At 47.0% G+C, this 115,343-nt stretch carries 109 protein-coding genes and 2 pseudogenes (2 of these 111 cut by a window edge); 91 read left to right on the top strand and 20 right to left on the bottom strand.

Going from position 1 to position 115,343, the window contains the following annotated elements; translation table 11 throughout:
• The 7 genes from RQP50_RS07455 to RQP50_RS07485 form a co-directional block, all read left to right on the top strand.
• Positions 1-94: the 3' portion of a 2Fe-2S iron-sulfur cluster-binding protein gene (locus tag RQP50_RS07455; RefSeq protein ID WP_021252897.1), read on the top strand. 206 nt of this gene lie to the left of the window's left edge; 94 of the gene's 300 nt are visible here — the last part of the coding sequence; its start codon lies beyond the left edge, outside the window; the stop codon is at positions 92-94.
• Between the two features lie 71 nt (positions 95-165).
• The gene (locus RQP50_RS07460) at positions 166-768 is read left to right on the top strand and encodes a nucleotidyltransferase family protein (RefSeq protein ID WP_315744349.1); all 603 of its coding nucleotides are present in this window, start codon (positions 166-168) and stop codon (positions 766-768) included.
• A gap of 74 nt (positions 769-842) precedes the next feature.
• On the top strand, positions 843-1,199 hold the full coding sequence (locus RQP50_RS07465; protein WP_065290846.1) for a 2Fe-2S iron-sulfur cluster-binding protein: 357 nt from the start codon (positions 843-845) through the stop codon (positions 1,197-1,199).
• Positions 1,200-1,268: 69 nt separating this feature from the next.
• Positions 1,269-2,003: a DUF3939 domain-containing protein gene (locus RQP50_RS07470; protein WP_315744353.1), complete on the top strand. Its 735-nt coding sequence runs from the start codon at positions 1,269-1,271 to the stop codon at positions 2,001-2,003.
• 485 nt (positions 2,004-2,488) lie between these two features.
• Positions 2,489-3,967 (top strand): stage IV sporulation protein A, encoded by a 1,479-nt coding sequence (gene spoIVA, locus RQP50_RS07475; protein WP_021252893.1) that lies wholly within the window; start codon positions 2,489-2,491, stop codon positions 3,965-3,967.
• A gap of 220 nt (positions 3,968-4,187) precedes the next feature.
• Positions 4,188-5,822, top strand: a complete 1,635-nt coding sequence (locus RQP50_RS07480) for a sugar ABC transporter ATP-binding protein (protein ID WP_315744356.1) — start codon at positions 4,188-4,190, stop codon at positions 5,820-5,822.
• Positions 5,823-6,026: 204 nt separating this feature from the next.
• Positions 6,027-6,299, top strand: a complete 273-nt coding sequence (locus tag RQP50_RS07485) for an HU family DNA-binding protein (protein ID WP_021254695.1) — start codon at positions 6,027-6,029, stop codon at positions 6,297-6,299.
• A gap of 82 nt (positions 6,300-6,381) precedes the next feature.
• Here RQP50_RS07485 and RQP50_RS07490 read toward each other — a convergent pair whose 3' ends face one another.
• A complete protein-coding gene (locus RQP50_RS07490) occupies positions 6,382-6,555 on the bottom strand; it encodes a hypothetical protein (protein ID WP_315744359.1) in 174 nt (57 codons plus the stop codon).
• Between the two features lie 113 nt (positions 6,556-6,668).
• Here RQP50_RS07490 and mtrB point away from each other — a divergent pair, with 113 nt between their 5' ends.
• The 33 genes from mtrB to RQP50_RS07655 all read left to right on the top strand — a co-directional run bounded on the left by mtrB (position 6,669) and on the right by RQP50_RS07655 (position 35,597).
• Entirely contained in the window at positions 6,669-6,893 is a 225-nt protein-coding gene (mtrB, locus tag RQP50_RS07495) for a trp RNA-binding attenuation protein MtrB (RefSeq protein ID WP_021254694.1), read from the top strand.
• A gap of 151 nt (positions 6,894-7,044) precedes the next feature.
• Entirely contained in the window at positions 7,045-7,599 is a 555-nt protein-coding gene (locus RQP50_RS07500) for a hypothetical protein (protein ID WP_315744362.1), read from the top strand.
• A gap of 129 nt (positions 7,600-7,728) precedes the next feature.
• Positions 7,729-8,562, top strand: a complete 834-nt coding sequence (locus tag RQP50_RS07505) for a heptaprenyl diphosphate synthase component 1 (RefSeq protein ID WP_021254692.1) — start codon at positions 7,729-7,731, stop codon at positions 8,560-8,562.
• Between the two features lie 70 nt (positions 8,563-8,632).
• Complete coding sequence (locus RQP50_RS07510) at positions 8,633-9,370, top strand: demethylmenaquinone methyltransferase (protein ID WP_021254691.1); 738 nt, start codon at positions 8,633-8,635, stop codon at positions 9,368-9,370.
• The gene (locus tag RQP50_RS07515) at positions 9,363-10,232 is read left to right on the top strand and encodes a UbiA-like polyprenyltransferase (RefSeq protein WP_021254690.1); all 870 of its coding nucleotides are present in this window, start codon (positions 9,363-9,365) and stop codon (positions 10,230-10,232) included. Before RQP50_RS07510 ends, RQP50_RS07515 begins: the two co-directional genes overlap by 8 nt.
• Positions 10,232-10,876 carry a UbiX family flavin prenyltransferase gene (locus tag RQP50_RS07520; protein WP_072727945.1) on the top strand — a complete coding sequence of 215 codons (645 nt, stop codon included), beginning with the start codon at positions 10,232-10,234 and terminating at the stop codon, positions 10,874-10,876. Before RQP50_RS07515 ends, RQP50_RS07520 begins: the two co-directional genes overlap by 1 nt.
• A 127-nt stretch (positions 10,877-11,003) precedes the next feature.
• Positions 11,004-11,978, top strand: a complete 975-nt coding sequence (hepT, locus tag RQP50_RS07525; RefSeq protein ID WP_072727947.1) for a heptaprenyl diphosphate synthase component II — start codon at positions 11,004-11,006, stop codon at positions 11,976-11,978.
• Positions 11,979-12,072: 94 nt separating this feature from the next.
• On the top strand, positions 12,073-12,516 hold the full coding sequence (ndk, locus tag RQP50_RS07530) for a nucleoside-diphosphate kinase (RefSeq protein ID WP_021254687.1): 444 nt from the start codon (positions 12,073-12,075) through the stop codon (positions 12,514-12,516).
• Between the two features lie 265 nt (positions 12,517-12,781).
• Complete coding sequence (locus RQP50_RS07535) at positions 12,782-13,606, top strand: CheR family methyltransferase (protein ID WP_315744617.1); 825 nt, start codon at positions 12,782-12,784, stop codon at positions 13,604-13,606.
• 241 nt (positions 13,607-13,847) lie between these two features.
• Positions 13,848-15,017: a chorismate synthase gene (aroC, locus tag RQP50_RS07540; RefSeq protein ID WP_044357402.1), complete on the top strand. Its 1,170-nt coding sequence runs from the start codon at positions 13,848-13,850 to the stop codon at positions 15,015-15,017.
• 14 nt (positions 15,018-15,031) lie between these two features.
• Positions 15,032-16,153 carry a 3-dehydroquinate synthase gene (gene aroB, locus RQP50_RS07545; protein ID WP_315744371.1) on the top strand — a complete coding sequence of 374 codons (1,122 nt, stop codon included), beginning with the start codon at positions 15,032-15,034 and terminating at the stop codon, positions 16,151-16,153.
• Between the two features lie 2 nt (positions 16,154-16,155).
• Positions 16,156-16,524, top strand: coding sequence for a chorismate mutase (gene aroH / locus RQP50_RS07550; protein ID WP_021254683.1), 369 nt, complete (start codon positions 16,156-16,158; stop codon positions 16,522-16,524).
• A 501-nt stretch (positions 16,525-17,025) separates the two neighbouring features.
• On the top strand, positions 17,026-18,711 hold the full coding sequence (gene trpE / locus RQP50_RS07555) for an anthranilate synthase component I (RefSeq protein ID WP_315744373.1): 1,686 nt from the start codon (positions 17,026-17,028) through the stop codon (positions 18,709-18,711).
• Positions 18,712-18,745: 34 nt separating this feature from the next.
• On the top strand, positions 18,746-19,768 hold the full coding sequence (trpD, locus tag RQP50_RS07560; RefSeq protein WP_394358367.1) for an anthranilate phosphoribosyltransferase: 1,023 nt from the start codon (positions 18,746-18,748) through the stop codon (positions 19,766-19,768).
• On the top strand, positions 19,758-20,567 hold the full coding sequence (trpC, locus tag RQP50_RS07565; RefSeq protein ID WP_315744377.1) for an indole-3-glycerol phosphate synthase TrpC: 810 nt from the start codon (positions 19,758-19,760) through the stop codon (positions 20,565-20,567). The genes trpD and trpC overlap by 11 nt, the downstream gene beginning before the upstream one ends.
• Positions 20,568-20,591: 24 nt before the next feature.
• Entirely contained in the window at positions 20,592-21,353 is a 762-nt protein-coding gene (locus RQP50_RS07570) for a phosphoribosylanthranilate isomerase (protein ID WP_315744379.1), read from the top strand.
• The gene (gene trpB, locus RQP50_RS07575; RefSeq protein ID WP_315744382.1) at positions 21,340-22,572 is read left to right on the top strand and encodes a tryptophan synthase subunit beta; all 1,233 of its coding nucleotides are present in this window, start codon (positions 21,340-21,342) and stop codon (positions 22,570-22,572) included. Before RQP50_RS07570 ends, trpB begins: the two co-directional genes overlap by 14 nt.
• Positions 22,569-23,396, top strand: a complete 828-nt coding sequence (gene trpA, locus RQP50_RS07580) for a tryptophan synthase subunit alpha (protein WP_315744384.1) — start codon at positions 22,569-22,571, stop codon at positions 23,394-23,396. The genes trpB and trpA overlap by 4 nt, the downstream gene beginning before the upstream one ends.
• Before the next feature lie 43 nt (positions 23,397-23,439).
• Complete coding sequence (gene hisC / locus RQP50_RS07585) at positions 23,440-24,537, top strand: histidinol-phosphate transaminase (RefSeq protein ID WP_315744386.1); 1,098 nt, start codon at positions 23,440-23,442, stop codon at positions 24,535-24,537.
• Positions 24,534-25,628 (top strand): prephenate dehydrogenase, encoded by a 1,095-nt coding sequence (locus tag RQP50_RS07590; RefSeq protein ID WP_315744388.1) that lies wholly within the window; start codon positions 24,534-24,536, stop codon positions 25,626-25,628. Before hisC ends, RQP50_RS07590 begins: the two co-directional genes overlap by 4 nt.
• 381 nt (positions 25,629-26,009) lie before the next feature.
• Positions 26,010-26,783, top strand: coding sequence for a prolipoprotein diacylglyceryl transferase (locus tag RQP50_RS07595; RefSeq protein ID WP_315744390.1), 774 nt, complete (start codon positions 26,010-26,012; stop codon positions 26,781-26,783).
• Positions 26,784-27,065: 282 nt separating this feature from the next.
• Positions 27,066-27,647 carry an RNA polymerase sigma factor gene (locus RQP50_RS07600; RefSeq protein WP_021254673.1) on the top strand — a complete coding sequence of 194 codons (582 nt, stop codon included), beginning with the start codon at positions 27,066-27,068 and terminating at the stop codon, positions 27,645-27,647.
• 1 nt (position 27,648) lies between these two features.
• Positions 27,649-28,245, top strand: a complete 597-nt coding sequence (locus RQP50_RS07605) for an anti-sigma factor family protein (protein ID WP_021254672.1) — start codon at positions 27,649-27,651, stop codon at positions 28,243-28,245.
• Positions 28,246-28,268: 23 nt separating this feature from the next.
• Positions 28,269-28,877, top strand: coding sequence for a histidine phosphatase family protein (locus RQP50_RS07610; protein WP_072727966.1), 609 nt, complete (start codon positions 28,269-28,271; stop codon positions 28,875-28,877).
• A gap of 222 nt (positions 28,878-29,099) precedes the next feature.
• Positions 29,100-30,257, top strand: coding sequence for a hypothetical protein (locus RQP50_RS07615; protein WP_072727968.1), 1,158 nt, complete (start codon positions 29,100-29,102; stop codon positions 30,255-30,257).
• An 84-nt stretch (positions 30,258-30,341) separates the two neighbouring features.
• The gene (locus tag RQP50_RS07620) at positions 30,342-30,848 is read left to right on the top strand and encodes a gamma carbonic anhydrase family protein (RefSeq protein ID WP_021254669.1); all 507 of its coding nucleotides are present in this window, start codon (positions 30,342-30,344) and stop codon (positions 30,846-30,848) included.
• A 24-nt stretch (positions 30,849-30,872) separates the two neighbouring features.
• Entirely contained in the window at positions 30,873-31,052 is a 180-nt protein-coding gene (locus RQP50_RS07625; protein WP_021254668.1) for an IDEAL domain-containing protein, read from the top strand.
• 133 nt (positions 31,053-31,185) lie between these two features.
• Positions 31,186-31,632, top strand: a complete 447-nt coding sequence (locus tag RQP50_RS07630) for a DUF2487 family protein (protein ID WP_072728499.1) — start codon at positions 31,186-31,188, stop codon at positions 31,630-31,632.
• A 173-nt stretch (positions 31,633-31,805) separates the two neighbouring features.
• On the top strand, positions 31,806-32,342 hold the full coding sequence (locus RQP50_RS07635) for a ubiquinol-cytochrome c reductase iron-sulfur subunit (RefSeq protein WP_065290862.1): 537 nt from the start codon (positions 31,806-31,808) through the stop codon (positions 32,340-32,342).
• 20 nt (positions 32,343-32,362) lie between these two features.
• Positions 32,363-33,034, top strand: coding sequence for a menaquinol-cytochrome c reductase cytochrome b subunit (gene qcrB / locus RQP50_RS07640; protein WP_005546984.1), 672 nt, complete (start codon positions 32,363-32,365; stop codon positions 33,032-33,034).
• Between the two features lie 16 nt (positions 33,035-33,050).
• Positions 33,051-33,929, top strand: a complete 879-nt coding sequence (locus RQP50_RS07645; RefSeq protein WP_065290863.1) for a menaquinol-cytochrome c reductase cytochrome b/c subunit — start codon at positions 33,051-33,053, stop codon at positions 33,927-33,929.
• A 130-nt stretch (positions 33,930-34,059) separates the two neighbouring features.
• A complete protein-coding gene (locus RQP50_RS07650; RefSeq protein WP_072727972.1) occupies positions 34,060-34,707 on the top strand; it encodes a DUF1405 domain-containing protein in 648 nt (215 codons plus the stop codon).
• 53 nt (positions 34,708-34,760) lie between these two features.
• Entirely contained in the window at positions 34,761-35,597 is an 837-nt protein-coding gene (locus RQP50_RS07655; RefSeq protein WP_268623342.1) for a sporulation protein YpjB, read from the top strand.
• Between the two features lie 243 nt (positions 35,598-35,840).
• On the opposite strand, the gene RQP50_RS07660 is transcribed toward RQP50_RS07655, so the two are convergent.
• Positions 35,841-36,710: a YitT family protein gene (locus tag RQP50_RS07660; RefSeq protein ID WP_072727974.1), complete on the bottom strand. Its 870-nt coding sequence runs from the start codon at positions 36,708-36,710 to the stop codon at positions 35,841-35,843.
• Positions 36,711-36,910: 200 nt separating this feature from the next.
• On the opposite strand from RQP50_RS07660, the gene RQP50_RS07665 reads away from it, so the two are divergent.
• The 22 genes from RQP50_RS07665 to RQP50_RS07770 all read left to right on the top strand — a co-directional run bounded on the left by RQP50_RS07665 (position 36,911) and on the right by RQP50_RS07770 (position 60,049).
• Positions 36,911-37,294 carry a MazG nucleotide pyrophosphohydrolase domain-containing protein gene (locus RQP50_RS07665; RefSeq protein WP_021254661.1) on the top strand — a complete coding sequence of 128 codons (384 nt, stop codon included), beginning with the start codon at positions 36,911-36,913 and terminating at the stop codon, positions 37,292-37,294.
• A 44-nt stretch (positions 37,295-37,338) separates the two neighbouring features.
• Positions 37,339-38,142 (top strand): 4-hydroxy-tetrahydrodipicolinate reductase, encoded by an 804-nt coding sequence (gene dapB / locus RQP50_RS07670; RefSeq protein WP_072727976.1) that lies wholly within the window; start codon positions 37,339-37,341, stop codon positions 38,140-38,142.
• 95 nt (positions 38,143-38,237) lie between these two features.
• The gene (locus RQP50_RS07675; RefSeq protein WP_021254659.1) at positions 38,238-38,660 is read left to right on the top strand and encodes a methylglyoxal synthase; all 423 of its coding nucleotides are present in this window, start codon (positions 38,238-38,240) and stop codon (positions 38,658-38,660) included.
• Complete coding sequence (gene bshB1, locus RQP50_RS07680) at positions 38,657-39,358, top strand: bacillithiol biosynthesis deacetylase BshB1 (RefSeq protein WP_394358355.1); 702 nt, start codon at positions 38,657-38,659, stop codon at positions 39,356-39,358. The genes RQP50_RS07675 and bshB1 overlap by 4 nt, the downstream gene beginning before the upstream one ends.
• Before the next feature lie 296 nt (positions 39,359-39,654).
• A complete protein-coding gene (gene bshA, locus RQP50_RS07685; RefSeq protein WP_044355307.1) occupies positions 39,655-40,815 on the top strand; it encodes an N-acetyl-alpha-D-glucosaminyl L-malate synthase BshA in 1,161 nt (386 codons plus the stop codon).
• Positions 40,816-40,941: 126 nt separating this feature from the next.
• The gene (locus tag RQP50_RS07690; RefSeq protein ID WP_315744621.1) at positions 40,942-42,255 is read left to right on the top strand and encodes a CCA tRNA nucleotidyltransferase; all 1,314 of its coding nucleotides are present in this window, start codon (positions 40,942-40,944) and stop codon (positions 42,253-42,255) included.
• Positions 42,252-43,220 carry a biotin--[acetyl-CoA-carboxylase] ligase gene (locus RQP50_RS07695; RefSeq protein WP_072727979.1) on the top strand — a complete coding sequence of 323 codons (969 nt, stop codon included), beginning with the start codon at positions 42,252-42,254 and terminating at the stop codon, positions 43,218-43,220. Before RQP50_RS07690 ends, RQP50_RS07695 begins: the two co-directional genes overlap by 4 nt.
• A gap of 334 nt (positions 43,221-43,554) precedes the next feature.
• Positions 43,555-44,424: a 3-methyl-2-oxobutanoate hydroxymethyltransferase gene (gene panB / locus RQP50_RS07700; RefSeq protein WP_021254654.1), complete on the top strand. Its 870-nt coding sequence runs from the start codon at positions 43,555-43,557 to the stop codon at positions 44,422-44,424.
• Complete coding sequence (gene panC / locus RQP50_RS07705) at positions 44,421-45,311, top strand: pantoate--beta-alanine ligase (RefSeq protein ID WP_315744411.1); 891 nt, start codon at positions 44,421-44,423, stop codon at positions 45,309-45,311. The genes panB and panC overlap by 4 nt, the downstream gene beginning before the upstream one ends.
• A 10-nt stretch (positions 45,312-45,321) precedes the next feature.
• The gene (gene panD, locus RQP50_RS07710; RefSeq protein WP_021254652.1) at positions 45,322-45,708 is read left to right on the top strand and encodes an aspartate 1-decarboxylase; all 387 of its coding nucleotides are present in this window, start codon (positions 45,322-45,324) and stop codon (positions 45,706-45,708) included.
• 204 nt (positions 45,709-45,912) lie between these two features.
• A complete protein-coding gene (locus tag RQP50_RS07715) occupies positions 45,913-46,569 on the top strand; it encodes a tetratricopeptide repeat protein (protein WP_021254651.1) in 657 nt (218 codons plus the stop codon).
• Positions 46,570-46,714: 145 nt separating this feature from the next.
• Positions 46,715-49,585, top strand: coding sequence for an ATP-dependent DNA helicase DinG (dinG, locus tag RQP50_RS07720; protein ID WP_315744415.1), 2,871 nt, complete (start codon positions 46,715-46,717; stop codon positions 49,583-49,585).
• A gap of 16 nt (positions 49,586-49,601) precedes the next feature.
• Positions 49,602-50,249 carry a redox-sensing transcriptional repressor Rex gene (locus RQP50_RS07725; protein WP_021254649.1) on the top strand — a complete coding sequence of 216 codons (648 nt, stop codon included), beginning with the start codon at positions 49,602-49,604 and terminating at the stop codon, positions 50,247-50,249.
• Positions 50,246-51,556, top strand: coding sequence for an amidohydrolase (locus tag RQP50_RS07730; protein ID WP_315744418.1), 1,311 nt, complete (start codon positions 50,246-50,248; stop codon positions 51,554-51,556). The genes RQP50_RS07725 and RQP50_RS07730 overlap by 4 nt, the downstream gene beginning before the upstream one ends.
• Positions 51,557-51,571: 15 nt before the next feature.
• Positions 51,572-52,090 carry a hypothetical protein gene (locus RQP50_RS07735; protein ID WP_021254647.1) on the top strand — a complete coding sequence of 173 codons (519 nt, stop codon included), beginning with the start codon at positions 51,572-51,574 and terminating at the stop codon, positions 52,088-52,090.
• A 243-nt stretch (positions 52,091-52,333) separates the two neighbouring features.
• Positions 52,334-52,897 (top strand): quinolinate synthase, encoded by a 564-nt coding sequence (locus RQP50_RS07740; RefSeq protein ID WP_315744419.1) that lies wholly within the window; start codon positions 52,334-52,336, stop codon positions 52,895-52,897.
• Positions 52,869-54,389 carry an AAA family ATPase gene (locus RQP50_RS07745; protein ID WP_021254645.1) on the top strand — a complete coding sequence of 507 codons (1,521 nt, stop codon included), beginning with the start codon at positions 52,869-52,871 and terminating at the stop codon, positions 54,387-54,389. The genes RQP50_RS07740 and RQP50_RS07745 overlap by 29 nt, the downstream gene beginning before the upstream one ends.
• 131 nt (positions 54,390-54,520) lie before the next feature.
• Complete coding sequence (locus RQP50_RS07750; protein WP_021254644.1) at positions 54,521-55,393, top strand: 3-hydroxyacyl-CoA dehydrogenase family protein; 873 nt, start codon at positions 54,521-54,523, stop codon at positions 55,391-55,393.
• Entirely contained in the window at positions 55,390-56,595 is a 1,206-nt protein-coding gene (locus tag RQP50_RS07755; protein ID WP_072727991.1) for an acetate kinase, read from the top strand. Before RQP50_RS07750 ends, RQP50_RS07755 begins: the two co-directional genes overlap by 4 nt.
• A gap of 26 nt (positions 56,596-56,621) precedes the next feature.
• Complete coding sequence (gene asnS / locus RQP50_RS07760; RefSeq protein WP_315744423.1) at positions 56,622-57,917, top strand: asparagine--tRNA ligase; 1,296 nt, start codon at positions 56,622-56,624, stop codon at positions 57,915-57,917.
• Between the two features lie 185 nt (positions 57,918-58,102).
• Entirely contained in the window at positions 58,103-58,783 is a 681-nt protein-coding gene (locus RQP50_RS07765) for a DnaD domain-containing protein (RefSeq protein WP_072727994.1), read from the top strand.
• 354 nt (positions 58,784-59,137) lie between these two features.
• Positions 59,138-60,049, top strand: a complete 912-nt coding sequence (locus RQP50_RS07770; protein WP_072727996.1) for an O-fucosyltransferase family protein — start codon at positions 59,138-59,140, stop codon at positions 60,047-60,049.
• Between the two features lie 88 nt (positions 60,050-60,137).
• Here the strand turns inward: RQP50_RS07770 and mtnB are convergent, their stop codons facing one another.
• The 8 genes from mtnB to RQP50_RS07810 form a co-directional block, all read right to left on the bottom strand.
• Positions 60,138-60,782, bottom strand: coding sequence for a methylthioribulose 1-phosphate dehydratase (gene mtnB, locus RQP50_RS07775; protein WP_315744427.1), 645 nt, complete (start codon positions 60,780-60,782; stop codon positions 60,138-60,140).
• A gap of 43 nt (positions 60,783-60,825) precedes the next feature.
• Positions 60,826-61,503 (bottom strand): 2-hydroxy-3-keto-5-methylthiopentenyl-1-phosphate phosphatase, encoded by a 678-nt coding sequence (locus tag RQP50_RS07780; protein ID WP_394358369.1) that lies wholly within the window; start codon positions 61,501-61,503, stop codon positions 60,826-60,828.
• A 2-nt stretch (positions 61,504-61,505) separates the two neighbouring features.
• On the bottom strand, positions 61,506-62,735 hold the full coding sequence (locus RQP50_RS07785; protein ID WP_315744431.1) for a 2,3-diketo-5-methylthiopentyl-1-phosphate enolase: 1,230 nt from the start codon (positions 62,733-62,735) through the stop codon (positions 61,506-61,508).
• Positions 62,732-63,613: a pyrroline-5-carboxylate reductase gene (gene proC, locus RQP50_RS07790; protein ID WP_394358356.1), complete on the bottom strand. Its 882-nt coding sequence runs from the start codon at positions 63,611-63,613 to the stop codon at positions 62,732-62,734. Before proC ends, RQP50_RS07785 begins: the two co-directional genes overlap by 4 nt.
• 52 nt (positions 63,614-63,665) lie before the next feature.
• The gene (locus tag RQP50_RS07795) at positions 63,666-64,913 is read right to left on the bottom strand and encodes a glutamate-5-semialdehyde dehydrogenase (RefSeq protein WP_315744435.1); all 1,248 of its coding nucleotides are present in this window, start codon (positions 64,911-64,913) and stop codon (positions 63,666-63,668) included.
• A gap of 15 nt (positions 64,914-64,928) precedes the next feature.
• Positions 64,929-66,038 (bottom strand): glutamate 5-kinase, encoded by a 1,110-nt coding sequence (gene proB, locus RQP50_RS07800; protein ID WP_072728505.1) that lies wholly within the window; start codon positions 66,036-66,038, stop codon positions 64,929-64,931.
• Between the two features lie 635 nt (positions 66,039-66,673).
• Positions 66,674-67,867: a pyridoxal phosphate-dependent aminotransferase gene (locus RQP50_RS07805; protein WP_315744437.1), complete on the bottom strand. Its 1,194-nt coding sequence runs from the start codon at positions 67,865-67,867 to the stop codon at positions 66,674-66,676.
• A 138-nt stretch (positions 67,868-68,005) separates the two neighbouring features.
• Positions 68,006-68,509: a type IV secretion system protein VirB6 gene (locus RQP50_RS07810; RefSeq protein WP_315744439.1), complete on the bottom strand. Its 504-nt coding sequence runs from the start codon at positions 68,507-68,509 to the stop codon at positions 68,006-68,008.
• Between the two features lie 176 nt (positions 68,510-68,685).
• Between RQP50_RS07810 and RQP50_RS07815 the strand changes: the two genes are divergently transcribed.
• Together RQP50_RS07815 and RQP50_RS07820 are read left to right on the top strand one after the other, a co-directional pair.
• A complete protein-coding gene (locus RQP50_RS07815; protein ID WP_028533081.1) occupies positions 68,686-69,543 on the top strand; it encodes a carbon-nitrogen family hydrolase in 858 nt (285 codons plus the stop codon).
• Positions 69,540-71,480 (top strand): glycoside hydrolase family 3 protein, encoded by a 1,941-nt coding sequence (locus RQP50_RS07820; RefSeq protein ID WP_315744442.1) that lies wholly within the window; start codon positions 69,540-69,542, stop codon positions 71,478-71,480. The genes RQP50_RS07815 and RQP50_RS07820 overlap by 4 nt, the downstream gene beginning before the upstream one ends.
• A 39-nt stretch (positions 71,481-71,519) precedes the next feature.
• Here the strand turns inward: RQP50_RS07820 and RQP50_RS07825 are convergent, their stop codons facing one another.
• Complete coding sequence (locus RQP50_RS07825) at positions 71,520-72,485, bottom strand: LysR family transcriptional regulator (RefSeq protein ID WP_315744444.1); 966 nt, start codon at positions 72,483-72,485, stop codon at positions 71,520-71,522.
• 147 nt (positions 72,486-72,632) lie between these two features.
• Here RQP50_RS07825 and leuC point away from each other — a divergent pair, with 147 nt between their 5' ends.
• The 16 genes and pseudogenes from leuC (at position 72,633) to gyrA (ending at position 97,356) form a co-directional block, all read left to right on the top strand.
• Complete coding sequence (gene leuC / locus RQP50_RS07830; RefSeq protein WP_072728008.1) at positions 72,633-74,057, top strand: 3-isopropylmalate dehydratase large subunit; 1,425 nt, start codon at positions 72,633-72,635, stop codon at positions 74,055-74,057.
• Between the two features lie 14 nt (positions 74,058-74,071).
• Positions 74,072-74,683 carry a 3-isopropylmalate dehydratase small subunit gene (gene leuD, locus RQP50_RS07835; protein ID WP_065291634.1) on the top strand — a complete coding sequence of 204 codons (612 nt, stop codon included), beginning with the start codon at positions 74,072-74,074 and terminating at the stop codon, positions 74,681-74,683.
• A gap of 60 nt (positions 74,684-74,743) precedes the next feature.
• A pseudogene (locus RQP50_RS07840) lies at positions 74,744-75,187 on the top strand (methyltransferase domain-containing protein); the annotation flags it as partial.
• A 306-nt stretch (positions 75,188-75,493) separates the two neighbouring features.
• Positions 75,494-76,993: an N-acetylmuramoyl-L-alanine amidase family protein gene (locus RQP50_RS07845; RefSeq protein WP_315744450.1), complete on the top strand. Its 1,500-nt coding sequence runs from the start codon at positions 75,494-75,496 to the stop codon at positions 76,991-76,993.
• A gap of 66 nt (positions 76,994-77,059) precedes the next feature.
• The gene (locus RQP50_RS07850; RefSeq protein ID WP_315744452.1) at positions 77,060-77,686 is read left to right on the top strand and encodes a GerMN domain-containing protein; all 627 of its coding nucleotides are present in this window, start codon (positions 77,060-77,062) and stop codon (positions 77,684-77,686) included.
• Between the two features lie 129 nt (positions 77,687-77,815).
• On the top strand, positions 77,816-80,590 hold the full coding sequence (locus tag RQP50_RS07855) for an S-layer homology domain-containing protein (protein ID WP_315744454.1): 2,775 nt from the start codon (positions 77,816-77,818) through the stop codon (positions 80,588-80,590).
• 103 nt (positions 80,591-80,693) lie between these two features.
• Complete coding sequence (nth, locus tag RQP50_RS07860) at positions 80,694-81,389, top strand: endonuclease III (RefSeq protein ID WP_021254622.1); 696 nt, start codon at positions 80,694-80,696, stop codon at positions 81,387-81,389.
• Positions 81,389-81,661 (top strand): hypothetical protein, encoded by a 273-nt coding sequence (locus RQP50_RS07865; protein WP_021259144.1) that lies wholly within the window; start codon positions 81,389-81,391, stop codon positions 81,659-81,661. The genes nth and RQP50_RS07865 overlap by 1 nt, the downstream gene beginning before the upstream one ends.
• Before the next feature lie 105 nt (positions 81,662-81,766).
• A complete protein-coding gene (locus tag RQP50_RS07870) occupies positions 81,767-85,681 on the top strand; it encodes a dynamin family protein (protein WP_315744457.1) in 3,915 nt (1,304 codons plus the stop codon).
• 286 nt (positions 85,682-85,967) lie between these two features.
• The gene (locus RQP50_RS07875; protein WP_072728013.1) at positions 85,968-87,764 is read left to right on the top strand and encodes an ABC transporter ATP-binding protein; all 1,797 of its coding nucleotides are present in this window, start codon (positions 85,968-85,970) and stop codon (positions 87,762-87,764) included.
• Positions 87,761-89,641: an ABC transporter ATP-binding protein gene (locus tag RQP50_RS07880; protein ID WP_072728015.1), complete on the top strand. Its 1,881-nt coding sequence runs from the start codon at positions 87,761-87,763 to the stop codon at positions 89,639-89,641. The genes RQP50_RS07875 and RQP50_RS07880 overlap by 4 nt, the downstream gene beginning before the upstream one ends.
• A 218-nt stretch (positions 89,642-89,859) precedes the next feature.
• Positions 89,860-90,681: a GDSL-type esterase/lipase family protein gene (locus tag RQP50_RS07885; RefSeq protein WP_072728017.1), complete on the top strand. Its 822-nt coding sequence runs from the start codon at positions 89,860-89,862 to the stop codon at positions 90,679-90,681.
• 39 nt (positions 90,682-90,720) lie between these two features.
• Positions 90,721-91,686 carry an ABC transporter ATP-binding protein gene (locus RQP50_RS07890; RefSeq protein ID WP_174809285.1) on the top strand — a complete coding sequence of 322 codons (966 nt, stop codon included), beginning with the start codon at positions 90,721-90,723 and terminating at the stop codon, positions 91,684-91,686.
• Positions 91,679-92,668, top strand: coding sequence for an ABC transporter permease (locus tag RQP50_RS07895; protein ID WP_021254615.1), 990 nt, complete (start codon positions 91,679-91,681; stop codon positions 92,666-92,668). Before RQP50_RS07890 ends, RQP50_RS07895 begins: the two co-directional genes overlap by 8 nt.
• A gap of 233 nt (positions 92,669-92,901) precedes the next feature.
• Positions 92,902-94,893: a DNA topoisomerase IV subunit B gene (gene parE, locus RQP50_RS07900; RefSeq protein WP_065291624.1), complete on the top strand. Its 1,992-nt coding sequence runs from the start codon at positions 92,902-92,904 to the stop codon at positions 94,891-94,893.
• A gap of 15 nt (positions 94,894-94,908) precedes the next feature.
• On the top strand, positions 94,909-97,356 hold the full coding sequence (gene gyrA, locus RQP50_RS07905; RefSeq protein WP_072728022.1) for a DNA gyrase subunit A: 2,448 nt from the start codon (positions 94,909-94,911) through the stop codon (positions 97,354-97,356).
• On the opposite strand, the gene RQP50_RS07910 is transcribed toward gyrA, so the two are convergent.
• On the bottom strand, positions 97,353-97,520 hold the full coding sequence (locus RQP50_RS07910) for a hypothetical protein (RefSeq protein WP_021254612.1): 168 nt from the start codon (positions 97,518-97,520) through the stop codon (positions 97,353-97,355). The two genes, gyrA and RQP50_RS07910, sit on opposite strands and share 4 nt — an antisense overlap.
• Positions 97,521-97,746: 226 nt before the next feature.
• Between RQP50_RS07910 and RQP50_RS07915 the strand changes: the two genes are divergently transcribed.
• The gene (locus RQP50_RS07915) at positions 97,747-98,217 is read left to right on the top strand and encodes a MarR family winged helix-turn-helix transcriptional regulator (RefSeq protein ID WP_021254611.1); all 471 of its coding nucleotides are present in this window, start codon (positions 97,747-97,749) and stop codon (positions 98,215-98,217) included.
• 1 nt (position 98,218) lies between these two features.
• Here the strand turns inward: RQP50_RS07915 and RQP50_RS07920 are convergent, their stop codons facing one another.
• From RQP50_RS07920 to RQP50_RS07935, 4 genes are all read right to left on the bottom strand, one after another.
• A complete protein-coding gene (locus RQP50_RS07920) occupies positions 98,219-99,589 on the bottom strand; it encodes a CapA family protein (protein ID WP_315744463.1) in 1,371 nt (456 codons plus the stop codon).
• A 220-nt stretch (positions 99,590-99,809) separates the two neighbouring features.
• Positions 99,810-100,523 carry an RluA family pseudouridine synthase gene (locus RQP50_RS07925; protein ID WP_315744465.1) on the bottom strand — a complete coding sequence of 238 codons (714 nt, stop codon included), beginning with the start codon at positions 100,521-100,523 and terminating at the stop codon, positions 99,810-99,812.
• A gap of 6 nt (positions 100,524-100,529) precedes the next feature.
• Positions 100,530-101,393: a class I SAM-dependent methyltransferase gene (locus RQP50_RS07930; protein WP_315744467.1), complete on the bottom strand. Its 864-nt coding sequence runs from the start codon at positions 101,391-101,393 to the stop codon at positions 100,530-100,532.
• Positions 101,394-101,533: 140 nt separating this feature from the next.
• Entirely contained in the window at positions 101,534-102,235 is a 702-nt protein-coding gene (locus tag RQP50_RS07935) for a response regulator transcription factor (protein WP_021254607.1), read from the bottom strand.
• Between the two features lie 160 nt (positions 102,236-102,395).
• Here RQP50_RS07935 and RQP50_RS07940 point away from each other — a divergent pair, with 160 nt between their 5' ends.
• Positions 102,396-104,477, top strand: a complete 2,082-nt coding sequence (locus RQP50_RS07940; protein WP_315744470.1) for a sensor histidine kinase — start codon at positions 102,396-102,398, stop codon at positions 104,475-104,477.
• Positions 104,478-104,492: 15 nt separating this feature from the next.
• Here RQP50_RS07940 and RQP50_RS07945 read toward each other — a convergent pair whose 3' ends face one another.
• Both RQP50_RS07945 and RQP50_RS07950 read right to left on the bottom strand, forming a co-directional pair.
• Positions 104,493-104,804 carry a helix-turn-helix domain-containing protein gene (locus tag RQP50_RS07945; protein ID WP_021254605.1) on the bottom strand — a complete coding sequence of 104 codons (312 nt, stop codon included), beginning with the start codon at positions 104,802-104,804 and terminating at the stop codon, positions 104,493-104,495.
• Positions 104,805-105,023: 219 nt separating this feature from the next.
• Positions 105,024-105,257 (bottom strand): hypothetical protein, encoded by a 234-nt coding sequence (locus tag RQP50_RS07950; RefSeq protein ID WP_021254604.1) that lies wholly within the window; start codon positions 105,255-105,257, stop codon positions 105,024-105,026.
• Between the two features lie 271 nt (positions 105,258-105,528).
• On the opposite strand from RQP50_RS07950, the pseudogene RQP50_RS29290 reads away from it, so the two are divergent.
• The 3 genes and pseudogenes from RQP50_RS29290 to RQP50_RS07965 all read left to right on the top strand — a co-directional run.
• Positions 105,529-106,557: pseudogene (locus RQP50_RS29290) on the top strand (glycosyltransferase); the annotation flags it as partial.
• A gap of 99 nt (positions 106,558-106,656) precedes the next feature.
• Complete coding sequence (locus RQP50_RS07960) at positions 106,657-107,775, top strand: glycosyltransferase family 2 protein (RefSeq protein ID WP_072728507.1); 1,119 nt, start codon at positions 106,657-106,659, stop codon at positions 107,773-107,775.
• Positions 107,776-107,837: 62 nt separating this feature from the next.
• Entirely contained in the window at positions 107,838-109,100 is a 1,263-nt protein-coding gene (locus RQP50_RS07965) for a glycosyltransferase family 2 protein (RefSeq protein WP_315744473.1), read from the top strand.
• 76 nt (positions 109,101-109,176) lie between these two features.
• Here RQP50_RS07965 and RQP50_RS07970 read toward each other — a convergent pair whose 3' ends face one another.
• Positions 109,177-110,325, bottom strand: coding sequence for a glycosyltransferase family 2 protein (locus RQP50_RS07970; protein ID WP_315744475.1), 1,149 nt, complete (start codon positions 110,323-110,325; stop codon positions 109,177-109,179).
• 189 nt (positions 110,326-110,514) lie between these two features.
• On the opposite strand from RQP50_RS07970, the gene RQP50_RS07975 reads away from it, so the two are divergent.
• The 6 genes from RQP50_RS07975 to RQP50_RS08000 all read left to right on the top strand — a co-directional run bounded on the left by RQP50_RS07975 (position 110,515) and on the right by RQP50_RS08000 (position 114,962).
• Positions 110,515-110,820, top strand: a complete 306-nt coding sequence (locus RQP50_RS07975; protein ID WP_021254600.1) for a hypothetical protein — start codon at positions 110,515-110,517, stop codon at positions 110,818-110,820.
• 230 nt (positions 110,821-111,050) lie between these two features.
• Complete coding sequence (locus tag RQP50_RS07980) at positions 111,051-111,362, top strand: hypothetical protein (protein WP_072728034.1); 312 nt, start codon at positions 111,051-111,053, stop codon at positions 111,360-111,362.
• A 35-nt stretch (positions 111,363-111,397) separates the two neighbouring features.
• Positions 111,398-111,784 (top strand): hypothetical protein, encoded by a 387-nt coding sequence (locus RQP50_RS07985; RefSeq protein WP_072728036.1) that lies wholly within the window; start codon positions 111,398-111,400, stop codon positions 111,782-111,784.
• A 17-nt stretch (positions 111,785-111,801) separates the two neighbouring features.
• Positions 111,802-112,773, top strand: a complete 972-nt coding sequence (locus RQP50_RS07990) for a methyl-accepting chemotaxis protein (RefSeq protein WP_315744478.1) — start codon at positions 111,802-111,804, stop codon at positions 112,771-112,773.
• A 44-nt stretch (positions 112,774-112,817) separates the two neighbouring features.
• Positions 112,818-113,798 carry an MBL fold metallo-hydrolase gene (locus RQP50_RS07995; protein WP_315744480.1) on the top strand — a complete coding sequence of 327 codons (981 nt, stop codon included), beginning with the start codon at positions 112,818-112,820 and terminating at the stop codon, positions 113,796-113,798.
• A gap of 30 nt (positions 113,799-113,828) precedes the next feature.
• Entirely contained in the window at positions 113,829-114,962 is a 1,134-nt protein-coding gene (locus RQP50_RS08000) for a glycosyltransferase family A protein (RefSeq protein WP_227774419.1), read from the top strand.
• A gap of 17 nt (positions 114,963-114,979) precedes the next feature.
• On the opposite strand, the gene RQP50_RS08005 is transcribed toward RQP50_RS08000, so the two are convergent.
• Positions 114,980-115,343 carry the 3' portion of a class I SAM-dependent methyltransferase gene (locus RQP50_RS08005; RefSeq protein WP_072728041.1) on the bottom strand. 311 nt of this gene lie beyond the right edge of the window, so the window shows 364 of its 675 coding nt (coding positions 312-675); its start codon lies off the right edge, out of view; its stop codon occupies positions 114,980-114,982.

Consider the following 115,343-nt stretch of genomic DNA (forward strand, 5'->3'; position numbering starts at 1 on the left):
GGAAGAAGAATTCGAGCAGGGTTATCGGCTCTCTTGTCAGGTCGTTGCAGAAGCTGATGGCTTCATTCGTGCAGTTCACAAGCCGTATTTTTGATCATAGGCCTGACTGGTGACTGGCAGCCTGAATAATGCAGCATGGATTCAAATGTGAATGGAGCAAATAGCATGATATCATTATCTGAACCAATAATGGGGACAATTGAACAATTAGTAGCATCAGCGAACAACGATATGAAGTACTGGATGCTAGGTGGGAGCTGTGGATTAGTTCTACAAGGGGTACCGCTTGGCCGGGAGCCTCGTGATGTGGATATCTATGCAGATGAGCCCGATGCAAAGCATCTACAGGAGCAATGGAATCCATATGCAACCGATGCGCCCGAATGGAATGCAACGAGTACTTATCATTCCTTATTAAGTCATTATCAAATATGCGGAGTTCCCATTGAATTGGTTGGTCAATTCATCGTGACTACACCGCAATGCCAATACAACACAATCATTCGTGATGCCTTATGGAATCATCGCATCATCTATAATATTGACAGATTTCGCATCGCGTTAATGCCGCTAGCTCATGAATTGGTCTTCAATATATTGCGTCAGCGGGAAGATCGTACAGCTTCGATCGCACAGGTAATCAATGCTGCTCCTGAGCAGCATATTGCTGCTATGAATACGGTATTGGCAAATTGCTCGGAACCTGCGTATATACGTTCCATCGTGAATGAAAGGTGTCCGAAAATGATGTCTTTTTTATTTGTCTAATGTAAATGATTTGTTGTAAATAAAGGTGGAGTCGCATGTAGCCCTACCAACGTTGAGGAAAGGGGCTGGCTAGTATGGGGACAAACGTGCGGTTCGAGCCTTCTGGCAAGGTATGGGGGGCTAAGCGCTCGATGTCGTTATTGGATGCCGCGCAACGCGCAGGTGTTCCGATACGCACAAGATGCAGCGGGAAGGCGGGCTGCTTGATGTGTAAAGTACAGGTATCAGCGGATAAAGAAGGACTAATTGGAGAGCCCACTTTAGCAGAGAGCAGCAAGCTAGGTATCCATTCAGCAACTGGGCTTCGTTTATCGTGCCAGACACTGCTGACAGGGAATCCAGGTACGGTTACGGTGGAAGTCCCAGAAGATCCTCTGAAAGCCATTATTCGACGCAAGCTAGCGGAACAGGAAGATGACAGCTTGTGGTAATGCCAGAATAGAATGAACAGCTCTATCTTCAAGTGTGGAATTGTGATTGTGACTGAGGAGGAGAAGTAGTTGAGGTCGGGGAGACAAATCTGTTGTATCGTGCTATTCGTTATCATGAGCATGACACTTCAAGGATGCTTATATCCGAAGGAGATGCGCAAGGAAAGCCAACAATCGGTTCGTGAGGGCGTACTTCTTGTCCAAAATGCTGTGGATCAGTATCAGAAGGATACAGGTCTGCTTCCGCTAGTAAGCAGCGATGAGAGTGTTCCACGATATGAGAAGTTCCGTGTGAACTTTGAATTGCTCAAGCGAAAAGATCTGCTTAGCGCAATTCCCGGGAGTGCATTTGAATCAGGTGGCTCGGGTGTGTATCTGATTATTGATGAAGAGACGATTCCGAAAGTGAAGGTGATGGATTTACTTACTTCACAGCGGGTCAATGATCTTGCTCGTGCTGTTGATGCGCATATACGGGCTAAGGGTGCGTTGCCGAAGCAGGAGGAAGTATATCCTGGATTCTATCGAATTGATGAGAAGCTGATAGGCATACAGCCTGTAGAAGTTCGAAGTCCGTTCAGCCGAAGTGTACTGTCGTTCATGATGGATGAGCAAGGAAGGGTATACGCAGATTATGCGCAGGATATTATGCAGCTTGTGGAAACCTCTGGGAAGCAGCCTACAGGTCAAGAGAAGGATCTGAGGCCCATGCTTGCGGATGCCTCCTTCTTTGTGCCGGTGAAGTCAGTCGCGTACAAATGGAGCAACGGTGCGCCTGTACCTCAAGAAGAGACTTCCAAATAGACAAATGGAATGAAAGGAAGGCCGGTCGATATGTTCGACTGGTCTTTTTTGCATGCGAACATGGATGACAGGTTGGTACAGAAATAGAAAAGACGATTTACTCATCGATATGCAAGATAATGTCATACTTCATTTCTAACTTCATATATCTGATTTGGAAGGCGTTTGTTGATACGACCTTTTGCGTTCGTGCCCAAGTGGGGGGTCACTCACGGATGAGCATCACTATCTACTAGAACTGAATCATTTACGAAAAATGTTTTGTGTGAGGGGCATATTTATGCCATCTAGCAAATAAGATGTTACTAGTCCAAAAGCATGTACGAGTTGCGTCGAAATGCCCTTGTACGACGTGAAATCTCGGCGGCGAACACTGGCGACAACGGCAACAGCTCAATCCTAGCAACGGTGCCAATCGTTTCTGAAGGGCGAGAGGCGAATGTTGTCTCGTAGTCCGTCGGAAAAATTTGAGGAGGGGATATCAATTGGAGAAAGTGGACATTTTTAAGGACATAGCCGAGCGTACCGGCGGGGATATTTACCTCGGGGTCGTCGGTGCGGTCCGCACAGGGAAATCGACGTTCATCAAACGATTTATGGAAACGGTCGTATTGCCTAATATCACGAATGAATCCGACCGCATTCGCGCAGTTGACGAATTGCCGCAAAGCGCAGCAGGTAAGACCATTATGACGACCGAACCCAAATTCGTTCCGAATAATGCAGTTCAAATTAAAGTAGCGGAAGGCTTGGATGTTAACGTTCGTCTAGTGGATTGTGTTGGCTATGCGGTAACCGGAGCCAAAGGCTACGAGGATGAGAATGGCCCGCGCATGATTAATACGCCGTGGTTCGAGGAGCCGATTCCATTCCAGGAAGCGGCCGAAATCGGGACACGCAAAGTCATTCAAGAGCACTCCACATTGGGCGTTGTTGTGACGACTGATGGTACGATTGCTGAGATTCCTCGAAGCTCGTATATCGAATCCGAGGAGCGCGTCATTCAAGAGTTAAAGGAAGTTGGCAAGCCATTCGTACTGATTATTAACTCGACGAAGCCTCGCAGTGATGAGACGATTGCACTCCGCAATGAGCTGCAGATTAAATATGACATCCCAGTAATGGCGCTCAGTGCAGCGACGATGGGCGAAGAAGATGTAATGGGCGTTCTTCGTGAAGTTCTGTATGAATTCCCAGTACATGAAGTCAACGTGAATCTTCCGAGCTGGGTTATGGTTCTGAACGATACTCATTGGCTGCGCTCCAGCTATGAGTCGTCGGTACGGGATACAGTCAAAGATATTAGACGCCTGCGGGATGTTGATCGTGTTGTGCAGCAATTTATGGAGTACGACTTTATTGCCCGAGCTGGTTTGAGCGGCATGGACATGGGTCAAGGTGTTGCTGAGATTGATTTGTACGCGCCGGACGAATTGTACGACCAAATTCTGATGGAAGTGGTCGGGGTAGAAATACGAGGCAAGGATCACTTGCTTCAGTTGATGCAGGAATTCGCACATGCGAAGCGGGAATATGACCGATTCGCGGATGCGCTTGAAATGGTGAAGACAACTGGCTATGGCATTGCAGCGCCTACCTTGAACGAAATGGCTCTCGATGAGCCTGAGCTTATTAGACAAGGCTCACGCTTCGGGGTACGGCTCAAAGCAACTGCTCCTTCCATTCATATGATTCGTGTCGATGTTGAATCGGAATTCGCTCCGATTATCGGAACGGAGAAGCAGAGCGAAGAGCTGATGCGCTACTTGATGCAGGACTTTGAAAACGATCCAACGAAGATTTGGGAATCTGATATTTTCGGCAGATCCCTGCATTCCATCGTTCGCGAAGGCATACAAGGCAAAATCGCCATGATGCCAGACAACGCTCGCTACAAGCTTCAAGAGACATTGGGCCGGATCATCAACGAAGGCTCAGGTGGATTAATCGCCATCATATTGTAATCGGATTGCAAGGAAGCCTAAGTCGCTATTCCAGATTGGATTAGCCACTTAGGCTTTTTGTATGTTCCTGTAAAAATTCATCGATCTTTTATTGCTAAATCAATTTACAGACTCGAAGGAAGCGGGTATATTTAAGAATAATGCCGGTAACGGTAAAAAGTGGGATTTATTCGTCATGGAGAAATCGAATGGATCAGTAAAGTTAAGAGGCGGGATAGAGATGAGCAGCGTATGGAAAACGCAAGGAGTATCAAACTTACGTTCCGCGCATGTCTCCGATACGGAAGCGGCAGGCGATTGTCAATTTGAAGCGGATTCAAATTTGTACATGCTTGGAATTACAAAATCGTATAACGGGCTATCTGTTCTGAAGCAAGTCAACTTTACTGCATCTAGCGGAGAAATTCACGCTCTTGTTGGCTCTAATGGAGCGGGGAAGAGTACGTTGATGAATATATTGTCAGGCGCATGCCGATCCGATGTCGGAGTCATCCAGTTAGGAAGCGAGCAATTATCAATTCATTCACCTGCTGATGCGAAGAAACAGGGAATTCATTGTGTATATCAAGAGGTAGATGTGGCACTTGTTCCCAAGCTTACAGTAGCAGAGAATATTATGATGGATGACTTTAGCATGGGGAGAAGTTCTTGCTGGATTCGCCCTGCACATCTGAAGAAGAGGGCTGAGAGCATCATGGATGCTATCGGCCTGTCGATCTCGCCTTCGCTGCGTATGGAGGAGTGCACATTAGCGGAGAAGCAGATGGTGCTTATATCGCGAATATTATTGAATGAAGCTAAGATTGTCATATTTGACGAACCAACTGCATCCCTTAGCTTTGAGGAGTCAGAGCGGTTATTTACGATTATGCATACACTTCGAGATCAAGGAGTTATCGTTCTATTTATTACTCATCGCCTGGCTGAAGTGTTTCATCATTGTGATCGTATCTCTATCTTGCGTGACGGTGAATTGGTTCACAGTTCGCTAATCTCTGATATTTGCCCCAAGGAAGCAATTCAATATATGCTGGATAAAACCATAGAAGAAGAACCCGGTGTACATTCCTCTGTTCGTGAAGAGGTTCTGCTTACTGTGAAGGGAATCTCTTGCGGACAGAAGCTTAAAAATGTAAACTTCGAATTGAGACGCGGGGAAATTCTTGTATTTGTGGGGCTGATAGGAGCAGGGAAGACGAAGCTGGCTCGGATTCTTGGAGGGGCGGAGCTGTGCGATGGTGGAGAGATAACGTTGAATGGAGAAGTGCTTCAGCCGCGTTCTATTCGTGATGCGATTCGTGCGGGTATCGTGCTTGTTCCCGAGGAGCGACGCAAATATAGCTTGTTTATGGATGAGTCGTTACAGAGCAATTTATGTATCTCTACATTGCCAAAGTACTGCACAGCGGGTTTCGTATCAACCACGCGAGAGCGGCTGTCAGCAGAGAGCGTGATCGAGCGGCTTAATATCAAGACCGCTTCTGTGAAGCAGAAAGTGAGACATTTAAGTGGAGGCAACCAGCAGAAGGTTGCCATAGGGAAATGGCTTGGCACTGATGCGCATGTATTTGTCTTAGATGAACCTATGAATGGGATCGATGTCGGTGCGAAAAATGAGATTTTCCGCATCATTGGACAATTGTCAGAGGAAGGAAGAGGAATCATTTACTTCACTAGCGACATGTATGAAGCGTCAATGGTTGGCGACCGCATTGTTGTTATGTATGACGGGGAAATGGTGAGGCTATTTGAGCGAGGAGAGGCTTCGGAAGAGCAGTTATTGTTCTATGCTTCAGCTGGTGGCAGGCTGCGAGATGTTGAAGATAGAGTAAAGGGAATATCAGATAAACAGTAGGGGAAACACATAAGCTTATCGTTGTTCTTCAGTCCCTACTTGCATTTGTAACAACGGTATATTACTATAAATTTGTTCTGTGAACCCATTTGGCAGCAGATTGGATATCGTATTGAACTGTTTTGCTGATGATAAGGTATAAATTCTAGAGAAACAGTAAAGAAAATGGATAACGATGCATACTTGAATCAGGAGGTGAACAGAATGAATAAATCTGAATTGGTAACTGAAGTGGCAGAGGCTACGGAATTGTCGAAGAAAGATGTGACGAAAGTAGTTGATGCTGTATTCGAAGCGATTTCGACTGCACTTCAGAACGGCGACAAAGTCCAATTGGTAGGCTTCGGTAACTTTGAAGTGCGCGAACGTTCCGCACGCAAAGGCCGTAACCCGCAAACGGGCGAGGAGATTGAAATTCCTGCAAGCAAAATCCCTGCGTTCAAACCAGGCAAAGCACTTAAAGATGGCATCAAATAAGTGAACTTACATACTTTTGTCTAATAGGGGAACGCAAGTGAGGTAGAAGCCGCGACATGAATGTCGCGGCTTCTGCTCCTTTTCAGAGGGGAAGTTGTGGAATAGGATGCTCTAGATTACTCTTAGCTGCTCTAGTGCTCTGTGCACTGCCGCTGTAGGCGACCAGTACAATACGCTGACCACTTACTTGACTTAATTGCTCTTCCCACTGCTGAAGCAGCTGTAGCTGGTTAGATTGTAAATGTGCTGGGTGCATCGCATTAGCTCCTTTTAGATGAAACGTGCTACACTAGTAGTATGCCCGAAGAATGGTGATTCACATGGTTGACGCTGCAAGGAAGCCAATACATATGCAAGGAGGTCAAGCAGTTGGAAACACAAAATGACTTTATCGTAATAAAGGCCAAAGATCAGGGAGTTCAGGTGATCGGTCTGACACGCGGAACAGATACGAAGTTTCATCATACGGAGAAGCTGGACAAGAATGAAGTGCTTGTAGCCCAGTTCACGGATCATACGTCCGCAATTAAAATTCGCGGCAAAGCAGTTGTTATGACAAAACACGGTGTAATTCATACCGATACAGACGAATAGGAATGAAATTTTTTGTTTTCTTGAGGGAAGCAGGCATAGCCTGCTTTTTTTCATTATAGACATGAGGTATGGACATACTCTGGAACGTCGACACTGTCTGTTATCTGGAGTGTTGACTTGATCTACAATATGTGGAGGTGCAAGGTTCAGAATGAAGAATATGCATCGCTATAGAACTCTGGTCATCGTGCTTTGCGTTACGATTATGCTTCCGCTAGGATTAGGGCTATTGTATTCACTGGGTGAGCAGAAGCCGGACGCCAATAAAGATGTGGCTGTATTTACCCCTTCACCACGCATGGTCAAGCTCACTTCCGAGGAGATCGTGGATTATTTATCAGAGCTTCCACTTCAATTGAAGTTTAGTCGGGTTACTTGGGAGTCAGATAAACTGGTGATTGATGTAAAAGTGGCTGCAACGATTGTCCATCCAGAAATTATTTATCATGATATCCATGAGCTTCTTCGCTTCGCCTTCATACAAACAAGCAATGTCGAACGTCTGCAGCTTCGTGTCGTTATACAGGATGACATGGCTAAAAAGAGATATGTATTGCTTGGTATGGATGCGCAGCGTTCTCAAGTAGATGTGGAAAGTTTGAAGCTTCTCCAGAAATCGAAAGGAACAATGCCGAAGGAGCTTGAAGAGCCATGGCGGATTATTTATACACCGCACTGGGAGCGTCAGTTTCCGGCAGTCAGATGAGAGTAAGGGTCTTGGTCATAAGAAATAGGAGAACGAAGAAATGTTGTCCTATCACTTTAAACATATGCTATAATGATTTAGATTGCGACATCCGTAAGGATGACTAACCGGTACAGTCGGAGGCAGCAGATGAATGGTTATCATATCTCGCAATTGGCTAAGCGGTATGTTGAACATGACATGATCCAGGCGCACACGGAACTGCCTGCGTTTCCTAACGCAAGAGTGGAGCTGATGTTCGCCTTTTTAAACCGCAGTAAGCCAATAGCGGAACATAGTGAATTATTTGCGCTAGTTACATCGCTCGTGCAGGTTGGATTAGACACGCATGATACGATTGAACTGGCAGCGGTGCAGCATAACGACCGCAACTTGCGTTCAAGGCAGCTGAAAGTATTGGCTGGAGACTATTTCAGCAGTCGCTTCTATAACCTGCTTGCGCAGCAAGGTCAGATTGATACGGTAAGGGCTTTGAGCCAATCCGTATGCGATATTAATCGTCTGAAGATGACGATGGTGGACAAGATGAAGCATTGGACAATGACCGCAGAAGAATATTTGCGGGCGAGCGTTACGCTGAAGAAGTCGTTGTTCCAGTCCTTCAACGCTCAGATGAATCAAGAAGACATCTCCACATGGGAGGAACTGCTTGATTCGTTGACAGAGCTCGAAGTACTAGAAAGAGAACAAGAGCGAGCGGATCATTTCGAACGATTCGAAGGCAGCTGGTCTTACTGGCATGTATGGCAGCAAGGCACAGATGAGGAACGAAGAAAATTGAAGCAGAAATTGGTTGACGAGATGCTCTGGAATGCGCTCATGTCCAAGTATGAGGTGAGGGAGCAGCTGGCTTATCAAGTTCGTGTATCACGGGATAAATTGCATACGCTAGCGGTGACATTGCCGCTTGATGAGAGCACCAGACAACGTCTTGACACATTTCTTGCCTTACCTCGTCTGTAAATGATAGTGAGCGTTCAACCTCCAATAGATCGACGATACGTTCGGCGAAGAAAGGAATAGGTGACAGATCGTGGAGACACATTCGCCTAAGACTGGCAAGACCAAAGAACATTATGTTCAAGAAGTATTTCAGAGCATAGCTCCGAAGTACGATATTATGAATGATATACTGAGCTTCAGGCGTCACAAGGCTTGGCGCAACTTCACGATGCGCAAGATGGACATGAAGCAGGGGGAGACAGCGCTTGATCTGTGCTGTGGAACTTGTGACTGGACGATTCAGTTGGCGCAAGCGAGCGGCACAGGCAAGATTACAGGGCTGGACTTCAGTTCGAATATGCTGGCGGTAGGTCAGAAGAAGGTGGATCAAACAGGCCTACACAGCCAAATTGAGCTTGTTGAAGGAAATGCAATGGAGCTTCCATTCCCCGACAACAGCTTTGACTATGTGACGATTGGTTTCGGTTTGCGCAATGTTCCGGATTTTGAGCAAGTCATTCGTGAAATGCGCAGAGTGGTCAAGCCGGGTGGACAAGTTGTGTGTCTTGAACTGAGCAAGCCAACATGGCAGCCGTTCAAGGGCATTTATTATTTCTACTTCCGCCATGTGCTGCCATTGCTTGGCAAGCTGATTGCGAAGCGGTATGAGCAGTATAAGTGGCTTCCAGAGTCGCTTGTTACGTTCCCGGGCCGCAAGGAGCTAGAACAGATGTTTAGAGTTAATGGACTTGATCGCGTACAAGCGTATTCGTTCTTCGGTGGCATTGCCGCTCTTCACATCGGGACGAAGGGGAATGGTCATGCTTAAAAAAGTACGTATCTTCTTAGAAATGATTAAGTTCGAGCATACAATATTTGCTCTTCCATTTGCGTTTATGGGCGCACTGCTGGGAGGAATGGTTGTTCATCAACGCTTCCCAACGCTCCCTGAATGGGGATGGATCCTCATGGCGATGTTCGGAGCTCGAAGCGCGGCAATGGCGCTCAATCGGTTAATTGACGCTGCCATCGACGCGAAGAACCCAAGAACTGCAAATCGAGCAATACCCGCAGGATTGCTGAAGGCAGGAGAAGTACTGTTATTTACGGCCGTGTCGTTCGGTCTTTTATTTTGGGCAGCGGCAAATCTGGAGCCATTATCTGTATACTTGCTTCCGGTTGCCGTCTTTATGTTAGTATTTTATTCGTTTACCAAGCGCTTCACATGGCTATGCCACGTTGTGCTGGGACTTACGATTGCATTGGCACCGCTCGGAGGATGGGTGGCTGTAACGAATGGAATCGATTGGGCAGCTCTCACCTTTTATTTAACCGTTGCGTTTTGGACTACCGGGTTCGATATTATTTATGCATGCCAGGATTATGAGTTCGATAAGAAGGAAGGCTTGAAGTCGATTCCGGTACGTTTCGGAATTGCGAAGTCACTCTGGATTGCAAGAGGCTTCCATATTGCTACAGCGTTTGGATTTATACTGCTATTATTTTTAACTCAATTAAGCTGGTGGTATATCATAGGTACGGTTATTGCAAGTGCCCTGCTTATTTATGAGCATATGCTTGTGAAGCCGTACGATTTGAGCAAGCTGAATACAGCCTTCTTCACGATGAACGGTGTGCTCAGCATCGTTGTATTTTGCTTCACGCTTATTGACATGGTGGTGATGAAGTAATGAGTGCTGCATCTCGCAAGCATTACGTAGTTGGTATTACAGGGGCAAGTGGTGCTATATACGGTGTCCGATTGATTCAATGTCTGTTGGAAGCCGATTATGAGGTTCATCTCATCGTATCAGATGCTGGATGGCGCGTACTAAAGGAAGAACTCGGATGGAATGTTACGAAGCGTCAGCAAGCGATTGAGCTGGCATTCGGCGATTTGGCGGATCGGGTTACGTATCATCCGAACCAGGATATTGGGGCAAGCATAGCAAGCGGTTCATTTCGGGTGCACGGCATGGTGATCATGCCGTGCTCCATGGGAACCTTATCATCGATTGCACACGGCGCTTCCGATAATTTGATGGGGCGAGCTGCTGACGTTATGATGAAGGAAGGCCGTCCGCTTCTAATCGTTCCGCGCGAGACGCCGATGCATGCGATTCATTTGGAAAATATGCTGAAGCTTGCGAAAATGGGTGTACGTATTGTGCCGGCGATGCCTGCATTTTATTATCATCCGCAGACTCTGGATGACATCATTAATTTCCTTGTCGGCAAGGTGTTGGACTGCATGGATATCGATCACCAGTTGTTTACAAGGTGGGGGAATTCGGAAGTACAGACTGCCGAAGATTCGGATCGGCCGAATGGATAACACAAACATGTGGCCGATCTTTTATCTTTTCGTGTCTGTATTTTTAAATTGCATTTGAGTTGGGACTTATTGATCTTGAGGTTCACTTGGAACTTGGGTCGGAAAATACAGTTGGTTAGGTGAAGGCATGAAACTGTGGGACATTTATGCGACAATGAAACAAGATGTAGCGTATATTGAACGTGAATTGGAGCGGAACATCCGCTCCGATCACGAGCTCCTTACGGAAGCGTCGCTGCATCTGCTGAAGGCGGGCGGGAAGCGAATACGTCCGGTATTCGTTCTGCTTGCAGGGAAATTCGGTACATACGATATAGAACAGTTGAAGCGCGTTGCTGTTCCCCTGGAATTAATTCATATGGCCTCACTCGTGCATGATGATGTCATTGATGACGCTGAAACTCGGAGAGGGCAACTGACAGTTAAGGCCAAATGGGATAATCGCGTTGCTATGTATGCCGGCGATTATATGTATGGCCAAGCGCTGGTTGTAGCTACAGAATTGAAGCAGCCAGAGATTCATCGCATATTTTCCAAAGCAATGGTTGAAATGTGCATCGGTGAAATGGAGCAAATTCGTGACTTCTTCAATACAAAGCAGACGATCCGTCAATATATGCTTCGGATCCGTCGAAAGACAGCGTTGCTGATTGCGATTAGCTGTCAGTTGGGGGCGATTGCCGCACATGCAGAGCCGAAGATTGGTTATGCGCTGTATCGCTTTGGCTACAATGTGGGCATGGCATTTCAAATTCGAGATGATGTGCTTGACTTAACCGGTACTGAAGAGCAAATAGGCAAGCCGCCAGGGAATGATATTCGTCAAGGGAATTTGACGCTTCCAGTAATATTTGCGCTGCAGGACACGGAGCTTCGCGAGTCTCTTCTTCGTGAAATTGAACGTATCCGTGAGCGAAATGGAGATACAGATGTATCTGCTGCGCTCGATATGATTCGCCAAAGTGATGGTATTAAGCGGGCTGAAGAGATAGCAAATCGGTATATCGAGAAGGCGCTTGCGGTATTAGAGCATCTGCCTAACATCCGTGCTCGCCGCAATCTGCGCGATATTGCTTACTTTATTGCGAATCGTAATCATTGATTTGAACTATGGTGAAAAAATCGAGTGCCATTTGAAGAAAAATCTGGTATAATGCGTGTGTTGGACGACTTCACATTTGAGTAGGAGTGATCGTATGGAACGCACATTCATCATGGTCAAACCTGACGGAGTACAAAGAGGCCTCATAGGAGATATAGTAGGTCGCTTTGAGCGGAAGGGCTTTAAACTTGTAGCTGGAAAATTGATGCAAGTCTCGCGTGAACAAGCTGAACATCATTATGCAGAACATGCACAAAAGCCTTTCTTTGGCGAACTGGTCGACTTTATTACCTCTGGTCCAGTATTCGCTATGATATGGGAAGGTGACGATGTTATCAGCTTGTCACGCTTGATGATCGGCAAGACGAAAGTGACTGAAGCTGCACCAGGGACGATACGCGGAGATTATGCAAGTCATACGAACTTCAATGTGGTTCACGGTTCGGATTCACCAGAGAGTGCTGAACGTGAAATCGCAAACTTATTCTCAGAAGTGGATTCATTTCGTTACGAGCGGGCATTGGAGCCATGGATTTAATCGGCAGCCATGAGCGCGGCTCACACACGCAGAAACATAATAATTATTTTTTTGATTTCTGATGTAAGAGCTTACATAGGGCAGGACTATGGAAGAACGCGGCGAATAGTAATATTCGACCGTGTTTTTTTATGTTGCGGTGTTGCTGAGCGATCTTGGGCTATGCTTGTTGTCGATCAGGAACTCAGTTGCAGCATATATACGAACTTAGAAGGTGTGAGCACAATTGTCAGAGCGCAAGACGACCTTATGGGATGCAGCCACCATTTTCCCTGCTGCTAATGGATTCGGCCAAGGGACAGCCGTGGATCATGGAGATGATCAAGATTATGCGGATTTTGTCCAATATTTCCGATCAACTACAGGCATCGATTTATCACAGTATAAGGAGACCCAGATGCGTAGACGCTTGTCTACGTTACGAATGAAGAATGGCTACTCGACATTTGCCTCCTATGCCAAGGCGATGAGTGCTAATTCTTCGTTATTTGATGAAATGCTGGATCGCATGACGATCAATGTATCTGAATTTTGGCGTAATCCGCTGCGTTGGGATACCCTGCGCACTCGTGTGCTTCCAGAGCTGTCGCAGCGAACGCGCCAGCTGAAGTGCTGGAGTGCCGCTTGCTCGACAGGTGAGGAGCCTTACACACTAGCGATGATTCTCGATGATATGAGCTTGCTTGATCGGACAGAACTCTCTGCTACGGATATTGACGAGAATGCACTTGCAAGAGCACAGCAAGCTTCCTATATTGAGCGCTCTTTGAAAGACGTTCCCCCATCATTCAAGTCAAAGTACTTTATGCAGCAGTCGAACAGTTTTCATATCATTGATCGCTTGAAGAAATCGATTCGATTCCGCCAGCAGAACTTATTAACCGATACTTTTGCTACTCAGCATGATTTGATTATTTGCCGTAATGTGATGATTTACTTTACGGAAGAAGCGAAGCATGAGTTGTATCGAAAGTTTGCCAATGCGCTTAAGCCGGGTGGGGTATTGTTCGTCGGAAGCACAGAGCAAATATTCAATCCACAACAGTATCAGCTTGAAACGATGGAGACGTTCTTTTATCGAAAATTATAGCTGTTCGAACTTAAAGAGTGTATTCGACTATTTCAGTCATACTGGAATTACATACCATCGAATGGCTAAATTGAACATAGACAGACTACACGTCGATAACGAAAGATGCGCCCTAATGCTTGAAACAAAGCGGCAAGGGCGCGTTTTGTTTTCTTGTCAAACGTTGCCTCCTATACTATAATGAGAAAAAAGTTAAGGGTTTTAGCCATTTACAGCATCACAGTTAAAGGGGGAGCAACTTGTGAGTCTACGTTATTTGACTGCAGGAGAAACACACGGACCGCAGCTAACTGCCATTGTTGAAGGGATGCCTAGCAACATGGTTATTGATTTCGAGCAACTCAATTTCCAACTTCATCGCCGCCAGAAGGGGTATGGCCGCGGCAGACGTATGCAAATTGAGAAAGATACAGCAACGATCGTCGGCGGTGTGCGTCATGGACGTACGACAGGTGCTCCAATTGCTATTGTAGTGGAGAACAACGATTGGAAGCATTGGACGAATATTATGAATGTGGAGCCGATTGAAGGGACAGATGAAGAGAAGCGACGTGTTCATCGCCCGCGTCCAGGTCATGCGGATCTGAACGGAGGCTTGAAATATCAATTGAAGGATCTGCGCAATGTACTGGAACGTTCAAGCGCTAGGGAGACAGCTGCTCGCGTAGCTGTGGGTGCAGTAGCGCGCCAGTTCCTTGCAGCATTCGGCGTCAAGATTGCAGGACAAGTTATTCGCATAGGTGAAATCGAAGCTCCTGCTCACAATTTGTCAGTTGACGAGATTATTGAACGTACGGAGGCTTCTTCTGTTCGTGTGGTCGATACCGATACGGAGAAGAAGATGGAAGCGTACATCGATCAAATCAAAGGCGAAGGCGACTCGATCGGCGGTATTGTAGAGTGCATCGTGGAGGGACTGCCGGTTGGACTAGGGAGCCATGTGCAATATGATCGCAAGCTGGATGGACGCATCGCGCAAGCAGTGATGTCGATCAATGCTTTCAAAGGTGTTGAGATCGGTATTGGCTTCGAGGCAGGTCAACTGCGCGGATCACAAGTTCATGATGAAATTCTATATAGCGAGGAAACAGGATATACACGAGCTAGCAACCGACTTGGCGGTTTCGAAGGTGGTATGACGAACGGAATGCCAGTCGTGGTGCGTGGGGTAATGAAACCTATTCCAACCCTTTATAAGCCATTGCGCAGTGTTGATATCGATACGAAGGAGCCGTTCACTGCACAAGTGGAACGCTCAGATGCGTGTGCAGTGCCGGCTGCGAGTGTTGTCATGGAGCATGTAGTCGCTTGGGAAGTTGCGAAGGCGTTCCTGGAGAAGTTCGGCGGCGATTCGATGGAAGAGATCCGCGCCAACTATGAGCACTATTTGGAACAAGTGTCCCGATATTAAAAGGGGGGAACGTCATGAGCAAGAATCTCACTTTAGATGCAGCAGAGCTTACTGTTGAACTAGGAGAACGCTCTTATCCAATTTGGATTGGCAGCGGTCTTCTCGGTCGAATCGGTGAGGCATTTCAAATGCGCAGCATTCCCACTCGCAGTCCAATTGTGATCATCACGGATGATCATGTGGCTCCGCTATATTTAGAGCGCACGGAAGCAGCACTGCGTGAGGCTGGCTATCAGGTTTCTTCCTTTGTAGTAGCAGCTGGTGAATCCTCCAAGTCGCTGCAGGTGTACGAACAGTGCATCACTGCAGCACTTGATGCGGGCTGTGATCGCCATTCTTCCATCGTCGCCCTCGGCGGTGGCGTAGTCGGGGATTTGGCAGGTTATGTGGCGGCAACTTACATGCGAGGAATTCGCTTCATTCAGGTGCCTACGACGATATTGGCTCATGACAGCAGTGTCGGTGGCAAGGTTGCGGTTAACCATCCGTTCGCCAAGAATATTATCGGGGCTTTCCATCAACCAGAAATGGTGCTGTACGATACAGCGACCTTGCTTACGCTTCCTGATCGGGAAGTCCGTGCAGGACTGGCTGAAATGATTAAGCATGGCCTTATCTGGGATGAAGAGTTTACAGCATGGTGCGAAGCACAAGCTGAACGCTTGCTGGCTAAGGATGAGGAAGCACTCACGTATGGACTGCTTAAGGGCTGCGCGATTAAAGCGCAGGTCGTCTCTCAGGATGAACGTGAGCATGATCTAAGAGCGATATTGAATTTGGGACATACGATTGGCCATGCTCTAGAGGCGGTTGCCGGCTACGGAGAATTGCTGCATGGCGAAGCCATCTCAATTGGAATGGTTGGTTCTGCGCGTCTTGCAGAGCGATTGGGTGAAGATAAGCAGATTGCTGTTCGAACAGAAGCGATATTGACGAAATACGGCCTGCCGGTGGCAGTGCCACAGCATATGAATTCGGATGATATTATTCAAGCCATGATGCATGACAAGAAATTTAAGGAAGGGCACACCGTATTTATTGTGCCTACTGCAATCGGACATGTAGAAATTCGCAAGGATGTACCGGTCAGCCTAGTACGAGATATCATCGAGGAGTTGAAAGGAGAGAAGGCGTGACCATGTATGCAAGAGGAATTCGCGGAGCGACTACGGTAACCCGCAATGATGCAGAAGAGATTCTGCATGCGACTACGAAGCTGCTCCAGGAGATAGTTGCCCAAAATACGGTTCAACCTGAACAGATCGCAAATATTTGGATCACGATGACAGAGGATTTGAATGCTACTTTTCCAGCACGTGCGATACGTGCCATGGAAGGCTGGGATCTAGTGCCACTCATGTGTGCCATTGAAATTCCAGTGAAGGGCAGTCTGCCATTGTGCATCCGCCTAATGGTAACGATCAACACGGACAAGGAGCAGCACGAGATTCGCCATGTCTACTTGAATGAGGCGATAGCTCTGAGACCTGATTTGTCTAGTAAATAGAGATGTGGGAAACCCAGTCTGAAGATCGTTTATGTCTGAAATTTAGTTTGCTGGATTGACGAAGCCGACATTTCCGGTTATATTGATATCAGCATAGTTGAGCAGAGTTGAGTTTGAGATTGAGATGAGTTGAGCTGAGACGAGATAGAATATGGACATCATGTCTATATAGGCTAGCGCCTATTGTATTTGCTGCACATTGATTTATTGCAGCGGCACAATGGGGGGCCTTATATAAGGCGATCCATATCCTCATGAATTGAATTACTCATCCACAATTTCATCGTATACCAACAAGCCTCTGCCTTGCGCAGAGGCTTTTTTTATTCGTACACGTTATTTTTCAGTAGTGCCTTTCATTCGTGATTCGCCTGATTCCGATAAGGCACTGCAACAAGCGTAAACAAGTGAATAAGAAATGGTTGGTAGACGCTCTCGTTCATCACGCGGTATGTAATCGTCGTAACGGCTGCATAACGAAGTTGAAAGGAGTGGAAAGCGATGTATCCCCAATTGGACGAAGTAATCCATCTCGCCCGGCAGTATAATGTCATACCTGTTGCCGAGACGATGATGGCTGATACCGAAACCCCAATTCGATTATTTCAAAGATTGCGCAATGAACCATATGCTTTTTTGTTGGAGAGTGTGGAGGGTGGCGTCCAATGGGCCCGCTATTCCTTCATCGGAACGGATCCATTCCTGCTCCTTCAAGGGAAGAGTGGACGATTGCGGAAAATAGAGCATGGCCATATCACCGAGGTGCGAGAGCGCCCAATCGAGATGATGAAGCACTTGATGCATAAATATAGAAGCCCTGCGCTAGATGGACTTCCTCCAATGACAGGAGGGGCAATTGGCTGCTTCGGCTACGATTTGGTTCAGCAGTATGAACGCCTGCCGCGTCATAAGTACGACACGCTGCAAATGGATGACATCCGATTTATGTTCTGCGATCAACTTGTTGCCTTCGATCATATGAAGCAGCAAATGCAGTTTATTGTGAACATTCATGTGGAACCAGGAAGTTCGGCAGATGTGATACGGCATCGCTACGAGCAAGCGAGAAAGAAACTGCGCAGCCTGCAAATGAAGCTGACAGCACCTCTAGTGAGCAACACCCGACCGGTACAGCAAGCAACAACAGCATCTGCGGCTGAAGAGGTACTGCAGGGGGTTCGATCCTCGGAGACGAAGGAATCATTCGTTGCGAAGGTGAATCGAGCCAAGGAATATATTCGGTCAGGAGATATCTTTCAAGTGGTGCTGTCACAGCGCTTCGAACGGCAGACACAAGCAGACCCGCTTGATGTGTATCGGGTGCTGAGAATGACGAATCCTTCCCCGTATATGTATGTGCTCAAGACAGAGGACGACATGATTGTTGGCACTTCTCCAGAGATGCTTGTGCGTATTAAGGATGAGCGGGTAGAGACGCGGCCGATTGCGGGAACAAGACCACGGGGCGTCACTGCTGAAGCAGATGCAGCGCTGGAAGCAGATCTGATGCAGGATGAGAAAGAGCGGGCCGAGCATGTGATGCTTGTTGATCTCGGGCGGAATGATCTCGGCCGCGTATGCGAGTTCGGCAGCGTGCGCTGTGATACGTACATGAATGTTGAGCGTTATTCCCATGTCATGCATATCGTATCGAACGTTTCTGGCAAGCTTCGCAAGAACAAGGATTTCTTCGATGCCTTCCTCTCCTGCTTGCCAGCAGGTACATTGTCCGGAGCGCCGAAGCTTCGTGCAATGGAGATTATTGCAGAGTTGGAAGAAGAGTCACGTGGGATATATGGGGGCGCTATCGGATATTTAGGATTCAATGGGAATATGGATTCCTGTATTACGATACGTACAATTATTTTCCGAGGAGGCCATGCTTACGTACAGGCAGGTGCTGGTGTTGTATGGGATTCGGTTCCGGAGATGGAATACGAAGAAACGATTAACAAGGCGAAAGCACTGCTGCTGGCGATTCGGATGACAGAAGAGATGTTCAACCGCGAAGGTGACGCTGAAGGGCAAGAGGACAGTGTCAATGAGAGCAAGCTAACGAACGCAGCTGAGGGAAGTGCGGCTGGATACGCGGCATCCTATACTTCAATGATGCCGGCGAACTGGGACTATTATGTCGGAACGGAAGAACGGGCTGCTTCGATCCCGTCGCCGAAGGGAGGAATTTAGGATGACGAGCCAACTTGTAATCGGAAGTGCACTCATGAAGGAGGCGCTTGCTCAAGTGCTGTCAGGGCATCACTTAAGCCGCTCAGAAGCGAGGGATGTAATGGCAGATGTTATGGATGGCCATGCGACTTCGGCTCAGATTGGAGCACTGCTTGCAGGTCTACGTTTGAAGGGGGAGACAGTTGATGAGATTGCGGGCTTTGCTGAAGCGATGCGCAGCCGCGCCCATCAAGTGGTCACTTCGCATGAGCGCCTGCTTGATACATGTGGAACAGGCGGATCGGGCATTCATAAGTTGAATGTCTCCACAGTTGCTGCCATCATCGCCTCATCCGCATCCGTGCGGGTTGCGAAGCATGGCAACCGATCGGCTTCCAGTCGCTCGGGGAGTGCGGATGTACTGGAGGCGCTGGGTGTAAATATTCAGCTGACGAGCGAGGAAGCTGCACAGTGTTTGGAACGAATCGGCATCTGCTTTATGTTCGCGCAAGTCTATCATCCTGCAATGAAACATGCGGCTGCACCACGCAAGGAACTAGGGATACGCACCGTATTCAACATGCTTGGCCCGTTGACGAATCCAGCGGGAGCTGATCGACAAGTCCTTGGGATCTATGATCGCACCAAGACGGGTATTATCGCATCTGTATTACGTGAATTGGGGTTGAAGCGTGCGCTCGTTGTTGCGAGCGAAGATGGATTGGATGAGATCAGCCTGTCGGCACCAACTCAAGTTAGTGAACTGAAAAATGGAGAAGTATTCACATATACCATTACACCGGAAACACTTGGTCTACACACGCAGCCGTTGACTAGTGTGCTGGGTGGAGACGCCGCAACGAACGCGCAAATTATAAGAGGTCTGCTTTGCGGAGAGCAAGGCGCACATCGCGATATTGTTCTTGCAAATGCGGGCGCATGTATTTACGTTGCGGGACAATCGAGCTCCATTGCAGAAGGCGTGCGGATTGCAGCTGATGCAATCGATAATGGGCTGGCGAATCAGAAGCTGGAGCAATGGATCGCAGCAACAGGAGGGCTAGGTCATGTTTCTTGAACGGATTGTACGAACGAAGGAAGAAGAGATACAAGCGCTCAGACGAGTGATGAATCGGAATGAGGCAATTCTAGAGGCAGCAGCGCTCTCACCTTGCCGCTCCTTCATTGGGGCACTTACCGTAAATAAGAACCGTTCGGTTGCCTTGATTGCTGAAGTAAAGAAGGCATCGCCATCCAAAGGGCTGATTCGCGAGCATTTCAATCCCGCAGAGATTGCAGCTGGATATGAGGCGGCAGGTGCTGATGCATTGTCTGTACTTACAGATCGCGTATATTTTCAAGGCGGCAATGACATTCTGCAGCAGGTGCGAGCGCTGACAGAACTGCCGATTTTGCGGAAGGAATTTATTATCGATGAGCTTCAAGTGCTTGAAGCAAGATTGATAGGTGCGGATGCAATCCTGCTGATCGCAGCGATTTTGAGTGACGACCAAATGCAGCATCTGCACGGAACAGCTAGACAACTTGGCATGGACGTTCTCGTGGAAGTCCATAATGAAGTCGAAATGGAGCGTGTAGGCAGAATTGAAGGAATCAAGTTAGTCGGCATCAACAATCGAAACTTGCATACGTTCGAGACCGATATCGAGCAGACCCATCGTATTCGCCATTTGGCTCCGTCAGATTGTATCTTAGTCAGCGAGAGCGGTATCCATCTTCCGGAGCATCTCCGTCGCATGGATGAGCTGCATGTCGATGCGGTGCTGGTAGGGGAACATTTCATGAGACAAGACAATGTAAAGGATGCAGTAGAGCACTTGATGAGCGGTCTTCTAAATTCGAACACTGCTTCGTAAACAGACGTAAGGAGTGAAGAAGATATGGAAGTCGAAGCATCGAAGGAACAAGCGTCATCTACAGCGAGTGCACGTTCATGTGCTGCTCGTGCAACGAAAGTGAAAATATGCGGCCTGACGGATTTCGAGATGACGCGTCGAGTTGTCAAGCTGAGACCAGATCATATTGGATTCGTCTTCGCACCGAGTCGAAGACAGGTGCAGCCGTCTCACGTTAAGCAGTGGCTGTTGAAGCTGAGAGAGGAAGGAGACGCACTTCCAGACCTTGCAGGTGTGTTCGCGAATCCAACTCGTGAAGAGCTGAAGCAAGTGCTGGATGAAGTGCCGCTAACAAGTGTTCAGCTCCATGGGAAAGGCGATACGGCATTGTTGAAATGGATGAAGGATCACTATGATGTTCAAATATGGAGGACGGTTCCTATCATTCGTGATGACGAGCGCCAACCTCGCCAGTCTATAGCAGCAGCTGCGGCGGCATATGAGTTGGATGTCCAATATGCAGATGTTGTCCTGCTAGATACACATTGTCCGATTCAGGGCGGTGGTTCTGGCAAAGTGTTCGACTGGACGGTAATCCCATCTTATGCAGACCAATTGGCTTCATTAAGGCTCCCTCTCTATATTGCTGGCGGATTGTCTGCTGATAATGTCGGTTTAGTTGTGAGAGAGTACGATATAGATGGCGTTGATGTATCGAGTGGTGTTGAAACAAATGGAGTAAAAGATATATCCAAGGTTGAGGAGTTTATCGAAAGGGTGAGGGGAAATGAGCATGGAAAAGAGTAGTGCGACAGCAACAGCAACAGCGACAACGGTTCTACCGGACGAAAAAGGCAGATTCGGACCATTTGGAGGCCGTTTTGTGCCCGAGACATTGATGAGTGCGCTTTTGGAACTGGAAGAGGCTTATCGTACACATGTGAAGGATCCAGAATTTCAAGCAGAATTGATCAAGCTGCTGACTCAGTACTCAGGGCGACCTACTTCACTCTATTATGCAGAGCGGCTTACTGCGAAGCTGGGCGGAGCCAAGATTTATTTGAAGCGTGAGGATTTGAACCACACCGGTGCCCATAAAATCAACAACACCATCGGTCAAGCCTTGTTAGCCAAGCGTATGGGCAAGACGAAGGTGATTGCAGAAACAGGGGCGGGACAGCATGGCGTTGCCACCGCAACAGTAGCAGCGCTGCTGGGCATGGAGTGCAAAGTATTTATGGGTGAAGAGGACATGAAGCGTCAAAGCCTGAATGTGTTCCGTATGAAGCTCCTCGGTGCAGAGGTTGTGCCTGTGATGTCAGGTACAAGAACGTTGAAGGATGCAGGGAATGAAACGCTGCGTTACTGGGTCAGCAATGTGCAGGACACATTCTACATTCTCGGCTCCGTTGTGGGGCCGCATCCGTATCCGATGATTGTGCGGGATTTCCAACGAATTATTGGAGATGAGACACGCAAGCAAATCCTTGAATTAGAAGGACGTTTGCCGAATCTGCTGATCGCTGCTGTTGGCGGAGGGAGCAATTCTATGGGGATGTTCTATCCATTTTTGCAGGATGAGTCGGTTCAACTTCTTGGGGTTGAGGCAGCAGGCAAAGGAATTGATACCCCTTATCATGCGGCTACGATGACACTTGGGACACCAGGGGTATTCCAAGGATCGATGAGCTATCTGCTTCAAGATCAGTTTGGTCAAGTTCAGCCGGCACATTCCATCTCCGCTGGATTGGATTATCCGGGAGTAGGGCCAGAACATGCCTATTTGAAATATTCGGAACGAGCATCGTATGTGCCTATTACAGATGATGAAGCCATGGATGCGCTGCAGCTTCTTACCCGTACAGAAGGCATTATACCCGCATTGGAATCGTCACACGCAATTGCGCAGGCGATCAAATCAGCACCTGGCATGAATAAGGATGATCTAATTGTGATTTGCTTATCAGGCCGTGGGGACAAAGACGTTGCCACCATTATGGAGAGATTGGGGGAGGAACTGCTATGAGTCAGACACTAGCGAGCCGCAATTTACTGGATGATACATTCCGTACTTTACAAGCACAGGGCAAGTCCGCATTGATGCCATTTATAACGCTAGGTGATCCAACCTGTGAAATCACTCTTCGGCTTCTTCTGCAGATGGAGCAAGCCGGTGCAGACATTATTGAACTTGGCATACCGTATTCCGATCCGCTGGCTGACGGTCCGGTTATCGAGCGAGCATCGGCACGCGCGTTGCGCAATCATGTATCGATCGCTGATGGACTGCGCATTGCTGCTCAGGCTAGGAAACAAGGTGCACAAATTCCTTATGTATTGTTTACTTATTATAATCCAGTGCTGCAATTTGGACTGGACAGCTTCTTACACCAGGCTAGGGATGCCGGAATTAGCGGCATAATCATTCCTGATCTACCCTATGAAGAGAGTCATGAAGTCCGTGAAGCTGCTGACCGAATGGGCATTCATCTCATTCCACTCGTTGCGCCGACTTCGGAATCTCGGGTTAGCTCCATTGTGGCAGAAGGAAGAGGCTTTATCTATTGTGTATCCTCGCTTGGCGTTACGGGTGTAAGAGACACTTTCGACTCACAAGTAGATGCGTTTATTGAACTGGTGCGACGCAGTACAGAGCTTCCTATTGCGATCGGATTCGGCATTTCTACAGCAGAGCATGTGAAGCATTTTGCGAAACGCTGCGACGGTGTGATTGTAGGTAGTGCCATTGTAAGGCGCATTGAAGAAGCTCTGCCGCTTCTGGAGCATCCTGATTCATCTGAAGAAGGGATCTTGCAAATTTGTGATTTTGTGCGACAATTAAAACATTAATTTTTTTGCAATGATCTATGTAGATGAGAAAGGTGGTACCCATATGCAGCCGAAGAACAGTGTTGTACACCTGCCTGTATACCAGCCAGGCAAATCTGTTGATGAAGTGAAGCGGGAGCTTGGCTTGGATCGTATTATCAAGCTGGCTTCCAACGAGAATCCGTTCGGATCCTCTGAGCATGCGAAGCAAGCAATATTGAATGAAGTGAATAATACGAGCATTTATCCCGATGGAGCGGCTAGAGCACTGACAGATGCTGTTGCGGCACACTTGAGCGTTGAGCACAATCAATTGATTTTCGGCGCAGGTTCCGATGAAGTTATATTAATGATATGCCGTGCGTACCTGATTCCAGGTGATGAGATTGTCATCGCAGATCAGACGTTTCCTCAATACAAGCATAACGCAGAGATTGAAGGGGCTGTCACAGTAGAGATTCCTTTGAAAGAAGGAGTGCATGATCTGGAAGCAATGCTTGCTGCCGTAAACGAGCGGACGAAGATCGTATGGATCTGCAATCCGAACAATCCGACAGGCACAATTGTAAGTGCGGAAGAATTGGAGCAGTTTGTTGCACAAGTGCCTGCAAATGTCATGGTTGTATTGGATGAAGCTTACTGTGAGTACGTGACAGATCCTTCCTTCCGTGATGGATTAGATCTGGTGCGTCGTTATCCCAATGTCGTGTCCTTGCGCACGTTCTCGAAAATTTATGGACTTGCGTCCCTACGTATCGGATACGGGGTTGGACATGCTGACGTGATCCGTACGATTAATCAAGTGCGTGAACCGTTCAATACGACTCGCTTCGCACAAGCAGCAGCATTGGCTGCCGTTCAAGACCAAGGGTTCATTGAAGATTGCAGACAGAAGAATGCAGCGGGCATTCAATATGTAGAGCAGCAATTTGCGCGTATGAATTTGGAGAGCTTCCCGGCTCACGGCAACTTCATTATGGTTGACGTAGGCTTTTCTGCAATTGAAGTCTTTAACGCGCTCCTGCGTCGTGGCGTTATAGCGCGTGCGGGGCATCATAAATACCCAAATCATTTACGTATTACAATTGGCAGCCAAGAAGAAAATGAGGCAATGATTCAAGCCTTGGAAGAAGCGCTGGCCGAGATTAAGGTGACTTCATGAGAACTAAGATAGCTATATTGGGCGTGGGACTAATCGGAGGCTCCCTCGCCCTCTGTTTCAAAAATAGACCTGGCATGCATGTAGTTGGTTACTCTCCGAGCCCGTCTTCAACAGAGAAGTATGTGCAGCGCGGCGTTGTAGACGAAGCGACGACTTCCTTGCACGAAGCGGTAGAGGATGCGGACTACATATTCGTATGCTGTCCGGTTGGAATGCTGGAATCGATGCTGAGTGATTTGCGGAATTTACCGCTTAAGGCAGGCTGTATCGTAACTGATGTGGGGAGTACCAAGGCTTCGGTCGCACGCTGCGCACGTTCTCTTTCATGGGACGATGTGCATTTTATAGGCGGGCATCCAATGGCAGGCTCGGAGCGTTCAGGGGTTGAAGCGGCAACGACATTGTTGTTCGAAAATGCTTACTACGTGCTCACTCCTGACGATTCGGCGGATGAAGAAGCTTACAGCAGACTTGTATCTCTGCTCCGCTATACGAAAGCACACATTATTCGGATGAATCCAGAGGAACATGATGAAGTGGTTGGCGCAATCAGCCATTTGCCGCATGTAGTGGCTGTAGCATTGGTTAATCAAGTACGATCCTATAATGAGAGCAATGAGCTGTACGAACTGCTCGCTGCCGGCGGGTTCCGGGATATTACCCGCATTGCATCAAGCGATCCAGTCATCTGGAGAGATATTTTGATTAACAATAGGGATGTTGTTCTCCATTTACTTCAGGACTGGAAAACGTCTACGGAACGATTTATTGATATGTTACATCGTCAGGATGGTGAAGGTATTATCCAGCAGTTCACTGTGGCTGGCGAGTTCCGCAGTCGCATGCCGGAACGCCGCAAAGGTGTTATTCAATCGCTTTATGAACTGTACGTGAATGTTCCTGACCATCCGGGTATTATTGGCAGCATTGCGACAGAGTTGGGAAATCATCACATTAACTTGAGCAATGTTCAAATTATTGAAAGTCGTGAAGATGTGCCAGGTGTGCTCCGATTATCGTTCCGGCAGCAGGATGACTGGGATCGTGCGAGGGAGCTGTTAAAATCGAAAGGTTATGAAATATTCATCTAACGGAAAAATTTGTGAATTGAAGAAAATTTTTTACGAAAACCTATTGACGTCATGAAAACGTATACATTATAATAGCAGTACAGTATGGTTTCTCTCCACTCCTATCCAATAGAATTGCACAAGTGTGCAGCCACTCCAATCGGAGTGGTATTTTTTTTGTATTGAAATGGAATTGGCGCTAAGCGTCCTGCGAGCAGTAAGGTATGAACTAAGGATAAACAGCTGGAAAACAGCTTCGTTTAGGTTTTTGACAGGTAGGTGTTCGGCTCTTTATAATTGTGTAAAAGTACCAGTAATGCAGTGGGAGCAGCATCACTGATATAACATGTATGTCTGTCTCAACAAATATGCTTGAATGAAGGGGAAAGGATGAGAGTTGCGATGAAGAATGATCTGCTCCATATTGGCCCAATCACCATATATGGATATGGACTAATGATTGCAATTGGAATTTTTACTGCATATCAAGTATTGGTTAGGCGAGCAGAGAAGAAGCGCATAGAGCGCTCCCATATATCTTCGATTACGCTCTGGGGGCTGCTTGGCGGGTTTATGGGAGCTAAGCTCTTATTTTGGATAACCCAAGGCAATAATCTCATTGATCATCCCGAGATGATATGGGATTTGTCATCGGGGTTCGTCGTCTATGGCGGGATTATTGGAGGCGTGCTTGCAGGCTATGTGTATTGTAAGGTGAAGGGTCTGTCCTTCATGGAGCATCTTGATCTGTTTGTTCCTTCCATTGCCTTGGCACAGGGCTTTGGCAGAATCGGATGCTTTTTGGCAGGGTGCTGCTATGGAGAGGAGACAAATGGATGGTTCGGCATTACGTTTCACGAATCCGAAATCGCGCCTAATGGTGTGAAACTGATTCCTACACAGCTCATGGAAAGTGGATTTAGTTTTGCGCTTTTTTTCCTTCTACTTTATGCAGCGAAGCGCAGTAAAACGGCTGGTGTCATTGCGAGTCTGTATCTGCTGCTCTACAGTCTTGGCCGATTTATCATCGAATTCTACCGTGGTGATATTATTCGTGGAAGTGTCGGCATGCTCTCGACTTCTCAATTTATTTCATTACTCGTAATTGCAATAGCTTGTATCATTTTTGTTAGTATGACTTATCAATCGATGAAACAGCGGAATACGGCGTTGTAAGGCTGGCTTGAATCACTCCTGAGGGGGTGATTTTTTTATGAAATCTGAATCTTAAAAAATTTTTAAGCAATTTTCGACTTTATTATGCTAAAATACGACTTGAAATGATAAAGCTTGAGTGTCATGTTTTCATGGCACAGATCATACCCATAGTACGTATCATTAGGCCTATAGAGGCTTTTATAACATTTTCTCCGATTCGCAACTTTTTTTAACTTCAAGAGTATAACCATTCAGGTAGCGCATCGGGATGGATATGGAAAGCAAGGAGGACTTGAATCCATGACCGATTCCCAAATCATCCGTGAGATCAAGGACGGCAACACAGACTGTTTCGCGGAATTGATGAATCGTTATCAACGCAAATTGCTATCATTTATTTATCATATGTTGAAAAATTCCCAGTTGGAGCTGTTGGCAGAAGATTTGTGTGCAGAGACATTTTACAAGGCATACCGAAGCCTGCATACGTTCAGGGAATCAGATGCCTCTTTCTCGACTTGGCTGTATACGATTGCGCGCAACACCGTGTTAAGCGAACTTCGTAAGCAGAGAAGCATTCAAGTATCACTTGATGAAGAGCAAGGAATCGTTCCGGAAGCGCCGAAGGAAGCGGCGCCTGAATATGCATTGCTGCGGCATGAGAAGGTAGAATTGGTGCGTGAGGCAATCAGCAAGTTGCCTGACAAACAACGCTCCGCTCTCATTCTTCGAGAATACGACCAACTGGACTATCAAGAAATTGCCCAAGTATTAGGGCAAACCGTAAGTTCGGTTAAATCGTTGTTGTTCCGGGCTCGAGCTAGTGTAAAGATCCAGTTAGAACCATACATAAGGGAGCCTGGTCTTGAAGGGATGAACTAACATGAAATGTGCGGAAGCGCTCGAATGGATATCGGATTATGTCGATATGCCTATTGACGATCCGCAACGTGAAGCTATCGATCGACATCTGGAAGGATGCGAAGCGTGTGCGGAGCAGTTCGCAGTATGGTCTGCGAGCATGGATTGGATGGAAGATGAAGTTGAGTTGGAGCTTGATGCGGAACAAGCGAGCAGCTCAGCAGCGAGTCGCGTTATGGATCGCATATATGAGGAACAAGATTGGCTGATGCCTGTACATAGACGTTCTCATGCGTTATCCCTGCGCTCACGTCAAGTGATTGCGGGGATAATCGCTTTTTGTATGGCCATGTTCCTCTGTGCTCTTGTTTTCCTTCTTATTCGCAATGAACAGTCTAATATTCATGCAGTTAGTGGGATACTGCCGACTGCGTTGGCAGGCAGTGATCATTCTGGCCTTGATGCATTTGATATTGAATTGCCGGTTGCAAGCAATGTAAGTGAACCGACAATATTGCGGGTTGTTCCAACGATTCCTCATTATTGGATTGCATTGTCATTGTTTGGGGTGACGTTTGCATTACTGCTGTTGAACTGGTTGACACGAGTGCGTCAATAACGGATGACTAAGAAGGAGTAACAATGAAACAACATATTGGTTTGGTACGCCATGGGTTAACCGATTGGAATGCGCAGGGGAAAATACAAGGACAGACGGATATACCGTTGAATGTAACAGGTCGTGAACAGGCAAGGCTGCTGGCAGAGCGCCTCGTCCAAGAGACTGCACCATTCGATTATGTCATATCCAGCGGATTACAGCGAGCAGAAGAGACTGCATCGATTCTGGCAGATGCACTCCAAATTCCATTACTGTCACCCGCAGAGGGTCTGCGTGAGCGAGCCTATGGTCTCGTAGAAGGCACGACGCCGGAAGAGCGAGAGCAGCGCTGGGGTTCAGGGTGGCGTAAGATGGATCTCGGCCAGGAAAAAGATGAAGAACTTCAGTACCGCGCAGTTCAAACGCTAGAGCATATCGCGAATCAGCATATGGGATCTAATCTCTTAGTAGTCACTCATGGGAGCTGGCTGGCTCAATTGTACATTGCTCTATTTGGAAGCGACAGACAAGGACACATTGGGAACTTATCCTACTCAATATTAGAAAAACGTTCGGAAGGCTGGTATCCGCTGCTCTATAATTGCATGGAGCATATTCGCCATCTGGATCTGACAGCGAAACCGCGATAATGAAAGCTATCATAATAAGCAGTTCGACTTCACGTGAAGTGAAGCGAACTGCTTTTTTGTGTTTGCATGATCAAATGCCTAAGGGCTATGAGGAGAATCTCCCCGTTATATAATATTCGATGTTTTCTACGACAATGTGAATAAATGTGATAAATATTCCAATAATGAGTAATGGACATCGAGGATTCGGCACATTACGTCTGACGGAAACGGAGGTCATGCATGAATTTAGCGGATATGCTCAGTTACGCGGATATTAATCAACTAACTCGAATTGCTCAGCGTTATGGGTGCGTCTGCAATGAACATTCCAAGCACGAGCTGATTCAGTCCATTCTGTCAGTGTTAGGCAGAAGGGATGTGTTCGAACAGCATGTGAACGAGATGACGCTTGAAGAGCTTAGGTTCCTTAACTCCATTTTGTTTGATAAGCGTGCTTCATTTAGCTTGGAGGAATTGATCGCTCGAGTGCAGCAGACAAAGTTCGATTTAGAACATGCTGGTGCTGAACAGCAGGCGGTGACGTCAATGCCGCATCCACGTGAAACGATATCTAAATTTAAGCATAGTGGATGGCTGTTCAATGGCTGCTCGCATCAAACCAAGTATTTGTTCCAAGTGCCGAGCGATTTGAAGATGAGATTAATTGATGTACTCAGGCAGTCATTCGCGATGCATTTGACAGAAACGGATACCCCTTCCTCTTATCGGGATGAAGATGGAAGAATGGCGGAGGACGTGTTACAGCTTCTGAAATTCATCGTGGACGGAAATGTATTGCTGAATGCGGAAGGTGTTATGTACAAAAAAACGCAGCAGCAGCTTCTCGATTACTTTGGCGTACAAGAAGCCCCTATTGCCCGTGGTGAATGGAGATTTGGATACGGGAGAAGATTCCATGATTATCCGAACCGTATGTCGCTTTTATATGACTACGCCTTTTATCAAGGGTGGCTGGAGGAGGGCGATGGACGGTTAAGCTGTACACCGAAGGGGATTGAGCGTATTGCTAACGGGGGGATAGAGTCGTCTGCTTCGTTGTATCGATTTTGGTTGAAGCTGTACAAGAATGCGATTCCGAATTTGTTATCCATCGTGCATTGGATTCAGTTATGTACCAAGCAGTGGACAACGTTAGATTCCTTGGAGCGGGCTCTACTCCCGTTCGTGCGGCCATTCTTCTTTGATTCGTCACAGGCCGTATTCAGACAGCGAATTATTATGATGCTGGTTCATCTAGGCGTCATTCGATTCGGTGAAGATGAGCAGTATGGTTCGGTCATACAGACGACTCGCAGAGGGCAGCTTATTATTGATAGTGTTTATGTCGCGCATGAGGACAAAATTCAGCTAGATGTTGACAAGAAGCATTCTCATTGATACGATGGGTCCAAAAATTTCCTATGCCTAGTGAATTTGCAGCTAGAGCGATGTGGGAATGGTCGATCGGGAGGATGTTATCGAATGTACATACCTTATCAAGGCATATTGCCAGTTGTTGATGCTTCCGTATATGTGGCAGAAGGCGCTAAGCTGATTGGAGACGTGACGATTGGCGCTGAATCCAGTGTGTGGTTCAATGCGGTGCTTCGTGGAGACATGGCACCCATACGGATTGGCAAGCGAGCGAATATCCAGGATGGTGTTATCGGACATGTGAATGCCAATCAGCCGCTAATCGTTGAAGATGATGTATCGGTAGGCCACGGTGCAATTATACATGGCTGCCGGATAGGCAACGGTACATTGATTGGCATGGGGGCTATTGTACTGAACGGCGCTGACATTGGTGAATATGCTTTAATAGGAGCAGGTTCTGTCGTAACAGAAAATAAAAAAGTACCGGCCTATACTCTTTCTCTAGGTTCACCCGCAAAAGTCATACGCGAACTGACAGATGAAGATGTAGAGCGAATGAAACGGACAACTCAGAACTATGTGGTGAAAGGAAAGGAATATAGGATCTCTTAATCGTGTTGGTTGGAGGTGTATCCTATGGATAAAATGAAGGTATCGTATGAGGCGATGTTAAGTTTAACAGCGGAGATGATATGGGACGATGCCATACGGAAATACCGTACGGAAAAAATATATGAACAAATCGACAAAGCACTCGCAACAGGGGATGAATCCTCGTTCCGAACCTTGACGGACGAATTGAAAACATTGCAGTAGCTTCTAAGAACTTGTCCAAAAGGATGCCTTACAAATCGTTATGAATGAAGAGCGCAATTTTGCGGTTCTTCATTTTTTTGTTCATTTCAGTATAATGGGGAGTAATGACAAGGAAAAAGATGGGGGAGACGTCGTGAAATTCAGTGAACTGACCGAAGAACAATGGGAAGAATGGGGGCCGTATCTGGACACGTGCATATTGCCAGTTACAGGGCTGAACGGGACTGAATCCCCAGTCGAAGCTGGGTATCGTCTGGAGAAGCTGCGCGACTGGCTGGATGGCATTGAGATACCTTTCCGAGGAAGAACGGTAACCTATCCTGCATACCATTTCGTATCTGAGCAGCTTGATGATGATGAGCTGAGGCTATTGAATGGATTGTGCACCAGACTCCGACGCCAGGGATTTGCGTATATTGTCGTCGTATCGGCACAACTGCCGCTTACTTCAGACAAGCTTCCGGCCGCGGATTTAGTCATTACTCCAGCTGAGCTGATGGAAGAAGAGGCTGGGCAAGTACGTTCTGCGATGAAGATATGTGTGCAAAATATGTGGAGCGTCACACAAACTCAAGGATAAATGTGACAATATTCAAACATTTTACATAAGAAAAAGGTTCATTCTGGTAATTATATTGGTAAATTCTTGACGCTTTCATAGTGCTGGGATATTATAGTGATGTCCTAGTTAGAATGTGATTATCGTCATAGCAAGCTCTCAGAACGGTTGTGTAAAGGGGGGTTAGACAGTATATGAGTAAACCGCAGAATAACGAGCATCCACCTCAAAAGCCGCGAAAAGAAATGTCCCGTCGACAATTTCTTACATACACGCTGGGTGGGGCAAGTGCATTCATGTTTGTTGGTCCTACTCTGCCGATGGTCCGGTTTGCAGTTGATCCGTTGCTTCAGAAGAAGTCAGAAGGCGATTACATTAAGGTTGCTGAATTGAGCAAGATTTCAGAATCTCCTACTGAATTTACCTTCGAAATCAAGCAAGTCGATGGCTGGTATGAGAGTACTCCAACGCTCACGGCATGGATAAGCAAGGATAAGGAAGGCAATATATTTGCATTGTCTCCGGTGTGTAAGCACTTAGGATGTACGGTTGACTGGAATAAGAATCCGGCATACAAGGATCAATATTTCTGCCCGTGCCATGGTGCGCACTATACGAAAGAAGGCAAGCAGTTAGCAGTTGCTCGTGCACCGCTCGACGAATACAAAGTGCAGGTTAAGGATGGCTTTGTATATTTGGGCGATATCATTGCGAACCAACACGTGCAATAACGAGGAGGCGTAAATAACAGATGTTTAAAGGTGTTTATAACTGGATTGACGAACGTCTGGATATAACGCCGATGTGGCGCGATGTGGCGGATCATGAGGTGCCTGAGCATGTTAACCCTGCACACCATTTTTCTGCGTTCGTGTACTGTTTCGGTGGCTTGACGTTTTTTATTACAGTCATTCAAATTCTGTCAGGCATGTTCCTGACCATGTATTATGTCCCTGATATTGTGAACGCATACTACAGTGTCGAATATTTGCAGACGAAGGTTGCTTTCGGACAAATTGTTCGCGGTATGCACCACTGGGGAGCAAGTTTAGTAATCGTTATGATGTTATTACATACGCTCCGTGTATTCTTTACTGGTTCCTATAAGGCCCCACGCGAGATGAACTGGGTAGTCGGCATGCTTATCTTCTTCGTCATGCTAGGACTCGGTTTCACGGGATATTTGCTGCCTTGGGACAACAAAGCTTACTTTGCAACTAAGGTCGGCATGGAGATCGCGGATACCGTACCATATATCGGTCCGTATTTGAAAGAATTGCTGCAGGGCGGAACGGTCGTCGGGGCGCAGACATTGACGCGATTCTTCGCGATTCATGTGTTCTTCCTGCCAGGGGCACTTCTTGCCTTGCTTGGAGCGCATTTCTTCATGATTAGACGCCAAGGCATTTCGGGACCGCTATAAGGGAGGAGGAAACGAGATGGCACATGGGAATTCCAAAGAAGAAAAAGTCGTCTTTGTTGGCGACTCTCGTGTTAAGAAGAGAACAACCACAATCAAACAACCGGATTACACCTCATTTCCGGGGAAATCCGAAGCCTTCATTCCAAACTTCTTGTTGAAAGAGTGGATGGTTGGCTGTGTGGCACTGGTCGCTTTTCTAGTATTAACGATCTCGGAAGCTGCACCGCTCGGTTATCCGGCGAACCCGAATAACGCGGCGTTCGTTCCGATTCCAGACTGGTATTTCTTATTTCTCTATCAATTCTTGAAGTATCCATATGCATCAGGCAGTTATGTTGTTATTGGTACGGTGTTAGTCCCTGGTCTTGCATTCGGAGGCCTGCTGCTTGCCCCATTCCTTGATACAGGGAAGGAACGCAGATTCTATCGCCGCCCAATCGCATCCTCAATGATGATTTTGACATTGATCGCATGTGTATATTTGACAAGAGTCGCTTGGGTTCACTATGAGGCCGAGATGGCTGAGAAGAATATGATACCAGAGCATGTCGAGCGTGAGGAAAAGGCACGTGAGGCTGCTGAGAAGGGTGAGGCTTCTAACCAGCCAAAACCAAGCAAAGGCATCGCCATCGTTGAAAAGGACGATCCGGCATTTGCTAACATGAAGAAGGTTGGCTGCTTAAGCTGTCACGCAGTTGATATGAAGGGTGCTGCGGGCCCTGCCCTCGTTGGCATTGGTGACAAGCTCAGCAAGGATGAGATCTTAACGGTCATTAAGGATGGTAAAGGCGGAATGCCTTCTATGGTGGAAGCAGCCAAGAAGGAAGGCCTGAATGACCAAGATATCGAACATATTGCCGACTGGCTCTCGAAGCAGAAGGCAGCAAAACAATAGATCCAAACGTTACAGACCTGATTGCATTCGAGCAGTCAGGTCTTCTTTCTCATTTTGGTTTGTTTTGAAATCTTACATTTTGTATGATAGTGAATAGACGATATCTTAAAGAAATGGAACTGGAGCAAATATGAACTTGTTATCATTGATCAGCACACGTTTTCTTTCGCAGCGATGGGTATTATGGTTATTATTTTGGAGCAATCTTCTTGGAACGATTTATGGTTACTATTGGTATAAAAATCAGTTAATCTACACGTGGGAGCACAACCCTGCTTGGCAATTGATTTTCGTTCCAGATAGTCCTACGGCAAGTCTATTCTTTACGATCAGTATTGGATTTTTGCTGTTTCGTCCGCAGCCTCGAACCATATTTGGCACGATTGCAAAACGTATTATTGAAGCGTTAGGCGTTGTTACGTCGATTAAATATGGGATTTGGGCATGCGTCATGATAGTAGCTGGAGCTTATTTGGGCTCCCCAATGGTGTGGCAGGATTGGATGCTAATCGGTTCACATTTGGCGATGGCGGTTGAAGGGCTGTTATTTGTCCGCTTATTTGCATTTGGCAGTGCAGCACTAACGCTGGCTGCGTGTTGGACGTGGCTTAATGATACCGTTGATTACAGTGCGGGGGTATACCCATGGCTTCCGAATACACTGGCAAATGAACTGTCTGCAGTGTGTATTTTTACTTTTACATGGACAGGGATTAGTGTCGTTATGACTTGGCTAGCAATGCGCTATCGAGACCAACGAACGAATTTACCGAAGTAAGCTTTGTTCTAAATGTGGACATCCTCCCATACGATGATGGGGGAGGGATGTACATGCGTGCGGTAATGGTTGTGATATGTATGCTCGTATTCCTAGGACTGCCCGATTTTACATATGCGGGATCTCGACTTGCTGCTGAACCGGGTCAGACGGCGAGCGAGAAGTGGAAGCAGCTAGATCAGTATGCAGAACAGATTTATCGGGCGAGCGTTGCAGGAGAGATCGAGAAGATACAACAAGCGGTTCAGGCTATGGGGAAGCTGTTCACGGAGACAACATTTAATGATGCGACAAGTGTTGAAGGTGTGCGTGCACTTAGCGATGCAATCGTACAAGTGAAGCGGATATTGCCTTCCATTCAATTGAAGCAAGAGGAATTGATGAGTGCATCGGCCAGATTGCGCCTTGCTACGGATGCATTAACCAATCCGAAGCAACCGATGTGGCTTCAATACGAGCAGGTGCTGCGTGATGATATGGCACGATTGCTTGCTACGGATAATAAGAGAGAATGGATTCCCTATGCCAACCGCTGGTTGGAACATATTGATCGGATTCGTCCTGCTGCGACCATCCAGCGAGATGTGCAGACGATTGAGATGATGGAGTCGTTAAGCCAGCTTATCCGTGAGTCAATAATGGGAAAACACAGTCCTAAGGAAGCAAATCAGGCATTAAATAAATATGGAGACTCGGTGCTGATCCAGTTATTTGGTTCGAGTAAGGCGAATCCGACATTAGGGCCGCTTGCTTATACACCGATGCCGTTTCAATGGATTTTTATGCTGGCCTTTATCGTATGCATGATGTTGGCTTATGTAGGCTTTCAGAAGTATCGCTATGAACAATATGCTATTCGTCCAGGGAACTTCCGCAACAGTAAGAGGTAGAAGTCAGTTTTATCAGTATCTCGTTCGGACAGGCAAGGATTGAAAAATAGAATGAAGGATGGGATGGGCGAATTCTTCATTCTTTTATGAATGCCTATCTTACAGTAGACCTCGATATAGGCCAGCGACAGCAGGCTTGCTTCGAGGTCTGTTTATTTGGGGCTAAAATATGATTTCAGTAGAACGCTGTGCAAGCAGTGGGATGGGAATTCCCAGCGTTCGCGAAGGCAGAGCTTCTTTTACTTACTCCTCTCGAAATCCTTCACCAAGCACATCATGAACATCGTTCACAACAATAAATGCCCGTGGATCGATTGTTTTTACGATCGTTTTGAAGCGGCGAATTTCTGTGCGGCTAACGACACAGTACACCATTTGCTTCTGGGAGCGGGAATATGCTCCTACTGCTGGAATAAGTGTGACCCCGCGTTCCATTTCTTTTGTAATCGCATCCGCAATCTCCTGCGAATGATCAGAGACAACGGTGAATGCTTTGGCTGCATATGCTCCCTCTTGAATAAAATCGATGACTTTAGAGGAAATGAATACAGCAACGAGCGTATATAGAATTTTTTCCTTCGGAATATAGAACAAAGCAGCCCCTATGATGAATATATCGAGGATAAGGATGAATTGCCCCATGCTGATACCGAATTTACGGTTCGCAATCCGGGCGATGATGTCGACGCCACCTGTAGTACCGCCGAATCGAAAGACAATACCGAGTCCTGTTCCTACGGTAACGCCAGCGTACAAGGTGGCCAAAATGAAGTCATTCGAAGTTTGAAATGGTAAAATCCAATGCATGGAGACCGCACGCTCGAACAACCATAGGAAGAATGTGAGGTTAAGAACACCGTAAAAACTAAGTGCCAGCTGCTTCATGCCAAGTGCTCTCCATCCGATGATGAACAGTGGGATGTTCAAAACTAGCGTAGAGATTGATGGATGAATACCTGCTGCATAATTCAATAGAACGGTAATTCCTGTAACGCCGCCTTCCATCAACTGGTTAGGCATGATGAAGTAAATTAATCCAAATGCAAAAATCGCGGTTCCAACCGTTATCGGGAGAAACGTATTCCAAATGCGTTGAACAATGGTCGATTTCACAAGTATTCAGGCTCCTTTAGGCAGGAAGATGCTAATTCGTTCATTAGTATATCGGATTACGAAGCAGATAAAAAGCATTTGTTTTCCAGACGGTGATACGATAACATAGTAGCAGAAAGTAACGAATTCGTTACCCTCAATATAGGGAGCAGATTACATTCATTTCAAACCACTTTTGCATGAATAAAGAAGGGGATCGTATGACAAATCCAGAGATGAAGTCTTTCCTCACTTCCCTGCGCAGCAAGCCACTCGCGCAAATGCAGCAGGAAGTTGATGACTACATATCACAGTTTAAGGAAGGCTACTTCAGCCCCCTTGCGATGCTTGCCCGATTGTCTGAAGAAGTAGGGGAATTGGCGCGTGAAGTGAATCATCGCTATGGGGAGAAGCCAAAGAAGGCTTCAGAAGAAGACAACTCCATTGAGATGGAGCTTGGAGATATATTGTTCATTCTGTTGTGCTTCTCGAACTCGCTCGGTATCGACTTGACGAAGGCTCATGATGCCTGCATGCACAAGTTCAATACACGTGACGCGAATCGATGGACACGGATTGATGAACAGACATCAAACGAATCATAATCGAAAAAAACATATCGTTATTGGAGCAGTTGGGGGGACATAAAATGGAACGAATTCGCGTAGCCGTCTCGGGTGCAAGCGGACGCATGGGAAGAGAAGTTGTGAAAATGGTACTGCAGGACGAGTCCTTGGAACTGGTTGCAGCAATTGCACCGTCAGCGGGCGCTGTCGATGCGGGCACGCTAGTAGGACTACCTGCATGCGGTGTTACAACTACAGCAGATGTTGAAGAGACACTGCAGAAGGTAGAAGCAGATGTCATGGTTGATTTCTCGATCCCGCAGGCCGTAATGAAGAATACGATGCTTGCAATTGAGTATGGAGTTCGCCCTGTTATTGGGGCAACAGGCTTCCAGCCGGAAGAGATTGAGCAATTGACGCAACTTTGCCAAGAGAAGAAGCTTGGTGGTCTGATTGCGCCGAATTTCTCTATTGGGGCCATTCTTATGATGCAATTTGCACAGCAAGCGGCCAAGTATTTCCCAGATCTCGAGATCATTGAATATCACGGAGATCAGAAGCTTGATGCTCCTTCTGGAACTGCTGTAAAGACAGCAGAATTAATCTCTCAGGTAAGAGCGGAACATCGCCAAGGCAATCCGAATGAAGAAGAGAAGATCGAAGGTTCCCGCGGCGGATATTACAACGGATTCCGTATTCATAGTGTTCGCTTGCCAGGGGTCTTTGCTCAGCAGGAAGTTATCTTCGGGGGCTATGGGCAATCTCTTAAAATCCGTCACGACTCCTATGAACGTTCAGGGTATATGCCGGGTGTGAATATGGCAGTCAAGAAGGTAATGAATCTGGAGCAATTGGTATACGGCTTCGAGCACCTGCTTGATGACTGATCAATTGACTTCGATTTCGCTTAATGCTGTATGCATTTGTATTTTAGATAGCTCGAAATGAATGTGAGCAGGGGACACACAACGGAGGGATAGACATGCTAAATATCGCATTTATTGCACATGATCGCAAAAAAGATGAAATCGTTAATTTTGTTATCGCATATGAAAAAGTGTTCCAAGGTCATAAATTATATTCAACGGGTACGACAGGGCTGCGCATTATGGAGCAGACAAGCCTGGATATTCATCGCTTCCAGTCTGGCCCGCTCGGCGGCGATCAGCAGATCGGCGCACTTGTTGCGCAAAATGAAATGGACTTTATTATCTTCTTGCGCGATCCATTAATGGCTCAGCCTCACGAGCCGGATATTATTGCTCTTCTTCGCCTATGCGACGTGCAGGGCATTCCAGTTGCAACGAATATTGCGACAGCAGAAATTCTTGTTAAGGCGCTTGAACGCGGCGACTTCGCATGGCGTGAACTGACACATAAATATAAGCCGGGAACGGAAGAATGATGAATACTCTCGACATTCTTGCATTCGGAGCGCATCCTGATGATGTCGAGATCGGCATGGCGGGCACGATTGCCAAGCATACGAAGGAAGGGTATCGTGTCGGCATTTGCGATTTGACTGAAGCGGAGATGTCCTCGAATGGTACGGTAGAGCTGCGCAGAGAGGAAGCGAGGGAAGCAGGAGAAATCTTGCGGCTTTCGGCACGCGGTAATTTGTGCCTTCCTGATCGCGGTTTACAGGTAAGCAAGGAGCATATCGATGCGGTGGTAACCGCTATTCGTAATCATCGTCCTCGTATTGTCTTCATGCCTTACTGGGAGGATCGCCATCCTGATCATATTGCCTGCAGCCGCATTGTTCAGGAAGCAGTGTTCAATGCAAAGCTGCGGCGTTATATGCCAGAGCTGCCTGCGCATACGGTTGAGCAAGTCTATTATTATTTTATTAATGATGTTGCTGCTTCTCAAGTTCTGGTTGATGTGTCTGATGTATATGATCAGAAGCGGAAGTCGCTTCAAGCATATCGCTCTCAGTTTATGAAGCCAGATGGCGACAATGACTTCGTCGCAACTCCATTGAATCAGAATTATGTGGAGCGGGTTGCTGCACGAGATTCGCTGCTTGGTCAGACTCGCGGATTTGAGTATGCGGAAGGGTTTGTCGTGAAAGGCCCGTTTGCGGTATCTCTTTTCTTGTAGTGCGTGTTCAAAAAGGCCGGTTTTCAGCACCGAAGCATATGCTTCCGATGTGCGTTTTTTCAAAACGCTTCAGTTGGATGAAGCTAGGGCCTGAGGAGCGGAGCGTACGTTTTGGGTACATGAGCACCTGGGATGTTTCCGCAGGAAACATACTTCGTAAGCATCTGCTTAGGCTCGGCTGAATTCAAGATTCGATGCCGAGTCCACTTCATGATTTACTTCGTGATCAAAAGCGGACTTTTTGAACAACCTTTATAGTGATCCGTGTGAGGGAATGGCGAAAAGGGGGGACAGCTATGAACGAAGGTCTTAAAATCGGCATTACGTGTTATCCGTCGCTCGGTGGCTCTGGTGTTGTGGCGACGGAGCTTGGCAAGCTATTGGCTGAGCGGGGACATCAGGTTCATTTTATTACACATAATATTCCGTTTCGCTTAGGTGCAAGCTTTCAGAAGAATATTCATTATCACGAGGTCGATGTTAACGATTATTATGTCTTTCGTTATCCTCCTTACGATTTATCTCTGGCAAGCAAGATGGCACAAGTGGCAAATATGCAACAGCTTGACTTGCTGCATGTTCATTATGCGGTTCCGCATGCGGTATGCGCTTATTTGGCAAAGCAAATGGCCCACCCAGGGCTGAAAGTAGTCACTACCCTGCATGGAACCGATATAACGGTATTGGCTCAGGACGAATCGCTTAAGGATATGATTCGCTTCGCCATTAATGAGAGTGATGCGGTTACGGCTGTATCGAATGATTTAATTAAAGAAACAAGAGAATTGCTTGATATTACACGTCCGATTGATCTTACGTACAATTTTGTAGATAAGCGTGTGTACTATCCAAGGGAAGTTGCTCAATTCCGTGCTGACTTCGCATACCCGAATGAGAAAATATTGATGCATATCTCGAACTTCCGCCCTGTTAAGCGGGTGAGTGATGTGGTGGATATTTTCAATCAGGTTCAGGAGCAAGTTCCGTCACGCCTCGTCTTCGTCGGAGAAGGGCCTGACATGCCGAAGGTGCAGTGCCGCATTCGAGAGTTGGGATTGGAAGATCGGGTACATTTCCTCGGGAAGCAGGATGAAATCGCACAGGTGATTTCGCTGGCAGATGTGCTGCTGCTCCCATCCGAGAAGGAGAGCTTCGGGTTAGTGGCCCTGGAAGCAATGGCTTGCGGTGTACCTACGATCGGCTCCGAAGCAGGGGGCATACCAGAGCTGGTGAGCCATGGAGAGACGGGTTTTTTAGCGCCAACAGGAGATACAGCGGCGATGGCCAATTATGCGATTCGACTGTTGTCTGATTCGCAATTGTCGCAGAAGATGCATGAGGCATGTCTGCATCGGGCACGACATGTATTCTGCAACGATCTCATTACGTGGCAATATGAACAAATTTATTATCGTGTGCTTGGGAAGGAAGCGTTGGATCCGAAGCCGGTGTGCTGAGGGTGATCTGCTGTATGCCGTACCCATTACCACCACACGTCGAATGCGCGCAATGGCCATCTCCGTTGCGCGCTCTTGTATGTATTGATGGGAGGAGACCTGATGATGGGCGATGAATATGGAAGCATGGGCGGCTTGACCTATAACTCGCTGTTCCAGGAAGCGGAACAAGTGATGAACTGTCTCCTGGAAGCGGGGTTCAGTGCTTATATGGTTGGGGGCTGTGTCCGCGATCCGCTGATCGGGCGGCCGATCTATGATGTGGATATCGCGACATCCGCCCACCCAGAACAGGTAGTGGCTTTGTTCCCAAAGGTGATTCCGACAGGGCTGCAGCATGGGACGGTAACTGTTGTGATGCCGCAGAATACCTATGAGGTGACCACCTTTCGCAAGGAAGCGGCGTATGAGGGGCACCGTCGGCCAGAGGAAGTCGAATTTATTGATGATCTAGATGAGGATCTAAGAAGACGGGACTTCACGATTAATGCGATGGCTAAGGATGTGAACGGGTGCATTCATGATCCATTTGGTGGACAAGCCGATCTGAGAAGGCTCATCATCCGTTGTGTCGGCACAGCCGAGGAGCGTTTCCGCGAGGATGCGCTGCGAATGATGCGGGGTGTGCGCTTTGCGTCTTTGCTTGGCGGCGTGTTCGCCAAGTCGACTTGGAAGGCGCTGCGGGTCAATAGGGAGACGCTTGAATTCGTTGCGATGGAACGTGTACGGGACGAGATATGGAAGCTTACAGCAGGCCCGAATCCGGCGCGCGGATGGGGTCTGCTCGTACGCAGCGGTCTCCTGGGTCATACGAAGGAGCCGCTGGGAGCACTTGCGTCGACCGATTGTGCCCGGTGGCAGCCGCTGCTGTGCGCGCTCGGCCAGGTGGATACGGCCGAGAAGCGCATGGCGCTGCTGCTGCTTGGGCATGAGGTAGACGAAGCGGAGGCGCAGCGCATTGTGCAGGCGCTGCGCTGCTCGGGCGCGCAGCAGGACGCCATGCTGGCCGTCCTGCGCGCGGACGCCCGGCTCGCGGCTGGCGGTACTGCCGCCTTGGCCGCGGCCGGGGAAGATAGCGGCGCCTTGGACGCGTGGCGCCGCACCTTCGCGGAGACCCTGTTCGCTGTCGGCGAACAAGGTCTCCGCGATGCACTCGCGTGCCGCCGCGCCCTACTGGGCGTTGGGGCGGCGCGCGAGTATGCGGCTGCAATGCAGCCGTTCCTCCAGCACGGCGAGGCTTGGCTGGAGGACATTCCCGTCCGGGACTTGCGAGATATTGCCCTGACGGGCTCGGATGTGTTGCAAGCCACAGAACGGATGGCAGGGCCATGGCTACGCCAATGCTTGGAGCAGGTATGGCTCTCCGTAGCATTAGGGGAACTTGCTAATGAGCGCGAGGCTCTGCTTGACTATGTAAGGAAAGCGTGGAATGAACAATGAGTGACCAATTACTAGCATGGTTCAAAGAGCATCCAGGAGAGTTTATATCCGGTGAAGAGATTAGCCGGAGACTTGATATATCACGTACCGCCGTGTGGAAGCAAATCAATCGTCTTCGTTCGAAGGGCTACGAATTCGAAGCTGTGCCGAAGCTGGGCTATCGACTCGTTCAAATGCCAACGCAGCTGGATGAATTGTCTCTGCTTGAGAAACTGAAGACGAGCAAGCTGGGTCACCAGCTTCGTATCATTGCCCGTACGGAATCGACGCAGAACGAAGCGGCTGTGTGGGCACTGGAAGGAGCAGCAGACGGTGCGGTCATAATCGCGGAGGAACAGACAGGGGGGAGAGGTAGACAGGGAAAAAGTTTTCACTCTCCCGCAGGCAAGGGAATATGGATGAGCCTGATCCTCCGCCCGCAAATTCCGCTACAATTCACGCCGCAGTTGACACTGCTTTCCGCAGTTGCGCTATGCCGCGCAATGAAGCGTATGACGGACGTGGATTTAGGAATAAAGTGGCCCAATGATATTTTGTATGAAGATAAAAAAGTATGCGGAATACTGACAGAATCTTCAGCTGAGGATGAGCGACTTGTTCATGTTATTGCGGGGATTGGCATCAGTGTAAATTTGGAAGAGCATGACTACCCAGAGGAATTGAGGTCTAAAGTGACATCGCTCAAAATTGCTTCGGGTAAGGAAATTGATCGTGCCTCACTGCTTGCAGAGTGCTTATTTGAATTAGAGCAGCTATACAAGCTGTATGTTGAGCAAGGATTTGCACCGATCCGTACGCTATGGGAAGCGCAAAGCGTAACCATTGGACGCAGTCTGTCGGTGACGACCCCGAACGGAATTGTATCTGGGGTTGCACAGGGACTTGATGACTCCGGAGCGCTTATCGTGCTGGGCGAGGATGGTTGTTACCGGAAAATTTTTTCCGGGGATGTACACTTTACGTGATGTAAGTAGGAATAAACTCTGGTATAATAAGTGTCGGCTTGGCGGTATCCTCGCGGAACCGCACCGGCCACACACAGCAAGGAAGATTGAAGTGAAGTGCATATTCCTTGACGAACGTGTAGCACGTTTCTGCTCTGAGCCGAAGGGACCGAGACAGAAGGACGTCCGCTTGCGACCTCTTTTTTTCTTATGGACCCTTTTAGTGGAAATGCTAAAAGGTTTTTTGTTTTGCACACACTAAGAAAAATGCGCACAACAACACTATCAGGTAAGAGAGATGATGGAAGATTGTGTTGAAATGCGCCTAAGAGACGTTGAAGGAGATGAAGAAAGAATGAACAAACCGAAGCAGCCGCTAAGTATTGTCAAAATGAAAACGATGAAAAAACAAAACGAACCCATTGCCATGGTGACAGCCTATGATTATCCTACTGCTCGATTGGCAGAGGAAGCGGGCGTCGATATTATCCTCGTCGGTGATTCCTTGGGCAATGTCGTGCTAGGCTATGATTCTACATTGCCGGTTACGATCGATGATATGGTATACCACTCCCGCGCAGTGCGCCGGGGAGCGCCGAACACGTTTATTGTGACTGATATGCCATTCATGACTTACCACAGCACGGTGGCTGAGACGCTGAATGGGGTTCGCCGCATTATGCAAGAAGGACACGCAACAGCTGTGAAAATGGAAGGCGGAGCGGAGATTGCACCTATGGTCAAGGCTTGTGTGCAGGCAGGTGTGCCGGTACTCGGACATATCGGCTTGACACCGCAATCGGTACATCAAATTGGAGGCTATCGAATCCAAGGCAAGACGATGGAAGATGCACAGCGATTGCTTGAAGATGCCCTAGCACTGCAGGAGGCGGGAGCCTTCGGTGTTGTACTAGAACTTGTGACGGATGAGGTGGCTGCATATATCTCAGAACGGCTAGAGATTCCGACAATCGGAATCGGAGCCGGTGTCAAATGTGATGGGCAGGTGCTCGTATTCCATGATATCGTACGATATGATGCAGACTATCGTCCTAAGCGGTTCGTAAAAACATATGCGGATGTAGGAACGACCATTCGTGAAGCGTTTGCTTCTTATGTAGAAGAAGTGAAGCAGCGCACATTCCCAGCCCAGGAGCATGTATTCGCTGCAGATGAGGAATTGGCAGGACAATTATACGGAAGTGGGAAGGTGCAGACACCATGATCACAGTACATTCCATACAAGAGCTGAGAGACGCGCTGCGTCGCATGAAGCTTGAACATAGACGTCCGGACGGAGACCCAACCATTGGCTTCGTTCCGACGATGGGGTATTTGCATGATGGGCATGCGAGCTTGTTAAGCAAGGCTCGCAGTCAATGCGATATTGTAGTCCTAAGTATATTCGTCAATCCGATACAGTTCGGGCCGAACGAAGATTATGAGAAGTACCCTCGTGACGAAGAACGGGATCTGGCGGTAGCGAAGAAGCATGGTGCGGATATCGTATTCATGCCAACACCGGACATGATGTATCCTACACCTACCAAAACCAAAGTGCATGTGGATGACATTACAAGTCCGCTGTGTGGTGCTACGCGTCCGGTTCACTTTGACGGTGTGACAACCGTTGTTACGAAGCTGTTCCACCTCGTGCAGCCAGATCAAGCCTTCTTCGGTATGAAGGATGCACAGCAGGTTGCTGTCATTCAGCGCATGGTGGAGGACTTGAATTTCCCAGTTGAGATTGTTCCATGTCCGATTGTACGCGAAGCAGATGGTCTGGCAATGAGCTCGCGCAATGTGTATTTGTCTGAGGAAGAACGGGCGCAAGCGCTCGTACTATCCCGCTCACTGCGTCAAGTTGACGTCTGGCTTGAAGAGAATCCGCAGCTGACAGCCCCAATGCTTCAGCAGAAGATGAAGGATATGATAGCACAGCAGCCGCTGGCAGACATCGACTATGTTGAAGTATTGAGCTTCCCAGATTTGGAGCCACTGGCGCCGGAGATGTCGCTAAATCAGCGAAACACCAATATTTTGATTGCACTTGCAGTCAAATTCGGTCGGACAAGATTAATTGATAATCGTATGTTAACTCATGGAGAGTAGGGTGAACTAAATGATGCGCGAAATGATGAAATCCAAAATTCACCGTGCTACGGTGACAGAAGCAAATCTGAACTATGTTGGCAGTATTACGATCGATGAGCATTTAATGGAGCTGGCTGATATTTGGGCGAATGAAAAAGTTCAGATCGTAAACAATTATAATGGAGCTCGCTTAGAAACTTACGTGATTCCAGGGCCTAAGCATTCAGGGGTGATTTGCTTGAATGGTGCGGCAGCTCGATTGGTACAACCAGGGGACAATGTCATTATTATTTCTTACGCATCCATGACGAATGAAGAGGCACGTCAATACAAGCCGAATATTGTTTTTGTTGATGGAGATAACAAGCCTGTTGAAGTAATGAATCTAACAGAAGAGCATTCAACCATTCGTTAATGCATTTCGATTAGGGGCATGATTTATGGCCGAATTGCTTGCTTGCGCTACCATGCAGGACGTATTGCTGCTCTGCTTCGCTGACAACGGAAGCCAGCGCACGGGAATCGTTGGAGCACCGAATGAAACTTAGCTGTGAGACACACAATGAACGTGAGCCGATAAGACAACGATACGCAACACTTGTGAAGGTGGGATGGAATCGTGCTGCAACATGTATTCGAGACCATGAATGAACTGTTGGATGAAGTGATTGCTCAATACCCGCATGCGAAGGGAAAGCAAAAACAGGAACTCGATCATCAAGTGTCGCTGCTTCGCTCCATGAGTGACCATATTGTGGAGGAATGGCTGCGCTTTGAAGAGCGTCTGTCATTGTTAAGGCCCAAAGCAGGCAAGGGAAGCTCAGTACCCGTACAGCCATGCCCAGTGAAGGAGAGCAAAATAGCTATTCCGGACTATGGGGATCCCTATCAGCGGGGTCAGGGGTATTATTTGCTCATGATGTATAAGGAAGCAGTTATGTTTTTGGAACAGGCGGCTAAGATTCAGCCAGAGAATATCGAGGTGCGCGCGTATTTGGCGATGTCGCACTTGCATTTAGGGAATTGTCAGGAAGCAGGACATCATTTTCAACTTATCATACCTTTGACTGACAACAACAGCATGAAGGCCATTGCCTGCAATGCGCTTGGCTGCATTCATGCGAAGCAGCATCAGTTTGCACAGGCAGAAGCATGCTTCCTGAAGGCGCATGAATGGGATCCAGCTCTGCCGGAACCGATTATGAATTTGAAGGTATGCCAGTCCAAAAGCGGTCATTTTGAACTCGGCGGCGAGCACATGATGCATATCCAATAACATGCAAGTAATATCAATGATTCATGACATCGGAGGGGAACGACTGTGTGGAAAAAATACGCACAGATGTTTCCCTCTAGTCATTTCCAAACGCCTGAACATCTGTTATGCTAAGAACAGAAATTGTGAGAGGAAAGCTATTGAGATGAGATTTGCTGTTTTGGATTTTGAGACGACCGGCAGTCAGCCGAACGATGAAATAATTCAAATTGGTTTGGTTATTCTTGGCCATGATTTGAAGATAGAACGCGAATATCATACGCTTGTGCGGCCAACTGTTCCCATACCGGAATTTATATCGCAGCTCACTGGCATTACCGGGGAAGATGTGAAGGATGCTCCGGATATTGATGATGCCATGACGGGGCTTGTCCCTTTGCTAGGGGATGTCGTACTGGTCGGCCATAATGTTGCCTTCGATTATCAATTCCTATGCAGGGCGCTGGAACAGACAGGATATTTGCCGTTCACAGGTCGTATATTAGATACAATTGAACTGCTTCGCATCCTCTTTCCATCGCTGCCTTCCTTCCAGCTTGGATCTGTGTCACATGAGATGGGGATTGTTCATGATCGCCCGCACCAAGCAGACAGTGATGCGAGGGCGACAGCAGATATATTTATTCGCTGCTTAGAAGCGATTGACCAGCTTCCATTATTGACGCTACAGCGCGTCGTTGATGTGTTTGGCGATCAAGAGGAGCGGGATTTGAAATGGCTGCTTGCAGAGAAGCTTCAGGAGCGTGAGGTGTCTGATTGGACAGAAGAAGAAGGGTATTATCCGTTCCGCCAATTGACGTTGAAGCAAGCGGATTGGACAGAGACGGAGGCGCCGCGTGATTCTTCAGCAGAGAACCCACTTAAGGGAGTAACCTTCGCTCAGTTCCTAGATCAGGTTAAGATGAATCTGGCAAGCCGTTTGGATAATTATGAGCCGCGCGAATCGCAGGAGCAGATGTTCAATGAAGTGATGGAGTGCTTCGAACAAGAACATCACCTGCTAATCGAAGCAGGTACTGGTACCGGCAAGTCGCTTGGGTACTTGCTGCCATCCATATATCAGAGTGTTTCTCAAGAGAGCAAAGTGATTGTTAGCACTCACACAATCAATCTGCAAGAACAGCTGAGACAGCGTGATTTGCCGCTCTTGGAGAAGATTGTGCCGGTTCCATTTAAGGCATCCGTATTAAAAGGCCGCAGTCACTATTTGTGTTTGAGAAAATTTGAACATAAAATAAGTAATAGAGAGTATGTACATGCACGCGATGATAGTTTGACAGCTGCCCAAATGCTGGTGTGGCTCAGTCAGACGGAGCATGGAGATGACGAAGAACTGCATTTCGTTCATAAGGGTGCAGACTTCTGGGATACCGTTGCCAGTGATAGTGATTCCTGTCTGAATCGCGCATGTCCTTGGTTCCGTCGGTGCTTCTACCACCGGGCGAAGAATGATGCGAATTTATCGGACATTATTATAACGAATCATTCCCTATTGTTTACGGACGTAATTGCGGAGCATCGTTTGCTCCCCGCATACGAGCAGCTTGTCGTAGACGAAGCACATCACTTCGAAGAAACGGCAGGCAAACATTTAGGCATTCACTTGCAATATTTTTCACTCATTCATCCGCTGACCCAATTGTTCAAAGACAGCAAGAATGGTGCGCTTGTATTGCTGCAGCAGCGTCTTCGCTTGTCAGGCAATGAAAAAGCGCTCGTATGGGCTGAAGGGATCGAGAAGCTGTTAACACAGCTTGTCGATGTTAAGGATCAATGGGATCGGCTGCATGAGCTGCTCTATCAAATGCTTCCTTCCATGAATGAAGCGGGGCAGGCGGAAGGCGGGCAAGCTGTTCTCCGGCTGCCATCTGGCAATCGTCCTGATGGATGGAGCTCCGTATCGGAGCTCGAAGGCGATATTCACACGCGTTTAAGTGATATTGTTCGTTCGGGGGAGAAGCTCGTCAATGAATGGAAAGATTATGATGATGATGAAGTGCAGGGCGTCACGGCTGATGTGACAGGTTTATTCAAGGACATAGGGCAGCTTCGCGATGAATTCCGTGAATTTATGCAAGGCAAGGATGCGGATACCGTGTACTGGATGGAAGGCAATCTCCAATACAAGCATAAATCAATGCAAATGTATGCGGTCCCTGTCGATGTAAGCGAAGCGCTGAAGCGATACTTCTTCGAGCCGAAGAAGAGCGTAATCTTAACTTCGGCTACATTGTCCGTTGATAAATCATTCCAATTCGTAGCTGAACAGCTTGGCTTGAAGGATACGGAACGGGATGGTCGTCTAAATACGGTCATACTTCCGTCGCCGTTCAACTACCGGGAGCAAGCACTTGTTGTCATCCCGCGTGACTTCCCTAGTGTGAAGGGAGCATCAGATGCCAAGTTTAACTCGACGCTGATGCAGTCCTTGGCTGATGTAGCCAAGGTAACAGAAGGACGTATGCTTGTCTTATTCACGTCATACCGCATGCTGCGGGATGTGTATGAACCGCTGAAGGAGGCGCTTAGCCTGCATGGCATTCAAGTGCTGGGACAAGGGATTGACAGCGGCAACCGAAGCAAGCTGACACGCCGATTCCGAGATCAGCCGAATTCAGTCCTGCTAGGAACGAGCAGCTTCTGGGAAGGCGTTGATATTCCAGGAGATGCGTTGACATGTCTTGCGATTGTACGGCTGCCATTCCAGCCACCGAATCATCCACTCGTGGAAGCGAAGTGCGATCGGCTGAAGCGGATGAATCAGAATCCATTCCGCAAATATTCCGTCCCACAGGCTGTAATTCGCTTCAAGCAAGGATTCGGCCGCCTTGTGCGTACGACGCAGGATAAGGGAATTGTCATCATTTATGACACTCGTGTAATAGAGACAAGCTACGGCAAACATTTTCTTTACTCGCTGCCTGGCCCAAAAATGGAGCATATGGCAACAGAACAACTTGTACCACGTATTGATACGTGGCTAGACCATAATCAAAGAGGCATTGGAGAGCGATGAGAGGGGCTTGTTCAGAATGAAAGCACTAAAGATATCAGAAGCTGTCGTTCGGCGATTACCCGTGTATTTACGTCATCTATTGGAATTGAAGCAGCGAGAAGTGCTCACAGTTTCTTCTCAAGATTTGGGACAGAAGCTGAACTTGAATCCTGCGCAAATTCGGAAGGATCTAGCGTATTTCGGCGACTTCGGCCGCAAGGGCATTGGGTATGATGTATCGTATTTGATTCAACAAATCAGACATATTTTGAAACTGGATCAAGTTATCCATGTTGGATTGGTCGGTGCAGGTAAATTAGGTCACGCACTCTGTAACTACACCGTATACTTGAAAGATAATATGAAGATCGTTGCAGTGTTCGATGCACAGGAATCCAAAATCAATACCGAGATAAATAACCTGAAAGTTCAGCCGATGTCTGACCTAATTACGACGGTACGCGAGAAGCAAATCCGTATCGGGATTATCACGGTTCCTGCTACAGAAGCTCAGTATGTAGCTGATCAATTTGTAGAGGCGGGAGTAGAAGCGATCTTGAACTTTGCGCCTGTCATTTTGAGGGTTCCTTCGAATATCCGTGTGCATACTGCCGATTTTACAACGGATTTGTTCAGTTTGGCTTATTATTTATCTGATAATGGAAAGGAAGTACCCGCCGAATGACACACCGAATCATTATTAAAAACGGCATGTTCGCCGATTTGTCTCCAACTGCGAAGCAGTCCTCATTCCATGGGTTCATGGTTGTTGAGAATGATCGCATCGTTCATATTGGATCGGAGCTGCCAGAGCAATATGCAGCAGCTGATGCTGAAATCATCGATGGCAAAGGTCTATTCTTCATTCCAGGCCTTGTTAATACACATGGGCATGCTGCAATGTCATTGCTACGAGGGTATGGTGATGACTTGGCGCTTCAGACATGGCTGCAGGAGAAAATGTGGCCAATGGAAGGCAAGTTCACGGCCAATGATGTCTATTGGGGAACAGCTCTGTCTGTGATCGAAATGCTGAAGGGCGGTACAACAACCTTCGTAGATATGTATGACTACATGGACGAAGTAGCGAAGGTATGTGAGCAATCCGGTATCCGTGCATCGCTTATGCGCGGTGCGATTGGCTTATGCCCAGAGGATGTACAGCGCGAGAAGCTGAACGAGGCGATTCAATTCGCGAAGGATTGGAATGGGAAGGCAGATGGCCGCATTCGTACGATTATGGCGCCGCATGCTCCGTATACTTGTCCTCCAGCCTTTATTGAGAGCTTCGTACAGGCTGCTCATGATCTGGATTTGCCATTGCACACGCATATGTCAGAGACAAAGGCAGAAGTTGAACAGAATGTGAAGGATTATGGAATGCGTCCGGTTGCGCATTTGGAGAAGCTCGGATTCTTCTCCCGTCCTTCCTTCGTTGCGCATGCTGTTCATTTGACGGACGAAGAGATTGAGACGCTTGCGAAGTATCAAGTTGCGGTATCCCACAATCCAGGAAGCAACCTTAAGCTTGCGAGCGGTGTCGCTCGTGTTCCTGAGATGCTGCGTGCGGGTGTTGTTGTATCCTTGGGTACGGACGGTGCAGCAAGCAACAACAATCTGGATATGTTCGAAGAAATTCGCCTTACGGCCTTGATTCATAAAGGGGTGTCCGGCGATCCAACTGCAGTTCCTGCTGCAGAGGCGCTGCGCATGGGTACGATCTATGGCGCGCAGACCATTCGTCTTGACGATATTGGAGCGCTTGAAGTAGGCATGAAGGCTGACTTCGTTGCGGTAGATATTGATCAGCCTCATTTCCTGCCACATACCGACTTGGTATCCCACATGGTATATTCAGCGTCTGCGAAAGATGTCAAGCATGTATGGGTTGACGGCAAGCAGGTTGTGAAGAATGGGGAATGTTTGACGATGGATGAAGAACGAATCCTTCGCGAGGCGCAGCAATGCTTTGATGGCTTGCTGGCAAGATAGGCAGGAGGAGAATTCATGCAGAGAAGACGCGTACGCCGGAGGTCGCATTGGAAGTGGTTGATTCCGGTACTCGTTCTCTTATTTCTAGTCGGATTGTTCTTCGCCACTTATCAGTATGTGCAATACATCAATAAGGACGAACGGGTCAAGGAAGCGGAAATAATAAAGCGGGCGAATGAAGCAGTGAAGCTCGTAAATGTGACAGAAGTGGAGAAGGGTGTATGGGATCAAGTCGTATACATGGTGCGGGGAACTGACGAACATGGTAAGGAGCAGACCGTGTGGGTACTCCCTGATAAGGTAACTCCTATGGCGGAATCAACCTCTAAAGAGACGATTCAAGCCCAGATAGAAGCCCAATATCCAGATGCGGATGTAATCCGCATTACGCCAGCATTTAAGGATGATCAATATGTATGGCAGGCATTGGTCAAACGCAAGGATGAACAAGGGGTTGTTCATTACTTCTATCATTTCTATTCATTTGCGAATGGTTCCTCAATAGGGGATGTCTATACGCTGCCTAATAAATAACGTATTCAATGTTAGCCAATAACGATTAATAGGCGATTTTGCGGCGCTGCTGCTTTGCATATGACGTACATATTGTACGCTATACGAAGCAGCAGCGCTTTTTGTATTGGAGTAACTCCATTTCGATGGCAATCATGGTACACATTACATCCATAGTTGAAGTGACATATGTGATATACTCTTGATATATCAGAAATAGATTACTAGGGGTATTGATATATATTTGCAACAGGAGGTTTCAGCATGGCGAAAAAGATTCGAATCATGCCTACTTTGCTCATTATGGTCACGACAGCTGTTGTACTATTTGGAGGTTGGACACTGTATGAACGTAATTTCGTGAAGCAGCCTGTGGAACGAGTATTGAAGCAGCATGCTGAAATTACGCAGTATGATGTTCAATGGTATCCTGATGCGCTGCAAGTGAAGCTGAAGAGCAAGGATGGCACCAATATTAGCAGCCTGATTGAAAGAGTGTCGGACGAGCTGCAACAGAATTCGAGCGGGAAAAAAGTACAATTGGAATACTTGAATGATGAGAGCACGCCGCTTATCGATAAGTTATGGTCACGTGCAATGTTCGACATTGCAGATGCAATGGTACATCAGAAATACAGCGATATTCCTGTTAGGTTGAAGGAACTGCAACAGCAAAATCCAGGTATTCAGATCCAAACTGAAATGGATTCACGATATGTGTATATTCAACTCAAGGATGAGAAAGGAAGCAAGACCGTATTGCTTCCTTTGCAAGCATCGCCTGTGGGGGTATGGCCTAATGAAAAAGCAACGGCAATCCGTTCGTAGTTGGGAATTGGCATTAGGGATCGTAATCCCAGCAATATTATTTGTCAGTTATCTTGGAGTTAATATATGGCCGGTCATCGCGGCAGTTGCCGCGATTAGTGCTCTTCTGCTGTTTGTAAATCGCAGAGGACAAGCTGGCTTGGCGCGTTCGTCAGGGCGTGCGAAGTCAGGCAATAATCAGATTAGTGAAATGAGCTTCGAGCGTATTGGCGGGCAGGATAGAGCCAAGAATGAATTGATTGAAGCTCTTGATTTTCTGGTACGGCCAGATGACATTCGTAAATTCGGGATTCGTCCAATGAAAGGGATATTGTTAACTGGCCCCCCAGGAACGGGGAAAACGTTAATGGCGAAAGCATCTGCTCATTATGCAGACGCGATATTTATTGGTGTGTCAGGCAGTGAGTTTGTTGAGATGTATGTCGGTGTCGGAGCGGGACGTGTACGAGAGCTGTTCAAGGAAGCAAGACAGCGTGCAGAGAAAGAGAAAAAACAAAATGCAGTTATCTTCATTGATGAAATTGATGTGATCGGCGGCAAGCGTGAAGGTGGGCAACAAAAAGAGTATGATCAAACGCTCAACCAGCTGTTGACGGAGATGGATGGACTGTACGCAGATGAGTCACCGCGTATTCTGGTAATGGCGGCCACGAACCGTAAAGAGATGCTGGACAGTGCATTGCTGCGCCCAGGCCGTTTTGATCGTCATATCCAAGTAGATATGCCGGATAAGAAGGGACGCAAGCATATTTTGGAGCTGCATGCTACGAATAAGCCACTGGCGGAAGAAGTAAGTCTGGAGCAAATCGCAGAAGAAACGTTCGGCTTCTCAGGCGCTCAATTAGAGAGCGTCCTGAATGAGGCGGCTATTTATGCAATGCGTCAGGAGCAAGAGGCGATTACGATGGAGCATCTCTCGCTTGCGATTGATAAGACGTTAATGGGAGAGAAGAGTGATCGAGAGACGAATGAGGAAGAACGACGCCGGGTGGCGATTCATGAACTTGGACATGCGATAGCCGCAGAGCTTGTCCGGCCGGGAAGCGTATCTCAAGTTGCGTTAAGCCCTCGCGGCCAAGCATTAGGCTATGTTCGACATCAACCACAGGGAGATCGCTACCTGTATACAAAGCCGTTTCTTGAGGAGCAAATCATCATTGCGCTGGGCGGATCGGTAGCAGAGGAGTTGTTCTACGGCAACCGTAGTACGGGCTCACAGGGGGACTTCGATCAAGCACTCAACATTGTAGAGACGATGGTGAATGCAGGATTGACGGATCTCGGCATTGTACGTTTGAAACATCTCTCACCAGATGTCTTGACAAAAGAAACGCAGACGATTATGGTAGATTTGACCTATCGAACGCGTGAATTGTTGGAACAGCACCGAGATGCTTTTGAGCGATGTTTGCAGCGTCTGTTGGAAGAGGAATTGGTGAACGGAGATACGTTCCGGTGTCTGTTATGTGACAAGAAACAATTACCAGCGTGATTTCACGCTGGTTTTTCTTTTTTGCTCTCATATTCATGATAAGATAAGGTGAGGTACCTATGCACTGATAACGAAACCATCATCTCGGGTACACTATGCAGAGCATAGCAACAGGAAAGGTGGAAGAAACCATGTTTTTCAAAAAGATCGGCGTCATCGGCGGCGGTACAATGGGCCAAGGCATTGCAGAAATGCTTGCTGTCAAAGGCTTGGACGTGCTGTTGGTGGAGCAATCGCCGGAGAAGCTGGATCACGCGTATGAAATGATTGAAACGAGCCTGGATAAGCAGCTTGAAAAATGGGCAATCACACAGGCCGAAAAAAAATTAATTCTTTCGCGCATACATAAAGTGACGCATCTGGCGGAACTAAGTGCATGCGATATGGTAATTGAAACAATATCTGAAGATCTGGAAGCGAAGAAATTGGTCTTCGCTGAACTGGATCGCGTATGTCCAAGCAGCATTATCTTGGCGAGCAACACATCAACACTGTCCTTGACAGAAATGGCAAGCTCAACGAAGTATCCTGAGCGTGTTATTGGCATGCACTTTATTCATCCGGTCTCCAAAGTCGATCTCGTGGAAATTATCCGCGGGTTGAAAACTTCTGACACTACTTTCAATGAAACAAAACGTTTCGTTGAAGAAGTTGTGCAAAAGAAAGGCATCATGGTATATGAGTCGCCAGGCTTTGTGACTTCACGCATGATCTGCCTTCTCATCAATGAGGCATTGCATGAATTGCAAGAAGGCGTCGCTTCTGCAGAAGATATCGACAGCGCGATGAGAATCGGATATAATTTCCAATACGGGCCGCTTGAAATGGCTGACCGTTTCGGCTTGGATTCCATACTTGCAGCGTTGGAGCGCATGTTCCGCGAGTTCGGCGATATTAAATATCGTCCGTCCGTATTGCTGAAAAAAATGGTGCGCGCAGGCCACCTCGGCGTGAAATCGGGCGTCGGATTTTTCAAGTATGATAAGGATGGGGATAGACTATGAAAATACTCGTAATCAATGCAGGCAGCTCCTCACTTAAATATCAGCTGTATGATATGCAGGACGAATCGGTACTGGCAGCAGGCCGTGTAGAACGTATCGGAATGGATTCCTCCATTCTCATTCACGAACCGCATCACACGGATGAAATTACAGAAGTAAGCGAAATTCTTGACCATACGATTGCGATTCGTAAAGTATTGGACAAGCTGACAGATGCTAAGGTTGGCGTAGTTAAGACGATCAATGAGATTGAAGCTGTTGGACACCGTGTCGTTCACGGCGGTGAATCGTTCAGCAATTCCGTATTGGTTGACTCCGAAGTCAAAGCGGAAATCCGTCGTCTGTTCGATTTGGCTCCACTGCATAACCCTGCTCACATGATGGGAATTAAGGCAGTAGAAACGAACTTGCCGGACGTACCGCAAGCAGTTGTATTCGATACTGCTTTCCATCAAACGATGCCTAAGAAGGCATACATGTATGCGATCCCGAAGGTGCTCTATAAGAAGCACAAAGTTCGTCGCTACGGCTTCCACGGGACTTCCCACAACTATGTAAGCCAACGTGCGGCTGAAGTTGTTGGACGCCCGCTCGAAGACTTGAAGATCATTACTTGCCATATCGGTAATGGCGGCAGCTTGACAGCGGTTGAAGGCGGCAAATCGATCGATACTTCGATGGGGATGACTCCGCTTGAAGGCTTGATGATGGGTACGCGCAGCGGTGACTTGGATCCAGCTGTCGTACCATTCACAATGATGAAGGAAGACTTGACGGTCAACGAAGTCAACTCCATGTTGAACAAGCATAGCGGCTTGCTTGCAATCTCTGGCTTGTCCAGCGACATGCGTGAAATTACGGATGCAATGGCTGAGGGCGAACCAAATGCTACTTTGGCATTCGAAATGTATGTATATCGCCTGCGCAAGTACATCGGTTCATATGCTGCAGCGATGGACGGCGTAGATGTGATCGTATTTACGGCAGGTGTGGGTGAGAACTCCATCGTAATCCGTGAAGCAACATGCGAGAAGCTGACGTTCTTGGGCGTTGAAATTGATCCGGAGCTGAATAAGATTCGTTCGAAAGAACCGCGTCTCATTTCGACTCCGAATTCCAAGGTTCAAGTTCTTGTCGTTCCTACGAACGAGGAGCTTATGATTGCACGGGATACTTACCGCCTTGTACAAGAATCGAAATAATTAATGCGTAAGGGAGAGAGCGATCGATGACGACGACTTGTGTCATCCGCGAAGTTAGCCGTCATGTGGGCGAAGAAGTCCGCATGGGGTGCTGGCTGCACAACAAGCGTTCCAGTGGCAAGATTCAATTCCTGCAGCTGCGTGACGGTACTGGATTTATCCAGGGTGTTGTAGTGAAAAGTGAAGTGCCGGAGGAAGTCTGGGAAGCGGCGAAGAGCTTAACACAAGAGAGTTCCTTGTATGTAACCGGGACAGTTCGTGAAGAGCCACGTTCCAAGTCTGGTTTTGAAATGACTGTAACGAATGTGGAAATCATTCAGATTACAGAGAATTATCCAATTACACCGAAGGAACACGGTGTTGATTTCTTGATGGATCACCGTCATTTGTGGCTGCGTGCACCGAAGCAGCATGCCATCTTGACGATCCGTGGAGAAATTATTCGCGCGGTACAGCAATTCTTCGATGAGAAGGGCTTCACACTGGTGGATCCTCCGATCCTGACGCCTTCTTCTTGTGAAGGGACGACAGAGTTGTTCCATACCAAATACTTCGAAGAAGATGCATTCTTGACACAGAGTGGACAGTTGTACATGGAAGCTGCTGCTATGGCACTCGGTAAGGTATACTCGTTCGGACCGACGTTCCGTGCTGAGAAGTCGAAGACACGCCGTCACCTGATCGAGTTCTGGATGATCGAGCCGGAAATGGCGTTCGTCGATCATGAACAGAACCTGAAGGTACAGGAGCAATTCGTATCGCATATCGTACAATCTGTGCTGAAGAACTGCCGTCCAGAGCTGGAGACGCTTGGCCGCGACACTTCCAAGCTGGAGAAATGTGTAGCGCCATTCCCACGCATTACGTATGATGAAGCAATCAAATTCTTGCAAGAGCAAGGATACGATATTCCTTGGGGTGAGGACTTCGGTGCACCGCATGAAACGGCAATCGCTGAGAAGTATGAGACGCCTGTATTCATCACGCATTATCCAACGAACATCAAGGCGTTCTACATGAAACCGGATCCGAACCGTCCAGAAGTTGTTCTGTGTGCGGATATGATCGCTCCAGAAGGTTACGGAGAGATCATTGGTGGATCTCAGCGTATTGATGATCCTGCCTTAATGGAAGAGCGCTTCAATGAGCATGAGCTGTCTCCAGAAGCGTACCAATGGTATATGGATCTGCGCAAATACGGTACAGTTCCACATTCCGGATTTGGACTCGGGTTGGAACGTACAGTAGCTTGGATCTGTGGGTTGGATCATGTCCGTGAGACAATTCCGTTCCCTCGCTTACTGTATCGCTTGTACCCATAAGCATATTGCTTGGATTTACAGTTTATGAAGATCGTCCCGTATCGCAACAGCGATGCGGGGCGTTTTTTTCACTAGTGACAAAGCCCTATTTCTACTGTTTGAAAACGTTGCCAATTTAGTGCTTATCAAATAGCCGTTCGTATGAGACAATAGAGGGGTAGTGAAGGGGAGAGGGGATTTATTGTATGAGTGGAGACGCTTTTCGCACCTTTGCTAAAGGGATGGCGCTAGGCATGCAATCAGGCAGCATCAGTGTGCCGTACCATCTGCTGCGCTGTTATCGACAATTGAAGCTGAACGATACGGAGGCTATGCTGCTCATTCAGCTTATAGGCTTTAAGCAGCAGGAAATGAAGGACTTTCCGACGATTGATGAGCTGCAGGAACGAATGGGAACAGCTCCAGAACTTGTGATCAAATCACTTCAGCGCCTGTTGAAAGATGGCTTTATCAGCATTGATGAGGAGATCGATGCGGCTACGGATATTCAATATGAGCGTTATAATCTGACTGGATTATGGGAGAAAATGGCTGTGATCGTGACGGAAGAGATACGAACGGAACGTCAGCGACTCAGACAATCATCTGCTTTAACGGATTCGGATCAGCCGAATCTGTTCAATATATTCGAGAAGGAATTCGGTCGTCCTCTTTCACCAATGGAATGTGAGACGATAGCTGGGTGGATTGACCAGGATCACTATCCAGAGGAACTGATCTTATTGGCGTTGAAGGAAGCCGTCTTTGCAGGCAAGGTGCACTTCCGTTATGTGGATCGCATCCTGCTGGAATGGAGCCGCAACCGCGTTCGTTCGATTGAAGATGCGAAGGCTTATACACAGAAATTCCGTTCTAGTGGAAGATGAGGTATGAGCTCCTGTAAGTTTGCATGGGAAAATAATTTTGAGGTTGCTGCAGAGAGGCTGTAATGGTGTTTCGGCGGCAATCTCAGATAATAATCTTATTCGGTTCTGGTTCTACGATCATGTATCAATGGACGAACACTGATAGCTTGATATTGACCTTGATATGGAAATGTTTAAAAAATCTCCGCCTTTTACTTCTCATTTGATTTAGCCTCTACATATATTGTTCTTATCTGGATCTTTACCTTTATTTGTTGACTTTCCTTTAGTTATTCGAAACGACGATATATTCAATCTGGAGCTCTCATTCAGCTTATATGTGAGTTTTGTTAGATCGCTATGGAGGAACAACGCATGATTTATTTTCAAAATAGTGCAGAAGGATCAGAAGGACTTTGCAATCAGTTAATGTCCGTTTTTCGTGCTGTTGGTGAAGCACTATATCATGCGAACGAGGGCTCTCCTACAGGAATCCTTTTACAGAATGTTCAAACGAGAACCTCGATTGATTTTGATGTTACTCCGTATTTTCGAAGCATAGCAATCGATTGCTTCGTTGATGTACATGTTTTGCGGAAATTACTGTCAAGTCGACAGATTGATGTGAAACGCGCTGAAGAAGTACAAGCAGAAGTACGTAATCAAGCGGTTATCTGTAAAAGGTACCCGATCCGGCAGATGTCAGAAATCGAAAATAAAAATAGCGGATTGTTCATTGCCAATGCATTTCCTTTCGCTAAGCACATCGTAGAATTATCTAATTTCATTATCGCTTCCATGTCCGAGAAGCATCAGTGGATAGCGGCTCATCTAAGAATTGAAAAAGATTTATTGCTAATTTCCGATATAAAAAGTATGGGCCTAGAACATTATGCGGAAAGTCAGCTTCACTGTATTTATGCTTGTATGGAGGCTAAGCAAAAGGTATCAGCCATATATTTAGCATCCGGTTTATTGGATGAAGAGTATGCAGCGATAGCAAAAGGGATACAGGAAAAAAACGGGGATATTATGATTTATAATAAAAAAATAGTGTTAGAAGGGAGCCCAAATCTGAAGCAGAAATTTGATTCCTTATGTCTAGAGGAACAAGCTTTGGTCGATTGGCTCGTATGTATTCATGCTCCTTATTTTATTGGGCCACATTCCTCATCCTTTTCATATTTAGCGGGCTACATGCGTCATTATCGTGGTTATCAACCAGATACGCTGGATTTATTTCCAACGTATCAACCCTATTGGGATATGTGGTTTCCTTGCATATAGGAGTTGTCATTCCTACACATGAATTTTAAAAGCCCTCTGTCTATTATGACTGAGGGCCTTATCAGTTTTATGGAACAATAGCTAGAATTTATTGATGAAGTGCTTGTTTGCGGTATACATATTCGAACAAAAATTCGAATGCCTCCAGATGACGTTTGGCCTCAAAGGCATTGGCACCCCAAGCATATATACCGTGCTTTCGCAGAAGAATACCCGGAATACGGGGGTCAAGAGACGCTGTAACACAGGGTACGATACGGGGGATATCAGCGTAGTTAGGTACAACAGGGATGTGAATTTTTGCGTCTTCCTCCCAAATATTAAACGCTTTAATTAATTCCACGCCTTCGACGGGTACAGCACCACGATCTCCATATAAATCAGATACGATCGTGTTGAATACCGTATGTACGTGGAAGATGGCACCACATCCAGTGAGTCGATAGATTTCACAATGAATTAAGGTCTCGGCACTAGGTTTGAGATGAGTGGCTTCCGTTGCACGGCCATTCTCATCGACGAACAGGAAATCTTCGGGAGTATGGATCGATTTGTCTTTGCCGCTGGCTGTGATGGCGAATTGGAAGTGTTCTTCCTGGATGTCGCCAACACGAACGGAGAGGTTACCGCTTGTTCCTGGGAACCAGTGGCGGCTGGCAAATTGCTCTTTGATTGTTCGCAGCTCGGCAAGTGCCCACTGCTTCTGCTCTAAAGTGAGCGTATGCGTATTCATTCTATAGGTTGGCTCCCTTCACTTATCCACTTCCTCAGCCGATCTACGGATGAGTTATATGTGTATTGGAATGACTCAAATGTTCAATAATATCATAAAACGTCTGGAACGGCGCATATGGAAGCTGAAGCTCATCGCATCGTTCGATTAATTGAGCTCTGGCAAACACGAAATCAGCTAATTTGGCTGCAGTAAAATCAGTGACGCTGTCGCCAATGACAATACGCTCATACTGATCCTTAGGGAAGCGGCGCACGATAGTTGTTTTGCACATCCCGCAATCATTCGTACATGGCGGCTGACAATAATGCGGCCATGTAATCTGAATCTTATCACCACGAAAGTCACTGCCATTGCAATAGATGTTGTCGGCAGGTATTTGATAAGGCTTCAGCAGCGGATACACGAAGAAATCGATGCCGCCGCTTGTAATATATAATTCGATCCCTTCTGCTTGGCAGAACTGAACAAATTGCTCGAAACCAGGGCGAATACGTGCCTGTGTTACGGCGTATTGAATAACCTCTTCTTGCAATGAAGAAGGGAGCAGGGCGAACATTTCACCGACCCCTTGACGAATCGACTTGCGTTCATGGATGACGTCCTGCACGATTTTGTCCCATCCAGGCGGCTTGAAATATCTAATAATCGACACGATGTTATCATTTTCAGTTATCGTTCCGTCGAAATCACAAAAGATAACTCGAAGCTTCTTCTCGATGCTCACTTCTTCACACCCCACAATCCAATTGCGGCAGCCAATGGTTCAGAAATAGCAGCTCGTGCTTCTAAGGTGTCACCCTTCAAGATGGCATCAATGGCATCGACAAACGCATGCCCGCCTGAAGCTGTTCCCATTGGATGGCCGTGAATACCGCCTCCTGCATTGACGACAACATCGTTGCCAAAATCTTGAATAATAAACGGAACCAAGCCAGGATGTATACCCGCGGAAGGCACAGGGAAGCTTCTCTTATGTATCGCTCCAAATGAATTATTCACACTGGTAAGAGCGTGACGGATCCCTTGCGTCTCTTCTTTCGGCATTGTGACCGAACCATATGGGGAAGGGAAGAGTACGAGATCAGCACCAGCTAATCGCATGAGTTTGCCAAGCAGAAGTGGGGCGGCAATTCCATGCTCCCTCGCTGGGTAGTAGGCACCGGCAAGTGCAGGATGAGCGGCGATTGGAACTGTAATATCAGGATCTTGGCTCAATCCATGCAGGACGTCGTACCCGTAGCTTAATACGTTGAAGAGCAAGGCATTTGCTCCAGCTTCGATTGCACGGAGTGCTTGTTCACGAAGGGAGAACGTAGACCCTGTTAAGTTTACGGCATACAGCAATTTCTTGCCCGTCACTTGTTCGGCACGAGCGGCAGCTTCCATACACGCGCGGACACGCATGTCGATCGGTGTGAGGGGATTTTCAAATAAAATCTCGTCATCCTTGATCAAATCAACTCCGCCAAGTGCTTGCTGGTAGAACTGCTCCTTCAAAGCTGCTAGATCATGACCGATGACAGACTTGAAAATGCTCATTAACAGTGGGCGGTCATGGACGCCTAGCAGTTCGCGAACTCCATCGATTCCATACTTAGGTCCTTGAAATGAAGCTGTAAATGCATCGGAAAAATCAATATCCAGAAGTTTAATCCGACCATCCATGGACAGCTTGCCGAAGGCCGTAACGAGCAGGGCAGGAATGTCAGGGCTAAAGTTAATGTCCGGATAAGCAATTGCAATATCCGCGTAGCGTTCCCCAAGGACATCTGATGGATGTTCCTCAATCGAGATTACCTTGCCGAGATGCTTCGACATCTCGGCCTTTCTCGCCTCAGGGAGCTCGGTCCAGCTCCCGACCGTCAATCCAACGGCAATTCCTTCGGCCTTCTTATGAAAGTCTGCACGATCATCGAACAGCCGATAGGTGGCGACGCAGTGATCTTTCATTCGATTTCCCTCCCAATTTGGTGTTCCATTTCCTGAGATCGTTCTGCAGCGCGGTGCACAGCAGAAACGATGGTTCTGCCTACATGATGGGTATTCATGACGTCTATTGCAGCTTGTGTCGTGCCGCCAGGGGAGGTCACCTTGCGGCGCAGCTCAGCAGGTTCTTCCTGTGTTAGCCGTACCATTTCAGCCGCACCTAGAACAGTCTGGACGGTTAAATCCCGCGCATCCTCTTTTGTAAGTCCCCCATCTACAGCTGCTTGTATCATCGCTTCCATGACGTAGTACAAATAAGCAGGGCCGCTGCCAGATAATCCGGTCACGATATTCATGTGCTGCTCTTCAACTTCAACTGCGATGCCGACTGCTTCGAACATCGCCATCGCGATGGCGCGCTGTGTGTCATTGACCGCATCCGAACAGCAGATTGCAGTCGCACCGAGACCAATCGTGCTCGATGTGTTCGGCATGGTTCGAACAGCGGCAACTGGACCAAGAATATGCTCAATGGCATGAAGCGATAGACCAGCAATCACAGAAATGATAAGCGTTCCGGAGCGGAGAAGCGGCTTCAACTCATGAAGTGCTCCTGCGGCATCCTTCGGCTTCATGCACAATACAATGACATCTGCTTCCTGCAAGAGCTGCTGTTTGCCTTCTGATGAGAGCTCTATCGTGACGCCATACTTTCGCTGCAACTGCAGAAGCCGTTCGTTATTGCTGCGATTGATCATGGAGATTTGCGAAGGCTCAGTCAGCTGCTTCGCAAGTACTCCTCTAACGATCGCTTCGGCAATAGACCCTGCACCGAAAATACTAAAGTGAAGAGACCGGAATGTGTCCTTCTCTTGTGTTTTTATTTCATTCATGATGTCCATTCCTCTCCCTTCTTGCCAACACTTAAATGGAAAATAGCACTGGCGTGCGATGTTACTCGCGAATTTGGCCTTTGCCATATATCCGATACTTCGTGGACGTTAGGGCAGGTAGGCCCATTGGACCTCTTGCGTGTAGTTTCTGTGTGCTAATGCCGATCTCAGCACCAAATCCGAATTCAAACCCATCTGTGAACCGCGTTGATGCATTATGGTAGACAGCAGCAGCATCAACTTCCCTTAAGAAACGGCTGGCACGGTCTTTGTTCTCGGTCACGATACATTCGGAGTGCTTCGTGCCATAGTGAGCGATATGCTCAAGTGCTTCATCAAGCGAGTCAATGACGCGCACGTTCAGTACATAGTCGTTATATTCTGTTACATAATCTTGTTCGGATGCTTTCTTAGCCCATGGCGCATAGGCGATTGTTCGCTCGCAGCCGCGCAGTTCAACACGATGTGTGTCAAATCCTTCAAGCAATCCTGTCAGATGGCGCTCAGCAAACTGCTCGTGTACGAGCAGAGTCTCCATAGAGTTGCATACGGAAGGGCGCTGCACTTTCGCGTTGAATGCAATTGCTTCGGCCATCTCCGGATCAGCGGACTGGTCAATATAGGTGTGACAAATTCCTGCCCCGGTCTCGATAACGGGTACAGTTGCATTTTGAACGACATTCTGAATGAGCGATGCGCCACCGCGCGGAATGACGACATCCAGCAAGCCGTTACATTTCAACATCTCGTCAACAGAAGCACGATCCGCATCTTCGATTAGCTGCAAGGCTTCAACTGGAACAGAAGTGAGCTTCAGCGCTTCATGCAGCACAGCGACAATGCGCTTGTTAGATTCCAGCGCAGAAGAGCCTCCGCGCAGTACGACCGCATTGCCTGTCTTAAGACACAGGCCAGCCGCATCCACGGTGACATTCGGACGCGCTTCATAGATCATGCCAATTACACCTAGTGGCACACGGATTTTCTCAATATGCAAGCCGTTGGGACGGTCAATTTTCTCAAGAACATCTCCAACAGGATCTGTCAGTTCGGCGATCTGGCGCAATCCTTCTGCCATATCTTCAATTCTTGCCTCATTTAGTGCAAGGCGATCCAATAGAGAATCTGATGTTCCCTGCTGCTTCCCTCGTTCTAGATCTTTTGCGTTTGCTTCAATAATCGAATCTGCATGTTGGACAAGCAGATCCGCCATTCTCAATAATGCTTCATTCTTCTGATCGGTTGTCAGTCGGTTCATGACTGCGGCTGCTTCTTTCGCTAACGTAGCCTTGGAAAGTACTTCACTCATCGTACATGCCTCCCTCTATGATCGTAGTGTGACCCATTCATCTCGATGTATCACTTCAATGCGCGGAACCTCGATGCGATTGAGAACCTCATCCGTAGACCAGCCCGCTGCAATCTTTAATTGATCGGCTTCGTAATTGACGATGCCTCTGCCAATCACACGTCCGTCCTCACCAGACACCTCAACCACATCTCCAGGGTGGAAGTCGCCTTCGACTCCTCGAATACCAGCAGGCAGCAGACTTGATCCTCGTGATATCAATGCCCGTTCAGCGCCTTCATCGACAATAATTTGTCCATGTGGGGTAGAGTGGAAGCCAAGCCATTGCTTCTTCATCGGCAATGCGTGCAGGTGAGTATCGAAATAGGTACCCTTGCCAATACCGTCCACAGCAAGGAGCAAATCACCTGGCTCATTGACTCGGCCAACAAAGGCAGGCACACCACCCCGCATGGCGATACGTGCTGCATCTAGCTTCGAACGCATGCCGCCCGTACCGACAGATGAGCCGGCTCCTCCAGCATATGCGTAAATTTCCTCGTTAATTTCCTCGACTCTGTCGAACCGCTTCGCATTCGGATTGGAACGGGGATCTGCCGTATACAACCCGTCCGTATCCGTAATAATCACTAGCCGATCAGCATGAACAAGATTCGCAACCAGTGCTGAGAGCGTATCGTTATCACCAAACTTGAGTTCCTCAACGGATACGGTGTCATTCTCATTAATAATAGGGACGACACGCTGCTTCAGCAGTTCCTCCATTGTCATCTGGGCATTATGGCCGCGCTTGCGATTGGCGAAGTCTGGCCGAGTTAACAGCAGCTGTGCTGAAGGAATGCTGTACTTCTGGAATTGTTCTTGGTAGGCCTGCATTAGCAGCGCCTGACCGACTGCAGCAGCAGCCTGCTTCTCATGGAGAAGCTTCGGACGAGTCATATATCCAATATGTCGAAATCCGGCTGCAACGGCACCTGAGGTGACGAGCACGACATGTGCACCACGTTCCATAAGAGAGACGAGCTCGCGTACGTAGAATTCAATATGTTCTCGATTTAAGCCACCATGCTCAGAGGTAAGCGAGCTGCTTCCAATTTTCACTACAATTCGTTGACACTGTTCCATCATTCATTCACTTCCTGATTCTTTGACTCTCATGAGTATAAGTATCATACATCTCACGATTTGCCGGTGCCAGATTGTAATACGATGATGTGAATGGATCAAGGGAATGCCGAACAGTGATGTCGCGAAAACGGATTATGGGTATAAAAAAAGACCCTCGTCCTCTAAAGGACGAAAGTCACACTTCCGCGGTACCACCTTCATTGAGGGTTCCTAGAGCATATACCTGAACTGCGTTGATCGCAGATTCATGATCATGCAGAAACCATCCCACTTGATCGCCTATAACGGAGGCAGCCGTTCAGCTTCACGCGTAACGCTTATGCTGACCGCTCAAGGATAGGTTCTGTAATGGCTCTGCGGCGGATGCTTGCAGCCTATGGCATTCCGCTCTCTGAACGCGACCTTCATTACGTACTGGTCCTGTCATCACGATAAGGGTATTCACTCTGGCACCCGCTGCTCCATGAGAGCAATGAGTGTATTACGAATAGAATACCATGTGATTCCAATGGAGTAAAGAAGGCGAATCCTGTATAAAGGCAGGTGACAGAAGATTCCTTTAGTTAGAAACACAATGAAATTGTTGATAAGCCCGATTATAAACCGAGACAGCATCATTGCACTGATCTAGCTTAGAATAGCGATAGTCTTCCAATTCGCTCGGCAGCTTCGCATAATCGCGCCTCTGGCGCGAGCAGTCCGACCCGGACGTAGCCCTCTCCATGCTTACCAAATCCGATGCCTGGCGCGGTGACAACATTGGCACGCTCCAGTAATAAATCTGCGAATTGGGCAGAGTTGAAATTTTTAGGCACTGGGAGCCAGGCGAAGAAGGATCCTGCCGATGGAACGGCCTCCCAGCCAATGCGATGAAGCTCCTTGAAGAATACATTCCTGCGCTGTTCATATGTCGCACACAGTTCATGAACTGTGTGCTGCGAACCGGTCAATGCGGCGGCAGCGGCAGCCTGAACAGCACCGAACAGGCTAACATACATGTGATCCTGCATCAGATTGATAAAGCGGATAAGTTCTTTATTGCCAACAGCAAATGCAACTCGCCACCCGGCCATGTTGTAAGTCTTGGACATCGTGTAGAATTCGATACCGACTTCCTTCGCGCCAGGCGTCTGTAGGAAGCTCACAGGCCGTTTTCCGTCAAATCCAATCGATCCATATGCGAAATCACTGGCAACGACGATATTATGCTTCGCTGCAAATTGCACGGTGTCCGCATAGAAATCAGAACTTGCAGTCGCTGCCGTTGGATTGTTCGGATAGTTCAGGAACATTAGCTTAGCCCGTTCTAGCTGCTGCTTCGTAATCCGTTCATAATCTGGAAGGAATTGATTTTCTTCCAACAATGGCATCATGACCATGTCAGCACCAGCAAGGGCAACGCCAGACCAATAATCAGGATAGCCTGGATCTGGAACGAGGCAGACGTCGCCTGCGTTAAGCAGAATTTGACTGATTTCAACGAGTCCCGTCTTGCCTCCGAATAATACGGCTACTTCTGTATCGGGATCGAGATCCACATTATAGTCTTCCTTATACCGCTTGGCTATCGCTTCCTTCAAGTAGCGATGTCCACTGAATGGAGGGTATTTATGATTGATTGGGTCAGTTGCTGCTTCCTGCAGCGCAGTCACAATATGAGGAGCAGTTGGCAAGTCAGGATTGCCCTGACCAAGATTGATGACATCATGACCGTCAGCGATGCGAGCGTTCGTCCGCTGCACAAGCTGGGCAAAGAATTGCTTCGGAAGCCGGTTCATGCGTGCGGCCGGCTTGATCGAGATAGAACGGTATGTTTCTTCTAACATGTCTTATCCACTCCAGCACCCGGATTCGTTATCGGTTATCAAAATAATAACGATAATTTAGCATGTTTCCACTGAAGTGTATACCCTTTTTTTTCATCGATTTCCGTAGCTTACATACGGTTTTTCTTTAAATACAACTTATCCGCTCGATTTTTCAGCCTTTCCTGTCGGTTCTGTTGTCAATAGCTGCTGCATAAATGGTTTGACATCTAAATTTATTCGCAGCAAATAGGGCTTGCGTTCCTTCGAGAATACGAGCAGCAGCGGATCTTTATCTGGGCAATAGATAAGAAATACGTCTTTTATCTGCACCGTCTCTCTTGGAAGAACCACATCAGCCACTGATGTTAATGGGATACGTACGATATATCCACATTGATGCCCAATCGTGAGCTGAGGGGACAGTCCGGTTATCGACTTGAGCCAAGAAGCAGCGACTGCTTGGAACTCCTTGCTGTTAGGGAACGTCTTCACAATCCGTTGTGCCTTAATATCGAACAGTTGGATCGGAGGACTTGCAGCCGAATCGCTGCCTTCACTCGGTGCCCATGCGGATACAGAATTCGTCTTCAGTGTACTTGTGCTGCATACAAGTAAGAGAGCAATAGCTACGACCCATTTGACCATACAACGATTGCGCATGCTACTTTTCATCCTTTCGAGACCGCGGTGGGTGATTATTCGTTGTTTATTTTTGATTCCGCTTGCTTCCTTAACGTACCCATCTTGACTCCAATCCATGAAAAGGTATGATGGATGGTAGAAAGTGCTACCGAAGAACAAATGCATGCTGAAAGCCGAGAGAAGGAGTGTATACGATGGAACAATTATGGAATGTGTGTGCGATTCAAATGGATGTTGCAATCGGCGAACCGGACAAAAATATGGAGAACGTTATTCAATGGATCGGCAAAGCAATGGAGAGAGATTCGAAGCCGGACGTCATTGTGCTTCCAGAAATGTGGAATACAGGTTATGCACTTGAGCGGATTCACGAAATAGCAGATGTAAATGGACAGCAGACGAAGCAAATGCTCACGATGCTTGCTGCACGATATGGTGTAAACATTGTAGGTGGTTCCGTATCGGTTCGTGAAGGCGACCAGATCTACAACAGGGTGTATGCAGCAAATCGTAATGGCGACATTGTTGGCGCCTATGACAAGGTTCATTTGTTCCAGTTGATGGATGAACATGTTTATTTATCTTCCGGAAATGCGCTCGGGACGTTTACCCTAGATGGTGTGAAGTGTGGAGTTATTATTTGTTATGATCTCCGTTTCCCGGAATGGACCCGAACAATGGCGCTCCAAGGTACAGAAGTTCTATTTGTTCCAGCTGAGTGGCCGCATCCACGGCTTCATCATTGGAAGACGCTGTTGACTGCGAGAGCCATTGAAAATCAAATGTATGTGGTAGCCTGCAATCGAGTCGGTACGAGCAAGGGGGCTTCCGGACAAGAGACAGCTTTCTTCGGACATTCGGCAATTATTGATCCATGGGGGGATACACTTGCTTCATCAGGGGAACAGGAGGCATTTGTGCAGGCACCGATCTCTCTGTCGCTCGTACAGGAGGTGCGGGGGCGAATTCCTGTGTTCGCTGATCGTAGAGAATCGCTTTATCAATCTGCTACGGCTTCCTATGGTTCTGCTCCATTGCTTGATCGTGTATGATGTCGAGAAAAGAGCGGCATAAGCGGGCAGACACATCTCGTAAACGTCGCCAATCACGTCTTCTTTTTCTCATTATTGGATGTACAATAGGTGTGCTCCTTCTAGTCTGGTCTGGATATGGCGCTCATGTGGTAGATTGGGTGCTGGGTATAGATGGTGATGGTAGAGTCCTTCATCAAAACGGTTCGGATTCTTCATTTGACCAGAAAATTGTAAACGGCTCTGCAGAAGACAACATACAAGTGGAAAAATGGCTGCAAGCACTCACCTTAGACGAGAAAATTGGCCAAATGTTTTTGGTTCACTTATCTGCGCTTACTGCTGAGAAGCCTAACCAAGCGCTGTCGAATATCCTTCATGAACTGGCTCCTGGAGGCGTTATTTTATTCAAAGATGACATCAAGACTGTGGGGCAAACGGTTGAAGACAATGTCCAAATGCTCCGATCATCCCGTATCCCACTCTGGATTGGCGTAGATCAGGAGGGGGGAGTAGTAAATCGTATCCTGTTCACTGGCGATTGGAATGGAAATATGGCGATTGCTGCGACTGGACAACCCCAGCTTGCGAAGGAAACGGCTATTGAAACGGGCAACCTCATGCAGTTGCTCTCCTTCAACCTAAATTTTGCCCCTGTTGCTGATGTAAATGATGATCCGTACAATCCCGTCATCGGACTTCGCTCATTTGGCTCTGAGCCTAAACAGGTGTCTGCGTACGTACGCGCCTATGTACAGGGAGCACATTATAGCGGCATGCCCGCCATTGTGAAACACTTCCCTGGGCACGGCTCGACACGTACTGATTCGCATGTGGGACTACCTCAGTTGACTCATGACTTGAAGCGGTTCGAGCAAGTAGAATGGTTGCCCTTCAAGGCAGCCATTGAAGAAGGAGTGGATATGGTTTTGTCCGCTCACATTCAGGTTCCTCAACTTGAGCCGAAGACAACCTCCTCTCAAAAAGATGGCTCACTCATCACGATTCCAGCTACACTATCTTCCCGTGTCCTTACAGATATTTTGCGTGATCAATTGCATTTTCAGGGGGTCATTATTACGGATGCATTGAATATGAAGGCGATTGCGGATCATTTTGGTTCGGATGAAGCTGCTGTAATGTCCATCCAAGCAGGTGCAGATGTGCTCTTGATGCCCCCTAAGCCGCATCAGGCAATAGCTGCGATTCATAAAGCGATAGAAGAGGGGACATTGACCGAGCAGCGCATTGATGAGAGTGTGCGTCGCATCTTGCACTTAAAGTTGAAGTATAAGGTGACAAATGCAAAGCAGGCTTCTCAATTAAATGTGGAACAAGCGATTGGGAAAGCCCAATCATTTATTGCTTCCAATCAGGCTCAGGGATTAATGAAACGCATAGCGGAACAGGCTGTTACACGTTGGGGGACAGATTCTATTGCTAATCAGCCCAGTGAGCTGATTACATCCAATATGAACCAAGTACTTCTGGTCGGTCATGATAGCGCCAGCTTGGAAGCAATGCAGCGTGCATTAGTAGCTGAGGTGAAGGGAAGACGAGATGTTGGGGCGGAGGAGAAGGAAGCTCATGCAGCAGCTAATCGCAACAAGGTGCGTTCGGCTGAGACAGACGTTCGAGTGAGTAAGCTTGAAGATACAGGATTGACCGATGCAATCAGAGCCGCAGATGCCGTCGTTATCGTGACGAACGATGTATACCGACAGCCTCGTAGAATCAAACTGCTTGAAAAGCTGGTAGCTCAGCTTGAACAAATAGAGAAGCCTGTTGCAGTCGTTGCAGCAGGACTTCCCTATGATGCTCAGGCTTTGTCTAACATACCAATCGGCTATGCGATTTATGGGCTGACGGATAGCAATGTGCGGGCTGCAGCACGAGTATTGCTTGGACGCGCTGCTGCATTAGGTCAATTCCCTGTTGCGGTTGCAGGATTGCCATAATGCGAATCGATGAGCTGATTCGTACATAGAGATACGATCTCATTCAGACTTCTTAGGTTGATTCATCATTCCTCCGGCGCGAACTCGCGAGCCGAAGCGGGCTGTGATCGTATCTTGCAGTGTCTGCATGAAGGCTTCTGCCGCATGGGACATATAGCGGCCTTCACGATACGCGATAACAAGCGTACGGGAAGGTCTTCCTGTCAGCGGAAGATATAACGGAACAAATTCGCTTCGAGGAGCAGTCGCAATAAATGAAGGAACTAAGGCAACCCCCATACCAGCTGCTACGAGAGACTGGACGGTCTCAATGTTCGTGCTCTCGAATACGACATTCGGGGTAAAACCGGCTTCCTGGCACAATTGTACGGTAATTTGCCGGAATCCTTGACCACGCTTCAAGAGAATGAAGGGCTCGTCTCGGAGGTCTGATAAGGACACCGGACTTGGCTCAGAACATTTGCAATGCTGCTTGGCAAGAGAATGCTGAGGGGGGATTGCCAGCAGAATCTCCTCTTCCACGACAGGTCGATAGGTAAGAGAATCATCCGTTAAGGGCAGAGATAGCAGGCATAGATCATTCTTGCCTTGGGCCGTCATTCGCTCCAGGTTGGACGTCGAAGTATCCTCTACGAGTACCAGATCGATGGCTGGATAGCGTTCATGGAATTGAGGAAGGACATGGGGGAGGATATGGGATCCCGTAATCGGCATTGTCCCGATAACCACCTTTCCTCTCTTCGTCTGGCTGATATCGGCCATTTCGTTCTTCAACTGTTCCATCGCATCGAGCATCTTCTGCGCGCGGTCGACGAATACCTCTCCTGCATGTGTGAGTTCCACTGAATTGGTCGTTCGTTGAAATAAGAGGACGCCAATTTCCTTCTCTAGCTTCGACAACTGCTGGCTTAATGAAGGCTGTGCGATGTGCAGCTTCTCAGCAGCCCGGGAGAAGTTCCTCTCCTGTGCAATTTGGACGGCATAGAGCAGCTGTCTAAATTCCATGTCCGTTCATCCTTTCTCTGTATAACTTATAGGTTAAACCTATTGTAATTATAGATATTATATCTTGGATCAATGAAGAAAGAAATGCTATATTTGGTGGCAAGAGAAATAGAGAGAGAAGCGTAAAATCGCGGAGAGGTGAAGGAAATGACGATAAAGAAGACCATGTACGAGAAGATTTGGGATCGGCACGTCATCGTGCAAGAAGAAGGCAAACCAAGCATTTTATACATTGATTTGCATTTGGTGCACGAGGTAACATCCCCGCAAGCTTTTGAAGGATTGCGCTTGAGCGGCCGCAAGGTAAGACGTCCGGATCTTACATTTGCAACAATGGATCATAATGTACCGACGAAGGATCGGTTCAACATAACAGATCCAATCTCGAAGCAGCAGATCGATACATTATCACAGAACTGTGCAGACTTTGGTGTTACGCTGTTCGACCTGGACAGCATTGATCAAGGCGTGGTGCACGTTATGGGGCCTGAGCTTGGTCTTACTCATCCAGGGAAGACAATTGTCTGTGGGGACAGCCATACGTCGACGCACGGTGCATTCGGCGCCCTTGCGTTCGGAATTGGCACAAGCGAAGTTGAGCATGTCATGGCTACACAATGCTTGCAGCAAGCGAAGTCGAAGACGATGGAAGTGCGCTTCGTTGGCAAGCGCAAGCCAGGCGTTACTGCGAAGGATATGATCTTGGGCTTCATTGCGCAGAACGGCACTGATTTTGCAACTGGGTATGTCATTGAATACACAGGCGAATCCATCCGCGAATTGACGATGGAAGAGAGAATGACTGTATGCAATATGTCCATTGAAGCGGGTGCACGTGCTGGTCTAATCGCACCAGACGAGACAACATTCCAATACTTGCGTGATCGTCAGTATGTGCCTCAAGGCGAAGCTTTCGATGCTGCTGTTGCAGAGTGGAAGAGCTATGTAACCGATGAGGGCGCTGCTTATGATGTTGTTGTTGAAGTGGATATGGATCAGCTTATCCCACAGGTGACTTGGGGAACGAGCCCAGGTATGGGTACCGATATTACGTCGAATGTACCGAACCCTGCTGATTTTACAACCGAAAATGAACGTAAAGCTGCTGAGAAAGCACTTGAATATATGGATCTGACACCTGGTACGCCGATGACTGAAATTGCTGTCGACTATGTATTTATCGGCTCATGTACAAATGGCCGTATCGAGGATTTGCGTGCAGCGGCTGAGATAGCTAGAGGCTACAAGGTGAGCGATAAGGTAACGGCTATCGTTGTTCCAGGCTCTGGTCGGGTTAAGCTTCAGGCGGAGAAAGAAGGCTTGGATCAAGTATTCGTGGAAGCGGGCTTCGAATGGCGTGATGCTGGATGCAGTATGTGCCTTGCCATGAACCCGGATGTGCTCCAGCCAGGACAACGATGTGCTTCGACTTCCAACCGTAACTTCGAAGGACGTCAAGGCCGCGGTGGACGTACGCATTTGGTATCGCCAGCAATGGCAGCAGCAGCGGCAATCAAGGGTCATTTCGTTGATGTGCGCAACTGGGAAATCAAAGCGGAAGTATTGAACTAAGGGAGGAACGAATCATGCAACCATTTACATCATTGAACGGTCTTGTTGCCCCAGTTGATCGGGTCAACGTGGATACAGATGCAATCATTCCCAAGCAATTTTTGAAGCGTATTGAACGGAGCGGATTCGGCCAGTTCTTGTTCTACGAGTGGAGATTCGACGAGGCGGGCAACGTTATTCCTTCCTTCACCTTAAACCAGCCGCAATATGAAGGAGCTTCCGTATTACTGTCCCGTGCGAATTTCGGTTGCGGTTCTTCACGTGAGCATGCACCATGGGCGATTCTTGATTATGGCTTCCGCTGTGTTATTGCTCCATCATTCGCAGATATTTTCTACAATAACTGCTTCAAGAATGGTATTCTTCCTATTAAGCTGTCAGAAGAGCAAGTTGATGAACTATTCCGTCGTGCAGCGGAGAAGGACGGCTATCGTCTGGACGTGAATTTGGAAGAGAAGACAATTACGGATGAGTACGGATTGAACTACACTTTCGATCTGGATGAGCACCGTCGCCAATTTTTGCTGCAAGGTCTCGATGATATCGGATTGACGCTGAAGCATGAAGATGCAATTACTGCATACGAAGCTGCGAATGCGGGGCGTGTCGCTTACCCAGTCGTATAAGCACCGTTGACAATAGAAGGTATTACAATCCCTGGATTCGCTTCGGCGTTCCAGGGATTTGAAGACATTCAGTTTGCTGATGAGCAATTTGATGTGGTGATTAGTTCGCTAGCCTTTCATTGTATTGAGTCGTTCGATACGATTTGTGACAAAGTCTATCACAGCTTAAAACCAGGGGGCGTGTTTCTGTTCTCGGTGGAGCATCCGATCTTCACTTCGCGCAATGAACAAGATTGGGTGTACGATGAGCAAGGGAATATCCTCCATTGGGCAGTGGATGGCTATCAGGATGAAGGGAAGCGTGAAACGGCCTTCTTAACGGAGGATGTCGTTAAGTATCATCGAACGTTTGCTACGTATATGAGTAACTTGATTGATGCGGGATTTACGATACATGCAGTGAAGGAGCCGACTCCATCTGAGAAAATGCTGCGAGAAATACCCGGGATGACTGATGAACTGCGCAGACCCATGTTCTTAATTATTTCTGCTACTAGAAGTTGATATTTTTAGAGAGGGTAGACCATTTTCTATTTGCACTTTTTGTATGATCAGGTGCGAAATAGAGAACGGTCTTTTTGTTGTTGTTACATATCCTGTCAATATTTATGTTCAAATGCGCAATTTTTGTCTTGCCATGTGGGAGTAGGTGATTTACAGTGAAAACAAGGGATATTTTAGCAGGTTTATTTTAGCCAAAAAATGTAGAAACTACGCAACTTTTGTACTTTTTATACGTCTAATAATACGTCCGTTCTTAATAGACAAATAGAATAGTGCGGAACATGACGAAAGGATGTAGAGGTGAAGATGCAGAAAAAACAAAAATTTGCGGTTGGATTGCTATTAATGCTGTTGTGTTTAGTGTTTCCTACGCTGGGACAAGCTGCACCTAATACGAGCTTGTACTTGAATGGAAATTCTTTGGCGATGCCAGAGAACATTTTGATGCTGAACAATTCGGTCATGGTCCCGATTCGCGTCGTTTCTGAAGAGTTGGGTTATAAGGTTGATTGGAATCAGAAGGCGAAGACGGTAGCTATAAATGATAATAGCAGAAGCATGAATCTCACCGTCAATCAGAAGACGGCGACAGTTGACAACAAGAGTGTTACACTTGTTGCACCACCGGTTATTAAAGGCGAAACTACACTAGTCCCACTTCGTTTTATCGGGGAGAATATGGGGTTGAAAGTGGATTGGGACAACTCAACCAAATCCGTGTACATGTTCACTTCCGACGAAGTAACGCCCCCAACACCTGATAAAGGCAATGAGGACAAGCCGACAAAGCCGGACAACGGCAATGGAGATAATGGCAGTAATGGTGGAGACCAAGCAAAGCCAGATAACAATACTTCAGTCGTTACGAACTTTTCTTTTGACAATAATCAATTACATATTGCTTTAGATCGTAATGTAAGACCGAGCATTATGACGATGGACAGCCCTAACCGGGTAGTTATTGATTTGCCGAATGCAGTGTTCTCGGACGAGTTCTATGAAAAATATAGTTTCAATAAAGATGGACAAGGGGAATATGTAGTATCAGATTACCCAGATGTTCAGCGCATTCGCTTTGCAATGTTCAGCGATAAGCCGAATACAGCGCGCTTCGTTATTGATTTGAACTACCCGTTGAATGGTGAAGTCACACTGAATGATCAAGGTTTGACGACCATTTCGCTGAATCAAAAGAGTGGAAATGACGATGGGAACGGCAATGGCGGAACAACGAAACCACCTGTAACGCCAAACAAACCAAATGGTACTTATACCGTTGTGATTGATGCAGGCCATGGAGGCAAGGACTCCGGTGCGCTTAGCTTGACGAAGAAGACGGAAAAGGACTTTACTTTGTCACTTTCCTTGAAAGTCGGAGAACTGCTTCGTAAAGAAGATAAGATCAATCTTGTTATGACGCGCGAAGACGACTCATTCCCTGAATTATCGGATCGTTCATCGCTTGCGAACAAAATTGGTGCGGATATATTCGTATCGATACATGGAAACAGCGCGAAAAATAGCCCTTCCGTAACAGGTACGGAGACGTTCTATTATCACAAGAGCAGCGAAGCATTTGCCAAGACGTTGCACAAAAATTTATTGAATGGAACGCAATTGAAGGATCGGGGTATCAAATTTGGAGATCTCCATGTCGTTCGGGAAACGAAGATGCCGTCGGCTCTGCTCGAAATAGGCTTTTTGACGAGCACGAATGACGAACCAAAAATGTATGACGACCAGTTCCAATGGCGCGTTGCGGAGAACATTGTCAAAGGGATTAAAGAATATGTGGGCGTATCCTGATTCCATAAAAAATGCAACCTTTGACGATCTGTTGCGTTATGAACGATGTAAAGGAGGTCGTGCTTCATGAAGACACGAAAATGGTGGGCACTTGCTGCCGCAGTTCTATCCATTACAATTATAAGTGCGTGCGGTGCTAAACCGACAACAAATGGAGCTACTCAATCTGAGCAGCCAACAGCTGAACAACCTACGACGGAGCAGCCGACAACAGAGCAGCCGAACGAGGAAAAGCCGTCAGACGAGACAACGAAGCCTGAGCAGCCAACAACTGACAAAGGTCAAGGAACGAAGTCTGACAAGCAAGAAAAGTCGCTTGACGTATTTGTCTCTGATGATCAGCTGATGGAATTGAAGTCGTATAAGAAGATGATCCAGTTCTCTAATGATGACGAGAAATATGAAGCTGCACTTTCAGCGTTGAAGACATCTGACAATGATAAAGATATTCCGTTGTGGGAAAAGATCGACTTCAAATCTGTGAAAATGGATAAGGGAACGCTAGTCATTGACATTCATATTCCGGAAGAGGGTCATCTTGGAGCAGGCGGAGAGGCTTTTGCATTGGATGCTCTTACTAAAACGCTGTTCCAATTCGATGAAGTAAAGGCAATTGATATTCTGGTAGATGGAAAGTCAGATGAAAGCTTGATGGGCCATGTTACGTTGAAACATCCAATCAAGCGTCCATAGAGATCTGCACGAATCATGTAATTGAACAAAATAATACCAACAATTATTCAAGAACAGGGGCAGGAATTGCCCCTGTTCTTGTCGAAAAAGAACATCTCACGAAGAAATATATGTGGAAGGGGATGCATCATGCAAATAAATTCTAAACCGTGTGTGCGCAAAGCGCGAGCATTAACAAGTGCATTATTGGCCGTATCCATGATGCTGACGTCTATGCAATTCGCGATGGCAGCTGAATCAAATACCGCTACAAAGACAAATCAAGTTACATCAACTTCGAGTACAAGTCCGATATTCAGCGATGTTAAGCTTGGTTATTGGGCAGAGAAACATATACATAAGCTTGCAGCATTGGATATTTTAAAGGGGAATAACGGCAAGTTCCGTCCTGGTGACGATGTAACGCAGCAGGAAGCCATCACAATGGCAATTCGTTATATGGGACTAGAGGGTGAATTGAATGCTGCAGATTCCGTAGCACTACCTGCTGATTTTAAGGTCGGGAATTTCTTCAAGCCGTATATTGTTCTGGCATTCCAAAAAGGGCTGTTGGAAAAAGAAGAAGAAATGGCGAAGCCGGATCCGAAGCAAGCATGGGGCGATCAAAAGGCAACCCGTGAATGGGTGACGAAAATTTTGGTTCGTGCTGTAGGAAAACAAGCAGATGCAGAGCGTGCAAAGAACAAGAAGACGACATTTGCCGATAATAGCAAGATTAGCGCGTCTGCATTAGGATATGTCAACACTGCTGTTGATCTGGAATTGACTACGGGAATGAGCGGCAACAAATTCGAGCCGCAAGGCAAAGTAACGCGCGCGCAGCTTGCAACATTCTTCAGTCGCGGAGAAAAAGTATCTAAGGTAAAGCACGCATTCGAATCATTCGGTTATGTGATGAGCCTAACGGATCAAGAGATTCGCTTGTATACGGAAGAGGGCAAGACAGCAACCTTCCGCCGCGATAAAAACACGATGTACTACAAAAATGACAGCGAGCAGGCGATCAATGCCTCCGATATTGGCCTATACATGAAAATCCGTGTCGCTGGACAATCGGGAAGCGCGGCATATGTTGAATTATTAGACGCTGAACCGAAGGTGGAAACTTCAACGGTTAAGCTGAGGTATGTTGCGCCTTCAGAGAAGAAGCTGTATTTCACGAAGGATGGCACTGATGCATTGTCTGATATTGTGTACGACAACAGCGCGACTGTATTCAAGGATGCCAGCGGCAACACGATCGATCCTTCTAAGCTGATGGCGGACAGTGAGCTTGTCATCAAGCGTGAAACGTTTACGAATGAACGCAAAATTATTGAGGTTCAAGTAAAGTCTGGGCCTGTCAACAAATCGGCCAAAGGTACTATTACTTCTATTGATGTGAGAAACCGTTCCGTGACGATCAAGAACGAACAAGGTGAGAGTGAAACCTACACGGTTTTGGAGGGAGCGTACGTTCGGTATAAGGATCAATTGTTATCCGGTCTAAGCAGTATCAAGGAAAATGACAGCGTCAATTATACGGTGAAAAATAGCGTCGTAACGGAAATCGAATTGACAAATGCCCAACAAGTTACGATTTCTGGTACGCTGTACGAAAAAGGTGCGACGAAAACGAGCATCACGATCCGAAAAGAAAACAATGAACTCGTAGCGAAGCTGCTTGCTCGTGATGTAAAGATTGAAATTGATGGAATGAACAATCCTACGTTCGACGATATTGTCGCAGGAGAATACGGAGATCGCGTCGAGCTGGCCATGAACAACGAGGATCAGGTTGCCAACATCAAAGTAATGAACCGCAAGGCGGAAATGATAATTGGAGCTACAGTTGTAGATTTTGATAAAACGAACAAACTGTTAATGGTAACTGACGAGCGCAAAGAACCTCACGTCTTTAAGCTCACATATGAGACTCGCTATGAGAATAACGGCTCCAAGGTTGGACTTGAGGATATCGCAAATCAGCTTAAGGATGGCAAACGCAAGGTGAATGTGCAACATACGGCCAAAAACGCGCTTCTGGTGCAGCTCGTCAACAAATTCGAAGGAACATTCGTCTATGCAAGCTCTACCGCGAAGACAGTGACGATGAAGCTTGCGAACGGACAAACGGTAACACTGCCTTATAAGGGGACTGAGCTAAGCGTAGAAAAGTATGGGAAAAACAATGTGACCTTGAATGATGTGAATAATGGTGATACAATAGTTGCCTACTTCACGGATGATCAATCCACACTATCGTCTCTCGCTGTTCGGCAAACGCTACAATTCGATATCGCGTATCGGGATGCGTCGGGGTATCGCCTTCGTCTGCGCTCGAGCGACTCGAAGGTTGAGGACTTTTATGTGGGAAATGCCAAGATCTATGATCTGAATAATAAAGAGATCAAGATTGCAGACTTGAAGGATAATGACTATGTCAACGTTGTAATGGACGGACGTTCTATCGTGGAAGTGCGTCAAGTTCAAGTTACTTATGGCCGAGTAGAGTCTGTGGATACAAACAACGGCACGATTCGAGTACGCGACAATGCTGGCTCCTTATCTGTGCACCAAGTAGGCAAGAACGCGCAAATTCAGGTTGATAATTCTTCTTCTAATTCGAATTTGAGCGCTTTGAAAGAAGGAGACCGCGTAGAGGTGCGCAAGGACACAAGCGATCTTTCAGCTGTGAAGCTGGTCAGCGGAATGAAGCGCAGCTTCTGGCGCTATAATTCAAATACAAATGAATTGTATGTAAAGCGCACGATGGCTGAAAACAATTATATATTCAAAGTTCATCCGAATGCATCTATTCATTCGAAGGGCGAGAAAATCAGCCTGTCTTCCATCAAAGAAGATACCGATATTATGTTGTATATCATTAAGGATCAGGTTGTTGAAATCGAGAAAGTGTCTTAAACTACGATTAGGTTCACTTCGAACCGTCTCACCTTAGCGGGTGAGACGGTTTTTAGATGTGAATAGTCAAGCAGAATGGATAGAAAGGTGAGGTGACTTCCAGATGGCAACAAGTGCCCGCGTCCGACATATTCTCGATACGATTGGTCAAATGTACCCTGACGCGCATTGCGAGTTGACTCACGCCAATCCGTTCGAATTGACAATTGCAGTCCTGTTGTCAGCGCAGTGCACGGACGAGACGGTGAACAAAGTAACAGCTACGCTGTTCCAGAAATATAAAACACCGGAAGACTATCTAGCAGTTCCGCTTGAAGAGCTGGAGTCAGATATTCGGCGCATTGGCTTATTCCGCAACAAGGCCAAAAATATTCAAAAACTATGCCGCATGCTCATAGATAAATATGAGGGTGAAGTACCAAGGGAGCATGCTCAGCTAACAGAGCTTCCAGGTGTCGGCAGAAAGACGGCCAATGTGGTCGTATCCAACGCCTTCGGTGTTCCTGCAATGGCAGTGGACACACATGTCGAGCGCGTCTCCAAGCGCTTGCGACTTGCCAACGAAGACGATAGTGTGTTGGAAGTGGAGAAAAAGCTGATGCGTAAAATTCCCCGTGAGGAATGGACAGATACGCATCACCGGTTAATCTTTTTTGGACGTTATCATTGCAAAGCGCAATCCCCCAAATGTGACATTTGTCCGCTGTTAGATAGCTGTCGAGAGGGTAAAATACGTATGAAAGCGACCAAACCTAGAAAGACTGGAAACTATAAGAACGTGGATGGGAGTCGGTCGTGATGAAATGTATTTCGGTATACACGAATGATTTTGAACAATTCTCTAATATTTATGAAAAGATTATGCAAACACCTCTGCAAGAGGATGAAGAACGTGAGATTGACGGCGTTACGGTATATGCAGCTGGACAAGTTCCAGATCAGTATGTAGAACGTATGCGTCAAAAACGTGATGTTGTCGTAATGCGCGTGAAAGATTCAGGCATTACTATTTTACAGCGCGGAGAACAATTCGAAATCATTCTCCCCGAACAGCAAAATATGGTACACTAGAAACCGAGTATAAGGCAAAAAGAGGAAGCCGATTACTCGGTTTTTTCTATGCGCAAAAACGACAATTCGTGTTCCGTTAGGATAAAAGCGGTGAGGGAGACGTGAATGGAGAAGATGAATGCGAGGTTGCACACTAATTCGGCCATTGTGGAAAGAGATAGCGATGAACTCGGAAAATGGCTGAAGCATACAGCGGATCAGATGCGGCATAGGGGAGATGTGCAGCACGCCGAGAAAATGATTGAGCTTGCGAAGAAGTGGCAAGAAGCGATTGTGATGGTCACGTTTTGTGGACACTTTTCGGCAGGCAAATCAAGTGTAATTAATGCATTATGCGGCAAGCAGCTGCTTCCGTCGAGTCCGATTCCAACGAGTGCGAACGTGGTTACGCTCCGCTACGGAGAGCGTCAGGCGCGGGTTCTACGCAGATCTGAACAAGATGGAACGGTTCTTGAAGAGCCTGTGCAATTCGAGCAGCTGGATGATGTGTGCCGTGATGGTGCTGGTATAGAACGTGTCGTTCTCTTTGATGAAATTGATTGGATGAAGCAAGGCGTTGCTCTGCTGGATACACCCGGAGTAGATTCTACAGATGCGGCACATCGAGCAGCTACGGAGGAAGCCATGCATCTGGCTGACATTGTGTTCTATGTGACGGACTATAATCACGTCCAGTCGGAGACGAACTTCGCATTCGCGAAGGAGGTTGCAGATGCAGGTAAGCCGCTTATCTGGATTGTGAATCAAATCGACAAGCACAGGGAGCAGGAGCTTACCTTCGAATCGTATCAGAGCGATGTCCGAAGTGCACTTGATGCATGGCAGTTGAAGCCCGAAGGCGTATTCTACATCTCTGTAAGGCAGCCAGAACATCCATTGAATGAATGGAATGCATTAGAAGCCTATGTTCGTCAGACGGCGAGAGAACGGCTGCCGCTCGTTCGATATGGTATCTTACGTGCGGCACGTGAGCTCGTGTCTGCCCATGCAAAGGTTTTAAAGGAGCCGTTTGTAAGTAAACGTGAACAGCTAGTGGAACGTATAGGCGACGAAGCCTCTTTGGCTACTTGGAAGGAACAGCTGCATCTAACGGAACAGCGCATTGCAGAGCTTACAGCTCAGGAGCAGGAAGTAAATGCATCGTTCCAGAAGCAAGTGCAACAGCTGCTTAGTAATGCGAATGTTACGCCTGCAGTAATGCGTGAACAGGCGCAGCGATATTTAGAATCCCGCAAGCCTGGCTTCAAGGTCGGTTTCTTATTCTCCAGTGCGAAGACAGACAATGAACGCACGCAACGACTGCAGTCCTTCACATCCATCTGGAAGGAAGGGTTGCGGGCAAATGTTGAGGTTCATCTCATCCAAATGATTCGCTCGCTGGCTGAAGAGGTAGGAGCAAACGAGCAGGAAGCATCGGCTGCGATGGAGCAAGCCATGCCTGATCTAGGTGATTCCTGGCTTGCTGATTCGGTGTCAGAGGGAGCGAGCGGTTCACCTGAGTATACCTTGAATTATTGCAGATCAATAGCTGATGAAGCACGCGCGATGCTGCGTAGAGCCGCTTTGACAGTGGCAGAGCCATTACTAGAGATCAAGCTCCGTCAATATCGTGAAGAGCTTACGCGGGCAGAATCTAAGCTTGCTTCCATGAGCGAGCTCTCCCTCGAATTCTCGGAAGTGGAGAATCGACTACAAGCTACTACAGGGATCGAATCGGAATTGGTTCAAGCCATACAATTATGGCTGCCTGCTGATAAGCTGGAATGTGGCTGGATGGGTCTTCTTCCCGATATTCACAGCTTGAAGCAGGAAGCAAACAGCAAGGAGAAGGTAGTAGACCAGCAGCATGCTGCAGAGGCCAGGAACCAGGAACGCGTTCACAATGCTCCGGCCGGTAGTGGCATAATTGATCACGTACAGCAGAGACGTTCAGATAAGCAGGCAATCGTTGAATCATGGTTGGAGTTGTCTACAGAGGCTGATGGGCTCGGGACAAGCGGCAATCTGGATAGACATGCCCAAGATCAATCTTTTGTAAAAGACTCTGAGCGCAATCTTACTGATCATGGGTCAGCACCTGGTGGAACAGAACAGCGATCAGAGGCTGCTGCTCCTAGCCATGTTCGGGGCAAGCTGGTCCATACAGCTCAGAAGCTGGAGCAAGCAGCAGGCGTGCTTGAACGGCTGGAATCGATGCAGATGCTCGCAGCAGAGATGCGGGAGAAGGCGAAGCGGCTTGACGAGAATCGCTTTACGGTTGCCTTGTTCGGTGCGTTCAGTGCAGGCAAATCATCGTTCGCGAACGCCCTTATCGGGCAAGATGCACTGCCAGTATCACCCAACCCGACAACAGCCGCAATTAATACGATCGAGGCAGCGACAGATGAGCATCCGCATGGCACGGCTCGCGTAACAATGAAGCTCGAAGCAAAGCTGCTTGATGACCTTCGCTATGCGCTAGAGACCTTGGGCGAGCCTAATGCATCCACCATGGATATGGATGAAGTGCTCCATTCGCTTGCGCGAATTCGTCCAGAGACAATTCATCCGTCTGGGCGGCCATATTATCGATTCATTCAGGCTGTGGATCGTGGGATAGATGAGGCTCGAGGCCTATTAGGTCAGGAGCTAATGGTTGATGAGGCACAGTATCGCTTATTTGTGAGTGATGAATCAAGATCAGCGTTCGTAGAGCGCATTGATTTGTTCATAGACAGTGAGCTTACGAGACAAGGCTTCGTATTCGTAGATACTCCGGGTGCGGATTCCATTAACGCAAGGCACACGGGCGTTGCATTTGAATACATGAAGCAGGCGGATATTATATTGTTCGTGACGTATTATAACCATGCCTTCTCCCAAGCTGATCGACAATTCCTTACGCAGCTGGGTCGGGTGAAGGATGCCTTTGAGCTTGATAAAATGTTCTTTGTGGTCAATGCATCTGACCTTGCTGCCTCACCTGATGAGCTGTCAAGTGTACTGGATTATGTGGAGGATCGTCTGCGCGAATTCGGTGTGCGCAGTCCGCGGCTATTTCCGATTTCGAGCTTGCAGGCATTGGAGGGCAAGCAGCAAGCGCAGAAGGACAAGATTAGAACGTCGGGTATTGGTGAGTTTGAGCAGTCATTCCTAGAGTTTGCAGGCAATGAGCTGACTCAGCTCAGTATTCATTCGGCTCACAATAGTCTGGATAGGGCAGCAAGACAGCTGAAGGCGATGTGGGATGCCTCACATGCCGATGCAGCAGAGCGTGAACGGGAAGTCATTCGTTATCAAGCATTGGCCGAACAAGCGCGTCGCAGCTGCACGGAGTGGCTGGAGCGAGATGAATCAAGCCTATTCCAGCAGGAAGCAGATGAATTGCTCTACCATGTGGGTCAACGATTGCAATTCCGCTTCGGTGATATGTTCTCTCACGCCTTCAATCCGGCTTCCCTGCGCAGAGATGATCGGGATATAGATAGTGCGCTGCAGCGCTGTTATGTGGAATGGATTCGCCTATTTAGCAAAGAGCTTGCGAATGAACTGTATGCGACCTCATTGCGGATGGAGCAAGGGGCCAAGAAGATGGTGATGAGCTATCACAATCGTCTGCAGCAAGCCATAACGGAGCAGCTGCCCGGATACTCACCGGCTGATGTGGATATGGGGGCTTGGCCAACGCCAGAGGTATCAGGTGAGCTGGACTTGCCGAATGTAACAACGCGGTGGATTCGTGGTTATTTCCGCAATAGTAAGGCCTTTTTCGAAGGCAGCGGTCGCAGCGAACTTAGACAGGCGCTGGAGCTGCAGGCGATGCAGGCGGTTAAGCGGGTAACAGAAGCTCATCGGGAACAATTTATCGAACATATCCTCACTCACTATAATAAGGTCATTCAAAAGTCCTACAAGGAGCTGTCAGACGCATTGGATCTGTATATGGAAAGATTGAACAATGCGCTGCATGCAAAAGTGGATGAAGAATTGCTTCAAGCTGTGATTAGTGCTTTGGAAGAGGTTATTTCGACATATTCATAAAAGCATCCAAGTCAAGAGATGAATTCACGCGGAATCGATATCAAAACCGTATAAATTGCGTTCAAACGCTTACTGGGCATATGCTCGGTAAGCGTTCTTTGTTGAATAATGAACGACAAGTCAGTAAATCAGACGATTTAAAAGAAATGAATGGATATGTTACTGCAAAGCTCGGAAAAATCGGGCACAAACGGCATTATGATGAAATTGGCGTTTTGCTGTTGTGTTTTCATGATGATAAACTGCATTACATCTCACGAGAACGTAGAAAAGGGGAGGAGAAATCATGAACGTCTTCAAGCGGCTAAGCACTTTTTACTGGCCGAAAAAAGGCTACCTATTCGTATCTATACTTTGCTTGATGGCGGCAACAGCGCTCGGATTGGTGTATCCCAATATGCTGCGCATCTTGATTGACGACGTCATAGCAAAAGAACGATTCGATTGGGTGCCTTGGCTGTCATTGACGGTGGTCGTCGTTGTCAGCATCAAAGGCACCCTCACATTTTTACACGGCTATTTTGGCGGTCGTCTAGGCAACTATGTTGCCTACGAAATGAGAAATGCCTGCTATCGCAAGCTGCAATTCCTTTCATTCCGCTACTATGACAAGGCAAGAACAGGGGATTTGATGTCCCGCTTGACTGCAGATCTTGAAGGGATACGTAACTTTGTTGGGTTCGGCTTCGCACAAATTTTGAATATGGTGCTGATGGTTCTTTTTGGCGCTGGAATGATGTTCTCAATTGATTGGAAGTTAACGCTAACAACGCTTATCCCAATACCGCTGTTGATTCTAGTCGCGCTTCGGTTCGAATCTAAGATACATCCGGCCTTCCGCGAAATGCGCGTCGCCTTCAGCCGCCTGACAACGGCAGTACAGGAGAATATTACGGGCGTTCGTACAGTCAAATCTTTCGCGCGTGAAAGCCATGAAGTTGATAAATTCTCTATACGGTCTGAAGCGTATAAGGAAAATCAAATTCATGCTGCGACACTATGGGGACGATACTTCCCTGTGATGGAACTTCTTGCTTGCTGCTGTGTGGTCATGCTGCTTGCGCTTGGCGGAACGAAGGTCATTAACAAAGAGCTGTCGCTTGGTGAATTAGTTGCCTTCTTCAGTATGATCTGGTACATCATTGGCCCGATGTGGGGAATTGGCTTCCATATCAATAACTATACGCAATCGAAGGCATCTGGAGAGCGTGTGCTGGAACTGCTGGATACCCCAATTGACATTGCGAACAATGATCGTGCGGTTGTATTGAATGATGAAGAAGTTAAGGGACATGTTCAATTCAAAGATGTTACCTTCCGCTATGAAGGTGATGTAAACGCTCTTAGCCACATTACGCTAGACGCAACACCTGGGAAGGTGATTGGATTGCTTGGCGGTACAGGAGCGGGCAAGTCAACAATTATTCAACTGCTCATGCGCGCGTATGATGTGAAGTCAGGTAGCATTATGCTGGATGGTCATGATATTCGAGACTTGGATGTGAAGAGTCTCCGCAGTCAGATGGCTACCGTATTCCAAGAGACATTCCTGTTCTCATCTTCGATCTATAACAACATTGCTTACGGACGAGATGATGTGACCGAAGAAGAAGTGGTTCGAGCAGCGAAGCTTGCGCAAGCACACGACTTCATTATGGAGCTGCCGCTTGGCTATGATACGATTGTGGGCGAACGCGGTATGGGACTCTCAGGCGGTCAGAAGCAGCGGATTGCGATTGCCCGCGCGCTGCTGAAGGATCCGAAGATTTTGATTTTGGATGACGCAACAAGTGCCGTTGACATGGATACTGAACATGCGATTCAGGCTGGCTTCCAAGAGGTTATGCGTGGACGTACGGTATTTATAATCGCACACCGTATCTCGTCGCTGCGGCATGCAGATGAGATTCTGGTATTGGATCAAGGGAGCATCGCGCAGAGAGGTACTCATGAGCAATTGATTGAGGTGCCGGGTACCTATCAAGATGTATATCGTATTCAGTATGCTGATAAGTTTGAGTCAGAAGATCAGATGGATTCTACCACCGATGGAACGTCGAACAGAGAGCAGGTGAGAGTATGAGTGGAGCACGATTCACAGCAGCATCCACGGCGGCGAGCCCGGCGAATGAAGACGAGAACACAGCTGCGGAGAACGCAGAACGTAAGCGTTCCCGATTCGTCTATCAAGATGATGAAGCAATAGAAAAGCCGTTCAACTGGGCTCAGATGCGTCGCCTGCTGGTGTACATGAAGCCGTATAAACGCCAACTGCTGCCGGTATTGTTGGTAATGATGGTTCTGGGTACGCTTACGAAACTGGCAATCCCATTTCTCATCAGCTATGCCATTGACCATGCGATACAGCCCGCTGACGGAAACCCATCGCTGCATATGCTGTATATGATCGCGGGAACGGTGTTTGGACTTTATATTGTGCAGTGGGGCGCCAATGCGTTCCGCATCAAATTTATGAATGTGATTGGCCAGCGCATTATTCATGATTTGCGAGGGGATCTGTTCAAGCACATTCAGAAGCTGTCATTCCATTTCTATGACAAACGTCCAGCTGGTTCCGTGCTAGTGCGCGTGACGAACGACGTCAACTCCTTGCAGGAACTGTTCACGAACGGTGCTGTCAACACTCTAATTGATTGCATGCAGCTGGCAGGTATTATCATTATCCTCTTGTTCTTAAATGTTCAGCTTGCACTGGCAGTTATGATTACGGTTCCAATCATGTTCTTAGTGTCGACGAAGCTGCGGAAGAAGATCCGCTTCGCTTGGCAGGACGTCCGCATGAAGCAATCGCGGATTAATTCTCACTTGAACGAGGCGATCCAAGGCGTTCGTGTCACTCAAGCGTATACACAAGAAAAGCAGAACATGGAATTCTTCGATCATATGAACAATGTGAATAAGAAGTCTTGGGATCGCGCTTCTGCCATGAACCAATCGTTCGGCCCTGTTATCGAGATAACAAGTGCTGTAGGTGCATTTATTCTATTCATGTACGGTTCCTATTTGATTCAGAGCCATGTGATTACAGTTGGGGTACTATTCGCATTTGCTCAGTACATCGGGAACTTCTGGGAACCTATTAATCGCTTGGGGCAAATGTATTCGCAAATGCTAATTGCTATGGCTTCTTCGGAACGCATCTTTGAATTTATGGATGAACAGCCATCTATTGAGGATACAGCGAAATCAAAAGTGCTTCCACCAATCCATGGCGATGTGGAATTCGAGAACATAATGTTCGAATACGAGAAGGGACGTCCCGCGTTGAAAGGCATTTCATTATCAGCCAAGGCAGGCGAGTCCATCGCGTTAGTCGGACACACAGGTTCCGGTAAGAGCACGATTATCAATTTGTTGTGCCGATTTTACGATACGACAGAAGGCCGTGTCACTATTGACGGTCATGATATTAAGCAAGTTACAATTGAAAGTCTGAGGTCGCAGGTTGGTATTGTATTGCAAGATACCTTCATCTTCTCCGGGACGATACGAGATAATATTCGCTTCGGTCGACTCGATGCAACGGATGCGGAGGTAGAAGCGGCAGCACGGGCCGTGTATGCGCATGACTTCATTGCAAGTATGAAAGATGGCTATGACACTGAGGTCGAGGAACGCGGGAATGTGCTGTCCATGGGTCAGCGTCAACTTATCTCGTTCGCACGTGCCTTGCTTGCAAACCCTAGAATATTGATTCTTGATGAAGCGACTGCAAGTATTGATACCGAGACCGAATTGAAAATTCAAGAAGCATTGAAGACGTTGCTGCAGGGTAGAACCTCCTTCATTATTGCGCACAGGTTGTCTACGATTCGCAATTGTGACAATATCGTTGTGCTTGATCATGGGGTTATTCAGGAACAAGGTACGCATGATCAATTGATGAACCTGCGTGGTACTTATTACAATCTAGTAGCGGCTCAGTATAAGTACATGTAGTCGCACCGCGTGTAGCGATAGAGCGATTCTGCTGTTTGTAATTGCTTCTGTGTTTTGTACAATCGTATAGGAAATTGATGAAAGAGGCGGCCGAATTGATCGGTCGCCTCCCTTGTTGCCAGGGAACGTGGTAACAGATGACTCAGTTTGCAAATAGGAACCTGAACAGGTAATGTAAAGGGAGAACAGAGTTCAGGGATTGAGACAGGAGGACTAGGATGAGTCGTAAAACGGCATCGCGGCAATGGTTATGGATTGCTTCATGTGGCGTGGGATGTACGCTGCTCTTGCTCGTTGGCTTCGGACTTGGAATTGCGGATATTATCTATCCTGCTTCTGTTCCGTTTGCGGATGCGCCTGGGGTGAAGACTTCACCGACAACAGATACCGCCACTCACTCGGAGCAAGAGATACGGATCGCTGCTCTTGGGGATTCTTTGACAAGAGGTACTGGCGACGGGACGGGACAAGGATATGTACGACGTGTGTTGAGTACGCTTGAGAAGAGCAAGGAGAAGCCGGTTACGCTTCTGAACAATCTGGCAGTGAACGGGCTTCGTGCAGATCAGCTTGTGGAACGAATAGAGAAGGATAGTGCGGGTTATGTATTGAAGCAAGCGAATGTCATCCTACTAACGATTGGCGGCAATGACTTATTCCAAGGTGCTCAATCGGAACAGATGAGCGCCAAGGAAATGCAGCTCGATACACTCATAGCCAAGGTGGATGCTGGCATTGTCCACTTGAAACAGGTGCTGACTCAACTGCGTAAATGGAACCCGGATGCGCTTATCATCTATGTAGGACTGTATAATCCATTCTCGGATCTGCAGGCGATGCGTGAAATAGGAAATGCCGTCGTTCAGAAATGGAACGATTCAGCTTATGCGTTTATCAATAAGGACAAGAATATGATGATGGTTCCAACCTACGATTTGTTCCAGAGGAACAGCAGCAAATATTTATCTTCTGATCATTTTCATCCTAATGGAGACGGATATGATGCCATTGCGAAGCGGATTGTGCAGAGCATTCAATAATAGAAGGACACTAGAGGACGGCCAGGAGGTGGCTTAGTGATGGAGCATGCGAAGGAAGTTATATTATCAGTAGAACATGTGAAGAAGAAAATAGGCTCTAAGCTGATTATCAAGGATGTAACTTTCGAGGTTCGAGCAGGCGAAATTTTTGGCTTCCTCGGGCCGAATGGGTCTGGCAAGACAACGACTATTCGAATGCTGGTGGACTTGATTACTCCCACTTCAGGCCGGATTCAAGTATGTGGTCTGGATGTGAATCGAGATCCGGAGCGGGCCCTGCGGCATGTTGGCTGTATTGTAGAGAACCCGGAAATGTATAACTTTCTGACAGGATGGGAAAATTTAGAACATTTCGCGCGGATGGTAAGCGGCATTGGTCAAGAACGCATTCAAGAAGTTGTCGAGATCGTTGGGTTGTCGAATCGAATTCATGATAAAGTGAAGACCTATTCGTTAGGGATGAGACAACGGCTTGGGATCGCGCAAGCTTTGCTTGCTGAACCGAAGCTGCTCATTCTGGATGAACCCACGAATGGATTGGATCCACTCGGCATTAAGGAGCTGCGATCATTTATCCGTACGCTGGCTGACAGTGGTATGGCTGTGTTCGTCTCGAGTCACTTGTTAAGTGAAATTCAACTAATGTGTGATCGCGTTGCGATTATCAGCCATGGTGAAGTGCTTGCTGTAGATGATGTCGAACAGCTGCTTACGGGACGCAATCAGTTTGTAGTATGGCAGGCACAGCCTGCGGAGCGGGCTATGGAGCTGTTAGCAGAAAACGACGGGGTTACAATCTATAGCCGAGAGACAGCGCCGATTGACGAGTCCACCTTGATCGGGATACCTGACTACGCAATCGTAACGGAAACTGCACCGGACATCATTCCAGAACTGAATCGCAAGATGATGCATGCCGGCATCCAAATCGAAGGAATCCAGCATATTATGCCTACCCTAGAACAGCTATTTCTAGAATTAACGGAGGGTGAACGCATTGAGTAGCTTGCTGCCGCTTATCCACAATGAGACATTAAAAGTGTTGAAGAAAAAACGATTTTATGTCATCATGCTCATATTGATCGTGTTAATTCCTGTCTTCACATATGCGCAAATGAAGATGGCGGAAAATAGTAGGGAGAAGTTCAAAGAGGACTGGAGACTGGAGTTGCAGCAGCGCATCACCGATATTCAAAATTCGCTCGGAAGCGACCGAATACCCGAAGAGTGGAAGAAGTATCGGCTCATTATGCTGCAGCAGCTGCAATATTATTTGGACCATGATGTGAATCCGAGTGAGCCGAACGGGGTGACATTTACCCGTACTTTTATGGACAATGCAGTAACTCTGTTCATTCCGCTGCTTGTTATGGCGATTGCTTCGGACATCGTTTCATCGGAGCGGTCTACCGGCACGATCAAGATGCTGCTGACTAGGCCGGTTCGCAGGTGGAAGGTGTTAATGAGCAAATGGATTGTCCTGATGATGTTTACCGGAATCATTGTCGTGATGACAGCACTGCTTGCTTATTTGATTTCAGGGGCGGTCTTCGGGTATGGAGGCTGGTCTTTTCCGATATTTACCGGATTCTCGGTAGCGGGCACGAACGTGGATTTCAATGCCGTACATACGCTTCCCTCATGGCTGTACTTGCTTATGCAATGTGGCCTTATCTGGTTCTCCAGCATCGTAGTCGCAGCACTTGGGTTTATGATATCCGTGCTCGTCCGGAGCACAGCAGCAAGTATTGTAACCTTAATGGCAACCCTGATTGCAGGTACCATCTTGTATAATATGGCCTCTTCTTGGCCGACTGCCAAATATCTGTTCATGATTAACTTGAAATTGACGGACTATATGGCGGGTACACCGGCCCCTGTAGAAGGGATGAGCTTGCCGTTCTCGCTTGCTGTATTAAGTGTATGGGGCATTATTTCCCTATTCATTGCATTCCGTGTCTTTACGAAACAGGACATCTTGAATTAAAATATACAAGAATGCGAAACATCTGTTTGCATCCGGACGATATAAGTAATGGGGCATTTTGTTGTTCCTCTCGTCCGGCAGCGGCAGATTTTCTTTTGCCAACGAAGGTTGGAACGCTAATATGGTAGCATTTTATTTATGAAGTACGCATTTGGTATGAAGCACGTATTATGGTATGGAACGCGCATGATTATTGATTATGCACTACATGTATTTTTGAAGGAGGAGCATGAATGGTCGAGCAAGTCGATATGTTCGGACAGTCGCCTGAGAATGGGGGGGCATCTGGCAACCGCAATTCTGAGTATGGGGCTGACGACATTCAAGTGCTCGAAGGGCTTGTCGCGGTACGCAAACGGCCAGGGATGTATATTGGCAGTACAAGCTCCTCGGGGCTGCATCATCTGGTATGGGAAATCGTAGACAACGCTGTCGACGAGCATCTCGCCAAATTTTGCTCTCAGATTGATGTGACAATTCACAAGGACCAGTCGGTCACCGTTCGAGACAATGGACGAGGAATTCCGACAGGTATGCATAAGACAGGGGTACCGACCCCGCAGGTCGTCTATACGATCTTGCATGCGGGTGGTAAGTTCGGTGGTGCAGGCTATAAGAAATCTGGCGGTCTGCACGGCGTTGGCGCTTCAGTCACGAATGCGTTATCGGAATGGCTTGAGGTGGAGATTTGTCGAGACGGCAAGATTCATCGCATGCGCTTTGAGACATGGACGGATAAGAAAGGCAAAGAGCATGTCGGCGAACCGGTAACGGGGCTGGAGATTGTCGGTAATACGAATCGCACAGGCACGAAGGTAACGTTCAAGCCGGATGCGAAGGTATTCCATGGCAATATTCATTTGAATTATGACAATCTTGCTGAACGATTGCAGGAGATTGCATTTTTGAACTCTGGCTTACGGGTCACATTGAAAGATGAGCGGACAGGGAAGGAAGAAACTTTCCTTTATGAAGGCGGAGCAAGCGAGTTTGTACGCTTTTTAAATGAAGATAAAAACGTGCTGCATGAAGTGATTCATTTCACTGCTGAGAAGGATGATGTTGAGGTTGAGATTGCACTTCAATATAACGATGGGTATACGGAGACAATCGTATCGTTTGTAAACTCGATCCCAACTCGTGGCGGCGGTACGCATGAGACAGGCTTCAAGACAGCCTACACGCGTGTGATGAATGAATATGCGCGCAAGAACAGCTTGTTGAAGGAAAAGGATAAAAACCTAGACGGCAACGACCTACGGGAAGGCATGATGTCGGTCATTAATGTGAAGATGTCCGATGTGGAATTTGTCGGTCAGACGAAGGATCAGCTTGGTAGTGCCATGGCTAGGGGTGCTGTAGATACAATCGTAGCAGAGCATATGAGCATTTTCCTGGAGGAGAACCCACAAATTGCGCAGATGTTAGTCAAGAAGGCCATTCAGGCGTCAAGGGCGCGTGAAGCGGCACGTAAGGCGAGAGAGGATGTGCGCTCAGGTAAGAAGCGCAGCGAGAGCTCAAACCTTAACGGCAAGCTGACACCAGCGCAGTCTAAGGATTATACACGCAATGAGCTCTTTATCGTCGAAGGGGACTCGGCGGGCGGTTCTGCGAAGCAAGGGCGCGATTCCAAGACGCAGGCAATCCTGCCGCTGAAGGGAAAGCCGATGAACCCGGAGAAGGCCAAGCTGGCCGACATCTTGAAGAATGATGAATATCGGACAATTATCCATGCAATCGGAGCAGGGGTAGGCTCCGACTTCGATGCGGATGAGAGCAACTACGCGAAGATCATTATTATGACAGATGCCGATACTGACGGTGCGCATATTCAGGTGCTGCTGCTCACGTTCTTCTATCGTTATATGCGTCAGCTTATTGATAAGGGCAAGGTATATATTGCACAGCCTCCGCTCTATAAGATATCGCATAAGAAGGGCAAGCACTCGACGGTTCGCTATGCTTGGACGGACGAGCAGCTTGCCAGCTACGTGAAGCAGTTCGGACAAAGCGCTGAAATTCAACGCTATAAGGGTCTTGGCGAAATGAATCCCGATCAACTGTGGGAAACGACGATGGATCCGGAGACGAGAACACTGCTGCAGGTGCAGATCGATGACGCTGCCAAGGCAGAGCGCCGTGTGACGACATTAATGGGCGACAAGGTGGAGCCGCGTAAGCGCTGGATCGTAGAGAACGTTGACTTTGCGGAGTTCGAGGAATAGAAAGGTGAGAGACACATGAGCGTATCGGAACAATTCAAACCCGCGTTCTTGGAAGACGTGGTTGGCGACCGGTTCGGGCGCTATTCCAAATATATCATTCAAGATCGTGCGATACCCGATGTCAGGGACGGTCTCAAGCCGGTACAGCGACGCATCTTGTATGCAATGTATGAATCCGGCAACACACCGGAAAAGCCATACCGTAAGTCGGCCAAGACGGTCGGGGACGTCATGGGTAATTACCACCCGCACGGGGATTCTTCAATATATGACGGCATGGTGCGCATGGCGCAGCCATGGAAGATGGGGCATGTCCTGATTGACGGTCACGGCAACTGGGGGTCAATCGATGATGATCCAGCAGCTGCAATGCGTTATACAGAAGCCAGATTGTCCTCCATTGCTATGGAGCTGCTTCGGGATATTGAGAAAGACACCGTTCCGTTCCGTCCAAATTTTGATAATACGGAAGAAGAGCCTGTTGTACTGCCTTCGCGCTTCCCGAACTTGCTCGTAAATGGTGTTAGCGGGATTTCGTCCGGCTTTGCAACGGAAATTCCCACACATAATTTGCGGGAAGTGATTGAGGCATGCATCGCCATGATCGACAAGCCCGAGATTGATCTGGATGAGATTATTAACATTGTGCAAGGTCCGGATTTCCCTACAGGCGGAATCATCATGGGTGCGGAAGGCATTCGCGATGCATATCGTTCGGGTAAGGGCCGCATTTACATTCGCGCGAAGACGGATATTGAGGAGATGCGCGGAGGTCGTCAGCAGATCGTCGTTACCGAAATCCCGTATCAGGTCGTGAAGTCGCGTCTCGTTACCGCAATGGAGAACATCCGATTAGAGAAGAAAGTAGACGGTATTGCAGAGGTTCGTGATGAAAGTGGACGCGAAGGGATGCGTATCGTCGTTGAGCTGAAGAAGGACGCGGATGCGAACGGCATTTTGAACTATTTGTTCAAGAAGACCGACTTGCAAGTGACCTATAACTTCAACATGGTAGCGATCGTGAACAAGGCTCCGATGCAAATGGGTATTTTGCCTATGCTCCAAGCCTACATTGAACACCAGAAGGAAGTTGTCACGAATCGTACCCAATATGACTTGTCGAAGGCAGAAGACCGCGCACATGTGTTGGAGGGCTTGGTCAAGGCACTTGATATATTAGATGCGGTTATCGCGACTATCAAAGCTTCGAAGAATCGTCAGGATGCACAACATAACTTGATTGAACAATTTGGCTTCTCCGAACGTCAAGCTGATGCGATCTTGACATTGCAACTGTACCGCTTGACGAATCTGGAATTGACTTCATTGATGAAGGAATTAGAGGATATTCGCAAGAAGGTTGCCGACCTTCGTTCGATTCTGGAGAGCAGCAAGAAGCTGATGAAGGTAATTAAGAAGGAACTGACGGATATTCGTGATCGATATGGAATTGATCGCCGTTCAGTCGTGCAGGGGGAAGTCGAGGAAATCAAGGTGAACCTTGAGGTCATCGTAAATGCCGAGGATGTTCTCGTCACCTTGTCCAATGATGGATACATCAAGCGGACGAGTCAGCTATCCTTCACACGATCTGGCGGAGAATGGGATGCATCTGGTGTTAAGGAAGGCGACTACATCCGTCAAATTTATGAAGTGAACACCTTGGATCGCCTGCTTATCTTTACGCAGCGGGGACAATATTTCTCATTGCCTGTCCATATGATTCCAGAATTCAAGTGGAAGGACAATGGTACAGCCATCGTCAATGTGATTCCGATTGCGAAGGAAGACTCTATCGTAGCTGTTATTCCAGTCAAGTCATTCGCAGACGAGTTGAGTTCGCTCTTGTTCGTTACGCGTCGTGGCCAAGTAAAGCGTACGATGCTCAAGGAATACGAAACCAACCGTACAGGGGCAGTCGCTGCTTGTAAAGTAGCAGACCAAGATGCGTTGTTGGCTGTCATGCTCAGTGATGGGGCAGCAGATCTTCTTCTCGTGACCGAGCAAGGAATGTCTATCCGATTTACAGAAGCGGAAGTGAATCCGATGGGACGCGCAGCTGGTGGTGTTCGTGGAATGCAGCTTAAGGATGACGATGCAATCACAGCAGCTCTTCGGGTCACTGGTGAAGAGGGCGAGATTACTGTTCTAACGGATATTGGATGGGGCAAGCGTTCGTTGCTGCTGGATTACCCAACACAGGGACGCGGCGGTAAAGGAATGGCTACATTCGAGTTCAAAGAAGGGAAGCGAGTGAAGCCGAATGGGAAGAAGTTAATTGGCGCTTACTTCAGTAAAGAGTCGTATCCGATTACGATCATTACAGAACAGGGACGCTTGCATCAGCTTATTACTGAACATGCCCCTCTCATGGATAAGAGAGCGCAAGGCCGAAGCTTGGTTGCAATCGATAAGGAAGATAGTATTGTAAATACGATGATTATTACCCCACCATCCGTCTAATCGAATGGCTTGTGCGGTGGATTCAACACATCGTGCAGGGTATTGATAATCTCTAATAGGACCCACAATGGTACGGGCTCATCGAGTCGTTCTATCCATTGTGGGTCTTTTATGATCCCGATCTCCATTGCTTTGCGGAAAATACCGGATTTGTCCTGATCCATTGTGTCCCCTCCTCGCAGTTAAAGCATCAAATTAGTGAGAAGTTGGTGTGATAGATGCCTATACAACAGTATATGTGCTAGTTGATTGCTTGGTTCCTGAACTTTCTTTGGCAATAAATTTGTAATTAAATGGCATTATGCTAAGATTAGGGATGTCCTATCTACTTTGCTGTGGTATAATTTAGGTGTTTGTAGATCGACATGGAATAAAGGGGGAGTCGTTTGCATGCATGCAACCGAATTTGCCAAGCTATGGTCGAAGTTATCCAAGGATTATAAGTCAATGATGGACGAGTCCCTGGCGCCAAGCTTGACAGAGAGCCAGTTAACCGTATTAGAACGAATTGCGGAATATGGGAAGGTTAAGCCTTCTGATCTGTTGCCTCACTTAGCTACGACTCCTGCTGCGATTACAACATTGATGGATCGGATGGAGAAGAATGCTCTAATTATTCGAGAGCGAGACCAGGATGATCGTCGAATTGTGTGGATCCAGGCAACCGAATTCGGAGAACAGGAAATGCGCCGTGGAGTCGCTATTCGAGAGAACTACTGGAATGAAATTTTACATCGGATCTCAACGCATAACCAGCAGCTGCTTATCCTTTTGCTTGGCAAGCTAACTCAGCCGCCACAACCGTCTACTGTTGAGAAAGAGACGGCTGCAGCGTCAGAGCCTGTTCGTGCAGGCCAATAATCTATGGTGAAGGCGAGACATTGAGTATAACCGGTACAGCCGATCTTGAGGCAAGATGGCTTGTCGCACTGGTGAGCATCTTTTTCATTGCCTGATATTGCTGTGTGCTTAATCGATTGTCAGAATGTGATTTGATCGTTTGTTCCAGTGGGAGTACACGGTACTTGCGCTTGTCACGGGCACCATCAATATGCACCCATGTTGGGATCGTTGTCACATTTTTTAGTTCGATTGTGCCTTCAGGCATATGCTTATTAATTTCTACACCGAAGATTACTCCAATATCAGTACCATTGCCTGTCTGATTGGATATAAAGTTCCCCATTGAATAAATAATAAGCCCATCGCGCTTAGAGCCGTCGGGCTCTCTTACCGTAATACGCTCATAGGGTTGAATGACATGTGGATGAGAGCCCAATATAATATCTGCTCCAGCTTGGATCAGCGAACGCGCCAGTCGAATTTGCTCTTGATTCGGCGTGTGCTCATATTCAGTGCCGAAATGAATGGCAATTGCGACAACGTCAGCTCCAGCCTTCTTCGTATTCTGAATATCCTGTATCATGCGCTTCTCATCAATGAGAGAGACAAGATAAGGCTTCTGCTTCGGGAGCGGGATGCCATTTGTTCCGTACGTATACGCGAGAATGCCTAGTTGTATTCCGTTTTTCTCAACTAATGTTGGCTGCTTGGATTCCCATAATGAGGCGGAGAGTCCCTTCGTTACCAGTCCTTTTTTCTTCAACACTTCCAATGTGCGCAGGGCTCCGGCTTCATATCGATCTAATGAATGATTGTTCGCCGCTGTTACAATATTGAAGCCTGCGAACTTCAAGGCATCTGCAAGCTCTGGTGGTGCGTTGAACATGGGGTATCCGGTATAGACCTTCTCGCCGCCTAGCAATGGAGTCTCCAGATTCGCCCAGCACCAATCTGCTGTCTCGAGAATAGGCTTCACCTTAGTAAAATAGGTCTTGAAATTGTATGTGCCTGTCTTCTTATTAAAATAGGCAGGAAACTGAGGGGAGTGCATCATAATATCTCCTACCGCAAGAAGCTTGCCGGAAAGAGTATATGGCTTTGCCTTCGTGTTGTTAGGCGGCATAGTGGCCGTACTAGCCGGGATGTTCGTAGAAGAGTTGAGATGATCGGCATCGGTCGATGAAGGTGAACTGTCCTTATGCTGAGCTAGTGCTGCTTTGTGTGCCGGTTGAGGCTTTGTCTGCTGTTCGCTGCCCGTTGTTGATTGCGAACTAGATGCATCTTGATCGACAAGCTGTGATGGCGCGGCAATTGCGCAAGCAGTGGATAAAATCAAGAGAACAATTGCAATGACCAGCAATCCTGTTCGTACATACCGTCCGTTACTCATTTTCCTATTTTCCTCCTTTCATACACGAATAACACCATGCGTTAAATGAGCATGACTGAATGATGACTGTGTCTGCAAATGAACTCATCGTGTACAATCGCATCGAGAGAAGGCTGCTTCTCAGCAATGCGATCGTACAATCACGGTGTTGCGTGCGATGATTATTTACCGAATCGGTAAGATTGCCCCAGCTTGATTGTTGATGTACATGGAGAATACATCAATAGGAAGAATAGATTGCCGGATCCCAGAGATTCCATGGGTATTCCATGGGTGGCTGAGATCTAAACTCCATAACTTCCTTCGTAGTCGGATGGGGGAACGATAGCTGCACAGACCATAGAGCAATCTGCTGACCAGGCTTATTGCGATCAGCGCCGTACTTCTGATCTCCATATAATGGACAACCAATCGTTTTCATTTGTACGCGAATTTGGTGCGGTCGTCCGGTATGAAGCTCTATACGCACAAGCGTCATGTCGCCGCTCATGCCAGCTACCTCATAAGACAGGCGTGCCTCCTTGGCTCCTGAAGTTCCAGGAGCAACAGCGCGGACTGTGTTCGTGCGGACATCCTTCAGCAAATGGTGAGTTAATGTCCCGTTGGTCTTAGCTGGACGGCCGTGAACGACAGCCATGTAAGCCTTGCCCAGCTTGTGTGTGCGAACGACATCAGATAAGCGTGAGGCAGCCTTGCTCGTCTTCGCGAATACCATGGCTCCACCGACAGGACGATCCAATCGGTGGACTAGACCTACATAGACATTGCCAGGCTTCGCATAACGCTCCTTCAAGTCTTGCTTCAGTAAGGTCACCATATCTGCATCCTGCGTATCGTCCGCTTGTGACAAGATATTAACTGGCTTCTCGACAACGATTACGTGATTATCCTCGTATAAGATGCCAATATGCGGAGTTGCAGGTTGGCCTAACATCTATCGTTATGCCTCCCATCTTCCCAATATACCGCAAGGGAGTACCATACCGGACTTCGTAATCGGGATGCCTATTTCACCTGAGGACAGCTTGCCGCCGTAGCGCTTTTTCATTGTCATACTCAGCATATTGCTTAGTACGGTAGGCGAGATCCCAGTCGTATATGAATTGATTTGCAGGAATAGTGGATTGTCCGACATAATTGTCGTACAGAACTCAAGAAACGGATACAAGCTTTGCTCCAGCTTCCACGTTTCTCCGCCAGGTCCTCTACCATAGGAAGGGGGATCCATAATGATGGCGTCATATTTGTTGCCTCTGCGCTGCTCTCTTTGTACGAACTTGAATACATCGTCCGTGATGAAACGGATAGGGTGAGATTCCAAACCGGACAACGCGACATTTTCCTTCGCCCACTGCACCATCCCCTTAGCAGCGTCAACATGGCAGACTTCGGCGCCTGCAGATGCACAGGCCACTGTTGCACCACCAGTATAAGCGAACAGGTTAAGAACTTTAATTGGACGATTCGCACTCTTAATTTTGTTCATCATCCAGTCCCAGTTTACTGCTTGTTCAGGGAACAGACCTGTGTGTTTAAAGTTCGTTGGCTTAATATAGAACTTGAGATGCTTGTATTCAATCGTCCAACGCTCTGGAATAGGCTTCTTCATATCCCATTGACCGCCGCCAGAGGAACTGCGATGATAATGGCCGTGTACATTGCGCCAAATATCTGCCTCCTTTTCAAGAGGCCATATGATTTGTGGATCGGGACGACGAAGCACTACATCTCCCCAGCGTTCAAGCTTCTCTCCGCCGCCTGTATCAATTAATTCATAGTCTTTCCAGTCAGTAGACATGTACATATAATGTGACTTCCTTTCTTCTGTTCAAACTTCCTTAACACTAAGCGTTATTGTACTATAAACAAGCCCAAGCTTCCAGAAAGTTTACGAAAGCAATACCCGCATGAGATGAATTCATGCGGGTATTGGTGTAGAACTGGTTATTCGGTTTGAAATTTGTACCCTACGCCTCGTACGGTTACGATGTAGCGTGGGCGTGTAGGATCCGGTTCAATCTTCTTGCGTAGATTGCTAATATGTACCATGAGTGTTCGTGTATCACCGAAGCTCTCGGTATTCCAGATATGCTGATACAATTGTTCTAACTTGAATACTTTGTTCGGCGATTGTGCCAAATACGCGAGTAAGTCGAATTCTTTGGCAGATAGTGCAACAGCTCTGCCTTGTACGGTCACGGTGTGGCTCTGCAAATCCATCTCCAATTCTTCGTAGGACAGTCTATGTTGAGCCGAGCGTTGCAGTGCTTGAGCAGACAGAGAGTTGCGGCGCAAATGGGCCTTGACCCTAGCAACGAGTTGACTAGGGCTGAATGGCTTCGTAATGTAATCATCTCCACCGACTGTAAGACCTAATATAATGTCTACATCGTCACTCTTGCAGCTTATAAAGAGGATTGGAACATTCGATGTCTTGCGCACTTCCTTGCATACCTCAATACCATCTAGCGACTTGAGGAGGATGTCCAAAATAATTAAGTCTGGTTCAATTTCCTTCATCATCTGTAAGGCGGTATATCCGTTGTCTGCAACGTATACACGGTAGCCTTCCCTGCGCAAATATAAGGATATGAGTTCGGTAATCTCTATTTCATCATCTACGATTAATATTTTGCTCTCGTTCACTGCAGGTTATCACCTCCGCCACTTCTTTCATTATAGCGAAAATCGTCAGGATATGGCAATCTATTCCTAATTGCGACATGAAACCTTAATTCCTTGGATTCTTCTATCGTCAAACAAGAAAGTATGTTATAAAATGGAAGGGTTGAGGAGGGCGTCATCGATGCGTCGAATAACTTTTCATATTATGATGGCCATGATTATTGTAACTATAATTATTCTACATGTTGCAGGGGCGATTATTGATTCGAAGCGTGCTCCGAGCGCGGAAAATGGAATACTTGATTTGCGGAACTGGAATTTTGAAAAAGATGGAATTGTGCCATTGAACGGAATGTGGAAGATGAAATGGGGGAGCTTGCTTCCTACGGAGAAAATAACGGATTCCCTTTCAATGATGGCGGATGTGAAGGTGCCATCTTCTTGGAATCAGTTAACGAATCCGGGGTTCTCCAAGACGGGTACGGGAGTCGCGACGTATTATCTTACGATAAAGAAGAATGCGAAGGATAATCTGTTGGGTGTATGGCTCCCCAGCATATATAGTTCATATCGCATGTGGGTGAATGGTAAGCCGATTATTCATGAAGGACAAGTCTCCGAGTTTGAGGACTATGCTGTTCCTTCTATGAAGCAACGCATGGTTATGGTGAGTACTCCTGGAAACACCGCTGATATCGTTATCGAGGTTACGAATTTCTCGCATCATCGTGGAGGAATATGGCAGTCACTATACCTGGGTTCATCGGAGAAAATTATAAGCAAGAGCAGATTGGAATTGGTTAGGGACAGTATGCTGTTCGGCTGCTTATTAATGGTGGGGCTCTATCATATTGGTCTGTTCATAGAGAGGCGCAAGGATTGGTATACGTTTCTATTTGCGATTCTTTGTATTGCAATGGCAATCCGAATCCTAACGTCGGGAGATGCCATTCTGCTTACTTGGTTTCCTGGTTTATCGTGGTATTTCGTTATTCGCCTGGAATATGTGCTAATGATCGTGGCGACGATGGCAGGATGCGGATATGTGAGATATTTATTTTATGAGGACGCGTGCTATAGGACGTATACGATAATGAATGTAGCAGGAGCATTGCTAATTGTCTCCATTGTATTCCTGCCTGTGCGTACGTTCACCTCTTACCTTCTGCTTTACCAATTATATGTGATAGCAGCGACTTGCTATGTAATCATAATGAATATGAAGGCTGTCTATAATCATCGGATGGGAGCGCATATTGCATTATTCGGCTTTACTGTTTTCAATATATTGGTTCTTAATGATATTTTATATTATCATTCGCTTGCTCCCATTCGAGACTTGGCTCCAAGTGGACTTGTATTTTGCGTTTTCATGCAGTCGCTTATGATCTCAATGAGATATTCCAAGGCGATGTACGACGTAGAATCTGTAACGATCGAGTTACGAGAGTTGAATGCTAACTTAGAAGCGCGGATCCAAGAGCGCACAGCTGCCTTAACTCAAATGAACGCAAATTTAGAAATGAAAAATTATGAGTTAGAGCGGATGGAGACCTCCCGCAGGCATCTATTCACAAATATTTCCCATGATTTGCGAACACCAATGACCTTAATTCGTGGTTACTTGGAGGCGCTCCAAGATGAGGTAATTCAGGATAGAGAGCAGCAGAAGAAATATATTCGCCTCATGCTAAATAAAATTAATGGCTTGAATCATCTGATTGACGATTTGTTTGAGTTGTCCAAATTAGAAGCAAGAAGGGTGCCTGTATCGATAGAATCTGTACTTCTTGAACATTTTATTTCGCATCTGGAAGAGCATTACGAGTTGGAACTGCGAAGCAGAGGGTTAATGTTCGCATGTTACAACTTGACGTACCGCAATGCTCCGCCTGTAAGTCTTATGCTGGAAGTGGACATTGATCGTATGATGCAGGTATTTGACAACATTATTTATAATGCGGTCAAATTTACGCCAATTGGCGGCTCGATTACCATTGAAGTGGACTATCTCAAACAGGAGCAAGCGGTGCATATTCAAATCACGGATACCGGAATTGGAGTGGGAGAAGAAGACTTGCCTTATCTATTCGACCGTTTCTACAAAAATGATAAGTCGCGAAATTCAATGACAGGCGGCAGCGGTATAGGGCTGGCAATAGCCAAAGAAATTGTCGAATTGCACTTAGGAAGAATCGGCGTTGAGAGTGTGCAAGGACATGGAACGACATTCTACATTATACTGCCTGCTCAAGTAAAATAGGGATGGTCGTAAACCCTATCGCTTGGAGTAGAGTGATTGCCTCATGAGCTGGAGTGTCTGCTGTCTTGAGTCGGCATCAAGCCCATGCCATAGCTGCAGCAGCTGATTCGTCTCGTGTGATTCCAGATAGGAGTTATCATTGATTAGGTAATCCACGGATACATCAAATAAGACAGCTAGCTTAAGAAGGGTTGTATAGACGGGCTGCCGATTGTTAATTTCGTAATGGCTATATGCCGAACGAGTTAATCCAATATGTCGAGCTACTTGCTCTTGCGACATGTTGCGGGCCGTTCGTAAATTGCGTAAGCGCTCTCCAAAGGTCATAGCAGGACTCCTTTGTCATAAATATGCTAGAGTAGGATCGCAGATTCATAAGTTACGTTACACATACTTGTAATGTATGATACAAAATGTATCGTGTCAAGTTTGATTTTACAAAAGAATAACGTGTAAAGATTGCAAAAGGCGTAATTCCAAAAAGGAATTACGCCTTTTGCAATGATCTATCAAAACAATTCTGTCGGAATTCAAATGCACGAATGATTAATATAAGGACAATGCTACAGTGTCCATTTCACGTCTTGAATGCAAGATTGCCTCTGAGCCGATAATTTCAATACTGATCAAGGTTTCAAGACAGGTCTTGATCGCTCGCTTGCCTGTATTCATCTTGCGGTTAAGTGCATCCATAAGTAGTGAGAATGTATTTTTGTGGGACATATTTGTGCAAAACACGGGTATTTTTCGTTGTTGGAATTCAATATAAACTGTTTTCATCTGGCAACGGACCTCCTTCTATTGATCTATTTCCGTTAATACAAATAATACGAAAGGAACATTAAATGAACATTAAAAACTGAAGACAATGTTGTTACATTTACGAAATGTAACAAAAAAATCTATGAATATCGTAGAATTTGGACGACATGATAGCGTTGAAGTCAAAGGAACCCATTTCCGACATGCACGACTGGGCTATTTGTGGCATATATCGTTTGTAGCGATGTGAAAAGGGGATGGGAAGTTGGAGAAGCGACTATCATTATGCATGATCGTTAAGGATGAGGAGACATTTATCGGCATTTGTCTGGACAGCGTCAAGAATGTTGTAGATGAAATCATTATTGTCGACACGGGATCATCCGATCAAACGATTCCAATATGCCAATCATATGGAGCGAACATATATGAAATGCCGTGGAATGACAACTTTGCCGAAGCTCGCAATTATGCCCTGAAGCAAGCAACTGGCGACTGGATATTATGGATGGATGCGGATGAGAGGCTGGATTCAGATCAAGCCATGTTGATTCGAGATATATTGCAAGAAGAGCAAGCTCACATCGGTGTAATTCAGCTGTTGAACTACATTGGGGAAGACACACCTAGCAGTGAGAAAACATACTTAATTGGTCAGCATCGGCTGCTTCGCAATCATATGGGTTTCCAGTTCGTCGGAGCGATCCATGAACAGGTAAATGTACATGAGGTTCTGGGCGAGCAATTCGATGTTAAAATCTTGCCCGTACAACTTCATCACTATGGCTACCTAGAAGCAGTAACTCATTTGCGGAACAAGTCGGAGCGGAACTTGCGATTATTACAGATGGAGAAAGACAAGCCGGACTACAACCCGTGGGTCGATTATCATATTGCAAGTGAGCAGTATCGGCTGAAAAAGTATGCTGAAGCTTATGAGTCTGTAAATACTTCCGTTATGCGGTTTGTAGAACAGGGGAAGCTGCCACCGTCGCTTCTATATAAATTAAAATATGAGCTTATGTTGATCATGGGCAGTTATGAAGGGGCATGGCCTTCGATCGATAAGGCGATCGCGTTATATCCAGATTACGTTGATCTCCATTTCTACAAGGGGATCATCTTGTATTTAAAACAAAAGGTTGAACATGCATTGCCTGTATTTCAGTACTGTGTTGAGCTGGGGGAACAAAATATCTATCATCTTACGCTGCGAGGAGTTGGAAGCTTCCACGCTTGGTATTATGTCGGGAAGTGCCATGAACTTCTTAATCATCGGGAAGAAGCGATACAGGCCTATGAGAATTGTCTAGAGGTAGATCGCAGCCATAAAGAAGCCAGAGAAGCGCTTGACCTGCTGCTAGCTCAGTCTAATCAGGTACAGCTAGATTCACATATTGAGGAGGCAGAAATGACGATGGATCAGTCTGCATCAATCACGGTTAGTCTATGTATGATTGTACGTAATGAGGAGATTGCACTAGCGCAATGTCTTGCATCAGTCCATAACATTGTTGATGAGATCATTATTGTTGATACGGGATCGACAGATCGGACGAAGGAGATTGCAGGACAGTATCAAGCCCGTATATTTGATTTTGAATGGATTGACGATTTTGCTGCTGCACGGAATTATGCCTTCAGTCAAGCTACACAAGAATATATTCTATGGCTCGATGCGGACGATGTGATAGAGAGTAAGGATCAACGCCTTCTAGTAGAGCTGAAGAAGACACTCACTCGTGATGTTGATAGTGTGACCATGCACTATGTATTAATGGTTGATGATAAGGGGAATGTTACGTCTAGTCTGCGGCGAAATCGCTTAGTTAGGCGTGATCGTGGGTTCAAATGGTATGGGCCAGTGCACGAATATTTGGAAGTAGGCGGACATATTATTCATAGTGATGTGTGTGTCACACATAAGAAGGATAAAGCATATACCGATCGCAATTTGCGAATTTACGAGAAGAGACTTGCCGAGGGAGAGCAATTTACGCCTCGCGATCTATACTATTTTGCGAATGAATTGCGAGATCATTCCCGATTCGAAGAAGCAGCACACGGATATATGAAGTTCCTCGAAACAGAGCAAGGGTGGGTAGAGGATAATATTCAGGCGTGCAGAAAAATGGCCGAGTGTTATGGCAAGTTGGGTCAACGTACCGAACAGTTTATGGCGCTGTTCCGCAGTTTCGTCTATGATAAGCCGCGAGCGGAAATATGCTGTGCGATTGGGGCCATGTGGGTGGACTCGGGGCATTTTCTACAAGCGAAGTACTGGTTCGAGCAAGCTACACTGCTTCCAGCAGATGAAGCGCAAATGTCTATGGTAGAGCCATCCTCATGGACGTGGGTACCGCATTTGCAGCTATGTGTATGTCATGATCGTCTTGGTGACATCGAGAGGGCTTGCTATCATAACGAGTTTGCACTCAGCTACCTTCCCTCTCATCCAAGTATGCTTCATAATCAGAAATATTTCCGCGAGAAGCTTGGCGAGGAACGATACGAACAGTTGAGAATCAAATTGTAGAGGCATTTCATTAATTACAGTCATATTTCCCAAGTATGTGATTGCGAAGTGAGGGGATTGTGTTGAAGGTCAGTATTGTGATACTCACGTTGAATCAATTTGCTCATACGATTCGATGTCTAGAAAGCATTCGTAAGTATACGACGGAGCCTTACGAGTTAATTGTCGTTGACAATGGTTCGACGGACTTAACGCTTCCCTATCTGAGACTGCAGTCGGATGTAATCTTGATTGAAAACGCGGTGAATGCAGGATTCTCAAAAGGATGCAATCAAGGAGCAGCTCTTGCGACAGGGGATCATATTCTTTATTTGAATAATGACACCATTGTCACGCCAAATTGGTTGAGCAATATGCTGCGCGTGCTTCACTCCAGTGAAGATGTAGGCATGGTCGGACCGTTTACGAATTATTCGAGTGCTCATCAACAAATCCCGGTAACGTATACCGATTTATGGGACTTGAACAATTTTGCGAAGGAACATGAACATAAATTTGCTGGAACGGTGACAGAAGTTCGCCGACTTGTTGGATTTTGCATGCTGATGAAGCGAAGTGTTGTCGAAGAGGTAGGGGGCTTCGATGAACGCTACGGATTAGGAAATTATGAGGATGATGATCTATGCTTGCGAACAGCGAATGCGGGTTATCGTATGCTCATTGCGAATGATTCCTTCATTCATCATGTGGGCCATGTGACGACGAATCAGCTCGAGCAGTCAAGCTTGATGATGCTGCTGCATACGAATCGGGAGCAAGCACGCCGGAAGTGGGGGGCTGATATATTCGACCTGTTGTACAAAGCAGAGTCAACCATTACCTTCTGCATTCGATGGAGGGAACGAACTGAGCCGTTGCAAGCTTGCATCGCTTCGATTCATGAAGTGGCAAATGAAATTATCATATGTAATTGTACCGGAGAACAGCGGGAAGACGTTGAATTGGAGACGTCTGTTACCATTCGGTGGATCGATACAACGGAAGAAATGGATGCAGGTGAAGCATACATCATACAACAAGGATCAGAACAGGCCACACAGGATTATATTTTTCTGATCGATGCGTCAGAATATCTTCCTGCACCTGAACGCAGGCAGCTTCGGGCACTCAAACGCTCCCTAAATCCTGAAGTGAATGCGGTGTGGATGGTGGGAGAGGCTAAGCGGGATGGCCTGCATGAGACTAGGGCAGAACGATTGAGATTGATTCGCCGCAATGTCCAAGTGCCGAATCTGAATGGGATTAGTTTAACGGATTATGATGCGAAACAAGGCGATACAACGCAGCATATCAAGAGTGAGATCCGAGTTGCTAGCTTCGTCTGAAAGCTTGAATGTCAAAAGCCTGAACCTTCACTGCCAGTGATACACTGACGGAGGGTTCAGGCTTTTTTTATATAAATTAAGAAATTGGTGATGGTTGTTCGTGCAAATCAGGATGAGAGACGAGCAACTGTTGAAGTGCAAGATTGGCAGGCTCATATTCAGGATAGAAGTTCAGGGCTGAACGATATGCTGACCATGCATCTTGTGGCTGATTTAATTGCTCATAACATTGTCCCTTATAATAATAGGCGTGGAAGGTAGCGCTGCCGTGAAGGGTTAAATGGTTCAGCTGTTTGTCGCCTAATGCAATACAATGGTCGAACGTTTCGAGTGCCTGTTCGTGTTTGCCCAGTTGATGCAGGATGACACCCTTGTATAAATGAAGATCTACATAATCGGGGTAAAGCACTAATACCTTGTCAATGGCTGGCCAAGCTCCCTCTATACTTCCTGTCTCCAGTAGAATCGAATATTTCAGCTTATACACAAGCGATGGCGGCGTAAGTCCTTCGGATAGGAATCTAACAATTGACCAATTCACGTATTTAAAAGCAAAATCATATTTCTTCATACGCGAATATTCACTCGCTAAGTGATACTCCAGCCATGGATTTGGCTCTTTGGCTTCGATTGCTTTGAGCAATAACGTTATATTGCGCTCGCTTTTGTTCTTGGCATAAGTTACATCATTCAAATAACCGTAATGGTACACTTTGACTGGCAATGTAGCGATTTGCGATTCATCTTGATCTGGCAGCACTTCATGAACATTCAATGTCTCGTGGATACTGAACTGGAACTTAAATCCCTTGTGATTACGAAAGAGGCGAGCATGCGCAATATGAAATGATTCATTCGCTTGAACAGTTGCTCCAATGAAATTAATTAAATGAATCGAGTAGATATCCTTGTCTAAGGAAGGAAGCAGCTTCTTCATTGTTTGACGATCATCCACATCCATTTCCTCATCAGCATCCATCCACATAATCCAGTCACCTGTTGCCCGCTCTAATCCATAATTGCGTGCCAATGAAAAATGATCCTGCCATTCATGTCTAAGCACGGTTGCGCCGAACTCCTGGCATATTTCGATTGTACGATCCGTTGATCCTGTATCCACAACAATAATTTCATCTGCGATAGGCCTGATGCTCTGCAGGCAGCGAGCGATGACATCCTCTTCATCCCGCGCAATCAAGCAGATGGACAACGTAGGAGATTGCAATCCATTCACTCCTTTTCAGCTTCGTATAAGATAAGTAACTGTATGCAGTGCCTGAAATTGATATTCGGGTGAGAACAGATTAAAAAGCATTGTTCAGAATTTAGCATATGAGATAAACCCTCTGACATAGGATGAGTAACGTAAGTTGCAATGAGGTGCTTGCAAAGGAAAAGAGAGAGGTGAACAGTTTTGTCACAGGCTAATATTCCAAATATTACTCCCACTATTACGATTACCCTTGGCCAAACCGTAACGTTGCTTTTGGCTTCTATCGCTCTGGAAGAACTGGCTCTTGCTCACATCGTGAATGCAGAGGCAGAGAAAATTCAACTCGTTGTTGGTACACTTGCACCTGGCATCACCCCAGCGGCAACGGTTGCGGAATTGCTGGCGATTGACGACAGTGTAAGAAAAACATTGCAAGATGTAATTAAGAAAGAAATGCTTCTTCAATTTAAGCTAGACAATATACTTAGCAGCTTCCCTGGATTGTAAACTACCTGCAGGTATAGTCATCTAAACTGTCAAGCACCTCGTTGCGCTTACATTTCTCCTGTGGAGCGGATGATCTGCAGGAGAATGTACTTTATTTTTGCAAGAGGATGATGTTCAAGGGACAAACAAAGCTCGAAACTCAGCATGATGTATTTGTCTGTGGCATAAAAATATGAGGAATTGAACTGTAAATGGCTGAGAGTAGCACCTCAATAAGGAGGATATGTATCATGTCCATGCCAAATGTTCCGGATATAAAACCGGAAATTATTCTGAAGCGAAAAGAAGTTGTGAACCTGCTGCTAACATCAATTGCTCTTGAAGAAATTGGATTGTCTCATATTATCAATGCGGAAGGCGAAAAAATTCAGGCCATACTTAGAGATCGGGATGTATGCTTGTCTGAAGCGCTTCAAATTAATGAAAGTGTTGATCGCATGCTGAGAAACGTTGTGAAAAATCAGATTCTGTTGCACTTTAAGCTGGAAGATGTGATTCGCTTTGAGAAGCAGCATGAATGTTTTGAGGATTGTGAAGAATAGCATTTCGCCATATCCGGAGAGAGAGGAGGGAGAACATGAGCATTCAAAAAAATGATGATCAAATTCCATCAATTGACGAGGCAGTTGCGCATCTACTGCAATCGCTCTCTCTGGAAGAAGGCGCCCTTGGACAGCTGCTCCTTACCGAGGCCGAAAAAGCAAAGGCGTTCGTTGGCAAGGATAAGAACTTCCCAACTCATCCGACACCTAAGGAAATTGTGGATTACAACTCCTCTGTTGTACAAATTCTGGATTCAATGCTAATGGCGGAGTGGCTGCTGCTGAAGAAGCTGAATATGGTCGTACATATGGAATTCCAAGCACAAACAAGAGATCCTGCTGTCAAGACCAGCGCCCCGATCACAAAGCAGAATGATATAGGCGAAGAGCTGGATTCTGATTCAAACGAATTCGATTATTAATAGATGGATCGAGGTGGATGATGATTAAGACCTTTCAACCTTTGTCTCAAATGCTGCTATCGGTGTTCCATCTCATCCACGCGTTGGATATGAGATGGGATCAGAAAAGTAAAGAATTGCATGTTATACAAATCTTGTCAATGGTAGATACGCTGCGTGAGCTTCACCTGTGTACGTATCGAAGGGTGCAGGTATATAAGCAGACGGTAATCGATACACATTCTGAACAATTGGAAGAGGATCAGATCAAGGAAGTGCTCGACTCCGTGCATCGCACACAATTTCTGCTCGGTAGATGGATGCTAACGAATCGCTTACTTGTCGAGCAGCTACAAGAGCACTTACGGTATCTGGAAGACTACTATAAATCTTTCAATCAAGCTTATAAACAAGCAAAGCCGGAACAGATAACGAAGGAAGTGAAGGAAGTCGTTCAACCGATTCAAACTGTGAATCAGGTGTCGAAGGAAGTCGTTCAACCGATTCAAACTGTGAATCAGGTGCCGAAGGAAGTCGTTCAACCGATTCAAACTGTGAATCAGGTGTCGAAGGAAATCGTTCAACCGATTCAAACTGTGAATCAGGTGTCGAAGGAAGTCGTTCAACCGATTCAAACTGTGAATCAGGTGCCGAAGGAAGTCGTTCAACCGATTCAAACTGTGAATCAGGTGTCGAAGGAAGTCGTTCAACCGATTCAAACTGTGAATCAGGTGTCGAAGGAAGTCGTTCAACCGATTCAAACTGTGAATCAGGTGTCGAGTGCGTTAGATGCCGTCAAGGTTGGCGGTGCTGTGAAAAAGAGACGTCCATCAAGTCCTCCGTTTATGTCCAAAGATGTGCGTAAGCCTCGGCCTCAGACGAAACCAGTAAAAGTAAAGCTGCCAGTGGCGCCGCTCATTGTTACCCATCATCAGTTGGACGGGGACATGATGTCGAATCAAAACAAGATTGTATCAAAAATAGGAAGCAGAATTTACTATAGAAAATAAACGCAACTTACCTCATCACAATGATGTGGAAAGGAGATTGCTTGATGGCAAAATTGAATCTCATTCGAATTGCGGGCTCCAGTTATTGTGCATCTGGACGCTGGGCCGTTGGCGTATACATGGATCCAAAGACCAAGTGTGCGTTACTCATTGATAGCGGTGCGAGTACAAGCGTGGCAAGAGAAGTTGATCATGCTGTCAAAGAGTATGGCGGCAAAATAACGGCAATTATTACAACGCATGGGCATGAAGTGCAGTGTAGGGGAATCCATTATTTCAAGGATCAATATCCGAACATCAAGATATACAGCACGCATCAAACAGGGATGTACATGCAGCATATGCTCGACGAATCAGATGCTTCTCGTGGAGGCGACAGCATTAAGAGTGAGGATCATGAGCGCAATCATTTGATCACTGACTATATTCCATATGAGGAGGGATCTTTCCAAGTAGGTGCCATCCAGCTGCAAATTGTTACACTGCCAGGACATTGTGCAGGCATGATTGGAGTGATTACACCGGATGATGTTGTATACTGCAGTGATTCATTGTTCGGGTATCATACTTTATCGAAGCAGAAGCTTCTTTACTATACAAATATTGCAGATGCCAAGACATCCATTCGCAAGTTGTTATCGTTAAGTTCCGAAGCGTATGTGCTGTATCATGGCGGATGCATCCGGAAATCGAAAATAATGGATTTGGCGAACCAGCATTTGTCGCGAATAAATGAGTTATCGAATGTTATCTATCAGATCATTCAAGACAGGCCGATAACCTTGGAATCCATTATAGAAAAGGTTATGAGACGATATGGGATTGAGCAGACTATGCAGCAATATGAGATTACAAGCGAGATTACGCGTGCACATGTGACTGAGCTTCGTCGTACGGGTCAGATCTTGCCGAATTTGTTCGAAGGATACCTGTATTTCAAGGGGAGTACTCAGGAGACTATTCCAGACACCGATGATCAAGAGGAACATATAATAGAGAGTAATGCTAACTATGTTTCGAGCTAGTCTTAATGGCTCTAAAGGAGGAGCATGTCATTGGATACTCACGAGCATTTAGAGGATGACCATGCATCAGACATTTCCTCAATACTACTGAAAGATGCTGCGGCGTTCATGGAGAATGGCGAGTGGAAGCGAGCTGTTATTATTTATGAACTATTGTTGGACAAAGGGGACGTCGATGCGAAAACAGCTATTTCCGTGTGCGGGCTCCTAGCAAACGGCTACAAGGAATTGGGTATGGATGCCAAAGTGATTAGAACGATTCTGAGGACACTGCAATATGAGCCTCCGAGCGCTGATAGTTGCTGCCGCATTGGATATCAATATTTCATACAAGAGAAATGGTCAGAAGCAGCTAGCTGGTATGGATTAGCATTACAGATGCCGTTCTCATCCGCTCAAGCGGATGCAATTGCGAATCATACATGGCTGCCTCACCTGCAATTATGTGTATGCTATGACAAGCTGGGTGATCTCAAGCGAGCCTACCACCATCATCAACAGGCTGCGTTATATGCATCTGATCACCCCAGTGTCATTACTAATGAAGTGTATTTTGGCCCCTATTTTGAGATGCTGGACAAGAGCGGATCTCAGAATTGTGGGCTATCTCTGCTTATTCCGTCAGTTCCGGAGCGATTCACCTTTTTATCTTCATTATTAGCTGACCTTCATCAACAAGCGTTTGGTAAACCTGTGGAAATACTAGTCCTCATTGACAATAAAAAAAGAACAATTGGCGATAAACGAAACCAATTGCTCAAACAGGCTCAAGGACGGTTTGTTGCCTTTATTGATGACGATGATCAAATCAGTCCTCATTATGTGGATGCTTTGCTGGAGGCGATCGAGAAAGAACCTCGTGCCGATTGTATTGTGTTCGACGTACAGGTGAAGCTGAACGGCATTTCCGATAAACTGTGCAAATACGGTGTTGAATATCAGCATGGGCAAGACACGCAGTATTATTATCGCAAACCAAATCATCTCATGTGTTATGCCAAACGAATTGCACTTGTACATCAGTTCCAAGATATTAGCTATGGGGAAGATGATGAATGGGGCGGCAGATGCGCTGCTGATATTCAGCTTCAACATCGAATTCCGGAAGTACTATACACGTATGATTGGATGCCTAAGCCTTGGGACTGGTACCACAAACAGTAGGAAACTTGGCTGTGAGTCTATTGATTAGGGTGTGCATACATTTGTTGAAGTTGATGCGAAATGAGAGGATGTATTTCTGAGTAAGCGGCATCTCCTTTAGGGAACAACACGCCCAATCCGCTGGAATGCTCAAATTGGAAAGAAGGGTGCTGAGTGATTAATTCGTCCCATAGTTGCCACACGCCAAATCCATAAAGTCGGACGGAGATATCATGGAACAATACGATTCCGTTATCAGCTAGCTTAGGCAGCCAAGTATGGTAGTCATGGTGTACAGCCTCATACTCATGGAATCCGTCAATATGAAGAAGATGAATGGAGCCATCCTCGAAGTGCTGAAGCGCATCATCGAATGTGGACTGTAATAACGTGGCAACATTC

Origin of the sequence: Paenibacillus suaedae (genome assembly GCF_032337355.1) — a bacterium.
GTDB classification, from domain to species: Bacteria; Bacillota; Bacilli; order Paenibacillales; family Paenibacillaceae; genus Paenibacillus_B; species Paenibacillus_B suaedae.

Coding starts and splice junctions, on each gene's coding strand:
- dinG (WP_315744415.1), top strand. CDS start 46,715: ATGAGATTTGCTGTTTTGGATTTTGAGACGACCGGCAGTCAGCCGAAC.
- panB (WP_021254654.1), top strand. CDS start 43,555: ATGAACAAACCGAAGCAGCCGCTAAGTATTGTCAAAATGAAAACGATG.
- RQP50_RS07520 (WP_072727945.1), top strand. CDS start 10,232: ATGAGTGCTGCATCTCGCAAGCATTACGTAGTTGGTATTACAGGGGCA.
- RQP50_RS07465 (WP_065290846.1), top strand. CDS start 843: ATGGGGACAAACGTGCGGTTCGAGCCTTCTGGCAAGGTATGGGGGGCT.
- RQP50_RS07820 (WP_315744442.1), top strand. CDS start 69,540: ATGATGTCGAGAAAAGAGCGGCATAAGCGGGCAGACACATCTCGTAAA.
- RQP50_RS07740 (WP_315744419.1), top strand. CDS start 52,334: ATGGCGAAAAAGATTCGAATCATGCCTACTTTGCTCATTATGGTCACG.
- RQP50_RS07850 (WP_315744452.1), top strand. CDS start 77,060: ATGAAGACACGAAAATGGTGGGCACTTGCTGCCGCAGTTCTATCCATT.
- bshA (WP_044355307.1), top strand. CDS start 39,655: ATGAACGAAGGTCTTAAAATCGGCATTACGTGTTATCCGTCGCTCGGT.
- RQP50_RS07990 (WP_315744478.1), top strand. CDS start 111,802: ATGATGATTAAGACCTTTCAACCTTTGTCTCAAATGCTGCTATCGGTG.
- RQP50_RS07930 (WP_315744467.1), bottom strand. CDS start 101,393: ATGTACATGTCTACTGACTGGAAAGACTATGAATTAATTGATACAGGC.
- RQP50_RS07490 (WP_315744359.1), bottom strand. CDS start 6,555: ATGCACCCAGCACATTTACAATCTAACCAGCTACAGCTGCTTCAGCAG.
- parE (WP_065291624.1), top strand. CDS start 92,902: ATGGTCGAGCAAGTCGATATGTTCGGACAGTCGCCTGAGAATGGGGGG.
- RQP50_RS07985 (WP_072728036.1), top strand. CDS start 111,398: ATGAGCATTCAAAAAAATGATGATCAAATTCCATCAATTGACGAGGCA.
- RQP50_RS07910 (WP_021254612.1), bottom strand. CDS start 97,520: ATGGATCAGGACAAATCCGGTATTTTCCGCAAAGCAATGGAGATCGGG.
- RQP50_RS07665 (WP_021254661.1), top strand. CDS start 36,911: ATGACAAATCCAGAGATGAAGTCTTTCCTCACTTCCCTGCGCAGCAAG.
- hisC (WP_315744386.1), top strand. CDS start 23,440: ATGCAGCCGAAGAACAGTGTTGTACACCTGCCTGTATACCAGCCAGGC.
- trpE (WP_315744373.1), top strand. CDS start 17,026: ATGTATCCCCAATTGGACGAAGTAATCCATCTCGCCCGGCAGTATAAT.
- trpB (WP_315744382.1), top strand. CDS start 21,340: ATGGAAAAGAGTAGTGCGACAGCAACAGCAACAGCGACAACGGTTCTA.
- RQP50_RS07500 (WP_315744362.1), top strand. CDS start 7,045: ATGAAGAATATGCATCGCTATAGAACTCTGGTCATCGTGCTTTGCGTT.
- RQP50_RS07600 (WP_021254673.1), top strand. CDS start 27,066: ATGACCGATTCCCAAATCATCCGTGAGATCAAGGACGGCAACACAGAC.
- qcrB (WP_005546984.1), top strand. CDS start 32,363: ATGTTTAAAGGTGTTTATAACTGGATTGACGAACGTCTGGATATAACG.
- RQP50_RS07845 (WP_315744450.1), top strand. CDS start 75,494: ATGCAGAAAAAACAAAAATTTGCGGTTGGATTGCTATTAATGCTGTTG.
- RQP50_RS07770 (WP_072727996.1), top strand. CDS start 59,138: ATGATTTATTTTCAAAATAGTGCAGAAGGATCAGAAGGACTTTGCAAT.
- ndk (WP_021254687.1), top strand. CDS start 12,073: ATGGAACGCACATTCATCATGGTCAAACCTGACGGAGTACAAAGAGGC.
- leuD (WP_065291634.1), top strand. CDS start 74,072: ATGCAACCATTTACATCATTGAACGGTCTTGTTGCCCCAGTTGATCGG.
- RQP50_RS07590 (WP_315744388.1), top strand. CDS start 24,534: ATGAGAACTAAGATAGCTATATTGGGCGTGGGACTAATCGGAGGCTCC.
- trpD (WP_394358367.1), top strand. CDS start 18,746: ATGAAGGAGGCGCTTGCTCAAGTGCTGTCAGGGCATCACTTAAGCCGC.
- RQP50_RS07460 (WP_315744349.1), top strand. CDS start 166: ATGATATCATTATCTGAACCAATAATGGGGACAATTGAACAATTAGTA.
- RQP50_RS07695 (WP_072727979.1), top strand. CDS start 42,252: ATGAGTGACCAATTACTAGCATGGTTCAAAGAGCATCCAGGAGAGTTT.
- RQP50_RS07625 (WP_021254668.1), top strand. CDS start 30,873: ATGGATAAAATGAAGGTATCGTATGAGGCGATGTTAAGTTTAACAGCG.
- RQP50_RS07615 (WP_072727968.1), top strand. CDS start 29,100: ATGAATTTAGCGGATATGCTCAGTTACGCGGATATTAATCAACTAACT.
- trpC (WP_315744377.1), top strand. CDS start 19,758: ATGTTTCTTGAACGGATTGTACGAACGAAGGAAGAAGAGATACAAGCG.
- RQP50_RS07675 (WP_021254659.1), top strand. CDS start 38,238: ATGCTAAATATCGCATTTATTGCACATGATCGCAAAAAAGATGAAATC.
- gyrA (WP_072728022.1), top strand. CDS start 94,909: ATGAGCGTATCGGAACAATTCAAACCCGCGTTCTTGGAAGACGTGGTT.
- RQP50_RS07635 (WP_065290862.1), top strand. CDS start 31,806: ATGAGTAAACCGCAGAATAACGAGCATCCACCTCAAAAGCCGCGAAAA.
- RQP50_RS07995 (WP_315744480.1), top strand. CDS start 112,818: ATGGCAAAATTGAATCTCATTCGAATTGCGGGCTCCAGTTATTGTGCA.
- RQP50_RS07750 (WP_021254644.1), top strand. CDS start 54,521: ATGTTTTTCAAAAAGATCGGCGTCATCGGCGGCGGTACAATGGGCCAA.
- RQP50_RS07880 (WP_072728015.1), top strand. CDS start 87,761: ATGAGTGGAGCACGATTCACAGCAGCATCCACGGCGGCGAGCCCGGCG.
- RQP50_RS07690 (WP_315744621.1), top strand. CDS start 40,942: ATGGGCGGCTTGACCTATAACTCGCTGTTCCAGGAAGCGGAACAAGTG.
- RQP50_RS07650 (WP_072727972.1), top strand. CDS start 34,060: ATGAACTTGTTATCATTGATCAGCACACGTTTTCTTTCGCAGCGATGG.
- panD (WP_021254652.1), top strand. CDS start 45,322: ATGATGCGCGAAATGATGAAATCCAAAATTCACCGTGCTACGGTGACA.
- trpA (WP_315744384.1), top strand. CDS start 22,569: ATGAGTCAGACACTAGCGAGCCGCAATTTACTGGATGATACATTCCGT.
- RQP50_RS07515 (WP_021254690.1), top strand. CDS start 9,363: ATGCTTAAAAAAGTACGTATCTTCTTAGAAATGATTAAGTTCGAGCAT.
- RQP50_RS07595 (WP_315744390.1), top strand. CDS start 26,010: ATGAAGAATGATCTGCTCCATATTGGCCCAATCACCATATATGGATAT.
- mtnB (WP_315744427.1), bottom strand. CDS start 60,782: ATGAATACGCATACGCTCACTTTAGAGCAGAAGCAGTGGGCACTTGCC.
- RQP50_RS07745 (WP_021254645.1), top strand. CDS start 52,869: ATGAAAAAGCAACGGCAATCCGTTCGTAGTTGGGAATTGGCATTAGGG.
- nth (WP_021254622.1), top strand. CDS start 80,694: ATGGCAACAAGTGCCCGCGTCCGACATATTCTCGATACGATTGGTCAA.
- aroB (WP_315744371.1), top strand. CDS start 15,032: ATGAGCAAGAATCTCACTTTAGATGCAGCAGAGCTTACTGTTGAACTA.
- RQP50_RS07885 (WP_072728017.1), top strand. CDS start 89,860: ATGAGTCGTAAAACGGCATCGCGGCAATGGTTATGGATTGCTTCATGT.
- RQP50_RS07645 (WP_065290863.1), top strand. CDS start 33,051: ATGGCACATGGGAATTCCAAAGAAGAAAAAGTCGTCTTTGTTGGCGAC.
- RQP50_RS07925 (WP_315744465.1), bottom strand. CDS start 100,523: ATGTTAGGCCAACCTGCAACTCCGCATATTGGCATCTTATACGAGGAT.
- RQP50_RS07610 (WP_072727966.1), top strand. CDS start 28,269: ATGAAACAACATATTGGTTTGGTACGCCATGGGTTAACCGATTGGAAT.
- RQP50_RS07815 (WP_028533081.1), top strand. CDS start 68,686: ATGGAACAATTATGGAATGTGTGTGCGATTCAAATGGATGTTGCAATC.
- RQP50_RS07940 (WP_315744470.1), top strand. CDS start 102,396: ATGCGTCGAATAACTTTTCATATTATGATGGCCATGATTATTGTAACT.
- RQP50_RS07865 (WP_021259144.1), top strand. CDS start 81,389: ATGAAATGTATTTCGGTATACACGAATGATTTTGAACAATTCTCTAAT.
- aroH (WP_021254683.1), top strand. CDS start 16,156: ATGTATGCAAGAGGAATTCGCGGAGCGACTACGGTAACCCGCAATGAT.
- RQP50_RS07480 (WP_315744356.1), top strand. CDS start 4,188: ATGAGCAGCGTATGGAAAACGCAAGGAGTATCAAACTTACGTTCCGCG.
- RQP50_RS07505 (WP_021254692.1), top strand. CDS start 7,729: ATGAATGGTTATCATATCTCGCAATTGGCTAAGCGGTATGTTGAACAT.
- RQP50_RS07730 (WP_315744418.1), top strand. CDS start 50,246: ATGACACACCGAATCATTATTAAAAACGGCATGTTCGCCGATTTGTCT.
- RQP50_RS07875 (WP_072728013.1), top strand. CDS start 85,968: ATGAACGTCTTCAAGCGGCTAAGCACTTTTTACTGGCCGAAAAAAGGC.
- proB (WP_072728505.1), bottom strand. CDS start 66,038: ATGGAACAGTGTCAACGAATTGTAGTGAAAATTGGAAGCAGCTCGCTT.
- RQP50_RS07485 (WP_021254695.1), top strand. CDS start 6,027: ATGAATAAATCTGAATTGGTAACTGAAGTGGCAGAGGCTACGGAATTG.
- proC (WP_394358356.1), bottom strand. CDS start 63,613: ATGGACATCATGAATGAAATAAAAACACAAGAGAAGGACACATTCCGG.
- RQP50_RS07765 (WP_072727994.1), top strand. CDS start 58,103: ATGAGTGGAGACGCTTTTCGCACCTTTGCTAAAGGGATGGCGCTAGGC.
- leuC (WP_072728008.1), top strand. CDS start 72,633: ATGACGATAAAGAAGACCATGTACGAGAAGATTTGGGATCGGCACGTC.
- RQP50_RS07825 (WP_315744444.1), bottom strand. CDS start 72,485: ATGGAATTTAGACAGCTGCTCTATGCCGTCCAAATTGCACAGGAGAGG.
- RQP50_RS07945 (WP_021254605.1), bottom strand. CDS start 104,804: ATGACCTTTGGAGAGCGCTTACGCAATTTACGAACGGCCCGCAACATG.
- RQP50_RS07805 (WP_315744437.1), bottom strand. CDS start 67,867: ATGTTAGAAGAAACATACCGTTCTATCTCGATCAAGCCGGCCGCACGC.
- RQP50_RS07655 (WP_268623342.1), top strand. CDS start 34,761: ATGCGTGCGGTAATGGTTGTGATATGTATGCTCGTATTCCTAGGACTG.
- RQP50_RS07785 (WP_315744431.1), bottom strand. CDS start 62,735: ATGAAAGATCACTGCGTCGCCACCTATCGGCTGTTCGATGATCGTGCA.
- RQP50_RS07915 (WP_021254611.1), top strand. CDS start 97,747: ATGCATGCAACCGAATTTGCCAAGCTATGGTCGAAGTTATCCAAGGAT.
- RQP50_RS07755 (WP_072727991.1), top strand. CDS start 55,390: ATGAAAATACTCGTAATCAATGCAGGCAGCTCCTCACTTAAATATCAG.
- RQP50_RS07980 (WP_072728034.1), top strand. CDS start 111,051: ATGTCCATGCCAAATGTTCCGGATATAAAACCGGAAATTATTCTGAAG.
- asnS (WP_315744423.1), top strand. CDS start 56,622: ATGACGACGACTTGTGTCATCCGCGAAGTTAGCCGTCATGTGGGCGAA.
- bshB1 (WP_394358355.1), top strand. CDS start 38,657: ATGATGAATACTCTCGACATTCTTGCATTCGGAGCGCATCCTGATGAT.
- RQP50_RS07725 (WP_021254649.1), top strand. CDS start 49,602: ATGAAAGCACTAAAGATATCAGAAGCTGTCGTTCGGCGATTACCCGTG.
- RQP50_RS07960 (WP_072728507.1), top strand. CDS start 106,657: ATGGATCAGTCTGCATCAATCACGGTTAGTCTATGTATGATTGTACGT.
- RQP50_RS07570 (WP_315744379.1), top strand. CDS start 20,592: ATGGAAGTCGAAGCATCGAAGGAACAAGCGTCATCTACAGCGAGTGCA.
- RQP50_RS07855 (WP_315744454.1), top strand. CDS start 77,816: ATGCAAATAAATTCTAAACCGTGTGTGCGCAAAGCGCGAGCATTAACA.
- RQP50_RS07795 (WP_315744435.1), bottom strand. CDS start 64,913: ATGAGTGAAGTACTTTCCAAGGCTACGTTAGCGAAAGAAGCAGCCGCA.
- hepT (WP_072727947.1), top strand. CDS start 11,004: ATGAAACTGTGGGACATTTATGCGACAATGAAACAAGATGTAGCGTAT.
- RQP50_RS07920 (WP_315744463.1), bottom strand. CDS start 99,589: ATGAGTAACGGACGGTATGTACGAACAGGATTGCTGGTCATTGCAATT.
- RQP50_RS07810 (WP_315744439.1), bottom strand. CDS start 68,509: ATGCGCAATCGTTGTATGGTCAAATGGGTCGTAGCTATTGCTCTCTTA.
- RQP50_RS07620 (WP_021254669.1), top strand. CDS start 30,342: ATGTACATACCTTATCAAGGCATATTGCCAGTTGTTGATGCTTCCGTA.
- RQP50_RS07735 (WP_021254647.1), top strand. CDS start 51,572: ATGCAGAGAAGACGCGTACGCCGGAGGTCGCATTGGAAGTGGTTGATT.
- dapB (WP_072727976.1), top strand. CDS start 37,339: ATGGAACGAATTCGCGTAGCCGTCTCGGGTGCAAGCGGACGCATGGGA.
- RQP50_RS07950 (WP_021254604.1), bottom strand. CDS start 105,257: ATGAAAACAGTTTATATTGAATTCCAACAACGAAAAATACCCGTGTTT.
- RQP50_RS07605 (WP_021254672.1), top strand. CDS start 27,649: ATGAAATGTGCGGAAGCGCTCGAATGGATATCGGATTATGTCGATATG.
- panC (WP_315744411.1), top strand. CDS start 44,421: ATGATCACAGTACATTCCATACAAGAGCTGAGAGACGCGCTGCGTCGC.
- RQP50_RS07890 (WP_174809285.1), top strand. CDS start 90,721: ATGGAGCATGCGAAGGAAGTTATATTATCAGTAGAACATGTGAAGAAG.
- RQP50_RS07870 (WP_315744457.1), top strand. CDS start 81,767: ATGGAGAAGATGAATGCGAGGTTGCACACTAATTCGGCCATTGTGGAA.